The 110836-nt window shown below is 74.5% G+C and carries 113 protein-coding genes and 1 pseudogene (1 of these 114 cut by a window edge); 50 read left to right on the forward strand and 64 right to left on the reverse strand.

The window, feature by feature from the left end; all coding sequences use genetic code 11:
* Nucleotides 1-521 precede the first annotated feature (521 nt).
* The gene (locus ACIRS1_RS19355) at nt 522-1187 is read right to left on the reverse strand and encodes a hypothetical protein (protein ID WP_402841224.1); all 666 of its coding nucleotides are present in this window, start codon (nt 1185-1187) and stop codon (nt 522-524) included.
* Between the two features lie 292 nt (nt 1188-1479).
* On the opposite strand from ACIRS1_RS19355, the gene ACIRS1_RS19360 reads away from it, so the two are divergent.
* Entirely contained in the window at nt 1480-1635 is a 156-nt protein-coding gene (locus ACIRS1_RS19360; protein ID WP_402841227.1) for a hypothetical protein, read from the forward strand.
* A 24-nt stretch (nt 1636-1659) separates the two neighbouring features.
* Here the strand turns inward: ACIRS1_RS19360 and ACIRS1_RS19365 are convergent, their stop codons facing one another.
* Complete coding sequence (locus ACIRS1_RS19365; RefSeq protein WP_402841230.1) at nt 1660-3567, reverse strand: DNA/RNA helicase domain-containing protein; 1908 nt, start codon at nt 3565-3567, stop codon at nt 1660-1662.
* An 89-nt stretch (nt 3568-3656) separates the two neighbouring features.
* Nucleotides 3657-4685, reverse strand: a complete 1029-nt coding sequence (locus ACIRS1_RS19370) for a hypothetical protein (RefSeq protein WP_402841233.1) — start codon at nt 4683-4685, stop codon at nt 3657-3659.
* 302 nt (nt 4686-4987) lie between these two features.
* On the opposite strand from ACIRS1_RS19370, the gene ACIRS1_RS19375 reads away from it, so the two are divergent.
* From ACIRS1_RS19375 to ACIRS1_RS19390, 4 genes are all read left to right on the forward strand, one after another.
* Complete coding sequence (locus tag ACIRS1_RS19375; protein ID WP_402841236.1) at nt 4988-5467, forward strand: hypothetical protein; 480 nt, start codon at nt 4988-4990, stop codon at nt 5465-5467.
* Between the two features lie 339 nt (nt 5468-5806).
* The gene (locus ACIRS1_RS19380) at nt 5807-6649 is read left to right on the forward strand and encodes an ABC transporter ATP-binding protein (protein ID WP_402841239.1); all 843 of its coding nucleotides are present in this window, start codon (nt 5807-5809) and stop codon (nt 6647-6649) included.
* Entirely contained in the window at nt 6643-9219 is a 2577-nt protein-coding gene (locus ACIRS1_RS19385; RefSeq protein ID WP_402841242.1) for an FtsX-like permease family protein, read from the forward strand. The genes ACIRS1_RS19380 and ACIRS1_RS19385 overlap by 7 nt, the downstream gene beginning before the upstream one ends.
* A gap of 203 nt (nt 9220-9422) precedes the next feature.
* A complete protein-coding gene (locus ACIRS1_RS19390) occupies nt 9423-10154 on the forward strand; it encodes a hypothetical protein (protein WP_402841244.1) in 732 nt (243 codons plus the stop codon).
* A 556-nt stretch (nt 10155-10710) separates the two neighbouring features.
* On the opposite strand, the gene ACIRS1_RS19395 is transcribed toward ACIRS1_RS19390, so the two are convergent.
* Nucleotides 10711-11421: a CHAP domain-containing protein gene (locus ACIRS1_RS19395; protein ID WP_402841247.1), complete on the reverse strand. Its 711-nt coding sequence runs from the start codon at nt 11419-11421 to the stop codon at nt 10711-10713.
* 251 nt (nt 11422-11672) lie between these two features.
* Here ACIRS1_RS19395 and ACIRS1_RS19400 point away from each other — a divergent pair, with 251 nt between their 5' ends.
* Both ACIRS1_RS19400 and ACIRS1_RS19405 read left to right on the forward strand, forming a co-directional pair.
* Entirely contained in the window at nt 11673-12893 is a 1221-nt protein-coding gene (locus ACIRS1_RS19400; RefSeq protein WP_402841250.1) for a hypothetical protein, read from the forward strand.
* 275 nt (nt 12894-13168) lie between these two features.
* The gene (locus tag ACIRS1_RS19405) at nt 13169-13573 is read left to right on the forward strand and encodes a hypothetical protein (protein ID WP_402841253.1); all 405 of its coding nucleotides are present in this window, start codon (nt 13169-13171) and stop codon (nt 13571-13573) included.
* 43 nt (nt 13574-13616) lie between these two features.
* Here ACIRS1_RS19405 and ACIRS1_RS19410 read toward each other — a convergent pair whose 3' ends face one another.
* Both ACIRS1_RS19410 and ACIRS1_RS19415 read right to left on the reverse strand, forming a co-directional pair.
* The gene (locus ACIRS1_RS19410) at nt 13617-13973 is read right to left on the reverse strand and encodes a hypothetical protein (protein ID WP_387900254.1); all 357 of its coding nucleotides are present in this window, start codon (nt 13971-13973) and stop codon (nt 13617-13619) included.
* 63 nt (nt 13974-14036) lie between these two features.
* Nucleotides 14037-14762 (reverse strand): TetR/AcrR family transcriptional regulator, encoded by a 726-nt coding sequence (locus tag ACIRS1_RS19415; RefSeq protein WP_402841257.1) that lies wholly within the window; start codon nt 14760-14762, stop codon nt 14037-14039.
* Between the two features lie 193 nt (nt 14763-14955).
* Between ACIRS1_RS19415 and ACIRS1_RS19420 the strand changes: the two genes are divergently transcribed.
* Nucleotides 14956-16560, forward strand: a complete 1605-nt coding sequence (locus ACIRS1_RS19420) for an FAD-dependent oxidoreductase (RefSeq protein ID WP_402841260.1) — start codon at nt 14956-14958, stop codon at nt 16558-16560.
* Nucleotides 16561-16778: 218 nt separating this feature from the next.
* Here ACIRS1_RS19420 and ACIRS1_RS19425 read toward each other — a convergent pair whose 3' ends face one another.
* Both ACIRS1_RS19425 and ACIRS1_RS19430 read right to left on the reverse strand, forming a co-directional pair.
* Complete coding sequence (locus ACIRS1_RS19425) at nt 16779-17600, reverse strand: alpha/beta fold hydrolase (RefSeq protein ID WP_402841262.1); 822 nt, start codon at nt 17598-17600, stop codon at nt 16779-16781.
* 68 nt (nt 17601-17668) lie between these two features.
* Nucleotides 17669-18595, reverse strand: a complete 927-nt coding sequence (locus ACIRS1_RS19430) for a glyoxalase (protein WP_402841265.1) — start codon at nt 18593-18595, stop codon at nt 17669-17671.
* A gap of 431 nt (nt 18596-19026) precedes the next feature.
* On the opposite strand from ACIRS1_RS19430, the gene ACIRS1_RS19435 reads away from it, so the two are divergent.
* A complete protein-coding gene (locus ACIRS1_RS19435; RefSeq protein WP_402841268.1) occupies nt 19027-19908 on the forward strand; it encodes a DUF1906 domain-containing protein in 882 nt (293 codons plus the stop codon).
* A gap of 182 nt (nt 19909-20090) precedes the next feature.
* Here the strand turns inward: ACIRS1_RS19435 and ACIRS1_RS19440 are convergent, their stop codons facing one another.
* Nucleotides 20091-20762 carry a DUF4097 family beta strand repeat-containing protein gene (locus ACIRS1_RS19440; RefSeq protein WP_402841270.1) on the reverse strand — a complete coding sequence of 224 codons (672 nt, stop codon included), beginning with the start codon at nt 20760-20762 and terminating at the stop codon, nt 20091-20093.
* A gap of 348 nt (nt 20763-21110) precedes the next feature.
* On the opposite strand from ACIRS1_RS19440, the gene ACIRS1_RS19445 reads away from it, so the two are divergent.
* The 3 genes from ACIRS1_RS19445 to ACIRS1_RS19455 all read left to right on the forward strand — a co-directional run bounded on the left by ACIRS1_RS19445 (nt 21111) and on the right by ACIRS1_RS19455 (nt 23273).
* The gene (locus ACIRS1_RS19445) at nt 21111-21668 is read left to right on the forward strand and encodes a GNAT family N-acetyltransferase (RefSeq protein ID WP_402841272.1); all 558 of its coding nucleotides are present in this window, start codon (nt 21111-21113) and stop codon (nt 21666-21668) included.
* Between the two features lie 287 nt (nt 21669-21955).
* Nucleotides 21956-22561 carry a hypothetical protein gene (locus ACIRS1_RS19450; RefSeq protein WP_402841274.1) on the forward strand — a complete coding sequence of 202 codons (606 nt, stop codon included), beginning with the start codon at nt 21956-21958 and terminating at the stop codon, nt 22559-22561.
* A gap of 139 nt (nt 22562-22700) precedes the next feature.
* Nucleotides 22701-23273 carry an SMI1/KNR4 family protein gene (locus tag ACIRS1_RS19455; RefSeq protein ID WP_402841277.1) on the forward strand — a complete coding sequence of 191 codons (573 nt, stop codon included), beginning with the start codon at nt 22701-22703 and terminating at the stop codon, nt 23271-23273.
* 98 nt (nt 23274-23371) lie between these two features.
* On the opposite strand, the gene ACIRS1_RS19460 is transcribed toward ACIRS1_RS19455, so the two are convergent.
* The 3 genes from ACIRS1_RS19460 to ACIRS1_RS19470 all read right to left on the reverse strand — a co-directional run bounded on the left by ACIRS1_RS19460 (nt 23372) and on the right by ACIRS1_RS19470 (nt 24926).
* Nucleotides 23372-23686: a hypothetical protein gene (locus ACIRS1_RS19460; protein WP_402841280.1), complete on the reverse strand. Its 315-nt coding sequence runs from the start codon at nt 23684-23686 to the stop codon at nt 23372-23374.
* A 125-nt stretch (nt 23687-23811) separates the two neighbouring features.
* Nucleotides 23812-24063 (reverse strand): UBP-type zinc finger domain-containing protein, encoded by a 252-nt coding sequence (locus ACIRS1_RS19465; protein ID WP_387900474.1) that lies wholly within the window; start codon nt 24061-24063, stop codon nt 23812-23814.
* A gap of 197 nt (nt 24064-24260) precedes the next feature.
* Nucleotides 24261-24926 carry a hypothetical protein gene (locus tag ACIRS1_RS19470; RefSeq protein ID WP_402841283.1) on the reverse strand — a complete coding sequence of 222 codons (666 nt, stop codon included), beginning with the start codon at nt 24924-24926 and terminating at the stop codon, nt 24261-24263.
* A gap of 197 nt (nt 24927-25123) precedes the next feature.
* Here ACIRS1_RS19470 and ACIRS1_RS19475 point away from each other — a divergent pair, with 197 nt between their 5' ends.
* Complete coding sequence (locus tag ACIRS1_RS19475) at nt 25124-25261, forward strand: hypothetical protein (RefSeq protein ID WP_402841286.1); 138 nt, start codon at nt 25124-25126, stop codon at nt 25259-25261.
* A gap of 133 nt (nt 25262-25394) precedes the next feature.
* Here the strand turns inward: ACIRS1_RS19475 and ACIRS1_RS19480 are convergent, their stop codons facing one another.
* Both ACIRS1_RS19480 and ACIRS1_RS19485 read right to left on the reverse strand, forming a co-directional pair.
* The gene (locus ACIRS1_RS19480; protein WP_402841289.1) at nt 25395-25769 is read right to left on the reverse strand and encodes a hypothetical protein; all 375 of its coding nucleotides are present in this window, start codon (nt 25767-25769) and stop codon (nt 25395-25397) included.
* A gap of 469 nt (nt 25770-26238) precedes the next feature.
* On the reverse strand, nt 26239-26631 hold the full coding sequence (locus ACIRS1_RS19485) for a hypothetical protein (protein WP_402841622.1): 393 nt from the start codon (nt 26629-26631) through the stop codon (nt 26239-26241).
* 313 nt (nt 26632-26944) lie between these two features.
* On the opposite strand from ACIRS1_RS19485, the gene ACIRS1_RS19490 reads away from it, so the two are divergent.
* Nucleotides 26945-28483 carry a PTS transporter subunit EIIC gene (locus tag ACIRS1_RS19490; RefSeq protein ID WP_402841292.1) on the forward strand — a complete coding sequence of 513 codons (1539 nt, stop codon included), beginning with the start codon at nt 26945-26947 and terminating at the stop codon, nt 28481-28483.
* A gap of 457 nt (nt 28484-28940) precedes the next feature.
* On the opposite strand, the gene ACIRS1_RS19495 is transcribed toward ACIRS1_RS19490, so the two are convergent.
* Complete coding sequence (locus tag ACIRS1_RS19495; protein ID WP_402841295.1) at nt 28941-29288, reverse strand: hypothetical protein; 348 nt, start codon at nt 29286-29288, stop codon at nt 28941-28943.
* 26 nt (nt 29289-29314) lie between these two features.
* The gene (locus ACIRS1_RS19500; protein WP_402841298.1) at nt 29315-31042 is read right to left on the reverse strand and encodes a high frequency lysogenization protein HflD; all 1728 of its coding nucleotides are present in this window, start codon (nt 31040-31042) and stop codon (nt 29315-29317) included.
* 551 nt (nt 31043-31593) lie between these two features.
* Here ACIRS1_RS19500 and ACIRS1_RS19505 point away from each other — a divergent pair.
* Together ACIRS1_RS19505 and ACIRS1_RS19510 are read left to right on the forward strand one after the other, a co-directional pair.
* On the forward strand, nt 31594-33042 hold the full coding sequence (locus ACIRS1_RS19505) for a DUF4331 domain-containing protein (protein WP_402841301.1): 1449 nt from the start codon (nt 31594-31596) through the stop codon (nt 33040-33042).
* 85 nt (nt 33043-33127) lie between these two features.
* Entirely contained in the window at nt 33128-34444 is a 1317-nt protein-coding gene (locus tag ACIRS1_RS19510) for a tetratricopeptide repeat protein (protein ID WP_402841304.1), read from the forward strand.
* Between the two features lie 308 nt (nt 34445-34752).
* Here the strand turns inward: ACIRS1_RS19510 and ACIRS1_RS19515 are convergent, their stop codons facing one another.
* Complete coding sequence (locus tag ACIRS1_RS19515; protein ID WP_402841308.1) at nt 34753-36486, reverse strand: hypothetical protein; 1734 nt, start codon at nt 36484-36486, stop codon at nt 34753-34755.
* Nucleotides 36487-36749: 263 nt separating this feature from the next.
* On the opposite strand from ACIRS1_RS19515, the gene ACIRS1_RS19520 reads away from it, so the two are divergent.
* Together ACIRS1_RS19520 and ACIRS1_RS19525 are read left to right on the forward strand one after the other, a co-directional pair.
* The gene (locus ACIRS1_RS19520) at nt 36750-36962 is read left to right on the forward strand and encodes a hypothetical protein (protein WP_402841310.1); all 213 of its coding nucleotides are present in this window, start codon (nt 36750-36752) and stop codon (nt 36960-36962) included.
* A gap of 70 nt (nt 36963-37032) precedes the next feature.
* A complete protein-coding gene (locus ACIRS1_RS19525) occupies nt 37033-37878 on the forward strand; it encodes a hypothetical protein (protein ID WP_402841313.1) in 846 nt (281 codons plus the stop codon).
* Between the two features lie 92 nt (nt 37879-37970).
* Here the strand turns inward: ACIRS1_RS19525 and ACIRS1_RS19530 are convergent, their stop codons facing one another.
* The 6 genes from ACIRS1_RS19530 to ACIRS1_RS19555 all read right to left on the reverse strand — a co-directional run bounded on the left by ACIRS1_RS19530 (nt 37971) and on the right by ACIRS1_RS19555 (nt 43414).
* The gene (locus ACIRS1_RS19530; RefSeq protein ID WP_402841316.1) at nt 37971-38546 is read right to left on the reverse strand and encodes a hypothetical protein; all 576 of its coding nucleotides are present in this window, start codon (nt 38544-38546) and stop codon (nt 37971-37973) included.
* Nucleotides 38543-39934: a hypothetical protein gene (locus tag ACIRS1_RS19535; RefSeq protein ID WP_402841319.1), complete on the reverse strand. Its 1392-nt coding sequence runs from the start codon at nt 39932-39934 to the stop codon at nt 38543-38545. Before ACIRS1_RS19535 ends, ACIRS1_RS19530 begins: the two co-directional genes overlap by 4 nt.
* A complete protein-coding gene (locus tag ACIRS1_RS19540) occupies nt 39931-40740 on the reverse strand; it encodes an ABC transporter ATP-binding protein (protein ID WP_402841321.1) in 810 nt (269 codons plus the stop codon). The genes ACIRS1_RS19535 and ACIRS1_RS19540 overlap by 4 nt, the downstream gene beginning before the upstream one ends.
* Nucleotides 40741-40772: 32 nt before the next feature.
* Complete coding sequence (locus tag ACIRS1_RS19545) at nt 40773-41567, reverse strand: zf-HC2 domain-containing protein (protein WP_402841323.1); 795 nt, start codon at nt 41565-41567, stop codon at nt 40773-40775.
* Between the two features lie 80 nt (nt 41568-41647).
* A complete protein-coding gene (locus tag ACIRS1_RS19550) occupies nt 41648-42208 on the reverse strand; it encodes an RNA polymerase sigma factor (RefSeq protein ID WP_360206308.1) in 561 nt (186 codons plus the stop codon).
* Between the two features lie 138 nt (nt 42209-42346).
* Entirely contained in the window at nt 42347-43414 is a 1068-nt protein-coding gene (locus tag ACIRS1_RS19555) for a helix-turn-helix transcriptional regulator (RefSeq protein ID WP_402841326.1), read from the reverse strand.
* A gap of 93 nt (nt 43415-43507) precedes the next feature.
* Between ACIRS1_RS19555 and ACIRS1_RS19560 the strand changes: the two genes are divergently transcribed.
* A complete protein-coding gene (locus ACIRS1_RS19560) occupies nt 43508-43906 on the forward strand; it encodes a VOC family protein (RefSeq protein WP_402841328.1) in 399 nt (132 codons plus the stop codon).
* 90 nt (nt 43907-43996) lie between these two features.
* Here the strand turns inward: ACIRS1_RS19560 and ACIRS1_RS19565 are convergent, their stop codons facing one another.
* Nucleotides 43997-45130 (reverse strand): protein kinase, encoded by a 1134-nt coding sequence (locus tag ACIRS1_RS19565; protein WP_402841330.1) that lies wholly within the window; start codon nt 45128-45130, stop codon nt 43997-43999.
* Nucleotides 45131-45626: 496 nt separating this feature from the next.
* Here ACIRS1_RS19565 and ACIRS1_RS19570 point away from each other — a divergent pair, with 496 nt between their 5' ends.
* Entirely contained in the window at nt 45627-46349 is a 723-nt protein-coding gene (locus tag ACIRS1_RS19570) for an SDR family oxidoreductase (protein ID WP_402841332.1), read from the forward strand.
* An 83-nt stretch (nt 46350-46432) separates the two neighbouring features.
* Here ACIRS1_RS19570 and thpR read toward each other — a convergent pair whose 3' ends face one another.
* Nucleotides 46433-47050, reverse strand: a complete 618-nt coding sequence (thpR, locus tag ACIRS1_RS19575; RefSeq protein WP_402841333.1) for an RNA 2',3'-cyclic phosphodiesterase — start codon at nt 47048-47050, stop codon at nt 46433-46435.
* Between the two features lie 547 nt (nt 47051-47597).
* Between thpR and ACIRS1_RS19580 the strand changes: the two genes are divergently transcribed.
* The gene (locus ACIRS1_RS19580; RefSeq protein WP_402841335.1) at nt 47598-48971 is read left to right on the forward strand and encodes a chloride channel protein; all 1374 of its coding nucleotides are present in this window, start codon (nt 47598-47600) and stop codon (nt 48969-48971) included.
* Nucleotides 48972-49066: 95 nt separating this feature from the next.
* On the opposite strand, the gene ACIRS1_RS19585 is transcribed toward ACIRS1_RS19580, so the two are convergent.
* From ACIRS1_RS19585 to ACIRS1_RS19595, 3 genes are all read right to left on the reverse strand, one after another.
* Nucleotides 49067-49717 (reverse strand): maleylpyruvate isomerase family mycothiol-dependent enzyme, encoded by a 651-nt coding sequence (locus ACIRS1_RS19585; protein ID WP_402841337.1) that lies wholly within the window; start codon nt 49715-49717, stop codon nt 49067-49069.
* Between the two features lie 99 nt (nt 49718-49816).
* Complete coding sequence (locus ACIRS1_RS19590; protein ID WP_402841340.1) at nt 49817-50554, reverse strand: class I SAM-dependent methyltransferase; 738 nt, start codon at nt 50552-50554, stop codon at nt 49817-49819.
* A 552-nt stretch (nt 50555-51106) separates the two neighbouring features.
* A complete protein-coding gene (locus ACIRS1_RS19595) occupies nt 51107-52006 on the reverse strand; it encodes an NAD-dependent epimerase/dehydratase family protein (RefSeq protein WP_402841342.1) in 900 nt (299 codons plus the stop codon).
* Between the two features lie 94 nt (nt 52007-52100).
* Between ACIRS1_RS19595 and ACIRS1_RS19600 the strand changes: the two genes are divergently transcribed.
* Both ACIRS1_RS19600 and ACIRS1_RS19605 read left to right on the forward strand, forming a co-directional pair.
* Nucleotides 52101-52631, forward strand: a complete 531-nt coding sequence (locus tag ACIRS1_RS19600; protein ID WP_402841345.1) for a MarR family winged helix-turn-helix transcriptional regulator — start codon at nt 52101-52103, stop codon at nt 52629-52631.
* Nucleotides 52632-52864: 233 nt separating this feature from the next.
* Nucleotides 52865-53014 carry a hypothetical protein gene (locus ACIRS1_RS19605; protein WP_360206340.1) on the forward strand — a complete coding sequence of 50 codons (150 nt, stop codon included), beginning with the start codon at nt 52865-52867 and terminating at the stop codon, nt 53012-53014.
* Between the two features lie 174 nt (nt 53015-53188).
* Here the strand turns inward: ACIRS1_RS19605 and ACIRS1_RS19610 are convergent, their stop codons facing one another.
* The gene (locus tag ACIRS1_RS19610) at nt 53189-53833 is read right to left on the reverse strand and encodes a methyltransferase family protein (RefSeq protein WP_402841348.1); all 645 of its coding nucleotides are present in this window, start codon (nt 53831-53833) and stop codon (nt 53189-53191) included.
* A gap of 264 nt (nt 53834-54097) precedes the next feature.
* Nucleotides 54098-54562 carry a MarR family winged helix-turn-helix transcriptional regulator gene (locus tag ACIRS1_RS19615; RefSeq protein WP_402841351.1) on the reverse strand — a complete coding sequence of 155 codons (465 nt, stop codon included), beginning with the start codon at nt 54560-54562 and terminating at the stop codon, nt 54098-54100.
* Nucleotides 54563-54625: 63 nt separating this feature from the next.
* Between ACIRS1_RS19615 and ACIRS1_RS19620 the strand changes: the two genes are divergently transcribed.
* On the forward strand, nt 54626-54997 hold the full coding sequence (locus ACIRS1_RS19620) for a hypothetical protein (RefSeq protein ID WP_402841354.1): 372 nt from the start codon (nt 54626-54628) through the stop codon (nt 54995-54997).
* Nucleotides 54998-55217: 220 nt separating this feature from the next.
* On the opposite strand, the gene ACIRS1_RS19625 is transcribed toward ACIRS1_RS19620, so the two are convergent.
* The 4 genes from ACIRS1_RS19625 to ACIRS1_RS19640 form a co-directional block, all read right to left on the reverse strand.
* Complete coding sequence (locus tag ACIRS1_RS19625; protein ID WP_360206348.1) at nt 55218-55517, reverse strand: DUF4193 domain-containing protein; 300 nt, start codon at nt 55515-55517, stop codon at nt 55218-55220.
* A 196-nt stretch (nt 55518-55713) separates the two neighbouring features.
* Complete coding sequence (locus tag ACIRS1_RS19630) at nt 55714-55944, reverse strand: hypothetical protein (RefSeq protein ID WP_402841356.1); 231 nt, start codon at nt 55942-55944, stop codon at nt 55714-55716.
* Between the two features lie 81 nt (nt 55945-56025).
* A complete protein-coding gene (locus ACIRS1_RS19635) occupies nt 56026-56718 on the reverse strand; it encodes a DUF4232 domain-containing protein (protein WP_402841359.1) in 693 nt (230 codons plus the stop codon).
* A 279-nt stretch (nt 56719-56997) separates the two neighbouring features.
* Complete coding sequence (locus tag ACIRS1_RS19640; RefSeq protein ID WP_402841362.1) at nt 56998-58089, reverse strand: VWA domain-containing protein; 1092 nt, start codon at nt 58087-58089, stop codon at nt 56998-57000.
* A gap of 335 nt (nt 58090-58424) precedes the next feature.
* Between ACIRS1_RS19640 and ACIRS1_RS19645 the strand changes: the two genes are divergently transcribed.
* A complete protein-coding gene (locus ACIRS1_RS19645; RefSeq protein ID WP_360206362.1) occupies nt 58425-58670 on the forward strand; it encodes an amphi-Trp domain-containing protein in 246 nt (81 codons plus the stop codon).
* Nucleotides 58671-58717: 47 nt separating this feature from the next.
* Here the strand turns inward: ACIRS1_RS19645 and ACIRS1_RS19650 are convergent, their stop codons facing one another.
* The 3 genes from ACIRS1_RS19650 to ACIRS1_RS19660 form a co-directional block, all read right to left on the reverse strand.
* Nucleotides 58718-59566 (reverse strand): hypothetical protein, encoded by an 849-nt coding sequence (locus ACIRS1_RS19650; RefSeq protein ID WP_402841365.1) that lies wholly within the window; start codon nt 59564-59566, stop codon nt 58718-58720.
* A gap of 383 nt (nt 59567-59949) precedes the next feature.
* Entirely contained in the window at nt 59950-60906 is a 957-nt protein-coding gene (locus tag ACIRS1_RS19655; protein ID WP_402841367.1) for a hypothetical protein, read from the reverse strand.
* A 175-nt stretch (nt 60907-61081) separates the two neighbouring features.
* Nucleotides 61082-61609 carry a YrhB domain-containing protein gene (locus tag ACIRS1_RS19660; RefSeq protein WP_402841369.1) on the reverse strand — a complete coding sequence of 176 codons (528 nt, stop codon included), beginning with the start codon at nt 61607-61609 and terminating at the stop codon, nt 61082-61084.
* A gap of 214 nt (nt 61610-61823) precedes the next feature.
* On the opposite strand from ACIRS1_RS19660, the gene ACIRS1_RS19665 reads away from it, so the two are divergent.
* The 3 genes from ACIRS1_RS19665 (at nt 61824) to ACIRS1_RS19675 (ending at nt 64180) form a co-directional block, all read left to right on the forward strand.
* Nucleotides 61824-62480 (forward strand): GPP34 family phosphoprotein, encoded by a 657-nt coding sequence (locus ACIRS1_RS19665; protein ID WP_402841372.1) that lies wholly within the window; start codon nt 61824-61826, stop codon nt 62478-62480.
* Between the two features lie 155 nt (nt 62481-62635).
* Nucleotides 62636-63421 carry a DUF4239 domain-containing protein gene (locus tag ACIRS1_RS19670; protein ID WP_402841374.1) on the forward strand — a complete coding sequence of 262 codons (786 nt, stop codon included), beginning with the start codon at nt 62636-62638 and terminating at the stop codon, nt 63419-63421.
* Nucleotides 63422-63673: 252 nt separating this feature from the next.
* Entirely contained in the window at nt 63674-64180 is a 507-nt protein-coding gene (locus ACIRS1_RS19675; protein ID WP_402841377.1) for a GNAT family N-acetyltransferase, read from the forward strand.
* A gap of 103 nt (nt 64181-64283) precedes the next feature.
* Here ACIRS1_RS19675 and ACIRS1_RS19680 read toward each other — a convergent pair whose 3' ends face one another.
* Both ACIRS1_RS19680 and ACIRS1_RS19685 read right to left on the reverse strand, forming a co-directional pair.
* Nucleotides 64284-64880 carry a DUF4291 domain-containing protein gene (locus tag ACIRS1_RS19680; protein WP_402841380.1) on the reverse strand — a complete coding sequence of 199 codons (597 nt, stop codon included), beginning with the start codon at nt 64878-64880 and terminating at the stop codon, nt 64284-64286.
* A 97-nt stretch (nt 64881-64977) separates the two neighbouring features.
* Nucleotides 64978-65679: an ArsR/SmtB family transcription factor gene (locus ACIRS1_RS19685; protein ID WP_402841384.1), complete on the reverse strand. Its 702-nt coding sequence runs from the start codon at nt 65677-65679 to the stop codon at nt 64978-64980.
* 65 nt (nt 65680-65744) lie between these two features.
* Here ACIRS1_RS19685 and ACIRS1_RS19690 point away from each other — a divergent pair, with 65 nt between their 5' ends.
* A complete protein-coding gene (locus ACIRS1_RS19690) occupies nt 65745-66605 on the forward strand; it encodes a hypothetical protein (RefSeq protein WP_402841387.1) in 861 nt (286 codons plus the stop codon).
* Complete coding sequence (locus ACIRS1_RS19695; protein WP_402841389.1) at nt 66602-67375, forward strand: isocitrate lyase/phosphoenolpyruvate mutase family protein; 774 nt, start codon at nt 66602-66604, stop codon at nt 67373-67375. Before ACIRS1_RS19690 ends, ACIRS1_RS19695 begins: the two co-directional genes overlap by 4 nt.
* Before the next feature lie 24 nt (nt 67376-67399).
* Here the strand turns inward: ACIRS1_RS19695 and ACIRS1_RS19700 are convergent, their stop codons facing one another.
* Complete coding sequence (locus ACIRS1_RS19700) at nt 67400-67819, reverse strand: MarR family winged helix-turn-helix transcriptional regulator (protein ID WP_402841392.1); 420 nt, start codon at nt 67817-67819, stop codon at nt 67400-67402.
* 61 nt (nt 67820-67880) lie between these two features.
* Here ACIRS1_RS19700 and ACIRS1_RS19705 point away from each other — a divergent pair, with 61 nt between their 5' ends.
* A complete protein-coding gene (locus tag ACIRS1_RS19705) occupies nt 67881-68684 on the forward strand; it encodes an alpha/beta fold hydrolase (protein ID WP_402841394.1) in 804 nt (267 codons plus the stop codon).
* Between the two features lie 140 nt (nt 68685-68824).
* On the opposite strand, the gene ACIRS1_RS19710 is transcribed toward ACIRS1_RS19705, so the two are convergent.
* Nucleotides 68825-69868, reverse strand: a complete 1044-nt coding sequence (locus ACIRS1_RS19710) for an RNA-binding protein (RefSeq protein WP_402841396.1) — start codon at nt 69866-69868, stop codon at nt 68825-68827.
* 269 nt (nt 69869-70137) lie between these two features.
* Here ACIRS1_RS19710 and ACIRS1_RS19715 point away from each other — a divergent pair, with 269 nt between their 5' ends.
* The 3 genes from ACIRS1_RS19715 to ACIRS1_RS19725 all read left to right on the forward strand — a co-directional run bounded on the left by ACIRS1_RS19715 (nt 70138) and on the right by ACIRS1_RS19725 (nt 72263).
* Nucleotides 70138-70479: a hypothetical protein gene (locus ACIRS1_RS19715; protein ID WP_402841398.1), complete on the forward strand. Its 342-nt coding sequence runs from the start codon at nt 70138-70140 to the stop codon at nt 70477-70479.
* A gap of 533 nt (nt 70480-71012) precedes the next feature.
* Nucleotides 71013-71669, forward strand: a complete 657-nt coding sequence (locus ACIRS1_RS19720) for a hypothetical protein (protein WP_402841400.1) — start codon at nt 71013-71015, stop codon at nt 71667-71669.
* 135 nt (nt 71670-71804) lie between these two features.
* Nucleotides 71805-72263: a hypothetical protein gene (locus ACIRS1_RS19725; protein WP_402841625.1), complete on the forward strand. Its 459-nt coding sequence runs from the start codon at nt 71805-71807 to the stop codon at nt 72261-72263.
* 495 nt (nt 72264-72758) lie between these two features.
* Here ACIRS1_RS19725 and ACIRS1_RS19730 read toward each other — a convergent pair whose 3' ends face one another.
* The 3 genes from ACIRS1_RS19730 to ACIRS1_RS19740 all read right to left on the reverse strand — a co-directional run bounded on the left by ACIRS1_RS19730 (nt 72759) and on the right by ACIRS1_RS19740 (nt 76097).
* Nucleotides 72759-73748, reverse strand: a complete 990-nt coding sequence (locus ACIRS1_RS19730) for a phospholipase (RefSeq protein ID WP_360206421.1) — start codon at nt 73746-73748, stop codon at nt 72759-72761.
* Nucleotides 73749-74406: 658 nt separating this feature from the next.
* On the reverse strand, nt 74407-75114 hold the full coding sequence (locus ACIRS1_RS19735) for a B3/4 domain-containing protein (RefSeq protein ID WP_402841403.1): 708 nt from the start codon (nt 75112-75114) through the stop codon (nt 74407-74409).
* Nucleotides 75115-75260: 146 nt separating this feature from the next.
* Nucleotides 75261-76097, reverse strand: a complete 837-nt coding sequence (locus tag ACIRS1_RS19740; RefSeq protein ID WP_402841406.1) for an EamA family transporter — start codon at nt 76095-76097, stop codon at nt 75261-75263.
* 125 nt (nt 76098-76222) lie between these two features.
* Between ACIRS1_RS19740 and ACIRS1_RS19745 the strand changes: the two genes are divergently transcribed.
* The gene (locus ACIRS1_RS19745; RefSeq protein ID WP_402841408.1) at nt 76223-76807 is read left to right on the forward strand and encodes a helix-turn-helix domain-containing protein; all 585 of its coding nucleotides are present in this window, start codon (nt 76223-76225) and stop codon (nt 76805-76807) included.
* Between the two features lie 80 nt (nt 76808-76887).
* Here the strand turns inward: ACIRS1_RS19745 and ACIRS1_RS19750 are convergent, their stop codons facing one another.
* The gene (locus ACIRS1_RS19750; protein WP_360206578.1) at nt 76888-77211 is read right to left on the reverse strand and encodes a GNAT family N-acetyltransferase; all 324 of its coding nucleotides are present in this window, start codon (nt 77209-77211) and stop codon (nt 76888-76890) included.
* 774 nt (nt 77212-77985) lie between these two features.
* Nucleotides 77986-78828 (reverse strand): NAD(P)-binding domain-containing protein, encoded by an 843-nt coding sequence (locus tag ACIRS1_RS19755; RefSeq protein ID WP_402841411.1) that lies wholly within the window; start codon nt 78826-78828, stop codon nt 77986-77988.
* 204 nt (nt 78829-79032) lie between these two features.
* Here ACIRS1_RS19755 and ACIRS1_RS19760 point away from each other — a divergent pair, with 204 nt between their 5' ends.
* Nucleotides 79033-79434: a MerR family transcriptional regulator gene (locus ACIRS1_RS19760; RefSeq protein WP_402841414.1), complete on the forward strand. Its 402-nt coding sequence runs from the start codon at nt 79033-79035 to the stop codon at nt 79432-79434.
* A 263-nt stretch (nt 79435-79697) separates the two neighbouring features.
* Here the strand turns inward: ACIRS1_RS19760 and ACIRS1_RS19765 are convergent, their stop codons facing one another.
* A complete protein-coding gene (locus ACIRS1_RS19765) occupies nt 79698-80510 on the reverse strand; it encodes a helix-turn-helix domain-containing protein (protein WP_402841416.1) in 813 nt (270 codons plus the stop codon).
* A 363-nt stretch (nt 80511-80873) separates the two neighbouring features.
* Here ACIRS1_RS19765 and ACIRS1_RS19770 point away from each other — a divergent pair, with 363 nt between their 5' ends.
* Nucleotides 80874-81539 (forward strand): DUF4097 family beta strand repeat-containing protein, encoded by a 666-nt coding sequence (locus ACIRS1_RS19770; protein ID WP_387900150.1) that lies wholly within the window; start codon nt 80874-80876, stop codon nt 81537-81539.
* Nucleotides 81540-81681: 142 nt separating this feature from the next.
* Nucleotides 81682-82500 carry an alpha/beta fold hydrolase gene (locus ACIRS1_RS19775; protein WP_402841421.1) on the forward strand — a complete coding sequence of 273 codons (819 nt, stop codon included), beginning with the start codon at nt 81682-81684 and terminating at the stop codon, nt 82498-82500.
* A gap of 105 nt (nt 82501-82605) precedes the next feature.
* Here the strand turns inward: ACIRS1_RS19775 and ACIRS1_RS19780 are convergent, their stop codons facing one another.
* Nucleotides 82606-83409 carry an alpha/beta fold hydrolase gene (locus ACIRS1_RS19780; RefSeq protein ID WP_402841424.1) on the reverse strand — a complete coding sequence of 268 codons (804 nt, stop codon included), beginning with the start codon at nt 83407-83409 and terminating at the stop codon, nt 82606-82608.
* 490 nt (nt 83410-83899) lie between these two features.
* On the opposite strand from ACIRS1_RS19780, the gene ACIRS1_RS19785 reads away from it, so the two are divergent.
* On the forward strand, nt 83900-84472 hold the full coding sequence (locus ACIRS1_RS19785) for an RICIN domain-containing protein (RefSeq protein WP_402841426.1): 573 nt from the start codon (nt 83900-83902) through the stop codon (nt 84470-84472).
* Between the two features lie 129 nt (nt 84473-84601).
* Here the strand turns inward: ACIRS1_RS19785 and ACIRS1_RS19790 are convergent, their stop codons facing one another.
* Nucleotides 84602-85141: a hypothetical protein gene (locus ACIRS1_RS19790; RefSeq protein WP_402841428.1), complete on the reverse strand. Its 540-nt coding sequence runs from the start codon at nt 85139-85141 to the stop codon at nt 84602-84604.
* Between the two features lie 244 nt (nt 85142-85385).
* Nucleotides 85386-85756, reverse strand: a pseudogene (locus ACIRS1_RS19795) (alpha/beta fold hydrolase); the annotation flags it as partial.
* On the opposite strand from ACIRS1_RS19795, the gene ACIRS1_RS19800 reads away from it, so the two are divergent.
* Both ACIRS1_RS19800 and ACIRS1_RS19805 read left to right on the forward strand, forming a co-directional pair.
* Nucleotides 85721-85879: a hypothetical protein gene (locus ACIRS1_RS19800; RefSeq protein ID WP_402841630.1), complete on the forward strand. Its 159-nt coding sequence runs from the start codon at nt 85721-85723 to the stop codon at nt 85877-85879. The pseudogene ACIRS1_RS19795 and the gene ACIRS1_RS19800 sit on opposite strands and share 36 nt — an antisense overlap.
* Nucleotides 85880-86146: 267 nt before the next feature.
* Nucleotides 86147-86890, forward strand: a complete 744-nt coding sequence (locus tag ACIRS1_RS19805) for a DUF4097 family beta strand repeat-containing protein (RefSeq protein ID WP_360206506.1) — start codon at nt 86147-86149, stop codon at nt 86888-86890.
* A gap of 368 nt (nt 86891-87258) precedes the next feature.
* Here ACIRS1_RS19805 and ACIRS1_RS19810 read toward each other — a convergent pair whose 3' ends face one another.
* From ACIRS1_RS19810 to ACIRS1_RS19825, 4 genes are all read right to left on the reverse strand, one after another.
* The gene (locus ACIRS1_RS19810; RefSeq protein WP_360206508.1) at nt 87259-87909 is read right to left on the reverse strand and encodes a hypothetical protein; all 651 of its coding nucleotides are present in this window, start codon (nt 87907-87909) and stop codon (nt 87259-87261) included.
* A gap of 224 nt (nt 87910-88133) precedes the next feature.
* Complete coding sequence (locus ACIRS1_RS19815) at nt 88134-88808, reverse strand: response regulator (RefSeq protein WP_387900146.1); 675 nt, start codon at nt 88806-88808, stop codon at nt 88134-88136.
* Nucleotides 88805-90187, reverse strand: a complete 1383-nt coding sequence (locus ACIRS1_RS19820) for a sensor histidine kinase (RefSeq protein WP_402841433.1) — start codon at nt 90185-90187, stop codon at nt 88805-88807. The genes ACIRS1_RS19815 and ACIRS1_RS19820 overlap by 4 nt, the downstream gene beginning before the upstream one ends.
* 335 nt (nt 90188-90522) lie before the next feature.
* Nucleotides 90523-92718: an MMPL family transporter gene (locus ACIRS1_RS19825; RefSeq protein ID WP_402841436.1), complete on the reverse strand. Its 2196-nt coding sequence runs from the start codon at nt 92716-92718 to the stop codon at nt 90523-90525.
* Between the two features lie 413 nt (nt 92719-93131).
* On the opposite strand from ACIRS1_RS19825, the gene ACIRS1_RS19830 reads away from it, so the two are divergent.
* From ACIRS1_RS19830 to ACIRS1_RS19840, 3 genes are all read left to right on the forward strand, one after another.
* Nucleotides 93132-94256, forward strand: a complete 1125-nt coding sequence (locus ACIRS1_RS19830; protein WP_402841439.1) for a DegT/DnrJ/EryC1/StrS family aminotransferase — start codon at nt 93132-93134, stop codon at nt 94254-94256.
* 175 nt (nt 94257-94431) lie between these two features.
* Nucleotides 94432-95376 carry an NAD-dependent epimerase/dehydratase family protein gene (locus tag ACIRS1_RS19835; RefSeq protein ID WP_360206523.1) on the forward strand — a complete coding sequence of 315 codons (945 nt, stop codon included), beginning with the start codon at nt 94432-94434 and terminating at the stop codon, nt 95374-95376.
* Nucleotides 95377-95388: 12 nt separating this feature from the next.
* On the forward strand, nt 95389-96468 hold the full coding sequence (locus ACIRS1_RS19840) for a hypothetical protein (protein ID WP_402841442.1): 1080 nt from the start codon (nt 95389-95391) through the stop codon (nt 96466-96468).
* A gap of 76 nt (nt 96469-96544) precedes the next feature.
* On the opposite strand, the gene ACIRS1_RS19845 is transcribed toward ACIRS1_RS19840, so the two are convergent.
* The 4 genes from ACIRS1_RS19845 to ACIRS1_RS19860 form a co-directional block, all read right to left on the reverse strand.
* Nucleotides 96545-97282, reverse strand: coding sequence for a polysaccharide deacetylase family protein (locus ACIRS1_RS19845; protein ID WP_402841445.1), 738 nt, complete (start codon nt 97280-97282; stop codon nt 96545-96547).
* 7 nt (nt 97283-97289) lie between these two features.
* Nucleotides 97290-98090, reverse strand: a complete 801-nt coding sequence (locus ACIRS1_RS19850) for an SDR family NAD(P)-dependent oxidoreductase (RefSeq protein WP_402841448.1) — start codon at nt 98088-98090, stop codon at nt 97290-97292.
* A gap of 78 nt (nt 98091-98168) precedes the next feature.
* Nucleotides 98169-99227, reverse strand: a complete 1059-nt coding sequence (locus tag ACIRS1_RS19855; protein ID WP_402841451.1) for a hypothetical protein — start codon at nt 99225-99227, stop codon at nt 98169-98171.
* 149 nt (nt 99228-99376) lie between these two features.
* Nucleotides 99377-100180 (reverse strand): SAM-dependent methyltransferase, encoded by an 804-nt coding sequence (locus ACIRS1_RS19860; protein WP_402841454.1) that lies wholly within the window; start codon nt 100178-100180, stop codon nt 99377-99379.
* A gap of 226 nt (nt 100181-100406) precedes the next feature.
* Here ACIRS1_RS19860 and ACIRS1_RS19865 point away from each other — a divergent pair, with 226 nt between their 5' ends.
* Together ACIRS1_RS19865 and ACIRS1_RS19870 are read left to right on the forward strand one after the other, a co-directional pair.
* Nucleotides 100407-101039 (forward strand): sigma-70 family RNA polymerase sigma factor, encoded by a 633-nt coding sequence (locus ACIRS1_RS19865; protein WP_360206538.1) that lies wholly within the window; start codon nt 100407-100409, stop codon nt 101037-101039.
* Nucleotides 101040-101287: 248 nt separating this feature from the next.
* Nucleotides 101288-101938, forward strand: coding sequence for a hypothetical protein (locus ACIRS1_RS19870; protein ID WP_360206540.1), 651 nt, complete (start codon nt 101288-101290; stop codon nt 101936-101938).
* A 29-nt stretch (nt 101939-101967) separates the two neighbouring features.
* Here ACIRS1_RS19870 and ACIRS1_RS19875 read toward each other — a convergent pair whose 3' ends face one another.
* From ACIRS1_RS19875 to ACIRS1_RS19895, 5 genes are all read right to left on the reverse strand, one after another.
* Nucleotides 101968-103764, reverse strand: a complete 1797-nt coding sequence (locus ACIRS1_RS19875) for a condensation domain-containing protein (RefSeq protein WP_402841457.1) — start codon at nt 103762-103764, stop codon at nt 101968-101970.
* Nucleotides 103765-103941: 177 nt separating this feature from the next.
* Nucleotides 103942-104571 (reverse strand): 4'-phosphopantetheinyl transferase family protein, encoded by a 630-nt coding sequence (locus ACIRS1_RS19880; protein ID WP_402841459.1) that lies wholly within the window; start codon nt 104569-104571, stop codon nt 103942-103944.
* Nucleotides 104572-104702: 131 nt separating this feature from the next.
* Nucleotides 104703-105482, reverse strand: coding sequence for a hypothetical protein (locus ACIRS1_RS19885; RefSeq protein ID WP_402841461.1), 780 nt, complete (start codon nt 105480-105482; stop codon nt 104703-104705).
* A 4-nt stretch (nt 105483-105486) separates the two neighbouring features.
* Nucleotides 105487-105777, reverse strand: coding sequence for a phosphopantetheine-binding protein (locus tag ACIRS1_RS19890; protein ID WP_360206549.1), 291 nt, complete (start codon nt 105775-105777; stop codon nt 105487-105489).
* Nucleotides 105778-105862: 85 nt separating this feature from the next.
* Nucleotides 105863-106795, reverse strand: a complete 933-nt coding sequence (locus ACIRS1_RS19895; protein ID WP_402841464.1) for a 3-oxoacyl-[acyl-carrier-protein] synthase III C-terminal domain-containing protein — start codon at nt 106793-106795, stop codon at nt 105863-105865.
* 321 nt (nt 106796-107116) lie between these two features.
* On the opposite strand from ACIRS1_RS19895, the gene ACIRS1_RS19900 reads away from it, so the two are divergent.
* The 4 genes from ACIRS1_RS19900 to ACIRS1_RS19915 all read left to right on the forward strand — a co-directional run bounded on the left by ACIRS1_RS19900 (nt 107117) and on the right by ACIRS1_RS19915 (nt 110515).
* Nucleotides 107117-107371, forward strand: coding sequence for a hypothetical protein (locus tag ACIRS1_RS19900; RefSeq protein WP_360206554.1), 255 nt, complete (start codon nt 107117-107119; stop codon nt 107369-107371).
* On the forward strand, nt 107368-108528 hold the full coding sequence (locus ACIRS1_RS19905; protein WP_402841466.1) for a glycosyltransferase: 1161 nt from the start codon (nt 107368-107370) through the stop codon (nt 108526-108528). Before ACIRS1_RS19900 ends, ACIRS1_RS19905 begins: the two co-directional genes overlap by 4 nt.
* Before the next feature lie 192 nt (nt 108529-108720).
* Nucleotides 108721-109728: an ATP-binding cassette domain-containing protein gene (locus ACIRS1_RS19910; protein WP_402841469.1), complete on the forward strand. Its 1008-nt coding sequence runs from the start codon at nt 108721-108723 to the stop codon at nt 109726-109728.
* Between the two features lie 22 nt (nt 109729-109750).
* Nucleotides 109751-110515 (forward strand): ABC transporter permease, encoded by a 765-nt coding sequence (locus ACIRS1_RS19915; RefSeq protein ID WP_360206562.1) that lies wholly within the window; start codon nt 109751-109753, stop codon nt 110513-110515.
* A 131-nt stretch (nt 110516-110646) separates the two neighbouring features.
* On the opposite strand, the gene ACIRS1_RS19920 is transcribed toward ACIRS1_RS19915, so the two are convergent.
* Nucleotides 110647-110836, reverse strand: partial view of a PLP-dependent aminotransferase family protein gene (locus ACIRS1_RS19920; protein WP_402841471.1) — the 3' portion only. It continues 1127 nt past the right edge of the window; only the last 190 of its 1317 coding nucleotides appear in the window; its start codon lies off the right edge, out of view; its stop codon occupies nt 110647-110649.

A 110836-nucleotide genomic window follows, 5' to 3' on the forward strand; every position in this document is an offset into this window, starting at 1 on the left:
ATGGCCACCCGACTGACCGCCAGCCCGGACAGAATCGGGCAATACCTCCGCCCGAAACTCCTCGCGGCAGCCTAAATCGGTATCGAACACCCTCTAAGCCGGCTTGTAGGACCGTCCCGACCTCTGCGCGCAGCAGTTCGACCTGATGGGCGGTGCCCCTCGCCATATCCCCTCCCGATCCCGCGCTCCCGTCGAGCCCGCGGCGGGTCCAGCGCGGCGGCAAGGGCCAGCGCGTGATGAGGAGATGAGTGGGACTGTCGAGATCGCGCCGGTTACTGTCCGAGATCAGATCATCACGCTGGAGCGATGGTTCGTCAGTTCGATCTACGCCTTCGCCGGAGTGACGTGCTGCATCCCTGTTCGACTCACCGTTACGACTGGACCAGGCGGGCGCCGCGCCGCCGATGGCCCCGTGCAGACCCGAGGCGTACACCTGGAGGTTCTTCCGCGGACCGGGGTGGTTAGTCCTCCCGGACCGCCTCCGTCAGCAGGTCCGTGGAGACGACGGTGCCGGGTGGCCTTCAGCTGGATTTCACGGGGTACCCCAGAGCGCGGGCTCTGAGGGCGATGGTGGCGAAGTCCGCGTGCGACGAGAGGGCAGTGAGCGTGCGGTCGTCCAGCGGGGCGCCCTCGAGGACGGCCGCCACGGCCTCCTTGTCGACGGTGTGCTCGTGGTGGTCCTCGGCGTAGGCGGTGAAGGCCCCGGCGCCGTCGGTCGCGGTGAGGAGGTCGAACAGCCAGTCGGCACCGTCCGTGTCGCCGTCGGCGAACTCGACCGGCCCGCACCGCCAGGTGGTGGATCCGGTCTCGTACCAGGCGCACACGGTCGCGTCGAAGAACCCGTCGAACAGGAATTCCTCCGCCTGTGCGTAGGGCGCGAGTGAAGCGGGCAGGCCGTCGAGCAGGCCGGGCCAGTGGGCACGGTCCTCCGCGCGCCACGGGGTGGCGTCGCTCTCGTGGTCGAAGCCGTAGAGGAACACGCCGGCAGGGTCGAAGACGACGGCGTACTGGTCACCGGAGCCGTTGTCCATGAAGGCCAGATCGACGCCCGGGCGCCAGTCGACGGTGAAGGTGTGGCCGGGGGCGTACGGCACGGAGACGATCGCGTCGAGCAGTGCCACCGCGCGGCAGCGGGCGCGCAGTTCGTGCGGTCGGGGCAGGGTGGCGACGAGGTCGTGGACAGTCATGGCGCCCACCCGACACGACGCCACCGACAAACCGCCCTCGGGGGGTCTCCGGGACCTGCGCCGTGGGACAGGTGCCGGGGTCGGCTGGGTCGGGTCGGGACGGCATCCGCCGCGGGTGGTGGTAGCCGCTCCGAGCAACGGGTCGGGCACGTGTGTCCTGGCCCGTTCGTCATCACGCCCTGCTGGCCGACTGCACGTGCTCGCACTCGCCGGAGCCGTTCGCCGGCCAGGCGGCGAAGGCCTTCTCCGCCCGCTTCCGGCGCACCCGCCACGCGTCCTGTCGCTCACCGACGTGCTGGAACTGGACCACGGTCCCCTACGGGTGCGGCTCGACGACGTGGCGCGGACGGTCCGTCTCGGGACCGATCCGAACGACCTGCTGACCGCGCTCGGCGCCGGCCGGCTGCCCGTCGACCCGGGCCGGGGCCGGGGCCGGCTCTCGGCCTGAGGGGCCGTCCCGGTGCTTGCCGCGTCAGGTGCCGGGCAGGAGGGAGGCGAGGTAGGCCTGGGTTTCGGGGTCCGTGGAGTAGAGGCGGGTGCCGCGGGTGGCCCGGGTGGCGAGGACGCGGTAGGTGTTGCGGGCGTAGAACTGGTAGCGCTCGGGTGGGAGGGAGCGGAGCTGGCGGGCGTCGTGGCTGGCTTCGGGGTGGGCCTGCCAGCGGTCGCGGCGGCGGACGAGGTCGGGGCCCAGGATGACGGCGCCGAAGGCGTATTCGAGGCCCTGGGCGGTGTAGATGCAGCCGACCTGGTCGTGACCGCCGCGGTCGGTCGCCCAGTAGGGGCGGGCCGGGACGTCGGGGAAGCCGGGGACGGGCTGTTCGGCACGCAGGTTCCAGGGGCGGGCCCAGGAGCGCTCGTCGTGGTCCGGGCCGTGCCAGTGGATGGCGACTTCCGGCTCGAGTGGGGGGACGTCGGTGGCGTTCCAGGGCCAGCAGAAGCCCGCGGTGATCCGGGCGCTGTGGCCGTGAGCGGTGTGGCCGTCGACCCAGGAGGCGAGCGCGTCGGGGTCGGCGGCCAGGGCGAGGTCGTAGCCGCCGCCGCTCCACGGGGGTGGTGTGCCGGTTTCGGAGAACAGGGTGTCGACCCAGTGGTGGTAGGCCTGGGAGCCGTTGCAGCGGAACTGGGTGTCGAGGTCGATGCGCCGGAAGAGCGCCCCGGCGGCGTGCGCGTGGTGTTCCAGTTCGTCGGCCTTGAGGCCTTCGGTGGGACGCACGATCTGGCGCTCGTCGAGGAACAGGACCAGGACGGCGACCTGTTCGAGGAGCTTGCGCAGGACGATGGGGAAACCGGGGCCGCGCTGGTCCGGGTAGGTGGCGGCCCGGTGGGCCTCGTCGAGGAGGACGACGCTGCTCTTGTCCAGGCCGCCGGGGTTCTTGTTCTTGAACGTGGCGACGAGGCCGCGGGCGTCCTCGCTGAGCAGCCGTTGGAGCTGGCGGGTGAGGGTTCCGGACGGCGTGAGCAGGCGGGGGTTGCTGCCGGGCATGTGGCACAGGTCGCCCATGACCCGGGCGGCGATGGCCGTCTTGCCGGTGCCGGGTCCTCCGATGACGAGGACCATGGCACCCGGCCGCGGTTGCCCGTGGGCGGAGGTCCGCTGGGCGGCCGCCTGTTCGACGGCCTCGAGGATCGCCAGGCGGGCTCGGTCCTGTTCGCCGATGAGGAAGAACTGGCGGCGGTTCTCTATGGTGGCGGCCAGCCGCTCCAGGACGCGCTCGGAGGGCCGGTGGCGGCCTTCGAGGAAGCGGTCGACGGCGTCCTGAGGGGCGGGACCGAGGCCGGCGCAGCCGAGGCGCCGCGCGAGTTCCTCGGCAGGCACACTGCTCGCGAGGTCGTCGCGGCCGAGGAGAGGGAACTCGGCACTCGGTCCACCGGCGGAGGCCATCCCCCGCAGGAGGTCGATCAGGCCGGCGGGGGCGTTGTGCAGGACCACCGTGCCCCTGGCCCGTACGCCGCTGCCGCCGTGGGCCCAGTCCCGCAGGTAGTGGACGTAGCCGCCGACCTGGCGGGCGGGGTGCGGCACGGTCCGCCCTCCGACCTCGAGCGAGGCGGGAGGGCCCGGTGACGGCCGGGCCCGCGTCCACTGCTTCAGCTCCACCACCACGACGGTCAGGGCGCCGTCAGCGTCCCGGCCGACGACCGCGGCGTCGACGCGTTCGCCCGTTCCCGGGAGGGAGAGCTCCAGCAGGACGTCGAGGTCCCCGAGCCCGGCGCGCACCAGCGCGTCGAGGAGGACCGGCCAGCTGCCCTGCCAGCTGCCGGCCTCCTCCGGCCTCGGGTCCGCGCCGTGCAGGGCCTTGAACCGCTCTGTGCACTCGTCGATGAACTCCGGCTGCGCGGCCCGCCGCGCGACCCCGCCGATGACCCCCCGGTGTACGTACATGACCGATGCATATCACCGATGTCTGACAGAGCGTCATAGGAGGGTGCCGACAGAGGGGAAGGCCCCAGGGCGGCGCCCTCCCGTGGTGTTCAGAGCACGAGTGCGGCGCGTCCGGTCAGGGCAGGCGCGGCGGCCGGCGGCGCGGCGGAGTTGCTCCGGTGCCAGTCGAAGTACTCCGCGCTCTCCGGTGTGTGGGCGGTACAGCGCCGGCCTTCGAGGGTCTTGGCGACGGTGAGGAGGTCGGCCGAGGCGGCGCCCTTGTACGAGACCTCCACGATGCCCTCAGGGGACACCCGGATGAAGCCGTCCTCGAACAGGGCGTCGCAGCCGAGCAGGCAGGCGGCCATCAGGTTCGCGAGGTGGGAGCGCTGTTCGAGGTTGCACCGGGACCTCTTGCGCACGTGGGCCGCGCGGACGAGTCCGGAGGGCAGCGTCCGCCCGCAGAGGTCGCAGCGGATGGAACTCGCCCCGTTGAACTTCTCGCGGCGGAGCCGGGCCTGCTCGCGGCGGGCGAAGGTGACCACGGCCCGGTCCAGGTTGTCGCCCAGGTCGAGGTAGCGGTCCCGGCTCGGGACGGGGGTCGGGCCGTGCCAGGGGATGGGGAGCGTCGGCTGCTCGGTGGCCGCTTCCTCCGGGGACTGCGGCTGGTGCTCGATGGAGTCGATTAGCCTGGTCATGACCTCGGGGTCGGTCACGGGGACCGGGGCGCCCTGCTTGTTGGCGGAGAGGCGAAAGGCTTCCATGGCGGCGGCGCCGAGCTGTGCTCCGGCGACGGTGGACTCGAGATCCAGGACGTCGAGGGGGATCCGGACGGGGTAGGTGTCGTCGGGCCAGATCTCGCTCTGGTCGGGGTACACGGTCCCGGTGACCTGGGCGACGGCCAGTTCGCGCAGGACCGCTCCGGCCCAGTCGCCGGCGGGGACACGGGCGTTCGGTCCCCGGTGGCCGAACAGGACGTAGTCGCCGGGCCTCAGCGCGGCCAGGACTCGGGGGGTGTCGGCCTTCTCGGCGGTGTCGCGCTTCCAGCCCCATATGGACTCGCGCAGGCCGATCTGGAAATTCCGCTTCGACGGAGCGGGAACGTACACGGCGACGACGGACACGTCGTGGTCCTCCACGGCTCGACTCTCCGCCAGAGGGGAGAGTTCGGTGGTTGCGGTCTGACGGCGGCGCGGGTCCCGCCGAGCGGGAGATGGCGCCACGTCGGTCAGATCTACCAGACGGGGCTGACGGTACGGAAGCGTTTTCCCTGACGATTGGACACCGGACCAGTATTTCTGACCGTCAACGCCGAGCAGAGTGGACGGGCGCCGCCCACGCTGTTGGTGAACTCCTGCTGCTCTTCCGTGGTCGGGAACCTACGACAGGAGCCACGGCTGCCGGCCGGCTGGGGACGCGCGGCGGCGGCGACACTTGCCTCATGGGGTGGTATGGGCAGGCGCAAACGGCGGAGCAGCGCGGGGACCACGACACGGCCATCGCCCCGGTGAGCGCCCAGGCCGTGTGCTTCTCGCCGGATCCGCACGAACACAACTGCCACCTGTGGCATCTGGTGTTGCTCGGCGACGCCGGGAGGTTCGGCGAGCTCGCCGAGCTCGCCGTCACGGACGTCCACGCGCGGCGTCAGCTCAACAGGACGTTGCAGGAGCGGGGTATGAGTGGGGCGCTGCTCGCCCGTGCCGAGGACGGTGACCGTGGCGCACTGTACGGCCTGGTCCGGTTGTCGGGCGGGAGCGGCCGGGCCCGGGCCGCGAGCGCGCGGTTCGCGACCTCGCCCCCGGACGACGAGTACGCGCGGCGGCGGCTGTCCGAGTGCCCCGCACCTGCCGAGCCTGGCCGGCGCGTCGGGCCGAAGCCGGGAAGCCCGGCGTGGCCGCAGGAGGGAGCGGGCCTGCGCTGACGTGCAGTTGGGATTCGTCCGGCCCTTCCGACCGGGGCGACGGCGCCAACACCCCTACAGGAATTCACAGTTGCGGCACGGGCGGGAGAGCCCAGGTTCGGGGCGCACCCTTCTGCCCGTCAGCGTACGGGTCAGGGGTTCCTCAGGGTCGAGATCAGGGGCAGTCCGGAGGTGCGGGCGCCGTCGGCGGGCCTAGCGTCGGGTGCGGCGGGTGATCGTTGCCGCCCGGCCGGTCCAACCGGCCGTCGGATCAAGGGAGATGGCGAGCGAGTGTTCCGGAACAGGGCTCTACCGACGCGGGCTGCGCGTCCCGCACCCGACACCGCGGCGGACGCGGGCGTGGCCGACACCGTCCGCCTGATCGGTGTGCACAAGGCGTACCGGCGCGGCGACAGCTCGGTGCGGGCGCTCGACGGGGTGGACGTCGCCTTCGCGGCGGGCACCTTCACCGCCATCATGGGCCCGTCGGGATCCGGCAAGTCGACGCTGCTGCAGTGCGCGGCGGGTCTCGACCGGGTCGACGCGGGCCGGGTCCTGCTGGACGGCGCGCCGTTGCACATGCTCTCCGAGCGCGCCCTCACCGAGCTGCGTCGCGCGCACATGGGCTTCGTGTTCCAGTCCTTCAACCTCGTACCCGCTTTGACGGCTCGCCAGAACGTCGAGCTTCCCCTGCGACTGGCGGGCCGAGCAATAGATCCGGCGGCGATCGAGCGGGGCCTGGCCGAGGTCGGTCTCGCCGAGCGCGGCGAGCACCGGCCCGCCGAGCTGTCGGGTGGCCAGCAGCAGCGGGTAGCCATCGCGCGTGCGCTGGCCGCCAGGCCCAAGGTGATCTTCGCGGACGAGCCCACCGGCGCCCTGGACTCGCGCACCGCGCGCGAGGTCCTGGCCCTGCTGCGCGGGGTCGTCGAACAGCACGGCCAGACGGTGATCATGGTGACGCACGACCCGGTGGCCGCCTCGTACTCGCAGCGGGTGGTGCTGCTCGCCGACGGCCGGGTGGCCGGCGAGCTGTTCGAGCCGACGGCCGAGGGCGTGGCGCTGCGCATGGCGGCCCTGGAGCCGGGCGGCGGGCCGGGATCGGAGGCCCGGGACGGAATGGACGGGCCGTCGGAAAGCGAACGGCGAAACAGCGAACGGCGAAACGAGGCAGGCCTCGGTGGGAATCGGGCGAAGCCGTGCTGAGCCTCGCCCTGGCCACGCTGCGCCACCGCCTCACGGGCTTCCTCGGCGCCTTCGTCGCCCTCGCGCTCGGCACCACGATGATCGGCATGATGGCGCTGACCCTGGCCGCCACCTTCGGCACGCCGCACCCGGGACCGCAGCGGTTCAGGGCGGCCGCGGCGGTGGTCGCCCCGCTGGGCTTCGAGGGGCAGCCGATGAAGGCCCCGGCGGTGCTGTCGGCCGAGGTCGTCGCACAGGTGACCACGGCGGGGACGGCGACCGCCGACCGTAGCTTCCCGGTACGGCTGGACGCGGGCTCCTCGGGAGCGACCAGCCAGGTGGGCCGGACCGGCCACCCCTGGTCCTCGGCCGCCTTCGCGGGCTACCGCCTGGTCGCCGGGCGTGCCCCGCAGGCGGCGGGCGAGATCGCCGTCACCGGTGGCGCGGAGTCGCTGGTCGGCCGGACGGTGGAGGTGGGCACTGCGGCCACCGGCACCGGGACAACGTCGCACGGCGTAGCCTCCGACGGCGCCGCCGCCTCCCTCGGCGAAGTCTCCGGCGTTACAGCCTCCGGCGCCCCCGCGCCCGACGGGCCACGCCTCTACACGGTGGTCGGCGTCACCGACGCGCTCTGGTTCGAGAGCGCGGTCTTCTTCGGCGACACCGAGGCGCAGCGCCTCTCCCCCGGCGTCAACGCGCTGGTCACCGACCAGCCCCCGGGGCGGCTCGCGGCCGCCGTCGCCGGACGGGCCGCGGTCCTCGGGGGCGCGGACCTGACCCGGCTCGACCCCGACTCCACCGGCGGCGCGCAGGCGCTGGCCGACGCCCAGGCGATGGCCGGCAGTACGACCGGACTCGCGGTGTGCGTCGCGGTGTTCGTGGTCACCGCGACCTTCGCGTTCGCCGCCGAGCAGCGCCGCCGTGAGCTGGCGCTGCTGCGGCTGGTGGGTGCCTCGCCCCGGCAGGTGCGGCGCATGGTGCTCGGCGAGGCGCTGCTGATCGGGGTGGCGGCCGCGGCCGTCGGCTGCGTGCTGGCCCCGCTGGGGACCGTGCCGCTGCGGTCGTGGATGCTCGGCCACGGCGTGGCCCCGGACTGGTTCACGATCCCGATCGGCCTGCCGGCCCTGCTGGTCGCCTTCGTCCTCGGCGTGGCCGCGGCGCTGGCCGGCTCGGCCTCGACCCTGGTCCGGGTCTCGCTGGTCCGGCCGGTGGAGGTGCTGCGCGAGAGCGTGGTGGAGCGGCGTGCGATGACGCCGGTCCGCTGGCTGCTGGGGGCCGGGATGCTGGTCGGCGCGGTCGCCGCGGGGGTCGTCATCGCGCGCACCGAGCCGTACCTCGCGGCGAGCGCGCGCAAGTACGAGGCCGTCCCGGTGCTCTACGTCGGGGCGTTCACCCTGCTGGCTCCGGTCCTGGTGCGTCCGGTCACCCGCCTGCTGGTCGGCCCGTTGCGCGGCTCCGCCAAGGCCGGCCCGCTGCTGGTGCGCGAGAACGTCCTCACCGCCCGGCGGCGGACGGCGGCCACGGTGGCGCCCATCGTGGTGGCCGTCGGGCTGGTCGGCACGCTGCTGACGATGCAGCGGTCCGGTGACGCGGCGGTGCTCGCCCGCCAGCAGCAGGAGGTCCACGCGGCGGGCGTGGTCGTGCCGGGCGGTTCCGGGATCGACGCCGGGACGCTGGAACGGCTGGCGGCGGTCCCGGGGGTCCGGGTCACCCCGGTGACCTCGATGAACGTCCGGATCGGCACCGCCGCCGGCGACCAGATCGACTCGCTGAGCACCCTCGCGGTTCCCGCCGCGGCGCTGGGCACCACCATCACCCCGCCCGTGCGCTCCGGTTCACTCGCCTCACCGCCGGCGAACTTCCTGGTCATCGACGAGCACGCGGCCGAGTCGGACGGCCTCGCGGTCGGCGACCAGGTGGTGGCCCTGCTGCCGACCGGCGCGCGGGTGCCGACCGTCATCGCGGCGGTCGTGGCGCGCGGCCTGCACGGCGACGACACCTACCTGTCCGCCGCCGTGACCGGCGCGCCGGCGCCGACCCAGGTCTACCTCGACTCCGAGACGGGCCGGGGGCGTCCGCTCGACGAGGGGCAGACCGCCGCGGTTCGCCGGGCGCTGACCGGCTCCGGGGCGCACCTCACGACCTACGACGCCTACCTGGAGGCGCGCCGCACGCAGGCCGCCGAGCAGACCGACACCGCGGCGGTGGTCATCCTGGGGATCGCGCTGGCCTACGCGCTGATCGCGGTCGCCAACACGCTGGTCATGGCGGTGGCCGGTCGGCGGCGGGAGTTCGCGCTGCTCGGCCTGGCCGGCGCGGTGCGCGTGCAGATCGTCAGGGTGGTCGCGGCCGAGTCCGCCGTCGCCGTCCTCGTCGGCACCGCCCTCGCGGCGGCGGCGACCGTCGCCGCGGCCGCGACCCAGCACGCCTCGCTGAGCCGACTCGTGCCCGACGCACCGACCGTCGTCCCGTGGTGGCAGATCGGCGCGACCGTCGCGCTCTGCGCCGTGGTCACCGTGGCCGCCGCCTCGTCGGCGACCGTCCGCGCGGCCCGCGGGCGCGCGGCCGAGGCGGCGGGCGGGCGCGGATAGCGAAGCGGAGCGCCGATCTGACGGGCCCGTCGGACGAGCCGGCCGGACGGGACCGATCGGTTCCGCAGGTCGGTTCCGCAGGTCGGTTCGGCTGACCCGGTCGGGCGACTGAGGAGGGGCGATCGGTAGGGAACACGTGGTGAATCAGTAGGGATCAGAAATCGGGTATCGCCGATCAGTTCGATACTGATAGCTTCCTCGACGTGGCAAAGCTGAACCAGATCATCGCCGTCGAAAAAGGCGTCAAGTCGAAGTCCTTCCAGGAGCTGACGCAGGCCCATCAGGATCTGCAGAAGCCCGCTCTGCTGGCCGGGATCTCCCGTGCGTACCAGCCCAAGGACGAGGAGGGCGAGCAGCTGCCTCCCGAGTCGACCCGGGTGCAGCTGAAGGCCGAGGACGTCCTGCGCTCCACCGCGGTGACCCTCACCCGGCTGTTCGACGTGACGGCCACCAAGGACTGGGCCAACGTCGGCGCGAGTGCGGACGTGGTCGTGGACGGCCAGGTGCTGCTCGCCTGCGTCCCGGTGCCGTACCTACTCTTCCTCGAGAAGCAGCTCACCGACCTCTTCACCTTCGTGAAGAAGCTCCCAGTGCTGGACGCCTCCGAGTCGTGGAACCTGGACGCGTCCACCGACTCCTGGAAGACCGAGCCGGTGCGCACCATCCGGACCAAGAAGGTCCCGCGCAACCACGTCAAGGCCGAGGCGACCGACAAGCACCCGGCCCAGGTCGAGGTGTACTACGAGGACATCGCCGTCGGCTACTGGACCACCGTCAAGTTCTCCGGCGCGCTGCCGGCCCGTCGGGTGAACGAGCTCGCGGAGCGGGTGGAGAAGCTCCAGCAGGCCGTCAAGTTCGCCCGCGAGGAGGCCAACGCGGTGGAGGTCACCGACCAGCGGGTGGGTGACGCCGTCTTCGGCTACCTGTTCAGGTAGCCCCATGATCGCCCGCCCGGGGAGCCGGGCGGGTGCGCCGAGCACGTCACCTCGCCCGCCGAGCCGGGCGGGTGCGTTGCACGGCGCGCAAAGCTGACACTGATGTTGAAGCTGACCAAGGGGTCACAGTGGAGGTTCGAATCCTCCCCCCGGCACCACGGGCCGGGGTAGCCCAAGCCAGGCAGAGGCAGGCCCCCTCAAACTCAGATTCTCGCTCCAGTCTCAGCATTCGCCGCCGAACGCCGGATCGACCGGGTGCGGACGAATATCGACGAATGCAGGTTCAAGTCCTGTCTGTGCCGCTCCGTGGCACGGTAGTTCAAAGGTAGAACGCGTCGGTTTCAATCTGATCCGCGACCCTTAAACGTGCCGGTGTGCGCAATTGGGCGGCAAAAAGGGGCCCGGGAGCTGGCTACGCTCCCGGGTCCTCTCGCGTTTCGTGCGGCCGTCGGGCGGCGCCTGCCGTCAGGCCCGACGAGCTGCCGTCAGGCGTTGCGCACCGTCAGGCCCTACGTGCTGCCGTCAGGCGTTGCGTACCGTCAGGCGCCTCGTGCCGTCATGCGCCGGGCGGGGTGACGTAGCCGGTAACGGGCAGGCCCTTCGCGCCGCCGGTCGCGTGCTCGGGGTCGAGGTGGCTGCGCAGCGTGACCTTGTCGCCGTAGTTGCCGTCGACGGTGTCGATCGTCCCGTCGCCGTGCACCGCAACCACGACGGCGACGTGACCGCCGGTTTCCCGCGGGGCAGGCTTGCCGTACACCACCAGGTCGCCGGGCTCGGGCCGGGCCGCGCCGCGGTCGCGCCACAGGTGGTGCTTCTGGCCCCAGGCGCCGACTCCACGACCGGTCAGGTCGGTCGGGACCTCCTTGACCCCGGCCTTGCGCCAGGTCCACTCGGCGAAGGCCGCGCACCAGGAGGTCCTGCAGGTGTGGCTCCCGCCCGGGAAGTACTTGTCGCACTCCGCGCTGCCCTCCCGCACCCCGACCTCGCCCCGGGCGACGGAGACGATCCGGTCGCGGAGCGCGGAGCCCACCCGCGTGGCGGGGGCACTGGTGACGGCACTCGCGTCCGTGCCGCCGCCGGTGGCCGCGGCGTCCGCCGCGCCGGCACCCACGCCGAGGACCCCGCTGACGACCAGCGCGGCGACGAGCGTGCCGACGACGCGCCCCGTCCGGGCGAGGGGCACCGCGTGGGGCAGAGCACGGGACGAGGCGCGGTCCGTGCCGCGCTCCGTGGTGCGGTCCGTGGCGCGGCGGTGGTCCTGGTTCACGGGGATCACTCCTTCGGGTTCACTCCCCGCCCGGGCACGGCGAAGGAAGTCCCGGGCCGGGACGGGGATTTGGGAGGCGTCGGCGAGCGCCGACGGCAATCACCATGCCACCGGGCGGGGCGCCGTCGGTAGCCTGGGCCGGTCCCAGATGTCCCAGAGCCCGCCCGCCCGTCCCACAGGGCTGTGACCTGCACCGACGTGGCGGACTTGGGACGGCGGCGGGTCGCCGGGAAGGCGCGAGGAGGAGGCAGATGAGCGGCAGTCGGCCCACCCGGGGGCGTGCGATCCCCGTTCCGCACCCGCCGGACGTCCAGGAGTGGACCGACCTGATCGCCACGCTGACGGCTCAGCTGGACCTGCAGGGGCGGTCGCTGGAGAACCGGTCCACCAAGGCCGGCCGCCCGGTGGGCAAGAGCACCTGGCACCGCGTCCTGACCGGCCACACCCTGCCCTCGGCTCAGGTGCTCGACGTGATGCTCGGCAGCGGCCGGTTCACCGCCGCGCAGCGCCGCTCGCTGCGCACCGCCTGGGAGAAGGCCGTCGACTGCCTCGACCGGACCGACAGCACCCGCCGCGCCGCCTCACCGCCCGGACCGGTCGAACCGGTTCGACCGGTTGAACCGCCCGAACCTGCCGAGCCACCCGCCGCCCCGCCCACCGAAGCCGCCCCGGCCACCGATTCACTGCCCACCACAGCCCGCCGCCCCCACCGCCAGGCCCGCGCCCGCCGGACCGCAGGCCGACTCACCGGCGCACTCACCGCCGCGGCCGCCTGCGCCCTGTTCGGCCTCCTCTGCCTCCTCGGCCTCCACCTCCTCGGCGGCTCCGCCCCCACGCCCGTCGAGGACTCCGCCGACGCCGTCGCCCCCACATCCCCCGCGTCTCCCACATCCCCCGCGTCCCCGACGACGACCTCGGTTCCCCTGACACCCCCGGTGCCCCAGGCACCCCCCGCCACCCGCCCCGCCCCGGCCGGACGAGCCGCCCCGAGCACCCCCGCCACCGAACGGCCGCCCCTCGTCCAACCCGCGCCGGCCACCGAGCGCCCCGGCGTCGAGAAGGGCACGCTGGGCGAGGACAGCCGCTGCAGCCGCCCCTTCCAGGGCCCCGACGTCGTCACCTGGCGGGTCTGCGTCCTGGTGGAGGCCGACCGGGTCTCCTTCGCCCTCAAGGTGACGAACCGGGCCAGCGCCCCCACCCGGGCCAAGGTCCACCTAGAGTTCGCCCGCGCCGGGACCATCCACCCCTGCCCGGGCGCCGCCACCGCCCACGTCATCGACCTCGACGCCGGCACCACCGTCCTCACCCCGCCCGCCGACTGCACCTCCGAACGCCAGCCCACCGCCCTCTCCTACCAAGCCCTCGGCCGGGTCGTCGCCGCCGACGCCACCGACGCCGCCTACAACGTCTCCCCCACGGCCAGCGTCTACCCCACCAGCCCCACCATCTGGCGCCCCGACCTCCTCGACTAGCGCACGGTCAAGGGGTGTCGGCCCGTCTCGCGAGGGCGTGCCCGGAGCATTCGCTGACGGGGCCCGGCCCGCCGGGCGGCGGCACCACCGCGGCATCCGCGCCGAGGCCCTGCTGATCAGCGTGCCGTCGGTGCAGCGATGAGGGCAGGCCCGGCGCGAACGCGGGGAGGCCGTCACAGCGTCAGGTTCCGTTCGGTTCGGTCCCGCGGATCGTCGGCCTCTGACGGACTTCACCTCAGTGGCCCGAGGGGTTCCAGCGTGAGAGCCTCACGCTCATGGCCACTGAAACCGAGGTAGGCGAGCTGTTGCACCGACGTGGCTGGCGGACGGCGTTCACGGTCGCTGACAGGGTGAACGCGTGGGCCGCCCTGGTGAGTGCCGTCGAGCGCGGCTACGACGACGACATCTACGAGTACACCAACGACCTCTATTGCCGGAACTGGCTCCACGAGGCATGGCTCCTGCTGGACGACCATGTCGTCCAGCTCTGGACTCCTCGGATCAGAGCCCTGGACGGGCGGTACCGGGCCGCGACCGTCGATGACGACGGCCAGGCGCTCGAGCAGTTCCACCGACTGCCCGGCCCCGACCTGTGGTGGTGGCGACGGCACCCCCGCGCCCTCACCGGGGACCTCGGGCGATCACTTCGCTCGGCCGGAGCCGTCGACGGCGTCCCGTGACCGGCACGGCCCTCCGGCACCTCCGGCGACGGCCTGCCGCCGGTCAGGGGCGGGGGCGTGCTGCTTCCAGGGCGTCGGCCCGGGCCTGGAGGTCTGCCGCGATGGCGTCCCAGTCCGGGCCGTGCAGGTAGAGGCTGTGGGCCGCCTCGCGCAGCAGCTCCGGGTCGTCGGGGCGCTGGAGGAGGAGCAGGCGGTAGGCGAGGTTCCGGACCCAGACCGGCAGCTCGCCGTCGACGATGTGCGGGCAGAGCTCGCGGAGCATGGCGAGGACGGAGTCCGCGTCGGCGAAGGTCAGCCGCTCGACGAAGAGGAACTCCTCGTGGTTGCCGGCACACTCGGGCGCGGGGCGGTACTCGTCGCCGAAGACGCACCGGGCGTGTTCCGTCAGGGTGGTGTGCATGCCTCGGAGCGTACGGCGCCGTGACCGACCGGGCGGAACCATCGGATCCGACGGACGGAACGTTCAGCGCGGCGCGAGGCCGTTGATCATCAGGGTGAGGGTGAAGTCGAACCGGTCGTGGCCCTCTCCGGCGGTGAGTTCGGCGGCGTGGCGGGTGGTGTGGGGGAAGGTCGCGGCGGGCAGGGCGGCGAAGCGGCGGAGCAGTTCGTCGCGGTCGAGGACCCAGGCGTCGTCCTCGTGTGCCGCGCGCTGGCGGACGATCGACAGTTCGAGGCAGTACGCGGCCACGTAGAGCAGGAGGGCGTCGACGGCCCAGGCGGCGGCCTGCGGGGCGATTCCCCCGGCGAGCAGGATGCCCAGCAGGCCTTCGTTGACGCGGATGGTCTCGAGGTCGGTGGGCGCCATGGCGAGGGCGGCCCGGGAGATCCCCGGGTACTTCAGGTACTGGTCGCGGATGCGGGTGCAGACGTCGCGGATCTGTTCCTGCCAGGCCGCGGGGTCGGGCCGGGGCAGGTCGAGCTCGGCGCAGAGCCGTCCGATGAGCAGGTCGTCGAGGTCGGCCTTGTTGACCACGTGGGCGTAGAGCGAGGCGGGCCCGGTGTCGAGTGCGCCGGCCAGTCGGCGCATGGTCAGCGCCTCGTAGCCCTCCGTGGCGATGACGCCGAGCGCGGTGTCGATGACCTGCTCGACGGTGATCGGGGCGGTGCGGCGCCGCCGCCTGGTGTCAGCGGGTTCGGCCTCGGGGTTGGGCGGCTGCTGTCGCGCCGCGCGTCGCTCTCTCGGGTTCACCCGACCATCATAGCTTGACACGAACGCTGTTCGTTAATAGAACGGTGTTCGTACCGAGAGACAGGAGCACGCCGTGAATCCGACCAACGGCATCCATCCGAACCAGGACCAGGACCCGAAGCAGGACCCGAAGCACGATGCGAGCCCGGAGCCCGGCCCGGATCGGGACACTGCTCGGACTACTCCGCAGCGCATGGGCCCAGATGGCGCCGAGACCGTGGACGTGACCGTCGTCGGCGCCGGGCCGGTGGGCCTCGTCCTCGCCGCCGAACTGGCGCTCGCGGGGGCCGCCGTGCAGGTGCTCGAGCGGCGGACCGAGCCGGACGAGTCGATGAAGGCCGGTGGGATCAACATCCCGACGGCCGAGGCGCTCGACCGCCGCGGCCTGCTGCCCGCCGCCGAACAGGTGCAGCGGGAGCTGCTCGCGCGGATGGGGCCGCCCACCCGCCCCACCGACGCTCGGCAACGGCCCGCCGACGGTCGGCACCAGCCGGCTGCCGAACGGAAGGCGGGCGAGACGCGGTTCACCGGGCACTTCGCAGGCATGGTCCTCGACCCCGACCTCGTGGACTGGTCCGACCCCGACCTCGCCGACCACACCGCCGCCGCGGGCGCCCGCCTGGTGCCGCAGCGCGAACTCGAGGCGCTGCTGGCCGACCACCTCGCGCGGCTCGGCGTCCCGGTGCGACGCGGAGTCGAGGTCACCGCGTTCGAGGACACCGGCGACGGCGTCCTCGTCGACACCGACGTCGGCCCCCTGCGCACCGGCTGGCTGGTCGGATGCGACGGCGGGCGCAGCACCGTACGCCGTCTTGCGGGCATCGGCTTCCCCGGCACCGACCCCGAACTCACCGGCCACCTGGCCGTCGTCGACATCGCCGACCCGGAGAAGCTCGCGGACGGCTGGGCGTGGTCCGCCCAGGGCGCGTACCGCTACGGGCCCCAGCCCGGACGGGTCGTCACCGTGGAGTTCGACGGCGCCCACCACGACCGCACCGCCCCCGTCACCCTCGACGACGTCCAGGCCAGCCTCCGCCGGGTCTCGGGCACCGACGTCACACTCACCGCACTGCGCGGAGCCGCCACCCGCTGGACCGACAACGCCCGCCAGGCCGCCTCCTACCGGTCGGGCCGGGTACTCCTCGCCGGCGACGCCGCGCACGTGCACTCGCCGTTCGGCGGCCAGGGGCTCAACCTCGGGGTCGGCGACGCCATGAACCTCGGCTGGAAGCTCGCCGCAGTGGCCACCGGACGGGCCCCCGAGGACCTCCTCGACACCTACGACGCCGAACGACGGCCCCTCGGCGCCTGGGTACTCGACTGGACCCGCGCCCAGATCGGCGTGCTGCGCGGCGACGCCAAGTCCGCGGCACTCCGCGAGGTCGTGGCCGACCTCCTCGGCACCCCGTCCGGCGCCACCCACGCGGTCAAGAAGATCTCCGGGGTCACCCAGCACATCGACCTGCCCGGCGACCACCCGCTGATCGGACGGTACGCCCCCGACCTCCGGCTGAACGACGGCACCCGCCTCGCCGACCACGGCCACACCGGCGGATTCCTGCTGCTCGATCGCACTCCGGACGGCACCTTCGCCCGCCACGCCGCCCCCTGGGCCGGACGCGTGCGCCGCGTGGCGGACGACGGCCCGGCGACGCCGGCGGGCGTGCTGGTACGCCCGGACGGCGTCGTCGCCTGGGCCTGCGACACGGCCGACCCCGACACCGTCACCCAGCTCGACGCCGCCCTCCACCGATGGGCCGGCGCGCCGCACGGGGTCACGTACGAGCCGGCGCGGTGACCGATCGGACTGTCGACCCCCGGCGACGGGAATCGACGGCGCGCCGCACGGGCGCCGGACGCGGCCGCCCAGGTGGTGCGGTTCTCGGCACGACGGCCGCGACGCCGGGGGCTGACGGCACCACACCGCCCTTGGACCGGACCACCCGCGGTCGACGTGGGCCGTGGGAGCGGGCCGTGGGAGCGGGCCGGGCCCGCGGGCCCGGCCACGTGGTCGGCTCAGCTGCTGATGAACTCGACGAGGTCGTGGGTGAACGCGGTCTCGAAGGCGCCCACCAGGCCGTGGGGGGCACCGGGGTAGACCTTCAGAGTGCCTCGGGCCAGCAGCTCGACGCTCTTCTCGGCGGAGGCGGCGATCGGGACGATCTGGTCGTCGTCACCGTGGGCGACCAGGACGGGGATGTCGATCTGCTTCAGGTCGTCGGTGAAGTCGGTCTCCGAAAAGGCCTCGATGCAGTCGAGTGCACCTTTGAGCCCGGCCTGCATGCCCTGGAGCCAGAACTCCCGGCGCTTGCCATCGGACACGGCCGCGGCGGGGCGGTTGAAGCCGTAGAAGGCCTCGCTCAGATCGTGGAAGAACTGGGACCGGTCAGCGGCGACGCCTGCACGGATGCCGTCGAACGCCTCGATCGGGGTGCCTTCCGGGTTGTCCTCGGTCTTGAGCATGAGGGGCGGGACGGCACCGAGCAGGACGGCCTTGCGCACGCGGGAGCTGCCGTGGCGGCCCAGGTAGCGGGCGACCTCGCCGCCACCCGTGGAATGGCCGACCAGGACGACGTCGGTGAGGTCGAGCCGGGCGAGGAGCTCCGCGAGGTCGTCGGCGTACTGGTCCATGTGGTTGCCGTCCCAGGTCTGGGTGGACCGGCCGTGGCCGCGCCGGTCGTGCGCGATGGCGCGGAAGCCGGCCGAGGCGACGGCGACGGCCTGGTTCTCCCAGGCGTCGGCGTTCAGCGGCCAGCCGTGGGAGAAGACCACCGGACGGCCGGTGCCCCAGTCCTTGTAGTACATCTGCGAGCCGTCGGACAGGGTGATGTGGGGCATGAGCGTACCTCTCGATGACTGGTGGTGCGGGGATGACTGGTGGCGCGGGAGGGAACGGACGCTGCGGGTCAGCGGTGCGTCCGGGTGTCGTGGATCTCCGCGAGGTATCCGCCCGGGAACTGCACCAGGGCGCTGTCACGGTCGGCCGTGGCGGTCGGTCCCCACCGGACCTGCGCCCCCGCGGCGGTGGCTCGGGCGAGCGTCGCGGCCAGGTCGTCCACCTGGTAGCCGGTCAGCTCACGGCCGAACGGGCTGGGCAGGTGGCCGTCGGTGGCCTGGACGACGGTGTTGCCGAAGGGGCTGGTGATCCTGACCCGGCGGTAGGTGGTGCCGGGCATGCCCAGCTCGCTGCCGGGCGCGCGGTCGTCGTCGGAGACCACCGTGCCGCCGGTGAAGCGCAGGTAGCTGTGCAGGAACGCGGTGACGGCTCCGGTCGGGACGTAGAGGCGGTTCTCCGGAACGCTGGCCAGCGGCGGGTAGGAGGGCGGGGTGGTGTGCCAGTACAGCTGTGCGTCGATGCCACCGGGGAAGCGGACGATCGCGTCGCGCCCGATCGGATCCGCGAAGGGCTCGACGACCACGTCCGCACCGGCGGCACGGGCCCGGCGTACTCCCTGGTCCAGGTTCTGGACCAGCCAGCCGGTGCGTTCGGTGCCGAAGCCGTAGGGCACCGGCGTGCGGTAGTCGAAGACCGAGAGCATTCCGACCGGCGAGTGGACGAGTTCGGAGACCGTCAGGCTGGCGGTGGGGGTCACGGTGACCAGTGCGGGCTCGGTGTGTGTTCCGCCGAACGTCGCCTCCCAGCTGCTGACGAAAGCCTCGACGGTGCCCGGCTCGAGGTAGACGTGGGTGCTGTCGTACTGCGCGCCCACGGCGATCGTCGAGGCGGCCGCCGGAGCGGGGGGTGCGGCCAGGCCCGCCGACGCCGTGCCGAGCAGGAGCAGCGCGGCGGCGACGACGGCCGACCGCGTCCGCGCGAATGGTTTCGGGCGCACGGGGATCCCTCCCTGGGGGCTGTGGGCCGGGCGGAGGAAGTCCGCCCTCCATGTCGCGATGAAACGTATCCGCTTGGCAGAAAGCCGAGTTGACCCTCCGCGCAAAGGCATGTCCTCACAGCGAGCGGCTTCCCGGGCGCGGAATCGTCGAACGCACCGCCCGTGTGGTCAGCGGTGCCGGAGTCCGCGGCGACCTGGCCGCCTCCCGCACCCACCTCCGCCGCCCGCTCGTGGCGGGGCATGCGATGGCGACCGGCCGGACACCGAGGCAACGGTTCCACCGTCGTCGACCGCCGTCAGTGGTCAACCGGGAGACGCCACTGGGGACCGGCCGGTGCCCGCGCCCGGCGTGTGGTGATTCCGGGTGAGCGGGACGCGGCGCGTCGGCACGTTGGCGGGGCGGGCCCGCGGTCGGCGGCTAGGACGGAGGAATGCGACTTCCCTCACCGACCGCGCTCCTGGCGCTTCCGCTCGTCCTGCTCACCGGCGCCGTCCACGGTGCCGCGCCCGTCTCGGCGGCGGCGCCCCCGACCGCCCGCCACGCGCCCTTCGCCGCGCCCGTCGCCGCGCCGCCTCCCGTGGCCGCGGAACCGCTGCCGGAGTACCGGTTCACCGGCGCGGGCTTCGACGCCTGCTCGGCCCCGTCCGCGGCGGCGATGTCCGCCTGGCGCACCGCCTCGCCGTACGGTGCGGTGAACATCTACAGCAGCGGCAGTCAACGCCACTGTGAGCAGAAGCAGTTGACGCCGCAGTGGGTCGCCACCGTCCGGGCGATGGGGTGGAAGCTGGTGCCCACGCACGTAGGGCTCCAGGCGCCCTGCGCCGAGCGGGACGACAAACCGCTGCGGATCGACCCGGACCGGGCCGAGGAGCAGGGCGGCGAGGAGGCGGGCGAGGCGGCGGCGGCGCTGCAGGCGCTGGGCCTGGGGCCGGGCAGCCCGGTGTACCTCGACATGGAGGCCTATCCGACGGGCGACGCGGTGTGCAGCCGGGCGGTGGTCGACTTCACCGTCGGCTGGACCGAGGCCCTGCACGCGGCCGGGTACCGCTCCGGCTTCTACTCCAGCGTGAACTCCGGCATCGCGGACGTCGTCGCGGCCGCCCGGGACGGACGTGCGCCGATGCCCGACGCGATCTGGTACGCCCGCTGGGACGGCCGCCCCACGACCACCGGGCAGGCCGGGCTGCCCGACGAGCTGTGGACCCACCACCGCATCCACCAGTACCGGGGCGGCGCCGACGAGACGTACGGCGGCGTGACCCTCAACGTCGACCGCGACGTGCTGGACGGGCTGGTGGCCGGCGGCAGCTGAGCCGTACCGGGCGGGGGCGGGACCGGCCGCCCGCGAGCGCCCCCACCCGGTGGCCGCGGTGGCCACTGCCGGACCATGATCCGCCCCCTTCGTCGGTGGGTCACGGCGTGGCATGCGCGCCCCTCGGCCGGTGGGGCCGAGGGGTTGCGCGTCGGCGTGGGTCGTCGGAAGCTCCGCCCCGCTCAGAGGCTGCGGGCGGTGACGTTGCCGTAGGTGGTGGTCGCGATGATCGTCAGACGGGCGGCGGCTCCGTCGGTGTTGTGCAGCGCGTTGTGGATGCGGCCGTAGGAGGTGCCGGCGTCCAGGGTGGCGGACACGCCGCGCGCGGCGCCGACCGAGATGTCGCCGTGCTCGGTGTGCAGCGAGACGGCGCCGCCGGCGGCCTCGGTGACGGTGAGGTCGCCCTTCTGGGTGCCGAGTCGGGCGGGCCCGCCCAGGCGGCCGAGGTGGATGTCGCCGGACTGGAGGGTGAGGCGGGCGCTCGCGGTCTCGTCGAGGTCGACCGTGGCCTGTGCGCCCTCGAAGACGACGTCGCCGAGGCGTCCGGTGCCGCGCAGCTCGGCGAGGGCGGCCTTCGCCTCGATGCGGGAGCCGGCCGGCAGCTGGACGCTCACCTCGACCTGTCCGCCGTCGCCGAGGATCCGGTTCTGCGCCGGCGCGGCCTCGATGCGCAGGACTCCGTCGGCGTAGGCGATCCGGATCCGCTCGGCCGCCTTCACGTCGCGGTTCTTCGAGGCGTCCGCCGGCCGGACCTCGACCACGGTGTCGCTGCGGTCGGCAGCGGTGAGCCGGATGTGTCCCGCCGGGATGTCCAGGACGGCGGTGACGGGGGCCGGGGTGTCGAACTTCTGCATGATGTCTCTCCTGTGCTTGCGCTCGTCGTTTCTGACGATGGAAAAGCTACGTTGCTTTCCACATTCAGGCAACGCTCTCGTTGCGACCGATCAGCATTTGCGCAGGTTAAAGCGCTTAAATCGTTGCAACACTCCTGGACCTAACGCAATGACAGACCGCTGCCCGTTGCAGTCGACTGGCGATGAACGCTACGGGGTGACGGCTGTGGCACGCGGGTGGCGGCCCTCCCCGAGCGCAGGCAACCGACCCTCGCCGGAACGCGTCTCGATCTGCGGCGGCGTCAGAGGCCTTTGCGCGTCGCCGCCGTGCGGGCCGCACCGTGCGGCCGCGAGGATCAGGAGCCCTTCATGCCGGACCAGGACGACGTGACCGCCTCCGCCTGGCCGCCCGCCCCGATCAGGACCGAACGGCTCGTGCTCCGCGGGTCCGAGGCCCGGGACCGCGCCGCCTTCATCGAGCTGTTCGCCTCGCCGGAGGTGGGCACCCACGTCGGTGGCGCCCGGCCGCGGGACGAGCTCGAGCGCGCGATGCCCCGGGTGCCCGGGCGGCGCTTCGGCTTCTTCGCGGTCGAGCTCGGCGGCGCGATGATCGGCATGATCACGCTCGACCCGCGCGACCCGGGGCGTCCGGGTCACGTCCGGCCGGAGGGCGGGGAGACCGAGCTCGGCTACATGTTCCTGCCGCAGACCTGGGGGTACGGGTACGCCTCCGAGGCGTGCACGGCGGCGCTCGACTGGTTCACCGGCGTGTTTCCGCGCGAGCCGGTGGTGCTCTGCACCCGGACCGCCAACGGCGCCTCGATGCGCGTCGCGGCGAAGCTGGGGTTCACCGAGGTGGCGCGGTTCGAGGAGTACGGCGCCGGGCAGTGGTTCGGCGTGCGGTCCCCGGTCACGCCGTCGACATGACCTCACGCACACGAGGACACGGACCTCTCCCCGGGCGGAGCGACCCGGCCGCCGCCCCGGCTGCCGAAGCGGCAGCGACCGGATGGCCCGGTCCGGTCCGCCATGACTGACGCGCCGTGGGCCGCCGCGCGACGCGCACCTCGCCGCCAGACGCGCACCTCGCAGTCAAATGACTGATGTGCGCCCGATGCGGTTCGGCGAGAGTCGGGGTCGCCGGGTGTTCCCCGGCGGCGGGCACGGGGGCGCGCCCGCGCGTTCGTCGACGTACGAGATCGAGGAGTACCAGGATGGCAACCAGTCAGCGGCCGGTCGGGACGTGGAGGACGGCCGTGGTCGCCGGGGCCGCGGCCCTCGCCGTCACCGGAGGCATCGCCGCGCCGGCTGGCGCGGCGCCCGCCACGAGCTCGGCGGCGGACCGCGTGGGCATCGCGAACGAGGTCCGGTTCGGCGACGTGCAGCTGGGCGAGCCGGCGCACCCCCGGGACCACCCGGGCGGGCGCCCGCTGATCAAGCACTACTGGGTCGCCAAGCTCGGGTACGCCGCCGTGTCCGCCCTGAACCAGCGGACCAACTTCGGCTGGCAGCGCAACTACAAGGACTGGACGGTCGCCATCGTCGGCAACGACATCCAGGGCAAGCGGGTCACCGTCTACACCAAGATCACCAACCTCTACTACGGCGAGGGCGGCGTCATCGGCGCCCAGACGGCACCGACGCAGCAGGTGCTGATCGCCCAGAACACCATCAAGGCCCAGAGCGTCGACGTCGTCACCGAGATCGTCAACGTCCACGTCATCAGCCCCAAGTGGGAGGACGTCTTCAGCGCCGACTGCCGCGCCCAGGAGGACCTCCGCAACGCGGTGAAGGCGCAGCTCGCCTGCACGATGGGCTGAGTCGCAACCGAACTGCCGGGGGGCGTGGCTCCACAGCGGGGCCACGCCACCCGGGCCGACGCGGGAGGAAGCGGCTGCCCGGTCCGTCGTCAGTGGCGGGTGCTACGTTCCGTCCGTCGTGACGACGGAGGGATTCCCGATGCAGGAGATCTGGGCGCGGATCGAGGCCGTGCTCGGGCGGATCGCCCCGGAGGTGCTGGCCGCGATGCCGCCCGGTGCCACCGAGGAGGAGATCACGGCCGTGGAGGCCGTGATCGGGGTGGAGCTCCCGGAGGACGTCAGGGAGTCCTACCGCTGCCACGACGGCCTGCCGGGGGTCCTGATCGGCTGGCACGACGCGCTCCACTCGCTCGCCGCGATGGCGGACGACTGGCGTGAGCGGGTCGTCGACGCCGGGGACCGGCCGTGGGACGAGCGGGAGGAGGACGGCGTGATCCGCCGCGACGTCGCCTGGTCCGCCGGGTGGATCCCCGTCATCGGGATCGGCAACGGTGACGTGATCTGCATCGACCTGGATCCGCCCACGCCGGAGCGTCGCGGTCAGATCATCGACCGGTCGCACGAGGGTTGGCGGGCCCGCTACGAGAGCGCCGGCCTGCGGGAGTTCCTGGAGCGCTTCGCCGCGGACCTGGAGGCCGACCGCTACCGGGTCGACGGAACGGGCGGCGCACGGGGCGGCGGTGGCCTGCCACTGGTGATGCTCAAGGACTGAGGACGGTCCGGCGGCCGGGGGTGGTCGGGGTTGGCCTCACGCCCTCCGACTGCGCGGGATCGGGGCGGTGGCGACCGGGCCTCGGCTCCCGGGGCGGGTCAGGGGAGGCGCAGGTTCTGGTAGGAGCAGGGTCCGCTGGTGCCGCTGCCGGTGACCGTCCAGCCGCCGGGCACGGCGTAGCCGTAGACCCGGCCGCCGGGCATCGCGCACGCCACGTCGGCGGTGGCCGTCGCACTGTGGGGCGCGCCCTGGAGGGAGACGACCTGGGAGGTCTGGGCGTCGCCGGACACCGCCACCAGCACCCAGCCGGCCGGGACCGCGGTGTTCGCCAGGACCGCCACCCTGGCCGGGTACGGTGCGCCGCCGGGGTACTCGACGGTCTTCTGGCCGGTCGACTGGCTCTGCCCGATCACCGCCCAGCCCGCCGGGACGGGGTCGTACAGGCCGATCCGGGTTGCTCGAACACTCCACTGACCCGCCGCCCCCGCCGGATGTGACAGCCCGGCCGAAGAATCCTCCGCCGACGTCCCGGGGCCGGTCAGGCGGGGCGCAGGAAGAGCTCGTCGGTGTAGCACCAGGCCCAGTCCTCGCCCGGTTGGAGCGAGCGGGCGATGTGGTGGCCGTGGTGGGCCCGGGCGTGGTGGTAGGCGTGCTGCCCGGGCGAGCTGTCGCAGCAGCCGACGTGCCCGCAGCTCAGGCAGGCCCGCAGGTGGACCCAGGCGGTGCCGGCCCGCAGGCAGTCCTCGCAGCCGGCGGTCGTGTGCGCGGGGACCTCCCGGAGCCCGTCCAGATGCCCGCAGGTCGGCTGGACGACGAGGCCCGGGTCCACCGCTACACGCCACTCATGCCGGTCGTTCACGGCAGACACCTTACGGGCCGGCCGCGCGCGGCACGGCGACGGCAGGGCCGGTACGCCGACAGACGTCCCCGGCCCGGAGCGTCGGCGGGCCGTTCGACCCGGTGACGCCGGCAGGCCGCCCGGCCCGGTCACGGCCCGTCGTCTCGCCGTCCGGTGTCGTCCCGCAGCGCGGCGTCAATGGTCCTCAGGGCCCTTCTCAGCAGTTCCTGGTTGCTGCCGACCGCGTCCGCGAAGTCCGGTACGAGGTTCTCGCGTCGCAGCTCGCGCGCGTCCACCCACCAGTAGAGGTCCGCCTGCGCCGGGGCCAGCGCGAGGGTCGCACGGGCTCGCAGCCGCGCCGCGACCCGGACGACGGGGTCCGGCTCCTCGGGAACGGCCTGGTCGCGGGCGGCATCGTCGCGGGCGGCCCGATCGGACGGCGCCTCGTCCCGGCGGTGCGCTGCCATGTGCGCCACCCGGCAGAGGTTGTCGATCACCGTGGACGCCTGGTGGACCTGTTCCGGAGTCACCCCGTGCACCCGGCCGGCGAGGTAGTAGCCCAGGGCGTTGGTGAAGTCCCAGGCGGGGAGGCGGTCGCTCGAGAAGGCGTTGTACACGGTGGTCCGTGACGGCACGTACGTCTCGCGGTCCGGGTCCGGGCGCTTCCTCGGGTCGTCGATCTTCCCCAGGCCCACCCTGATCGAGGTCAGCGACGGGTAGCGGGCGTAGAAGTGGAGCTGGTGGAGGGCCTCGTTGAGCGTCCTGTGCGGGCCTGGCGGCAGGTCGGGCTGCCTCAGGTGTCCGGGTTGACCCACTTCGCCGGTCTCCTCTCGGGCCCGATGCGCCGTTCAACGGTGTCCAACGCCGTTCACCCGCGTTCGACGCCGGCCCATCCTAGGGCGGTTCGGTCGCGCCCGGAAGCGTTCGGCCGACCGCTTCCAGCCCGCGCTGGCCGGCTTTCCGCGAGGACAGAATTCGTTTCGTCCATCCCCGGAGGAAAGGAACCGAATCGATGACCAGGACGAATCGAAGCTCCACCCGAAACCTCCTGCGCGCCGCGCTGTTCAACGTGGTCCGCGGTCTCGCCTACGGGGCCGGGACCATGCTCGCGGGCGCCGTCCTGTGGCTGATCAGGTACTGCTTCTCGTAGCGGGGACGGGGCGGGGCCGGCCCACCGGGGTCGGGCAGGGGGCCCGCAGGCTCCGCCGGGGCCCCGCACCGGACCGGCCGTCAGATCGGGTGCGGTGCGGTGCAGTGCGGTGCGGGAACCCCGGTGGCAGCGGTCACTTGAGCATGATGCTGGCCCCGAAGATGTTGCCGACCTCGGCGCACTCCTTGACGTCGTCGCGGCTGAAGTACGGCGTGCTGGCCGTGCCGCTCAGGCCCTTCGCGGTCGCCGTGCAGTACCAGTTGCGCGGGCCGTTGTAGGCCACGTGGTAGACCGAGCTCTTGCCGGCCGCGATGTTGCCCGAGCACTGCGTGGCGACGTCGGTGTGGACGCAGACGTTGGCGATGGTCGCCGAGAAGTTGCTGAGGCGGAACGCGGCGAGCGGCGCCGCGTGGCTCGCCGGTGCGACCACGAACATGCCCGCGCTGGTGGCCGCCGCCATCCCGACGACTGCCGCAAGTCGGGTGGTCCGCTTGATGATCCGAGGCACCTTACCTCCAAGTTGACGTGTCTCCCCGTGCCGGGTGGACGGGTTCCTCCGCGCGGCCGTTACAGCCCCGCGGTCTGTCCGGCACCTGACAACGAGTTCCGGTGACGTGCGCCACTCCCGGTGTTCGCAAGGGGTGCCGCACATCGGCATCGCAGGCGCTGACCTGCTCTGATTGCGTCTACGGCTGCGACGTCGGCATCGGTTCACACGGTGCAGCGCGGGTGCTGCGGTGCCGCAGGTCGGCGAATGCCGCGGTGCACAGCCGGAAGACCCGGACGGCCCACTTCCGGAGCGCCCTGGACGTCCTTCCCCGGTACGGCGCCCGGCCACTTCGACGTGCCCCTCCGGCCCTGGCCCCGGCTGCAGGACGCGGACCGGACAGCGGCATCGCGCACGGGCAGCCCGCCACGGTCCGGGACGACGGCGGGCTGCCGGGTCGCCCGCCGTGACGGCGGGCCCGGGCCGTGGGTCAGCGCACGGTGACGGTGAAGACGGGCGAGGCGACGCTCCCGCTGACGATGCGCAGCTCGTTCTGGCCCTTGATGCCGAGCTTGACGCCGAGGGAGTAGGAGCCGTTGTGGGCGGTGTGCACGGAGGCGGGCAGGGTGACCCACGCGCCGTGCTGCTTCTGCTGCAGGGTCACGGTGCTGCCGGCCGTGAGGCCGGTGGTGGTGCCGGTGACGCGGAACAGCTGCCAGGCCTGGACGGTAGTGACCGACGGCTTGGCGCTGATGGTGGCGGCGGCGGGCGTGGCGGCGGGGGCGGTCGGGGCGGCCGCCATGGCGGTGCCCGCCGTTCCGACGAGCAGCGCGCCGAGGGTGGCGACGGCGGCCAGGCGCATGGAGTTCCGCTGGGAGACGATCACGGGTGCACCCCTTTCAGGGGAGGTGGTCGTTCGACCCGATGGCACGGTCGGTGCGGTTCGGGTGCTGTCTGTTCGGAGGACGGCTCACCCGGCGCCACCGGTTGTGCGCGGAACGTCACTGTCATGTAACAGTCGAACGATCTTCCGTCGTTGACGAACCGTCGTCGACGCACCGTCAGGGCGCCGTCATCGAACCGAGGTTCGTCGTCGACGTCGGAGGCCTTCCCGGGGACGCGCCGCCCGCCGCGGCGTAACGCGCCCGTCCCCCGGGAAGCGTTCCGACACACCCCTGCGATGCAAGGCCAGGACCATGTCTGACGACAAGAACCACGTCACCGCCGCCGCGGTACTCCCTCTCGTCGGAGGCGCGGACAACGTCACCTCCATCGCCCACTGCATGACCCGGCTGCGGCTCGGTCTGCGCGACCGGTCCCTCGTCGACCGCACGGCCCTGCAGGCCGTGCCGGCGGTGCTGGGCGTGGTCGAGGACGACACCTACCAGATCGTGCTCGGCCCCGGGGCGGTCGCCCGGATCACCCAGGCCTTCGAGCGACTCGTCGCCGAGCAGCGCAGCGCCACCCCGGCAGGCGCCGCCACGACCGACACGACCGCTATGACCGCCGCCACGACCGCCGAGGAGCTGGCCGCGCAGGGCGCGGCACTGCGGGCGGCACGGAAGCGGAAGAACGCCACCCCGGTGAAGCTGCTGCTGCGCCGGATCGCCGACATCTTCGTCCCCCTGATCCCGGCCCTGATCGGGGCGGGCATCATCGCCGGCGTCAACGGACTGCTGGTCAACCTGGGCTGGCTGCCCGGGATCAGCCCGGCGCTGACGGCGATCGCCTCCGGCTTCATGTCGCTGATCGCGGTCTTCGTCGGTTACAACACCGCCAAGGAGTTCGGCGGCACGCCGGTCCTCGGCGGTGCGGCCGCCGCCGTGATCGTCTACGCGGGCGTCGCCCACGTCTCCGTCCTCGGCCAGACGCTCTCCCCCGGACAGGGAGGGGTGCTGGGCGCCCTGGCGGCCGCCGCCCTCGCCGTCCGGGTCGAGAAGCAGTGCCGCCGGTTCGTACCCGAGTCCCTGGACGTCCTGCTCACACCGGCCCTGACGCTGCTGGTCACCGGCCTGGTCACGCTGTTCGGGCTGATGTTCGTGGCCGGCGAGGTCTCCACCGCCATCGGCACCGGCGCGACCTGGCTGCTGGCCCACGGCGGCGCCTTCGCCGGGCTGCTCCTGGGCGGGCTGTTCCTGCCGCTGGTCATGCTGGGGCTGCACCAGGCACTGATCCCGATCCACACCACGCTGATCGAGCAGCAGGGCTACACCGTGCTGCTGCCCATCCTGGCCATGGCCGGGGCCGGCCAGGTCGGCTGCGCGATCGCGGTCCTCCTCCGGCTCAGGAGGAACTCCTCGATCCGCGCCACCATCAGGTCCGCGCTGCCCGCCGGACTCCTGGGCGTCGGCGAACCGCTGATCTACGGCGTCTCGCTGCCACTGGGACGCCCGTTCGTGACCGCCTGCGTCGGCGGCGCCGCCGGCGGCTCGTTCGTCGGCTTCTTCAACATGCTCGGCGCCACGGTCGGCGCCACCGCGATCGGCCCCTCCGGCTGGGCCCTGTTCCCCCTGCTCAAGGGCAACGAGAACCCGGGCACCACCGTCCTGATCTACGCGGGCGGCCTGGCGGTCGGCTACGCCGCGGGCTTCCTGGCCACGTACTTCTTCGGCTTCACCCGGGAGATGCTCACCGGGCTCGACACCGACCCGGCAACACCCCCCACCGCCACGGCCACCGCCACCGCCCCGGCCGAGCCCGCCCCCACTCCCGCGACCGCCCCGCCGACGGGCTGACCGACGGTCTCGAACTCCAGGGCCTCGACCGGGACGCCGTCCTGTGGCACCCGGGGCCCCGGCCCTCCTGCGCGGGAGCGGCGCGGGAGGGCCGGGGCCGAAACGACGGCGCGGGTGCGGCGCGAACCCGTGCGGGCGGGACGGCTGCCCGGGGCCGGCCGGCGCGTCGACCAGGCGGGGGCGGGTCTCCGGGGCACGGTGGGGTGGCGCCCGTCAGTCCAGGTCGGCGTCGCCCGGGAGCGACAGCGGATCCTCGGTGGTCGATCCGCGCGTCGGCCTCGGCGGCTTGGGAGGCTTCGGCGGCTTCGAGGGCACCGGGGCCGAGGTGGGCGTCGGCTTCGGGGGCTTCCCCGTTGAAACCGGGGCCGGTGGCCTGCTCCTCCTGGTCGTCCCCTGCCCGATGCCCCTCACGACGTTCGCGACGCCGCCTCGCCGAGTCCGGTGACGGCACCTGCGGCTACGGCCGGGGCTGCGGTACGTGGACCGGGTCACCGCCGAGCGCGGTGTACAGCTCGGTCCAGCGGCGGTCGGTGTCCGTCGGCGGCTTGCCGTCGCAGAAGGCCTTCGTCCCGTTGGCCGTGTAGAAGCGCATCATCTCCAGGACCGCCCGCGGATCGGACGCCTGGCCGCCGGTGTACCGGGTGCCCGGCGTCCGGCTCTGGTGCTGGACGCAGGTAGGGGACGGTGTGCCGGGCTGGGCGTCGAAGCTCCCGTCGGGTTCGCTCCCGCAGCCCGTGAGGAGCGGGGCCGCGGCGAGGGCGAGGCAGACCAGGAGGGACGATCGGCGTACCGGACGTGCTGTCATGGGGGCGCTCTCCGGGGGAATGCGGTTCACAGGGTGGCGGGCAGGCTGCGCAGGACCAGTCCCAGCCCCACGGCCAGGACGAGCAGCGCCGTCAGCAGGGCGCTGTACGGGGCGATGCGCCGCAGCCGGCCGACGACGGGGCCGTCGGCCGCGACGGTCAGGCGGTCGCCGAGGCGGACCAGGAGCAGGCCGACGGCGGTCAGGGTGGCGGCCATGCCGAGGCCGTAGGCGACCACGAGGGCCGCGCCGAAGAGTGTGCGGCCGAGGGCGACGGCGCCCAGCAGGACCACCAGGGCGGACGGGCTGGGGACGAGGCCGCCGGCGATGCCGAGGCCGATCAGGCTGCGGCGGCCGGGCGCGGTGTGGTCGTGGTGGTGGTGATGGTGGCCGGGTCCGAACAGGCCGTGCCCATGACCGTGCGAGCGGCCGGACTTGTGGTGCATGTGATCGTGCGTGTGATCGTGCCCGTGCCCGTGCCCGTGGTCGTGCCCGTGCCCGTGGTCGTGCCCGTGGTCGTGCCCGTGCCCGTGCCCGTGGTCGTGCCCGTGCCCGTGGTCGCTGTGCACGTGCTGGTGCTGGGCCACGGGGTGCGGGTGCGGGTGCGAATGCGGGTGCTGGTGGTCGTGGTGGCCGGTGGCTGCCGCCGAGGCGTGCGCCAGTTCCCTGGCCGGTTCGCCGTCGGTGCCCGCCGTGGGTCGCGGGACGTGTCCGTGGGGTCGGAGGTCGTGGCGCCGGAGGGCGTCGCGCAGCAGGCCGGCGCCGACGGCGGCGACCAGGGCACCGCTGACGACGCCCAGCCAGCCGAGCACCGCGTCGCCGGCCAGTGAGGAGAACACGGTCAGGCCCAGGCCGATGACCAGGACGCCGGCGGTGTGGGTCACCGTGACGGTGGCTCCGACGGTGACCGCGTCGCGGATGCTGCCGCGGCGGCCCGCGAGGTAGGCCGCCATCACGGTCTTGCCGTGGCCGGGCAGCAGCGCGTGCCCGGCACCCAGCACGACCGAGAGCAGGACGGCGAGCAGGCCGAGCGGGACGGTGAGCCGCCGGGCGGCGCCGAGTTCGGCGAGGCGGGCGTCCAGTCCGGCGAGCCAGGCCGTGGGCCCGGAGCGGTCGGCCCTGGCGTCCGTTCCCGGTGCCGCGCCCGCGCCGTCGCCGGGCTGCGCGCGGAACTGCGCGTGGGTGGCGCCACTGGGGCTGTCGAGGAGGTCGCGGGGGTAGTCGCGCAGTTCTGCGGAGACCGACCGGGCCGGGACGTCGGAGTGGTCGAGGGTGGTGCCGTCGCCGCGGGCGGTGATCTCGTTCCACCCGACCCGGCCGGGGTCGATGCCGCTGGCGACGGTGAGGGTGGTGCCGGCGGCGGGAACGTGCAGCCCGGTTCGCAGGACGCATTCGAGGCGGCTGGTGCGCAGTCCGGCCGCGCCGTCCTCGTAGCGGAACTGCGCCGATTCGGTGCTCCAGGGCAGGGGCGCGGCGGGCGCCCGGTCGGTCGTCACCCGGAGGCGCTGCGCGGTCTGCGCGCACTGTTCCCGGGCCCAGGCGGCGCGTTCGGCCTCGTCGACGGTGCCGTCACCGTCGCGGTCCAGCTTCGGCTGCTCCTGGAGGGTGGGGATCTCTGCGGCGTCGGTGACGGCGAGGACCTCGAGGGCGTCCGGGTGGACGGTGAAGCCGTAGTAATGGTTCAGGGAGAAGTTCCCCAGGGGATGGGCGCCGGCGAGGGGTGCGGCGAGACCGAGCAGGAGCAGGGCGCCTGCCACCGCCGTGCCTGTCCGGACGAGGGATCGTGGGACCGCCACGCTGGGCCTCCGGGGACGGGGCCGCCGCCACGGCGGCGACGCCCGGACCGGCGGAAGTGGGATGCGGGCCGGTCGGCCCGACGCACACCATCCGGTTCCGGGGGCGACTCCGGATTGGCACCACTCCGTCACGGTCGACGGCACCACCCGGCTGGGGCAACACCTTCGGACGTCCGTTCCCGCCCCCCGAACACCTGACGGATGATCGACCGCGCGGACCGGCAAGCACCGGCGACCTCTCCGAGAGCCCCGGCGCCTCGACCGGTGACCGGCCCCCAGTTGCAGTACTACTGCAACTGCGAAGGTATTGCGCCCGGTTGTGCCGCGACCGGCCGGGTGACATCGCTGGTCCGTGCGGGTGAGACGACCAGGCCGCACGCGCCCCGCTCGCGAAGGGGTGACGGGATCCGGTCCACAGTGCCCCATGCGGCCCCTCCGGCCGATCCCCCGCTCCGGCCCGACCCGGGCCCGGTGCGGTCGACGCCCGTCATGGAAGCGAGCACAGCACCTACATGAACGTCACCCGCCGCCCTGCCCGCAGAAGGTCCACCGCCCGCGCCGCGGCGCTCCTCACCACCATGAGCCTGGCGCTGGCCAGCAGCGCGCTGCTCGGCTCCGGGGCGGGCGTCAGCTCCGCCTCCAGCCACCGCGAGGCCCCGCTGATCGCCGCCGACCCCCAGGTCGACAACACCGACGTCTACGCCTTCACCAGCCCCGACAACCAGGACACCGTCACCCTGGTCGCCAACTGGCTCCCGTTCCAGGAACCCAACGGCGGCCCCAACTTCTACCCCTGGGCCGACGGCGCGCACTACGACATCAACATCGACTCCCAGGGCACCGGCAGGCCCGACGTCACCTACCGCTGGACCTTCCACACCGAGGACCAGCGCGGCACCAACACCTTCCTCTACAACAACGGCGTCGTGAACAACCTCACCGACCCCACCCTGCTGTTCCGCCAGTACTACACGCTCCAGGAGCTGCGCCCGGGCTGCGAGCCGGTCACCCTGGTCGAGCACGGCACGGCCGCGCCGTCCGACACCGGCCGCGCGTCGATGCCCGACTACGGCCGGCTGCGCAACCAGGCCACCGTCCAACTCCCGGGCGGCGGACAGACCGTGGCGACCCAGGCCGCCGACCCGTTCTTCCTCGACCTGCGGGTCTTCGACCTGCTCTACGGCGGCAACCTATCCGAGGTCGGCCAGAACACCCTCGCCGGGTACAACGTCAACTCCCTCTCCATCCAGGTGCCCAAGAGCCGCCTCGCGTACAAGGGCGACCCGACCCGCAACCCCGTCATCGGGGTCTGGTCCAGCACCGAGAAGCAGACCCTCAAGCTCAGCCCCGGCAAGGCCGAGCCGGCCGGCAAGTTCGTCCAGGTCTCGCGCCTGGGCAACCCGCTGGTGAACGAGGTCGTCCTGCCCGCCGGACTGAAGGACGCCTTCAACTCCCTTCCGCCGTCAGAGGACCACAACCAGCCCGCCGTGGTCGCCAAGGTCCTCAACCCTGAGGTGCCGCAGCTGATCCAGTCGATCTACGGCCTCCCGGCACCGGCCACCCCGCGCACCGACCTCCAGGAGATCTTCCTCACCGGCATCGCCAAGGCCACCGGCGGCCCCTTCCAGGTCGACCTGAACTCGCAGCTGATGAACCAGGACGTCAACCCGAAGAAGTTCGTCCCCGCCGAGGAACTCCGCCTCAACATGTCCACCCCGGTCACCGCGCACCCGGACCGCCTGGGAGTGCTGAACGGGGACTTCCAGGGCTTCCCCAACGGCCGCCGCCTGACCGACGACGTCGTCGACATCGCCCTGCAGGTGATGGAGGGCGCCACCCCGGGCCACCTGATCGGCGCCCTCGCCGCCGGCGACAAGGTCAACACCGCCGACAAGCCGTTCGGCCCCGCGTTCCCCTACGTCGCGCTGCCCTACGACAAGGCCGTCAACCAGCCCAACTGACCCTTCCCGCCCTGTGGGTGGCCCGCGCACTGCCGCCGGCCACCCGCACGGCCCCCCTTCCCCCAGCACACCACCGAGGACACCCATGCGCCGCCTGCCGCTGCTGCTCACCACCATCGCGCTGTGCGGCGGCCTGGCCGCGTTCGGGGCGCTGGACCGCGGCCACGCCGGCGACGCCCGGCCCTCGCCCGGGGCCGGACGCCGGCCGGGCAGCGCGCCGGTTGCCGGCGGTTCGCTGGCCGGGGCGATCGCCGCGGACCAGCAGCGGCTGCGGCAGCTGCCCGGCGACGCGGCCGGCTGGGCCCGGCTAGGCGCCGAGTACGTCGAACAGGCCCGACTGACCGCGGACCCCTCGTACTACCCCAAGGCCGACGAGGCGCTGCAGCGCTCGCTCACGCTGTCCCCCGACGGAAACGCCGACGCCCTCACCGGACTCGGCGCCCTCGCCAACGCCCGTCATCTGTTCGGCCGGGCACGCGACTTCGCCGACCGGGCCATCGCCGCCTCGCCCGCGCACTGGCCCGCCTACGCCGTCCTCGCCGACGCCCGCACCCAGCTCGGCGACGACGCCGGCGCCACCGAGGCCGTCCAGCAACTCCTCGACCGCCGACCCGGCACCGCCTCCCTCACCCGCGCCGCGTACGACCTCGAACAGCACGGCCGCGGCGACGACGCCCGTGCCGCCCTCCGACAGGCCCTCGGCGGCGCCTACGACCCCGCCGACAAGGCCTACTGCCAGTACCAGCTCGCCGAACTCGACCGGAACTCCGGCCACTTCGCCGAGGCCCTCACGGGCTACCAGCAGGCCCTGGGCACCGACCCCGCCCACACCCCCGCCCTCGCCGGCCGGGCCCGCGCCGAAGCCGCCCTCGGCCGCACCGACGACGCCGTCCGCGACTACACCACCGCCATCGCCGCCGTCCCCCTCCCCCAGTACCTGCTCGAACTCGGCGAACTCCACGAGTCCCTCGGCCACGACGACCGGGCCCGGGAGCAGTACCGGCTGCTCACCGCCGAGCAGCGACTCGCCGCCGCCAACGGCGTCGTCGACGACCTCACGCTCGGCCAGTTCCAGGCCGACCACGGAGACCCCGCCGAGGCCGTCCGCCTGCTGCGCGCCGAATGGGAGCGCCGGCACAGCGTCCTCGTCGCCGACGCGCTGGCCTGGGCCCTGCACCGCACCGGCGCGGACACCGAGGCGATCGGCCTCGCCGAGCAGGCGGCCGCCCACGGCTGGGACGACAACGCCCTGTTCCTCTACCACCGCGGCGAGATCGAACGCGCCCTCGGCCGCACCGGTGAGGCCCGCACCCACCTGGCGAAGGCGCTCGCCACCGACCCCTCGTTCAACCCCCTGCAGGCACCGGCGGCCCGCGCGGCCCTCACCACCGTCGGCGGCTGAAGCCCGCCCTCGGGGCAGCGGCGGGAGCGACGGCCGAAGCGGCGCCGGTCGTCGCGGCGGCGCACGCGGTCGCGCCGGCGGCGGGAACGAACGGGTGGGGCCTGCGAGCGGGCGGGCCGGCCAGGGCCGGTCGGCGGATCGGGGGGCGGTCGGCTCCCAGCGCCCGGCGGGCGGCGGCGGTGAGGGCGGCGAGGGGGTCCGGGGCGGCGAGGGCGGTGCGCAGGCGATCACGTGGTCGGGGCGGACCAGCAGCGCGCCGTCGTGGAGGCCGGTGCCGCAGCGGAGCGGACCCGGCCCCCGGACACGCCCTAAGGGCCCATGGAGGGGCGGTAGGGGGGCTCGTCGTCCGGCGGGTCGCCGGCCGTCCGGCTGCTCGCCCGCCGGTGGACCGCCGATCGGGCGGCGACGACCTCGGCGTGCTGGCGGAGTCCGGCTGCGGCGAGGTCCTGGGCGAAGGCGATCAGCAGGTCTGCCGCGGCGGCCGCGGCGCCGGCGCCCTCGTGCAGGGCCACCGCCCGGTCGACGGCTTCCGCGGCCTCCTCCCAGCGCCCTTCGGCCGCCAGGCCCCGGCTGAGCTCGGCGAACACCACGGCGCCCCCTGCCCAGTCTCCGGCGGCCTGGCGACGCGTCACGGCCTCTTCGACGGAGTCGGCGAACACCATCGTGCTCCCCTGCCAGTCCCCGATGCGGCGCTGACGGTCCGAGGCCTGGTCCGCGGAGCCGCCGAGCCCGCCGGCCCGCCGCACCGGCTCAGCCGTCCGGTACCCCTGGTGGAGCGCGAGCCGCGCCGCGGTCTGCCGGACGGCAGCGGCGCGTTCCGCCTCCTGGCGCTCCTTGCGCCGCGATCTCCGCGTTGCAGGCCCCGCCTGCTCCGACGGCCCCGGCTGCCCCTGCTGTGGCCGAGGGGTGGCGGGCGTCCGGGCCTTGTCGCCGACCATGACGCGGTCGAGCCACCCCCGGAAGGCGCCGCTGCCGCCTGCTGCGTTCCGGCCTTCCGACGTGCCGTCGGCAGTCCCCGGCCCTCCCGTGCCGACGGCACCGGACGCGGCACCGCGCGCGGCGGCGGGTTCCGGGTCCTGCCCGGCGCCCCGGGGCGGGGACGCCTCGGTGCCGCCCCCGCCCTGGGCCCGGATGCGTGCGAGCTCGGCCGCGCTGCGCCGCGCCCGCTTTTCGGCGGCGGTCCGGTCCTGTCGTGCCCGGTCGAGGGCCCGTCGGAGCTCGTCGGCGTCGGCCTGGCGGCGGGCGTCCTCCTGACGGCGTGCGTCGGCCCCGGCCTCCGCCTCGTCCAAGCGTCGTTCGGCGTCCGTCTGGCGGAGTTCGGCCTCGGCGGCCCTGGTCCGGGCCGCGGCCAGGGCGTGCTCGAGCTGGTCGACGTAGCCGCGCAGCCGGTCGTGCTCGGCCCTCAGGTGCTCGTTGTCCTTGCGGGCCAGGTCGAGTTCGACGCTGTGACGGGCCGTCCGGGCGTTCAGGTCCGCGATGGCGCGGCGGGTCTCCAGGGACCAGCGTCGGGCCTGCTCGTGGGCCTCCTCGAGTGCGGCCTCCAGCATGCGGACGGTGCGCCCCGCCGCCTCCGCCCTCTGGTGGGCCGTGGTGACCTCGTCCCGGAGCCCCTGCAGTTCGGCGGTCCTGGGTGCCAGGTGGCGCTGCGCCGCACGGTGGGAAGCGCGGACGGCCTCCCGACCGCCCCGGGCCATCGGCGTGCCCGACTGCCGTTCCGCGTCGTCCATCAGACGCTCGACGAAGTCCGCGCCCGGTAGTTCGATCCCGCTGAAGTAGCGCGAGAGCGTCGAGGTGCTGCGGTTCAGGCTCGCCGCGTAGGCGGTCATCGACGTCTCCAGCTGCCCCGCGAGCAGCCGCAGGGCGACGGCCAGTTCCCGTACGGCCGGTGCGAGGTCGTCGGAGAGTTCGCTGGTGAAGACGATCCGCCGGCGCCGACGCCGCTCCGGAGGGCCGGCCTGCGGGGCGCGCGGTCGGCCCTCCGCACCGGGCAGGCTCCGCCCGGCCGACTCGTCCGTCCCCCGGTCCTGTTGCTCGTCGCTCATTGCGCTTTCCCTCCCGTGCTCATTGTTGCGCCTTCCTCGCAACGTGTTCGCGCGTACCGCAACGCGTTCGCCCTTACCGCAGCGGCTCGGGCGCGGCCACAGTGAGCGGCGCAGCAGCAAGCGGTACACGGAGTCACGGTCAGCGGGAAGGGTCGACGATGCGCCGACGGTCGGCAGGTACGGGTTTCAGCGATCGGGCAGGAGGAGCCGTCTCCGCGGCCCGCCTGTTCGCCGGGGTGGGCGTGACCGGGGGCGGCTCGGCCGTGGCCGCGTTGAGCGGCGCCCCGTGGTGGGCGGTGACACTCGGGGTGATCGCCTCGTCCGGCCAGGTCCTCGCCGCCGTCGCGCTGGGGATCGTACAGAGCATCGCCCCGCAGGACTCGGGTGACCGGCGCCGGGTGTGGGAACTGCTCCTCGGGGACCGGCGGCCCCGGGGCTCGTCCGACGATCCGTCACCGCAGGCGCCCGGGACGTAGCCCGGCGCCGCGTCCCGGCGGGCGGCGTTGCGCCCGCCGGACGGACCGGCGGGCGGTCTAGGCTCGGCCCGTGGGACAGCCCGACCAGCGCGCCGAGGGCGCGGGACCGTTCACCACCCGGCTCACCTGGTACCCGCCCGGCGGCGGCACCGCCGTCTGGGAATCACGGCTCGCCCGGCGCCGGGGGCTCATCGCCGTGCACCCCGCCGGGGCGGCCACCGCCCGGCACGCCAGGGCCGACGGCACCTCCGTCGCGCGCCTGCGCCGGCTCAACGCGATCGCCGCCACCGCCTTCGTCATCGGCGGGGCGCTGTTCGCGGCCGGCGCCGCCGTCGCCCAGTTCGGCTCCGGCGACGCCACCACCTGCGCCTGGATCTACTTCGTCGGCGGGCTGTTCTTCAACACCGGCGGCTACGTGTCGCTGCTCCAGGTCGTCAACGCCCCGCGCCACGTGCCCGGGGGCGCGGGCGCCCTGGTGACCCGGCGCTGGCGGTGGTGGAGCTACGAGCCGATGCGGGTGGACTGGCTGAGCGCCTTCGTGCTGTTCGCCGGCACCCTGGTGTTCGCCGTCAACCTGCTCGACTCCTTCCTGCAGGGGCTGAGCGTCCAGCAGGTCAACCGGCTGATCTGGACCCCGGACGTCATCGGCTGCGTGCTCTTCCTCGTCTCCGGCCACCTCGCCTTCGTCGAGATCTGCCACGTGCACCGGCCGTGCCTCCGACGGCGCGACCTGGGCTGGTGGATCGTCGCCGTCAACCAGCTCGGCTCCGTCCTGTTCATGGTGTCGGCGCTCGCCGCCTTCACCCGCCCGGCCACCGACGCCCTGATCAGCGCCGACGTCGCCAACTGGGGCACCCTCACCGGCGCGCTCTGCTTCTCGATCGGCGGCGTCCTCCAGCACCTCGAACGCCCCTGAACCGACCCCCGGCCGACCCCGGACCCGAATCCCGACCGGCGCCGGACCACAGCCGTCGCCTGACCCGTGGCCTTCCGGTCGGCCCCGGACCGTTAGCGGCGCGGGCCCGCCACCGCGTACAGCACCGTACCGACCCCCAGCAGGAGCCACGGCGTCCCGGTGGACAGCGCCGTTTCGGGCTGCAGGACCATCCAGGCGGCCACCTCCCCCACGGTGCCGCCCGGCGGGGGGACGAGGAGGGCGAACGTGAGCCAGCCGGTCGGCGGGATCCATGCGAACGGGGCCCCGCAGAGCACCGCCCCGAGCGCGGCCAGGCCGGCCAGGCCCGCGCCGTCCCGGACGACGAGCGCGGTCGGGACGGTCCCGTGCCCCGCCGCCTGAACCGCCGCCAGCGCCGCCGCCCCGGCGACCGCACCGATCAGCAGCACGTGCACCAAACGGCGGGGCAGCCACCGGATCGCGGCCGTCCGGTCGAGCGTGGTGTCCTGCCCGCCGAGCCCGGCGGAAGCGGCCGCCACGCTCGCGGTCAGCAGCATGACCGCGATGGCCGGCTCCCCGCCCTTCACACCGCCCTGTTCCAAGGCCCACACCGCCAGCGCGGCGAGCACGACCGCAGCGGCCGAGACGGGCATCCGTCGGGAACGCGCGTACAGCACCAGCCACCTCATCGGGTCGCCTCCCCCGTCAGCGCCGCGAGCCCGTCCTCGCAGGAGAGCGCGGCAGCGTGCGCCCGGGCGATCCGGGCGCGCTGCTCGGCCGGCGGCAGGGCCGACACCTTCGCCCAGGCAGCCTCGGCCTTCTCCCAGGTGGCCTGCGCGTAGCCGTCGGGGTCAGGCAGCCGCAGCGGTTCGAGCCGGCGGTCACCGAGGACCAGGCTCGTGGCGATGCTCTGCGTGGGCAGGTCGATCAGCCCGCCGCCCTCCCGGGTGGTGCGCGGACGGCAGTTCGGTGCCAGGCCCTGGCCGACCAGGAGGCGGGTCAGGTCGATCCGCGCCGAGGGGGCGAGCAGCGGGTCGTCGAAGTCGATCAGCACCGTGTCTCCGGAGAGCGTGCGGTCGTCGCCGACCGCGCGCAGCCCGGTCTCCTCGCGCACCGCGGTCGGTGCCTGGTCCCCCAGGGCGTCGTGCAGCACGCGCAAGGCCTCCTTGCCGTGCCGCGCGACATCGGGCAGCTGTGCGCCGTGCGCCCGCGTCACGCACACCGGCCCGTCGCAGACCAGGGCGGCGGCCGCCCGGTCGACGACGTACGAGTCGCGCTCGGAGGCCGGGAGGACCAGCAGGGCCAGCGCCGCACCGACCAGCACGGGGGCCAGCGCGATCAGCCGGGCCCGGCGGGTCGCGGCGCACAGCAGGGCGAAGCCGGTGCCGAGCAGTCCGAGCAGCCAGAGAGTCTGGCCGAGGTGGACAGCACCGGACAGGGTCAGCAGCACCTCCCGCGGCATGTCGGTCGCGGGGGACAGCAGGGCGAACCGGTTCGGCACCGTGCCCGAGGGCAGTTCGCCGTCCGTGAACTGCCGCAACAGGACGTTCGCCATGAGGAAGACCAGCACCAGGAACGGCGGGGTGAGCACGGAGGGCAGCGCCCGGGCGACGCCCATGCCGAACACGGCTCCGGCGACCAGGGCCAGCACCGCCACCAGGGAGATCGGCAGCCAGCCGAGGGTCTGGTAGGCGGTGCCGCCGCGCGCCACCTGGACCGCGCCCCAGAGCACGAGCAGGCCGAAGGCCGCCGCCAGCGAGATCGCCGTCACGCCGGCCGGCACCGCCGCCCGCCGCCAGGCCGGCCGTGGTGTGGTCGCCAGCAGTTCGGTCATCCGCGAGCGGGAGTCGCGCAGCCCGTGCAGCGCCCCGAGGCCCACCGCGATCGGCCACCCGAAGGCCAGCATGACCCGGGTGGTCAGCGCCATCGTCGTCCACTGGGCCGTCCACGCCGCGGCGCCGTACCACCAGAGGCCGTTGATCAGGTGGATGAACGCCAGGCTGCCGCCCAGGATCAGGAGGCCGGCCCACGGGGCGGCGGAGCGCTTCAGTTCGATCCCCAGCACACGCCCGCTCACCAGGCACCCACCCGCGCCTCGGAGGTGTGCAGCAGCGCCGAGTAGCCGCGCTCCAGGGGGCTGTCGCCCGGGTACTCGTCGCCGCCCGCCGCGGCGAGGTCCGCCGGCGTGCCCTGGAAGACGAGGCGGCCGTCGGCGAAGAGCACCACGTCGGAGCAGGCGGCCGCGACGTCCTCGACCAGGTGGGTGGAGACGACGACGCAGGTGTCCCGGCCGAGTTCCTGCAGCAGCTCGCGGAAGCGCAGCCGCTGCGCCGGGTCCAGGCCCGCGGTCGGCTCGTCCAGCAGCAGCACCGCGGGGTCGTTGACGATGGCCTGGGCGATGCCGGCGCGCCGCACCATGCCCCCGGACAGGGTCTTCATCCGGTGGTCGGCGCGGTCCGCCAGGCCCACCCGTTCGACGGCCCGCTGGACGGCCCCGGGGACGTCCGCCTTGGGCACCTCCTTCAGCCAGGCCATGTACTCGACGAACTCCCGGACGGTGAAGCGCTTGTAGTAGCCGAACTCCTGCGGCAGGTAGCCGATGCGGCGGCGCAGCGCCCGGTGGTCGCCCCTCCCGTTCACGGATTCGCCGAGCAGCTCCAGCTCGCCCTCGGCGGGGCGCAGCACGGTGGCCAGGGCCCGGATCAAGGTGGTCTTTCCCGCGCCGTTGGGCCCCAGCAGGCCGTGGGCGCCGGTGCCGAGGGCGAGGTCGAGACCGTCGACGGCCATCTTCCGGCGTCCGGCCCGGACTTTCAGGCCGGTGGCCCGGATCTCCCAGGCGTAGGTCTTCGGCGCGGTGTCGGCCGCGCTCGGTACGGGTGTCATGCGGTGGTCCCTTTCGCGGGTCGAGCGTGGAGTCACAGCGCTGAGTAGGCGTGTCTGCGGGCGATCACGGTGCCGGTGCCGAGGACGAGGAGCGTCCCCCACAGGGGCAGTCGGTCCGGTGCCAGGACGACGGGGATCTCGTCGGTGCCCCAGGCGGGTGCCGCGACGACGACGGCCCAGGCGGCCACCAGCCCGGTGGCGGCGCGGGTCACGCCGATCACGCTGCCCAGCGCCAGGGCCGTGGAGGTGAAGGCGAGCGAGGGCAGCAGCCACTGGGCGGCCGTCGTGGTTCCGGTCAGCCGGCCCTCCACCAGGAGCGCGGGCAGGACCACGGCGAGCACCGCGATGGTGCGTCGGAGCATCAGGGGCAGGCCGGCGCGGGGGGTGGAGGCGGTCAGTTCGTGCGCCGGGTCCAGGGTGCGCGACCAGGCGGCGGCGACGGCGCACAGCGGCAGCACGGGCGCGAGGAGCAGCGCGGGCGAGGCGGTCCCCAGGACCGCCGGCGCCCCGACCGCGGCCAGCAGCAGCGCCAGCAGGGTCACGGTGACGGTCATGGCCAGCCACGGCGCGACGACCGGGGTCGTCCAGGCGGGCAGCCACCTCGGGCGGTACCGCCGGGAGGGCGCCCGGACGGCCGCGTCCAGGTGCGGTTGCAGTCCGGCGCGGACGGTGTCGACGAGCGCGGCGACGGCGGGTGCCTCGGTGGTGACGGAGGCCGCCAGACGGGCGCGGCACGGGGCGCACGTCTCCAGGTGGGATTCCAGCGCCCACAGCGTGTCCGCGGGGATGCCGGTGTCACCGCGGGCGTAGTCGTCGATCAGCCGCATCGACGCGTGTGACGAGCGTGTCGGGTACGACGGGTGTGTCGGGTGTGTCGGGTACGACGGGTGTGACGGGTGTTCGGCGGTCATGCCAGTGCCTCCCGCATCGCGATCCGGGCCCGCCGGGCGCGGGTCTTGACGGTTCCTTCGGGCAGTCGCAGCAGGACGGCGGTCTCCCGCACGGACAGGCCGTCGAGCACCATCGCCTGCAGGACCTGGCGCAGTTCCGGTGCCAGCCGCAGCAGGGCGTCGCCCACGTCGCCGCCGACGGTCGCGGCCAGCGCCTCCTCCTCCGCCGCGGGCACCACCACCCGCTCGGCGGCGGCGAGCGGCGGCTCGGCGTGGTGGGCCCGTCTGCGGAACGCGTCGACCAGGCGGCGCGCCGCGATGGTCCACAGCCATCCGACGGCGGTGCCGCCGACGGCGCTCCCGGCGAACGCCCCGGCCGCGCGCCACACCGCCAGGAAGGTCTCCTGCATGACCTCGGCGACGATCTGCTCGTCCGCGCAGCGGCGGCGCAGCCGCACCGCCAGCCACGGCGACGTGCGCCGGTACAACTCCTCGAACGCCCCGCGGTCACCCCGGGCGACCAGCCGGAGGAGGCGTTCCTCGTCCAGCTCGTCCAGTGCTCTCCTGCGTGATCTCACACCAGCCAGACGCGGGCCGCGGGGCTCAGGTTCTGCGTCGGCCGTGACCTGCGTCACGGTCCCGGGTGCGGGATCGGTGGTCCCCCGACACCCGGCGTCCCGGCATTCGGCCTCCTGGTGTCCCGAGGTGCCGGCCCGTCACCCGTGGTCGCGGCGCCGCCCCGGCGCGTCCGGGTGCTCCTCGTCGGCCGTGACGCGGGCGGAGGAGGCCAGGCGGTCGGCGAGGGCGGTGACGAGGGTGCGCAGTTCGTCGGGGCGTTCGATGACGAACGGACGGTCGAGTGCGGCGAGCAGCGGCGGCAGCCAGTCGAGGCGCTCCGCCCGCAACTCGACGCGCAGCCAGCGTTCGGCCGCCCGGCCCTCCTCCGTCACCGGTGCGCACTCCTCCAGGCGGGCGATGCCCGCGGGGAGGTGCGCGCGGAGGTGGTCGGCCGTCGCGTGGATCCGCAGGGTGACCTCGTGCCGGTAGGCGGCCGTGGCGAATCCCGTCAGCAGGCGCTCCGCCGGGTCGGCGTCCTCGGGTGCTTCGAACGTGCCGGGCAGGGTCCGCGCATCGGCGATGCGGTCGAGGCGGAAGGTCCGGTCCTCGCCGAGGCCGGCGTCCTGGCCGGTGACGTACCAGTGGCCGCCGTGGGCGACGAGGCCGGTGGCGTGCAGGGTGCGTTCGCCGGTCCTCCCGTCGCGGGCGGTGTAGCGGATGGAGACCGGCCGGCGGTGGCGCACCGCGTCGGCGACGGTGAGCAGGACCCCGGTGTCCGGGGCGTCGGCATCGGGGGCCCCGGGACCCGGGGCGTCCCGGTCAGCGGGCCGGTCCGTGAAGGCGAGGGCCTCCAGGAGGGTGTCGAGGCGGTGGGCGAGGTGCCCGGGCAGGACGCGCCGGATCTTCGCCGACGCCGTCTCGCTCGCGGTGCGCTGCGCCGGCGTCAGCCCCGCCCGCCGTCCGGCGACCAGGCCGAGCAGGACGGCGAGCGCCTCGTCGTCGCCGAGCATGAGCGGGGGCAGGCGGTACCCGGGGGCGAGCCGGTACCCGCCGTAGCGGCCGCGCACCGATTCCACGGGCACGTCCAGGTCGATCAGCTGATCGACGTACCGCCGCACGGTGCGCCCGTCGACGCCGAGCCGGTCGGCGAGTTCGGCCACCGTCCGGGTGCCGCCCGACTGCAGCAGTTCCAGGAGCGTCAGGACGCGGACGGTCGGTCGGGGCATGTTCGCAGACTAGTACGAATACCGGACCGGTTCTGTCCGGTATTCCTCCTAGCCTGCGACGTGAACGCCTTCCGCACGACCAAGGAGATTCCCGTGGAGTTCGTCTCGATCCGCATCATCACCGGCGACGTGGCGCGCCTCGTCGCGTTCTACGAGCGGGCCACGGGGGCCCCGGCGACGTGGGCCACCGAGGACTTCGCCGAGCTCAGCACCGCGGGCGCCACCCTCGCGATCGCCGGTACCCGCACCGTCCCGCTGTTCGCGCCGGGTTCCGCCCGCCCGGCGGACAACCACAGCGTGATCACCGAGTTCCTCGTCGACGACGTGGACCGCGTCCACCGGGACCTGACCGGTGTCGTCACCGACTTCGTCGCCGGGCCCACCACGATGCCCTGGGGCAACCGGTCCCTGCTGCTGCGCGACCCCGACGGCAACCTCGTCAACTTCTTCACGCCCGTCACCCCTGCGGCCATCGCGAAGTTCGCCCGCTGACGACGCGCACGGCCGACCGGCGGACGACGCACGTCACCGGCCGCCCACTCCGCGGGACCGCGGGACCGCGGGGTGGGCGTCGGGCGCGGGTCAGAAGTCGAGGTACTGCTCGAGCCGGACGGGCTCCCGGCAGCCTGCCGCGAAGACGTCGGCCGTGACGGTGAACCGGCCCCAGGCCGACAGCTCCAGGGCGAAGCCCGTCGACCGGTCGGTGCTCACGCGGTCCGGTTCGGGGAACGTCGGATGGAGGTGGTAGACCACCCTGACGACCCGGTCGAGGGCCTCGGCCGCCCCGTCGAGGAAGACCCGGACCCGGTGGAACGGGCCGTCGCCGCCCGTCGGCACCCGGTCGGGCCGGGCGGTGTGGGCCAACCGGACCCCGGCCACGGGACCGGCCCCGGCCGGCGGTTGCCGGAGCCGCTCGCACACCTCCTGCGCGGAGGCGGGGCGCCGCGCGGGGTCGCGGGCCAGCAGTCGCGCGACCAGCGCGGCCAGGTCCGCGGGAGCGTCCGGCCGTAGGGTCGCCAGTCCGGGGGCGTCCTCGTCCTGTTTGCGCGCCATGACGGCCCAGGCGTTGGGCCCGGTGAAGGGGGGCCGCCCGGTGAGCATCGCGAACAGGACGCCGCCGAGCCCGTACAGGTCGGACCGCTCGTCGCCCCGCTCGGTGCGGAACTGCTCCGGGGCGCCGTACGCCACAGTCCCCGCCGGAGCCAGCAGCGAGGAGCGGACCAGGGAGAGGGTCGTCCGGAGGAACCCCGCGATCCCGAAGTCGAGGACCTTCACCCGCCCGTCCGTGGTGATCATGACGTTGCGCGGCGTGATGTCGTAGTGGATGACGCCCGCCCGGTGGGCGGCGGCCAGCGCCGCGGCGATCTCACCGGCGACCGACAGCGCCCGGGGGAACGGCAGCGGGCCCTCCCGGTCGATGACCTCGGCCAAGGTGACGCCCTCGACCTTCTCCATGACGAGGAAGAGCAGGTCCTCGTGCACACCGCGCTCGTGGAGCGTGATGACGTTCGGGTGGTTGATCCGGGCCGAGGCCACCGCTTCCCGCGCGAAGCGGGCCGGCAGCTCGCCCGCCCCCTCCTCCCCGGTGTGGAGCAGCTTGAGGGCCACCGCGCGGCGGAGGTCCCGGTCGTGGGCGGCCCACACCTCCCCCATGCCTCCCCGCCCGAGCCGGCTGACCAGCTCGTAGCGGCCCGCGATCACGTCACCAGGTCGCATCGCCCACCCCGTCGTCCGACGTCCCCGTGCCGGAACACCCTACGGGCGAAGGCGGACTGACGGCCCCGGCCCGGCGGGATCGCGGTCAGCCCCGCCGGCCCGCCACGGCCCACCACGCCGCCGCCGTGGAGGGCTCCGGCGCGGCCCCGACCGCGCAATGTCCGCGAACGCGGACGAGGTCCGGCACCCTGGTGGGTGCCGGACCTCGTCCGACCGTGGAGCGCCAGGCCCGGGTTGCACGGACTCTCCCTACTGAAAGTAGGACGTGCTCTGGTAGCACCGCTGACGCCTGACGAGGAATCATCTCCCTCGCGACGAGAAGAAGACTAGCAGGTCAGCGGCCCGGCACCGAAACCGGACGGACGATCCCGCCGTACGGCCCGGCCCCGCCGCCGGTGCGCGGGGCCCCGTCCGTGGTGGTCTTCTGGGTGCGACGCGTCGTCCGCGTCCGATCCGAACCCGATCCGGTCCAGCCCGCTCCCTGGAGGAATCCGCCGTGTCCAAGCCCCTGATCGTCATCACCGGTGCCAGCTCGGGCATCGGCGCGGCTACCGCCCGGCTGCTGTCCGCACAGGGCCACCCGTTGTTGCTGCTCGCGCGCCGACTGGACCGGCTCGAGGAGCTCGCCCTGCCCGAGACCCTGTGCCGCAAGGTCGACGTCACCGACCGCGAGGCGCTCCGGGAGGCGGTGCGCGAGGCCGAGGAGCGGTTCGGGCCGGCGGACGCCATCGTCAACAACGCCGGGGCGATGCTCCTGGGCCGGATCGCGGACCAGGACGCCGAGGAGTGGGACCGGATGATCGACCTGAACGTCAAGGGGGTGCTGTACGGGGTGCGCGCCGTCCTGCCCGGCATGCTGGCCCGTGGCGCCGGCACCATCATCAACGTCAGTTCCGTCGCCGGCCGCAAGACCTTCCCGAACCACACCGCGTACGTGGGGACGAAGTTCGCCGTCCACGCGATGTCGGAGAACCTGCGCGAGGAGGTCGCCTCCTCGGGAGTCCGCGTGATCACCATCGCCCCGGGGGCCGTGGAGACGGAACTGCTCTCCCACACCACCGACGAGCGGATCAAGGAGGACTACCAGGCGTGGAAGGAGGCGGCCGGCGGCGCCCTGGACCCGCAGGTCGTGGCCGAGGCCGTCGTCTACGCGTACCGCCAGCCGCCGGAGGTCACCATCCGCGAGATCGTCCTCGCGGCCACCGGCCAGCAGGGCTGAACGGGCCGGACCGCCGGCCGGCAGGGCTGAACGGGCGGGCTCGCCGGCCGGCAGGGCTGAGCGGGCCGGCTCGCCGGCTACGGCTACGGCTCGGCGGGGGCGCTGTCGCTCCCGGTCCGGACCGCGGCGCCGAACCGCCACGCCTCGATGTCGCGGTAGCGGATCGGCCCGGGGCCGCGGCCGAAGTTGCTGCCGACCAGGTGGAGTCGCTCGGCCGGCCACGGCCTGCCCACGAACCCGGCGAGCCCGGCCGCGGCCTCCGGCACGCTGGTGGGATCGTCGCGACGGGAGCGCGCCAGGGTCAGGTGGGGGCGCAGCGGGCGGTCGGCGAACTCGATCCCGCAGGACCTCACCAGCTCCCGGACGTCGGCGGCGAGCAGGTGAAGTCCCTCCAGGTCCCCGTCGATCCCGCTCCACAGCAGTCGCTCGTCGAAGTGGCCGCCGCCGCGCAGGCCCAGCTGCAGGGCGGGGTGCGAGGCCGCCCGGCCGGCCAGCACCGCCCGCAGCGACGGCACTGCCGTGGACGGCAGTTCACCGAGGAAGGCGAGGGTGATGTGCCAGTCCTCGATCCGGTTCCAGCGCAGCTGCGGGTACCTGGCGTAGGCGGGCTGCAGCGCACGGGCCAGCTCGTCCTTGGCCTCGTCGGGCGGGGCCAGCGCCACGAAGACGCGCAGGGTCGAGGGCTCGGGGGAAACGTCCACGAGGGGGGAGGGTAGCCGAGGGCGGGTCGTCCGCGCCGCCGGTGCCCGCCCGGTCCGCCGCGCCGGAGGCGTCCCGACCGCCCGCCCTCGGGTCTTCGGCACCGAGGGGCACGCAGCCCGCCGCACAGGCCGGACACGCCCTACGGCCCGGTTCACGGCCGCCGTCCGCCGGGCCCGCGATGATCGGGGGACGGACCCGCACCGCCCGGCGGTCGCGGCGCGCAGCCACACAGGAGGGACGGCCGATGGCCGACGACCAGGACACGGGCATGCCTGCGTCCCCCGCCCCGCCGGGGCGGACCGCGGCCGGCGGAGGCCGGGAGCCGGGGCACCCCCCGGGCGGGGGCCGGGAGCCGGGGCACCTCGCCCGAGCGGACGACCGGAGCCGCTGGGCGTCGGCCGGTGCCGACGGCGCGGGCCGGCCCTTCGGTCGGGCCCCCGTCGTCACCGAGCGCTGAACCGACCGACCCGCTGTCCGCGCCCCCACCAGATCCAGGCCCGTGCGACCGGTGTTCCCGGCGGGCCAGCCGTCGAGGAGACGATGCACATGCCGGCCCGACCCACCCCCACCGGTCCGACCGGGCCCGCCGCGGCGTCACAGGACCCGTTGGCGATGGTCCGCTCCCCCGGCTACCTGGTGGTGCTGGCGCTCTCGGCCCTGCTCGGCGTCCCGATCTCGGCCGGCGCGTTCGGGTTCCTCGCCCTGGTCTCCGAGCTGCAGTCGCTCGTCTTCGACGACCTGCCGAAGGGCCTCGGCTTCCACGGCACCCCCGACTGGTGGCCGATCCCGCTGCTCGCGGTGGCGGGCATCCTGGTCGCCCTGACGATCCGGTACCTGCCGGGTGGCGGGGGCCACCGGCCCGCGGAGGGGCTCAAGACGGGGGGCACGCCCTCGTTCACGTCGGTGCCTGGCGTGGCGGTCGCGGCGATCGTCTCGCTCAGCCTGGGGGTGGTCCTCGGTCCGGAGGCCCCGCTGATCGCCCTCGGCGGCGGGCTCGCGGTCGGCGCGGTCCGGCTGCTGAAGCGGGACGCCCCGCCGAGCGCCGTCTCCGTGATCGGCGCGGCCGGCAGCTTCGCGGCCATCAGCGAGCTGCTGGGCTCGCCGCTGGTCGGCGCCTTCCTGCTGATGGAGGCGTCCGGCCTGGGCGGGCCGGTGATGGGCGTGGTGCTGGTGCCCGGTCTGCTCGCCGCGGGCATCGGGTCGCTGATCTTCACCGGTCTCGGCACCTGGACCGGCCTCGGCACCTACTCCCTCACGTTGAACCAGGTGCCGGCCGCCGGCCGGCCGACCCTGGGCGAGTTCGGTTGGGCGATCCTCGCGGGCGTGGTCGCCGCGCTGCTCGGGGAGGCGATCCGCCGCTCCTCGCTCGCCCTGCAGGGCGTGGTGGACCGCCACCGCCTGCCGCTCACCGTCCTGATGGGCGTCGCCGTCGGTGTGATCGCGCTGGTGTACGCGGTGATCACCGACCGGCCGGCCACCGGGGTGCTGTTCTCCGGGCAGGACGCCCTGGGGCCACTGCTGGACCAGAGCGCCGGCTACACGGCCGCCACCCTCCTCGTCCTGCTGGTGTGCAAGTCGCTGGCCTACTGCGCCTCGCTGTGCGCCTTCCGCGGCGGCCCGGTCTTCCCCGCCGTGTTCGTCGGCGCGACCGGCGGCCTCGCCCTGTCCCACCTGCCCGGTCTGGGCACCACCGCCGGATTCGCCATCGGGATGGGCGCGATGACGGTGGCGATGCTGAAGCTGCCGATGACCGCCACGATGCTGGCCACCCTGCTGCTGGGCGAGGCCGGTCTGACCGTCGTCCCGCTGGTGATCGTCGCCGTGGTGGTGGCGTACGTCGGCACGCTCCGGCTCGCCCGGGTGCCCGGCGGGCCCGCACCGGAGGCGTCATCGCCGCCCGCTCCCGCACCCGCGGCCTGACGCCGGGGCCGGCCGGGGACCGGGACCCGAGGACCCGCGGACCCGAGGCCTGAGGACGTGCGGCGTGGGCCCTTCGTCCTGCGGGGTGCCGACGGTCAGGCCGCGGTGAAGCGGCTGCTCGCCTCGCCCCGGAGCCGGCCGGCCGGAAGCCTGCGGCCGAAGGCGAGCAGGAGGAGGTCCTGGGCGGTGCCGTACACCGGGACGCCCGAACCGTACGACCAGTCCAGGTCCTCGGCGCACAGCCGCACCCCGTCGACGTCCGCGCCGAAGAACCTGAGGCCGGCGGGGCGGATCCCGTCCAGCAGGACCCGCAGCCGCTCCTCGGGCACGGGCCGGTCCAGGCCGAGGGGGACCGTGACGTCCAGGCCGTGCACCACGTCGTGGCCGAGCGCGGCCCGGATCCCGCCGACCGGCGGCGTCCAGGGGTGGTGGGCGCCCTCCCGCAGGAACGCGGCGAGTTCGGTCGCGGAGCAGGCGGCGGCCTCCCTGCGCGCGACGCGGTCGGTCATCCGGTGCAGGCTTCCCCGGGCCCTGACCAGTTCCCGGATCGTCGCGGGCAGGGAGAGCCGGAACCCCGTCGACAGGTGCGCCGCGGCCTCCCTGACCCGCCACCCCGCGCAGAGGCTGGGCTCCTCCCACTGGTCGGGCCGCAGGCCGTCGAACAGATCGGCCAGTTCCCGGCGTTCCGCCGCGATCATGGCCCGGATCCCGGCCTTCCCGTAGGTGTGAGTCGTCGCGTTCCCCATGGGAGCAACCCTGCGGAAGGCCTGACCATCCGTCCAATAGACGGACATGATGCGGTCCAGCACCAGCAGTGATGGATCCCGCCGGTCGGGCCCCGGCGGTCAGGCCGGCTCGGCCCCGTTCGCGGCCACGACCAGCCACTGGGCGGGCAGGTCGATCCGCCGGCCGTCGGGGGTGAACTCGGTGGTGGTCAGCGGCAGGTCACCGGTGGCGAGGACGGTGAGACGGGCGGTGCGGAAGAGCTCGGCGAAGGCCGCGTCGGCGACCTCCGCGGGAGCCAGGCCGTGGGCGAAGACCGGGCGCAGCTTGGGAGGCGGCCCGGCGGGGCCCCGGGCGAGGTCGGCCAGGACGGCCTTGGCCGACTCGCGGAGTTCGACGACGAAGGCCCGGCCGCGCTCGCCGATCAGGGTGGCGATGGCCCGGGCCACGGGGAGACGGTCGGCCGGTTCGCTCTGGTGGATGACGCCGCGCACGTACACGTTGGCGTCGCCGAGGCGGTCGTGGAGCGCCTGGACGGCCCGGGTGTCGGTGGCGTCGAGGGGCGCGAACTCGGCCCGCCCGGGCGGGTTGCGGCGCCGGGCGAGGTCGAGGGCGGCGGTGGAGAGGTCGACCCCGACGGCTCGGGCGAACCGGTCGGCGAGGAAGTGGGTCTGGGTGCCGTTGCCGCAGCCCAGGTCGACGACGGGCAGACCGGGGTCGGCGAGGTGGCGGTCGAACAGTTCGAGGTGGCGGGCCGCGGTGAGGCCCGGTTCGGCGTCCCAGATCACCGCCCCCGGATCCTCGGGGGCGTCCCGCCAGAAGCCCTCCCAGTTGTCCCGGTACCGATTCGTCACGCTCATGGGTAGACCTCCCGGTTTCACGCACGGTGTCGGGATGGTGTGTAGCGGGCCGGGGCCCGGGAGGCAAACGGGGTTCGGGAGGCGCACGAGGGCGGGGTGGCGCCCCGGTGGGCCGTTCCACGCCGAACCGGATCACTCGAAGTGAGGACGGCCGTTCCCGCCGCACGAAGGGTGACGAAGGCCGCGCGGGAGGGCTCGCACGCGTCGACCGGACCGCCGGAGCCGTCGGCCTCACCCCCGGACGGGCCGGATGCGAACGGGAACGCGGACGAGGTCCGGCACCCTGGTGGGGTGCCGGACCTCGTCCGACCGTTGAGCGCCAGGCCCGGGTTGCACGGACTCTCCCTACTGAAAGTAGGACGTGCTCTGGTAGCACCGCTGACGCCTGACGAGGAATCATCTCCCTCGCGACGAGAAGAAGACTAGCAGGTCAGCGGCCCTCCGCCGAACCGGGTGGACGGACCGCCCGGCCGCGTGACCGAGGCCGGTGGGCGGCACCGGCGCACCGGATGCCGCCCACGGACGTCGTCGACCGCAACGGCCGGCGGACGGTCAGCCCTGCGGCACCGGACCGTACGAGCCCGACTCGACCTCGGCGACCGCGCCCGGACGGTCCGGCCGCCACCCGAGGACCGTGCGGGCGGCGGCGCCGCTGACGCTCTGGTCGAGGGCGAGCGCGTCCGCGAAGAGCGGGCCGAAGACCTCGGCGGCCTTCTCCACCGGCACCGCGTGCGGGGCGGCGGCCACCCCGGCGGCGCGACCGGCGGCCCGGGCGAGGTCCCGGACCGGGACGGCAGACTCACCGACGCCGTGCCAGACGGTGCCGGCCGCGGCGCGCTCGACGGCCGCCACGAACAGCTCGGCCAGGTCGTCGACGTGGACGGCCGGCCAGCGCACGCCCTCCTCGCCGTAGTACTCGGGCGCCCCCTGCGTCCGGGCCCGGTCCACCAGGATGGCGGGGATGCCGCCGCCTCGGCCGTACACGATGCCGGGGCGGACGACGACCGCGCGCACGCCCTCGGCGGCCTCGGCCAGCACCCGCCGCTCGATCCGCGGGCGGTAGCCGACGATGTCGATCGGGTCGGTCGGGGCCTCCTCGCCGACCTCCTGGGCCTCGCCGGTGGCACCGAGCACCCAGACGCCGCTGGTGTAGACGAAGGGCCGGCCGGTGCCCCGCAGCGGGGTGGCGAGCGCCTCGATGACGGCGGTGTCGACCTCGGCGTCGCCGCTCGGGGGCGCGAGGTGGATCACCGCCTCGATCTCCGGGGTGACCGCGCCGGCCAGCGAGGCCGGGTCGGCGGTGTCGCCGACCACCTGGGCCTGCCAGGGCCGGTCGGGCTGCGGCTCGGCGCTGCGGGTGAGCGCGACGACCTGGTGGCCGGCGGCGGCGAGGTGCTCGGAGACGGCGGTGCCGATGTAGCCGGTGGCGCCGGTGAGCAGGACCTTCATCATGTTCCCCCTATGTCGAACATTTCGATGTCGAAACTATAGTCGGGCTCGATCCGCGATGTCAAACACTTCCACGTCGAAATGTTAGACTCGAAACATGACCGACCAGCAGCCGCAGCACGACGGCGTCGACCGCATCACCGCCCAGTGGCGCACGGTCCGCCCCGACCTGGACACCTCCCCCATGGCCGTGATCGGCCGGCTCTCCCGGGCCTCGCGCCTGCTGGAGCGCGGGATCAAGGAGAACCTGGCCGCCCACGGCGTCGAGCCCTGGGAGTTCGACGTCCTGGCCACCCTGTTGCGTTCCGGCGCCCCGCACGTCCTCACCGCCGGCGAGCTCAGCGCCGCCGTGATGGTCAGCTCCGCGGCGCTCACCAACCGCATCGACCACCTCGTGGCGAAGGGCCTCGTCGAACGGGCCGTCGACCCCGCCCACCGGCGCCGGGTGCTGATCTCCCTCACCGACACCGGCCGGGAGCTCACCGACCGGCTCGTCGAACACCACCTCGCCGGCGAGGAACGCCAGCTCGCCGGGCTCAGCGGCACCGAACGCGACCAGCTGGCCGGCCTGCTGCGCCGCGTCCTGCTCACCCTCGGCGACCACGACGAGGACCCCGCCGCGCGGTGACCGGTCGGCGCTGACCGTCGGGGCCGACCGCCCGGCGGTTCGCGGCCTTCGGGTCACGGCCGGCGGTTCGCGGCCTTCGGTTCGTGACCGGCGGTTCGCGGCCGGCGGTTCGCGGCCGCAGGATCCGGTCGGCGAGCGGGTGATTCCGTCACCGGGGCGGGTGAAGCCGGACATGACCGCGGCCGGGGCGGGCAGGCGGACACCATCTGTCCAGCCCTGCTCCGGAGGTGCGCATGTCCGCCGCCATGGTGCTGATGGTCGTCCCGCTCGTCGTCGCCGCCGCCGTGACCGCGGCGTCCCCGCGCGCCGGGGAGCGCCGCGCCGCCCGTTCCCGGAGGGTCCGGCGGGCCGGGGGCCACCGGCCCCGGCACGCCCGGCCCTGAACACCGGCCCCTGAACACCGGGCCCCGCGGACCGCCGTCCGCGGGGCCCGGCGGCTCCCGTCGACACCCGGCTGCCGGCAGCAGGTGGGAGGCTGTTCCGGGGCGACGGCCCGCTCCGGGCGGATACCTGCTCCCGGTGGATATGCGCTCCCGGCGGGGTGAGCCACCGCCCCGTCAGCGCCGTCGAGGCCCGGCCGGGCTCGAGGCCGCCTGCGGGCCCAGCGGAACCAGCGGAACCAGCGCCGGGACGCGAGCGCGGTAGGTCTCGTAGGCCGCGCCGAACCGCCCGGCCATCATGGCGTCCTCGGCCCGGACCCGCAGCAGCAACCAGGGCACGGCGACGAGGAGGTAGGCGATCCACACGCCGAACCCGCAGGCCGCCATCCCCCCGGCGATCAGGCCCAGCAGGCCGGTGTAGATGGGGTGGCGGACCAGTCGGTAGGGGCCGTCGGTGCGCAGCTCGTGCCGCTCCTGGACGGTCGGCACGCTGGCCCACATCGCCCCCAGGACCCAACGGGCCCACAGGAGGAGCGCGGTGGACGCCACCGCCAGCAGCGCGCCCGCGACGGCGAGCACCGGCTGCCAGTAGCGCAGGTGTTGCCAGAAGTCCCGGGTCCGGTCGAGCAGGGCGAACAGCGCGTAGCCGCCGCCGACCAGCAGGACCCGACGGAACATCGAACGGCGCAGCCCGCGCAGCCATCCGCGGAGGCCGGAACGAGCCGCGACCGCGAAGTAGCGGACGCCGGCCGTCCAGGCCGCGCAGAAGATCGCGACGCACGTGTAGGTGAGCGCGGCGGTTGCCGAATGCAGCGAGCCCATGGCCCAAGGCTCCTCCGCCACCGGAGGGCTCCACCACCACCCGCGGGTGGACCGCAGGGCCCTTCTTCCACCCGGAGGTGGAGCCACCCCGGAACGGCCACGGGAACGGCCACGGGAACGCCTCGGCGCGCCGCAGACCGCATCCGGGCCGCGCGCACGCCCGATCGACCGGGCACGCACGGACATCTGACGGCCCGTCACCGACGGTTGCGCCGGACCGCCCCGGCCGGGGCCCCCGGTGAGCGGCGACCCTCCCCCGGTCGGCTACGGCAGCCCGGCGCGGTGGGCCAGTACGCGCAGCGCCTCGGCGAGGGCCGTGCGCTGGTCCTGCGTCAGGCCGGCCGTGAACTCCTCGTCGAGGGTGCGCGCCAGGCCGGTGCAGCGTTCGAGCAGCTCCCGCCCCTGCGGGGTGAGGGTGAGCACCTGGCGGCGGCGGTCCTGCGGGTCCCGGATCCGCTGGAGCGCGCCGAGGCCCTCCAGGGTGTCGGCGAGGGAGACCACCAGGCTCGGCGCCACGCCCATCCGTGCGGCCAGTTCCTGCTGGGAGGCGGCGGCGGCGAGATCGAGCGCGGCCAGCAGGCCGACGTGCTTGGGCTTGAGGCCGAGCCCCTCGACCTCCCGGCCGAACCGGTCGCCGGCCAGCGTGCCCAGGACACCGAGCCGGAACACCGTGGTCGAGGTCAGGCCGCCGGGGGATTCGCCCGCCGCTGCCCCGTTGACATCACTCATGCCGCGAATGATAGCTTCCCCATAATCGTTCACAGCTCGAATGATTCACATGGAGACGCGATTGTGAACCCGTCCACCACCCAGACCCTCCTCGTCGCCGCCAACGGCCTCGGTACCCTCGTCTCGGCCGGCTCCTGCATCGCCGGCATGGTCAGGCCCGGCCTGATCCTGCCGAGGGGCACGGCCGTCAACGGCGGCACGCGTCTGTACGCCCATGCCTACGGGGCCAGGGCGATCCCGCTCGCCGCCGTCACGCTCGCCCTCCTCGCGACCGGCGACCGCTCCGCCGCCGCCCCGGTCCTCGCGATCGCCGGCCTGGCCCAGATCGGCGATTCCGCGATCGGCGTGCGGCAGCGCAACCCGGGGATGGCCGTGTGTGCCGGCCTGCTGGCCGTCCTCCACCTCGCCTCGGCGTGGTGGTTCCATGCACGCTGACCGCAGCCGCGCGCGGGAAGTCGGCGGATCCGACTTCCCGCGCACGGAGGGCCGCGATCACCCGTGGCGGCGGGTGCTTCCGACGCCCGCGGCCGGGGCGCCCCGAACGGACGAAGGGACTCCCCCCGCCCCGCGACGGGCCCGGCTCACCGGCGCCCGCGGCCCGCTGCCGTCGACGGGTCGCGGGCGGGCCGGCCCGGGGCGCGGACTCCCCGGGCGGTCAGGACGCGCAGTCGCGACAGATGGGCTGACCGTTGCGGTCCTCGCCCGCGAGCTGGGCACGGTGGTGGACCAGGAAACAGGTCATGCAGGTGAACTCGTCCTCCTGCATGGGCACGACCCGCACGGTGAGCTCCTCACCGGACAGGTCGGCGCCCGGGAGCTCGAGCCCTTCGACGGCCTCGGGCTCCACGTCGACGGCGGAGCTCTGCTTGTCGTCGCGCTGGCTCTTCAGCGCCTCGATGCTGTCGTCGCTGCTCTCGTCGCCGGTGTCACGCGGAGCGTCGTAGTCGGTTGCCAAGGTGGTGCCTTCTCCTCAGGGATTGCTTCCGGCGGGCGAGCCGTGCCGCCCGCCGGCCGACGGAGTGCCGGCCGGGCAGGTTCTCATGGCCGATCCGCCCCGTGGCGCACCACCATCCCACCTCGCCGACCGTACGGCGCGCGAAGGCCGACACGCGGCCCCGTCGAGGTGCCGTCGCCCACCCCGGTCCACGGCGTCACGATCCGCCGGGCAGCGCCCCGTCGGCCGCGGCGAAGGTGAGCCCTCCGGAGCCGAGCGGCGTGCGCCCACCGGCAGCGCCCTGCCGCGGGACACCGGGCTCCGGGGCCGACGGTTCCCGGAACGGCAGGCGCTCCACCGGGAGGAGCCGCTCGCGCTCCTCGACCGCGGGCTGGTCGACGAGGGGCTCGGAGAAGGGCTGCCACAACGGGCGCCGGTCGGCATTCATGATCACCAGTCTGCCAGTCCGCCCGCCCGACCACCCCCGATTTCCCCACGGCCCCGCCGGGAGGGTGGTGTCGGGGCGGGGTCACTTGCCGGCGGCGGCCAGGGAGGTGACGGCTTCGGGCACGGTGGGGCGGTAGAGGCCCATCGTGGGGTTGAGGACCCGGGTGCCGCTGTCGAGCGGGAAGTTGCGGGTGTTGGCGAGGGGCATGTTGGTGCCGTCCTGGTCGACCAGCACGTTGAATTCGTTGATGTCGGGGGCGGTGCCGGTGGTGGCGCCGCCGGGGTTGAGGTCGATGACGGCGTAGGCGTTCTGGCCGGCGGGGACGGGGAAGCGCGCGGTGCCGCTGGCGAGCACCGGCCGGAGGTTCTTGCTCTGGTCGCGCGCGGTGGAGTTGCCGAGGTCGACCCCCGGGGAGGAGCTCAGGGTGCAGGCGTTCGCGCCCGTGTTGTGCACCTCGATCACCCGCTGGGTCGGCGCCCCCTGGCGTGCGGTCACGCGGATCGTGAGGTTCTGGATGTCGCACGGGTGGGCGGCGGCGGGGGCGGCGCCCGTGGCGGGCGGGGTGTGGGTGGCGGGGCGCGAGGCCGTTGCCGGTGCACCCGTCGCCGGGGGCGCGGCGGGCGCCGACGGAGCGGTGGTGGCCGCCGCGGTCTTCGTGGGGGCCGTCGGACCGGCGGCCTGGTCGGCGTTGTCCGGCCCGCAGGCGGTCAGCACGAGTCCGGCCCCTGCGACGAGGACGGCGGTGGCGAGCAGCGGACGGCGGCGGACGGACATGGGGACTCCCCGGTGGCGGTGTGTGCTGACTGCTTCGGACACACGAGATGACGGCAAATCAGGGGAGTTCGGTGGCACCGGTGGCGTCACAGTCGTCAGGACATGACAGGGACGGGAGCGTGACATTCCGCCAGTCGTGGGGGTGGTGGGGCCGGCGGGGCGATTGGCGTGGCGGGCGAGGCCACGGTCACCGCCATCACCACCGCCATCGCCGCCCCGGCGACCGGCCGTGCCGCCGGCCCCGGAGAACCGGGCCGGCGGCACGGGCGGTCGTCGCGGCTACAGCACGACGAGCAGCTTGGTGTCCGGGACCAGCTTCCGGTTGACGGAGGTCGACTGGACGAAGACGGTGTACGCCGGGTTCTCGCCCGGCTTCACGGTGACCTCCGAGGCCGGCAGCCCGAGGAGCCGGCGGGCGGCCGGGCCGGAGAACACCCGGCCGGTCATCTGCCCGGTGGCCGGGTCCTTCTCCGCCACGGCGAGCTGCTTGCTGCCCTGGATCTTCTCCCGCTTGGACAGCTCGTAGTAGGCGCAGCCCGTCTTGTACGCGTGCCCGGAGCGGGTGACGAAGTCGCGGATCGGGCTCGGCTGGTCGACCGGGACGAGGATGTAGCTGCCGGTGGCCAGGGCGTCGAGGTTGGCCGCGACGTCGGCGGTGTTGAGGTCGTGGCCCATGGTGAAGAGGTTCCTGGTGCCGCGCACGCCCTGCTCGCGGCCGCGTAGGAAGCTCGTGGCGGCGGTCTTGACGGTGCCGATGGCCTCCTCGACGCCCTTGCCCGAGTCGGCGTCCCAGATCGCGATGTTGCCCGCGGGGAAGCCGTACTCCTGGGCGGTGCGCTTGGCCAGGGAGTTCGGCACCAGGATCGCCGACGTCCAGTGCTCGGGCAGGTCGTCCAGGGCGCCCTTGATGCGGTCCTTCCACGCGCGCAGGACGGCGGCGCCCTGGCCGGCCTTCATGCGGGTGTGCATCTGGCCGCTCTCCGAGCAGCCGGAGGCGTTCTCCTCTCCGTCGGTGACGACGACCTGGAGGAAGGAGTGCTCCCCGTAGCCCTCCCAGATGTTCTTCAGGTCGTCGACGGACTTCACGGCCGCCTCGATGAGCGCCGTCGCGCCGTTGTCGACCCGGTAGAGGCCCTTCAGGGAGGGCAGGTGCTTGACGTCCATGTCCCAGACGAGGTTCTGCACCTCGTGGTCGAAGGCGTAGAGGCTGATGCGGGTCTCGTGGCCGAGCCGGTCGGACTCTTCCTGAAGGCCCTTCACGAACTCGTCCACCACACGGACCAGCTGCGCCTCGTGCTGGCGCATCGAGCCGGACTTGTCGACCACCAGCGAAACGTGGTTGACCTTGTGCTTGATCCTGTTCGCGGACATGGTTCTACCCCTTTCCCAACGCCTTTTCGACGCCTTTCCGGCGCCCCCTCCGACGTTGCTCCAACACTATGGGGAGGCACTGACAGTGCCTCCTGACCTGGGGTTTCACGGGGCCGGAATTCACCGGAGGGGAAGGTTCCGCCCCTTGGCGGACCACACGGCCGGAATTGCGCCGGGCGAACGTCGGATCCGCCCGGCGAGGACGAAAGGAGCAATTCTTCGGACGCACTCGCGGGCCGGTTCCCGGGCGCCCGGCGGGCTCCGCCGGGCCGCCGGCGGGGTGCGGCGTGAGAATGGGGAGGCACCTGTTGTTCCACCGTCCCGGGAGGCGTCCCGTGAAGGACCTCGAGTTCGAACAGAAGCGCACGCTGTCGCGTGCCGAGGCCGCCGATCAGCTGGAGGCGTTGGCGGCCGCGCTCAGACGCGGCGGCCAGGCCGAGCTGGAGCTCGGGCCCGGGAAGCTGACGCTGCGGATCCCCGACGAGCTGCGCACCGAGATCGAGGTCGAGCTGGAGGACGGCGAGATCGAGCTGGAGATCGAGTTCTCCTGGCGGACCGGGCAGGCGGACGGCGGTGACTGACGGCGGCGGCTGACGGAAGCCGCCGAGGGGCCCGGCGCGGCCCGCTGCTACTGCGGGTTGCCGTTGGCCGCGAGGCGGGAGCTCATCTCCGCGTGGGCGCGCCCGGAGTGGGCGTTGGCCGGGTCGTGGACGAGCCGCAGGTAGTCGTAGAGCACCTGCACGCACTTGTCCCGGGTCGGGTAGGAGGCGTCGGAGGTCAGCCCGAGGTCGTTGGTGACCTCCATCAGCCGGCCGTCGGCATCGGAGTACACCGGGTGCCAGATCAGTCTGACCGCCGGGTTCAGCGCCATGACCACGCGCAGTTGCGGGACCTCCTGCGCGATGAGGACGCTCTCGGGGTCGTACGCCCGCAGGAAGATGTGGACGGGGCCGCGGGCGCGGCTGACGAAGGCCTTGGACAGGACGTTCCACATGGGCGTCTTGAGCAGCCAGTCCGGGGTCAGGGACAGCTTGTCGACCACGCCGCCGAAGGGCGTGGACTCCAGCGGGGTGTGGCCCTTGGCGCGGGCGTAGTCGCTGACCTCCCGGCCGCCCGACCACAGGGCCAGCGTCGGCGTGTCGATCTCCAGGTAGTCGCCGACGACCCTCACCAGCTCCTGGTACCAGGAGTTCGACGCGCGGTAGTCGCGCTGCTCCTGACGTTCGGTGAACTTCGCCATCGCCTCGTCGTTGAGCTGCCCCTGTTCGGCGATGCCGCCGAGGACGAGCTGCCAGGCCGTCTCGGTGACGTCCGCGGGGAAACCCGCCTGGGCCATCATGGCCCGGAACGTGCCCCACTCACCGTGCGCGGTGGGGTCGGCGGCGTTGCGCCGCGCCTCCTCCCGGACCGCCCCCGGGTCCTGCTGCCGCTGGATCCGGCGCGTCACCGCGGCGTTGCCCACCGTCCGCTGGAGCACGCCGAGTCCGTCGGGCTGCGGCGCCCTGCCGGGGGCGTGCTCCGGGGCCGCCGTTCCCCGGGCGCGGCGTCTCGGGGCCGCCTCGGGTGTCGGCGCGACCGCGGGTGTCTCCGTCTTCCGCACGCTCCCCAGCCCTCCACGCCTCCCGCCGGGCGCTTGCCGCCCTGGACGTTCACCGCCCTGGACGTCGACGTCTACCGCCCTGGACGTTTCGAACCCGGCACGCTTCCCGCCCGGCCCCGGAGCGGCCGAGACTAGGGCCCGGCGGTGGTGCCCACGAGGGCCGGAAGGGCAGATCGCGGGCACCTCTCGGGGGCGGAACGGGCGCCGGCCGGGCAACGGTACGGCGACGGGGCGGCGGCACCGCCCCGTCGCCGGGGCGGTCAGCTCCGGGCGTCCTTGTCGTATGCGACGATCCCGGCCAACGCCAGCCACTGGCGGCACTGCGGGCAGGGCATCCGGACCTCCCAGGTCCCGGGGTTGTTCGCGCTGCGGTCGTAGAGGCACACCGTCCCGATCAGTGCACCCCGCAACGCGCCCCGGTCGATCGCGGTCTTGGCGGCCGCGACGGTCGTGTGGCCGGCCGCGACCAGGAAGCGGTCGAGCGCCGACACCTCCGCGCAGCCGGTCTCGGTCCACTTCTCCTGCCGGTCGACCAGCTGCGGCACCAGCGCGAGGGTGACCGCCGACAGCTTCTCGCTGCGGCCGTTGGAGCCGTGGTACTCGGCGCCGTTCACCACCAGCACCGACTTCACGTCGCCGGGCAGCCGCCGCGCGGCCGGGTCGTAGCCGGGCCCGGCCTCGCCGCGCTTGCGGCGGATCGCGTCCTGCAGGATCTCCTCGTCGGTGCGCACCCGCGGCTGGCGGGCCGCCGCCTGGCGGGCGGCCAGTGCCTGGGCGGCGGCGGCCGCGGCGGCGGTGCGGTCCCGCTCACGCCCCACCAGGCTCTCCACCAGCGCGGCCACCAGGGTGCTGCACTCCAGGCCCGCCGCGTTGGACCACTGCTGGAGCCTGGTCCTCAGTTGGGCGACGGGGGCACCGGTGGTCTCGGTCTCGGTGATCCGGGCGTGCAGCTCGGCGACGTAGTCGGCCAGCGCGGTGAGGTGCAGATCGGGGTTGCCGTCGGAGATCAGGCCGCCCTGGCGGACCTCGTTGTGGGCGTAGCGCGCGATCTCCAGCCGGGATCTGAGGATGTCCAGCGCCTGCGCGTCGGTCGGGGCGGGGGCCGGTGCCCCGAGCGGCAGGCGCGCCCGGTCCTCGATCATCGTCCGGGCCCGGGTGGTCAGTCGCGCCTCGATCCGGCGCAGCGTGCCGTCGATCCCGTCGGTCGTGTCGGCCACGGCCGTCTCCCCCCTGTTCGGCCGGGTCGGGGGCCTGCCCCGCCCCGGTGCGGTCGTCCTCCGGCCGCACCCTAGGCGAGGCGGGACTGCACCGGCAAGGGCGTAGACCGCTGCGAAGAAGGCGTTTTGACGGTACATCAGATCGCGGCGGGCGCCGCCGAGCGCGTCCGGTCGCTCAGGTGACGGGGCCGGTCAGGGTCTCGATGTCCGGCTCCTCCGCCCAGGTGAGGCGCACCAGTTCCGGGGCGGGGCGCTTCCCGCGAGCGACGGCCGCGGTGAAGTCCTTGGCCTCCCGAAGTCCGAGGGCGGGCGCCTGCCTGCGCAGGTACTGCATCGCGGCGGCCGTGCCGCCGGTGCGCAGGACCTCGCGCAGCGCGATCACCAGCGGGTCGCGCCCGGTGCCACCCTTGGTGTGGCGCAGGTAGCGCTCCTGCCAGTCGTCCGTGTACGCGAGCGGGGACAGCCAGTGGACGCCGCCGTCGAAGCGGTCCACCAGGTACGTGCCGCACCAGCCGGTGGTGCGGAGGCTGAGGTCGCCGGTGCGCACGTACGCCGCGGAGTCCACGGCCAGCAGCCAGCCGGCCTCGTGCTCCTGCACACCGGCCACGGCGAGCTCGGGGAAGGACCATGCGGCCGGCACCTCCTCCCGCTGGCGGGTCAGCACGGCTTCGACGAGCGCGACCGCGCGGTCTCTGGTGATCACCCCCTCATGCTCCACGGCGCGTCAACCGGGTTTCCCTGACCGCCGGGGCCGGCGGGACGACAGGCGCGCGGGACGACAGGCGCGCGGGACGACAGGCGCGCGGGACGTACCGACCGGAGGAGGACGGCGGCCGGACGGGTGGTCCTGCGGGTGGAGGGGCAGTCCGTCCTGCGGGCTGACGGCGGGCGGTCGGGCGCGCCGTATCGTCGGTGCCATGAGCCGAGCACTGCATCTGGCCACCTACCTGCTGGCCTTCGACACCGAGGCCCGGACCCTGCAGGACCGCGCCCGCGCCGGCTTCCTGGTGCGCGCCGCGGCCCTGGCCGAGCTCGCCCGCCGGGGCGCCGCCGCCGAGGACGACGGGGGCCGGGTCCGGGTCGTCCGCGCCGACCCCACGGGGGACGGCGTGCTCGACGCGCTGCTCGCCGACCTGGGCGGCGAGCAGCGCACCTGGAAGTCGTGGATCAAGCGCGGACGCGAGGACACCCTGGAGGCCGTCGAGGAACGGCTCGCGGTGCTCGGCGTCATGACCGTGACGGACCGCGACCCCTACGGCCCGGTCGCGCCGCGGCGCGCCGTGGCGATGGTGGACCCGCGCGAGGCCCTGGACCTCCAGGTGCGGGTGGCCGGGCTCGTGCGCGGCACCGCCCCCGTCGCCGGAGTGCCGTACGAGGAGGCGGCGCTCGCGGCCCTGGCCGCCCACGGGCACCTGCGGCTGGTGCTCTCCCGCCACGACCGCAGGGAGCACGCCGACCGGATCGCCGCGTTCACCGACCGGGTCGCCGTCGAGGCCGCCCCGGGGCTGGCCCGGGCGGTGTCCGGGCTGAACCTGACCATGGTCGCCGCCCAGGGCGGGATGGGCGGCGGCTGACGGACGCCCCGGGGTTTCTCCGGCGCCGCGCGCCCGGGTGCGGGTTAGCCTCGGCCGTGGGCCCGGCAGCCCGCCCCGGGCCGCGGGCCTGGCCTGACCAGCACGGCAAGCCACCCTGACCACCGCATCCGGCCGACCGGCCGTCGAGGAGCACCGTGGAGCTCTGGCTGTTGAACCACACCCCGGCCGCGCCCCTGGCGGTGCTGGTGGTCGGGGGCTTCGTGCTACTGGCCCTGGCCGGCAGCGTCCTGGCCGCGCGCCGGTTCCCGGCGCTCGCGGACGGCGAGCACAACGAGATGGTCGGCGTGGTGCTGGGGATGTTCGGCGCGATCTACGGCATCATCCTGGCGTTCGTCATCGTCAACCTGTGGACCGAGCTGCAGGACACGGGCAGGGTCGTGTCCACCGAGGCGACCGCGGTGTCCCAGATCGCCCGCGACGCCCGGGCCTTCCCGCCCGCGACCCGGGAGGCGCTGTACGCGGCCGTCCACGGCTACGTCCACGCCGTCGTCGAGGACCAGTGGCCCCTGATGCGGGCCGGGAAGGGCGACTCCGCGGTGACCACCCGGGCGCTCGACGGGATGTACGGGGCCCTCGCGGACTACCAGCCCGAAACCCCCTCCGAACAGGCCTTCTACGCCAAGGCCCTGGACAGCCTGAACGACGTCGCCGCCCAGCGGCGGGCCCGGATCGCCGTGAGCCACGGCCAGCTGCCGACCCTGCTGCAGGTGCTGATCTTCGGCGGTGCCGTGGTGATCACGCTGACCACCTTCCTGTACGGCATCCGGAGCCAGCGGATGCGGCTGCTGTTCGTCGGTTCGGTGGCCGCGCTCGTCGGCTTCAGCCTGCTCCTGGTCATCGTCCTCGACCGGCCGTTCTCCGGGTACATGAGCGTCTCCCCGCAGCCGTTCAAGGACAGTGCGCTCGCCCGGTTCTGGTGACCTGGCCTTCGGGACCGGCGTGGACATCCCCGATTGACAGATCGTCATATTGCCTTCACGGCAAAGTGATTGCGGACATCCCTCGCCGGAGCCTTCCCTCCGGGACGGGCTGCGTCCACCGGGTGAGGCGGACGCCACCGCGGACGGCGGCCCGGCGTCCGGCGCAGTGTCCAGCCCCGCATCCGGCCCGGCGTCCGGCGCCGGGCCGGAAATCCGGTGGTTCACCGAAGCCCCGAGGTACAGACTGGCCGGATGCCCACGCTGGAACTCCTGCGTCCCGACCACGCCGAGGCCCTGCTGGCGTTCGAGCGCGCCAACCGCGCGCACTTCGCCCGCAGCGTCCCCGACCGCGGCGACGCCTACTTCGCCGAGTTCCCGGCCCGCCACGCCGCCCTGCTCGCCGAACAGACCCGGGGCACCTGCAGGTTCCACGTGGTGCGCGACGCCGACGGGGAACTCCTCGGCCGCGTCAACCTGGTCGACCTCGCCGAGGGCGGCGCCGAACTCGGCTACCGCATCGCCGAATCCGCCACCGGTCGCGGCATCGCCTCCGCCGCCGTCGCCGAGGTCTGCCGGCTCGCCGCCACCGTCTACGGCCTCGACTTCCTCACCGCCGCCACCACCCTCGACAACCCCGCCTCGCAGGCGGTCCTCGCCCGCAACGACTTCCAGCTCCGGCACGAGTTCCGCCTCGACGACCGGGCCGCCCTCGCCTACCGACGCGACCTGGCCGACCTCCGCCCGACGCTCCTGGCTTGACGTCCGACCAGTCGTGTTCGACCACCTGCTGCGCGTGAAGCGCCATCCCGAGGCCCGGGGCGAGCTGACGAGGGGTCTACAGTCCCCGGTCGTGGGTGGCGGCTCAGCCTCGCAGATGGGCCAGCAGTCCGTCGCCCGCCGGGTAAGGGCTCTCTGCGGGGAGGAGTCGGCGGGCGGCGTCGAGGGCTCCGTCCCTGACGTGGGCACGGATCGTGTGGGCGAGCGTGGTGACGTCACTGATCGAGACGATCCACTCGTCCGCGTAGCGCTCGGCGGCCTCACCGGCGAGGCCGAGCTGCAGGGAGCGGTGAGCGAGCGGCTGGAGGTGCAGGTCGCGTTCGGGGTCCCACTGCACGCGCGCCGGGGCACGCTTGAGCCGGCGCTTCCAGCTGGCGCGGTCGGGATGCAGCCCGTGCTCGTAGTGCGACAGGCAGGCATTCTCCAAGGCCCATTCGAAGCCCTCGCGGGTGATCTCGACCGCGAGGACGATCTCCTGGCCTTCCTTGGCGGCCCATCCGCAGCGGTACATCATCCAGAGGAACGACGGCTTGATCCACGTCATCCGGTCCCGCCGCCAGGCCGCGGGGAAGCCGCGGCCGTCGAGTGCGGCGGGCAGGCCGATCTCCGGCGCGTACGCCTGGTAGACCGTCACGGTGGTGGCCGTATGGAGGGCGCGGATCTGGTGCTTGGGCACTGACACGGTGACCAGGGTCGATGGTGGGTGCGCTTCGCGCCATCGAATTACCAGGGGATGGGACTGGCGAGCACCCGGTGAAGTGCGTCCGAGGGCCGGGGCGTCAGCGGGTGGCCGTCTCCTCCGGTCGGACGCCGAGGAGGTCGTGCAGCGCCCGGGTGCCGGACGGGGTGACCCGCAGGGCTCGGCCGGAGCCGATCCGTTCCACCCAGGCCCGGTCCAGCGCCGTGCGGCACAGCGCCGCGCCCAGGGCCCCGCCGACGTGGGTGCGGCGCTCCGTCCAGTCCAGGCAGCTGCGCACCACCGGGCGGGCGCCCCGGCGGCCCGCACGGGGCGGGAGCTCGATGGCCTGCTCGGCCAGCCAGGCGCGGCCGTGCTCGGTGACGGTGAGGCCGGCGTCGTCGGCGAGCAGCCCGCGGTCGAGGAGGGCGTCCGCGACGGCCACGCCGAGCCGGCCGGCCAGGTGGTCGTAGCAGGTCCGGGCACGGGCCTCGGCGCTCAGCCGGGTGGCCTCGCGCAGGGTGCGCGGTGCGGGTGCGCCGCGTTCCGCGAAGGCGGTGAGGTCCTCGATCAGGGTGGCGACGGTCTGGTCGGCCAGCCGGACGTAGCGGTGCCGGCCCTGGCGTTCCTCGGCCAGCAGGCCGCCCTCGATCAGCCGGGACAGGTGCTCGCTGGCCGTGGACGGCGCGACGCCGGCGTGCCGGGCCAGTTCGCCCGCCGTCCAGGCGCGTCCGTCGAGCAGCGCGGTGCAGAAGGCGGCGCGGGTGGGGTCGGCGAGCAGGGCGGCGAAGCGGGCGAGCGACATGCCCCCATGGTCGCGCGGGAACGGTTCGACCGGGGCCGAAACGACGTGCTCCTAGCGTGGCGGGCATGACGGAACCCATCGTGTTCGACCGCTACGACGACGTGATCGCGGCCCTGGCGGACGCATCCCTGGTGCCGCCTCCGGCCGCGGACGGGCCGGCGGGTGGGGTGGCCTGGTTGCGGGCGCGGGTGGCCCGCTTCGGCTCGGGCGAAGTCCACGCCCGGCGCCGGGCCTTGGTCGAGGCCGACCTCGCCTCGCTGGACCCCGGTGCACTGCGTCGGGCCGCGGCGACCGAGTGTGCGTCCGACGTGCGGCTGCGGGTCGTGCGGGCGCTCGCCGCGCAGCTCGGGCTGGCCGAGCCGGAGGCGGTAGCGCGGGACGTGGTACTGGTGGCGCGGGCGTACTTCGCGGACGCGCCGGACGATCCGGAGGCGGACGCGGCGGTGGCGAGGCTGCTGCCCGCGATGGGGTGCGGGGAGGAGGGGGCCGAGCAGGAGGACCCGGGGCAGGAAGGCGCAGGACGGGAGGACACGGGCCAGGAAAGGGCCGGACGGGAAAGCGCCGGACGGGAAGGGGCCGGGCAGGAGCGGGCCGCGAACCGGATCGGTCTGCTCGTCCAGGCCTGCGAGGCCACGGCCGCTCTGGTCGAGCACGCCCGCCGGGGGACGGGCCTGGAGGCTGCCCTGCGGGATGATCCGCCGGTGCGGATGATGCGGCGGGTCGCCGCCCGGGACACCGCCGTGGCCGGGGTCGCGCTGCCCGCCGGGACGCCGGTGCTGCTCGACCTCGTCGCCGCCCAGGAGCCGGACCGCGAACCGCTCACCTTCGGGGCGTCGCCCCGCATCTGCCCGGGCCGAGCGCACGCCCTGGCCATCGCCGGCGGCATCCTGCACGGTGCCTCCGCTCTCGGAGAGGAATCACGATGACCCCGTTCGCCGCCCTGCACCACCGGCCTGGCCGACCGCTGCTGCTCCCGAACGCCTGGGACCACGCCTCAGCGGCGGCCCTGGCCGCCGAGGGGTTCACCGCGATCGGCACCACCAGCCTCGGGGTGGCGGCCGCGGCCGGCCTGCCCGACGGCGCGGCCGCCACCCGTGAGGAGACGCTGCGGCTGGCCCGCGGGCTCGGGCGCGGGGGCTTCCTGCTCAGTGTCGACGTGGAGTCCGGCTTCAGCGACGACCCGGAGGAAGTCGCCGCACTGGCCGTGGAGTTGGCCCGGGCCGGGGTGGTGGGGATCAACCTGGAGGACGGCCGGGCGGACGGCACGCTCGGTCCCGTCACCGTCCACGCGGCGAAGGTCGCGGCGGTGAAGGCGGCCGTGCCGGAGCTGTTCGTGAACGCGCGTACGGACACCTACTGGACCGGGCAGGCCGACCCCGGCCCGGAGACCGCCCGGCGCCTCGACGCCTACCAACACGCGGGTGCCGACGGCGTGTTCGTGCCCGGGCTGGCCACACCCGGCGCCATCGCGGAGCTGGCGGGCCGGCTGACCGCCCCGCTCAACGTCCTCTGGTCGCCCGAGGGTCCGGGTCTCGCCGAGCTCGCCGACCTCGGCGTGGCCCGGGTCAGCCTCGGCTCGCTGCTCTACCGCGCCGCACTGGGTGCGGCCGTCGACGCGGCGAGGGCGGTGCGGACGGGCGCGCCGGTCGGCCCGGTGCCGGGGTACGCACAGGTGCAGGCGCTGGGCGAACGCTGAGGGGCCGGGGCCGGGGCCCTCGGGTCACGCGCCCTGTTCCTCCGTGAGGCGCCGGAGCAGGGTGAGCAGGGTCGTGCGCTCCGCATCGGGCAGGGGCGCGAAGCACGCGGCGAGCACCTCGTCGGCGACCTGGTGACCGGCCGCCAGGACCTGCTCACCCGCAGGGGTGAGGTGGTGCTCCAGGCGCCGACCGTGCCCCGGCCTGCGGTCGACGAGGCCCTGGGCCGTGAGGCGGCCGACGAGCGCCCCGAAGGCCTGCTCGGTCTGGAAGGTCGCTGTGGCGAGCTCGCGCCCCGAGGCGCCGGGCGATCGGCTGATCGCCCGCAGGGCGTCCCACTGGGCGAGGGTCGTGCCGGTGGCCGAGAGCGCACTGTCGAGCGCCCGGTGCTGCCGGTACTGGGCCTGCTTGACCGCCCTGCCGAGTTCTTGCAGCTCATCATGCATGGGGGGAGTCTACCGAACGACCAAGCTAGCTTATATAAAGATATTTAGTTACAGTGGAGGCATGCCCACAGACACCCCGCACGCACCCGCCGACCCGCCCTCGGACCTCCCCCTCCGGCTCGACGAGTCCGGGACCGGCAGGCCCGTCCTCGTCCTCCACGGGGGCGGGGGCCCCGCCACCGTCGCCGGCCTCGCCCGACACCTCTCCCGCACCACCCGCACCATCACGCCCGTGCACCCCGGATGGGACGGATCCCCCCGCCCCGCATGGCTCACCGGCATCGACGACCTGGCCCGCGCCTACCTGCGGCTCCTGCACGACCGAGCGCTGCGCGACGTCCTCGTCGTCGGCTCCTCGCTCGGCGGCTGGACGGCCGCGGAGATGGCCGTGCGCGACACCGCCGGAATCATCACCGGCCTCGTCCTGATCGACGCGGTCGGCGTGCACGTCGAGACGGAACCCATTGCGGACGTCTCCGCCCTCGACGCCCGCGGCCTCGCCGAGCTCTCCTGGCACGACCCGGACCGCTACCACGTCGCCGACCTCCCGGCCGAGGAACTCGCCCGCAGGCAGGCCAACGCCGCGACCATGCGCCTGCTCGCCGGCGACCCCTACATGCACGACCCCGAGCTGCTGCAGCGGCTCGGCGGCGTCCAGGTGCCCACCCTCCTGCTCTGGGGCGCCAGCGATCGCGTCGTCACGCCCGCCTACGGCGCGGCCTATGCCGGCGCGTTCGGCAACGGCCGACTCGAGGTCGTCCAGGAGGCCGGCCACCTGCCGCACGTCGAACAGCCGGAGGCCACCTTCGCCCTGATCGACGCCCACCTGCAGCGGACGGGCACCCGCACCGTCACCACCGGGTAGCCGGCACCCACGGCGGCCCGGGGCGGGCCGGTCGCGCCACCACCGGATCGGTCGGGGCGAGGCGGGGGCGGTCGGGGGAGGTCCGGGCGCCGCCCGGGGCGGCGCCCGGGGCGCCAGGGGTGTCTCGGGCCGACGCCCCACTACGGGCACGCACCCACGGCTCCGCCCCCGCCCCGGCCCCCGTCGCCGCCCCCGTCCCGGTCCCCGCCGCCCGGGATCGGTACGGTGCTCCAGCGGGCCCGCACCACGCCGTCGGGGTCCGGCAGGACTGCGGTGAGCAGCGGCGCACGCTCGTCGACGTACACCGACAGGACGGCGGCGGCCCGTGCGTCGGCGATCCGGGCGGCGACGGCCGCGAACTCGTCCTCGTCGACGACCACCCCGGTGATGCGGCCGTCCCGGTCCTCCCAGACGACCTCGACCAGGGAGTCCTCGCCGGTGAGGGCGGCGGCCAGCACGCCGGCGACGTCCGGGGACAGGTCCGGCCAGACGGCCAGTCGTGCCCGCGGGGCCAGTCCGGCCCTCACCGCGGCGACGGAGCCCTCCGTCAGCCGGTGCCAGCGCGAGGCGTTGTCGACGTGCACCTCCTCCAGCAGCGCCGCCCGGCCCGCCGCCATGCTGCGCCGCACCCGGGCCCAGAAGGCATCGTCGGCCGGGTGCCGCTCGCCCCGGCCGTCCGGTTCGACGTCGTACGGGGACGCGTCCTCCGGCTCCGGGAAGAGCCCCAGCGCGCGGGTGCGGGCCACCGCCGCCGGGCAGGGCCGGGCGCTGCCCACGTACACGTACTGGTCCCAGCCGACGTGGACGGCGAAGGCGCCCTCGGCCTCCAGGCGGCACCAGGCGCCGCTGTCCCGCAGCATGGCCCGCACCAGCTCCAGGGCCACCGGCAGCGGCACCCGGGCCCCGTCGTGGTAGCCGGTGAGGTCGGGCGGGAAGAGGCCGGCCAGGCCGTGGCCCTCGACCGGGGGCTCCAGGCCGAAGTGCGTGAAGCCGGGCGCGACCTGCGGCTCACGGACCTCCAGGTGCCGCACCCCGCTCTCCTCGGCGAAGGCGGCGATCGCCGCGAGGTAGGCGGCCTCGACGGGGCCGTGGTCACTGACCGGGTCGAGCGTCCCGGCGTAGGCGCCGCGATCGTCCCGGTCGGCGGGGTCGTACTTGGTGATCCGGTGGACGTGGGGCAGCACGTCACCACCCCCCGGCGGCGGGGAGGGACGTCGCCGCGCGGGGCGCGAGGGGCTGCTGACGAGCACGGGGAGAATTCACCGGGCCATCGTGCCGGAAACGACCGCAGCACGTCCCGACATATACCCATCGCGAATTGTTCGGGCAGCCCTAACTCGCCAAAACAACAAGGCCGTTCGCGTTTTTACAAGTCAGCCGATCCGCCGGTGGGCGAGGCTTGCACCGAAAGCCTGAACCGTCCCCGACTCGCCTTCGGAGAAACGGATCCCTCATGCGTCTCAGGAAAATCGCGGCCGTCGGCCTGCTCGCCCTCACCGCCACGGTCGCCAGCGTCGGCACGGCCAGCGCCGAGAACGACTGGGTCTACGGCGCCTACGGCTACCACGACCCCAACCGGCACATGTTCGGCATCGGCGACACCGAGGCCGACGGCCAGTACCCCTACGTGCAGTGGAAGGTCAACGGCGTCTCGCAGGACCCCATCCCCAACTACAACGGCAAGGGGAGCTGGCGCGACGAGCCCAACCCCAGCTACATGTGGGGGCAGAGCCTGGCCTGGCGCATCTGCCGCTCGAACGGCGCCTGCTCGCGCTGGCACTACGAGACCGTCTGACGGCCGGCGCCCGCACCGTGCCCGCACCGCCGCTCCCCACCCGGGGCGGCGGGGCGGGCGCTTCGCCGTACGGCGGACTTTCCGCATCCGCATTCGAGGGTCCGTCGGCTTTCGCGTTCGGCGGCTGAATCGACGACGCCGCAGGAATTCCCCCCACGGGACGGGAAGGGGGCGTTTCGATTCCGGATCCGACTGCCGGCCGGATTCGGTCGGGGTGAGAGTCCCGCCCGGCCCCGCCCGGCCCCGCCCGGTCCAAACAGGGCCGGTCCGAACAGGGCCGGTCCGAACAGGGCCGGTCCGAACAGGGCCGGTCCGAGCAGCCGAGGATTCCGGCTGCTCGACGGATTCTGCAGTGGCGCGGGCGACGTGACACGACCGGGCCCGGGGCGCGAGCCGCCCACCGTCGCCGCACCGACCCCGCGCACCGGCTCCCACCACCCCGCACCGCCCGTGGGAGCATTCCTGATCAACGGCAGGCCCGCCCGGACGAGGTGCGGTGACCGCCGACGACACGGCAAGGGGTTGGCAGCACCATGGGGGACATCCCGGCCGAGCAGCGGCGCATCCTGCAGTCACCTCCGCCCGAACTCGTCGCGGCGGCCGCGGCGAACCCCGGCGGGTCGATCGCGGCGATCGACTACGCCTACATCGGCGATCCCGACGGCTACGTTCCGGCCGAGGCCGTCCGGGGCGTCTGGCGGGTCGGTCCGGACGGGAGGCTGACCGGCGAGTTCGAGGAGAACCCGGGCTACGGCCCGCCCAAGGACGACTTCTCCAGGCTCACCGACTCCGACCACTGGCTCGAGTGGCTCGGCGACCCCGCCGCCGCGGTGCGCGGCTCCATCGTGGACTGCCTGACCAGCCAGGCGCCGGGAGCGGTGGTGGAGTGGGTCAAGATCATCGACGATCCGCGCTACCTCACCGGCGGGCCGCGCAGCCCCGAACGCGACGACCTGATGATCGTCCGGCGGGCCGGGCTGGCCGTCTCCTTCGCCCTGGCCGTCACCGCCCCCGGACGCGAGCGGGACGTCCTCACCGGCGTCTTCAGCTGGGTCGCGGTCCGGCTCGACCGGCCCGGGGAGCGGAAGGACCGGGTCTGGCTGGACCTCTGGGCCGACCTGGACCGGGCGGCGGCCGAACTCGGCAAGCGGATATACCTCGTCGACGAGCAGGCCGACGGCGGGCAGTAGGGGGCGAGCCCGGTCACGGCGGTCTCCCTTGAGGCGGTGGGGTGTTGACGTGCCCTACGCTTCCGGGAGCGGTGTTCGCCGTGGTGCGCACGGACGAGGACGAACACCGTCGAGCACACCGTCCTGGGGGTGGAGATGCCGTACGAGGAGGACACCGGGCGGGCGGGCGACGGCCCGCTCGCCGAACTGCGCAGGCACCTGGCCGACGGCCGGGCCCTGGCCGGGCTGGACGTGACCGAGCTGGCCGCCCGGGCTCGGCTGGGCCGCACCACCGTGCACGAGGCGCTGCGGGTCGGCGGGCCCGTTCCGACGGCCGACACCGTCGCGGCGCTGGCGCGCGCCCTTCGTCTGCCGACCCGGGAGCTGCTGGACCTCCGACGCGCCGCGCTGCGGGAGGCGGATCCCGGGGCAAGCACTGCGGCCGGCGCGGGCACCGGCACGGGCATCGGGACGCCCGGTGCCGGGCGGCAGGGCACCGGCGGGGTGTGGGTCCGCAACGAGCTGAGCGGCACCGTCCACGGAATGGTGATCCAGGCCGGGACGGTGCACGTCCACCCCGGCACCGGCGGAACGACGGACCGGGACGGGGACTGACGTGGCGGACACGGCCGACGCGGCCCACGCCGCCGGCGCCGCCGGTGTGACCGGCCTGGGCGATGCGGCCGACCTGGACGTCGAGCGGGCGCGGGTGCTCGCGGAGGCCTTCCTCCGGGCGAGGGTGGCGCGCTGGGAGGAGCTCGGCTGCGAGGTCTTCCCCGCACCGGGGCTCGCCCTGGACGGCTCCCACCTGTTCGCGTTCCGGGCCGCGCCCCACCCCGTCGCGGGGCGGGTGCGGGGGTTCGGCGGGGCCTTCCCGGTGGTCGTCGACCGGGCGAGCGGGGCCTGCCGGTTCGTCACGGGCCCCGAGGAGTACGAGCGCCTGCGGCGCAGGAGGGGCCGACGCGCCCGGGGCGGGGTCCGCTCGCCGGGCCCGACCGCTGGCCCTGAACGGCCCCCGGCCAGTCCCCGACCGCGGGCGCCCGGCCGGCCCCTGCGCGGGGATCTCCGGGAGGAGACCTCCACGAAGGGGCCGGCGGCCTGGGCCGACCGCTACCTGAAGAGACGGTCGCCGCTGGTGGCCATGCGGTGGGTGGAGCTGTGGCGGTTCACCCAGTCGCGCACGAGGTTGACGGCGTTGGCACACTGCCAGCCGTTGTCGTACTCGCGGACTCCGGTGAAGGCGCCGTACCCGGCGATGATGCCGTCCACGCGGGCGTCACCCAGCAGCTTGTCGACGTACCACGGGTCGTTGTAGGTGGTCGTCCAGGACAGCGTGGCCGCGAGCCGCCCCGCCGAGCGGTCGGCGGCGCCCTTCTTCAGCTCCGCACAGGTGTTGTAGGTGGCCTCGGTGCAGTTGCCGAAGCCCTTGGTGATGTCGCTGTCGCCGTAGTCCATCGCCCGGTGGCCGGTCGGGAAGCCCGAGCCGGACCGGTCGAAGGCGCCCTGGGCCTGGTCACGGGTGCCGGTGGTGGTGATGCCCTCCAGCGGGCCGAGCCGGCCCTCCAGACTCTTCCAGCCCCGTCCGCCGACGTCCGGGGTGTTGCCGCCGTGGTACTCGAAGAAGCCGTAGAGCACCTGGATGCCGGCGGCCGTCAGCCGCTGCGCCTTGTCGCGCAGACCGGCGACGCTGCACGTGCGGTTCGGCTGCTCCCCGCAGTAGTTGGGGTCCTTGATGTCCAGCCAGACCAGGCTCAGCCGGCGGCCCGCGTTGGCGTTGGAGAGGATGCGGTCGATCATGCTGTCGAAGCTGGGGCCGTACCGGTTGTCGCCCGCGGAGGAGCAGTCGTGGTACGCCCGCCATTCGTTCGGGTTCCACCAGGCGCAGACGTCGATCTCGATGCCGTTGGCGCCGTGGCCGAGGGCGGCGTCCACGCCGTCCAGGGTGTCGACCCGGTGGGCGATGGCGTAGATCGCGTGGCGCTGGTCGGCCGCCGCCGCGGGGGTCGCCGCGACGGTGGTGGCGCCGAGGATCCCGCAGAGCGCCGCGATCAGGGCCAGTAAGGTCCGCGGGCCTGCCCCGTACCTGGGGTGAGTGGTCAAGGAGGTGCTCCTTCGCGCGTCGGGGGTCCCGGTCGCCGCCGGTGCGGCGGTCGGGCGACGGGAGGCGGCCGGGCGGGGCCCGTCCGGCGGCGGTCCGGCGTGCGGATTCCCGGCCCCGGCGGGGCTGACCATCCGCAGGCAGACCTTCCGTGGACCGACCGTCGGTCCGGGCGTGCCGGCCCTCCCGGTGACGACACCCCGGCTCGGGCTTCGTCATGGACACCTCAGTGTGCCACCGGCGCGAGCGGTGCACGGGGAAACGGCACGAATCAGCCTAGTTCGACCACCGTCGAAAGTCGGTGACGGAGGCTCGGCAGTGCGGTGGCGGCCCCGGTCCCGGGCGCCGGCCCGGGGCCCGGCCGGACCGCGACCGCGCCCGCGACCGACCGGACTGGACCGCAACCAGGACCGCGACCGAACCCCGGGCCTACTCGGGCCAGGCGGAGCCCCGGATGACCTCGACGAAAGGACGTCGGCCTTGACGTTGCCGAAGGTGGCGGCAGGGCGGTCGGCGATGCCGCCGGCGAAGGCGGCGAGGATGCGGTTCTTGAAGTCGGGGCGGGGCCCGGGGTGCGGCACGGGCCGCGGGGGTGCGGGCGGGCGAGGAGCCCGGGCCGGCGTCCGCCGCTCCGGACGGCCGGGGCCGGGGCGCTCCGGTTCAGGCCGACGCCTGCGGGCGGGCCGGGTCGAGGTGGTGCACGGCCGTGTGGTCGGCGTGCGGGGCGAGCAGGCCCCGCAGTCGACCGACCGCGGCCTCGAGGAGGCGGCCGTCACGGGAGGCGTGGAGGGTCTCGAGGAGGAAGACGACGCGGCTGGAGTCCTCGGTGACGCGGGTGCGGTGGGCGTCCCGGTGGTTCCAGTGGCGGGTCAGCACGCCGACGGCGTCCGCGTACACGACCTCGCCGGGCGCGGGGTGTTCGACGGTGCCGGGTTCGCCGAGCGGGGTGAAGGCCTCGGTGCCGTCCGCGCGGCGGATGACGACGTCACCGGTGACCCGGTCCAGGTCGAAGGCGCCCGCGGGCAGGCCGTGCCGGACGGAGACGGCGTTGTAGGAGTCCACGGCCGGGTTGATCCGCGGCAGGGCGCCCCGCTTGGCGAGGCGGCGGCCGAGGGCGTCGACGCTGGGGCGGACCCGGCGGGGGTTGGTGCCGAAGGAACGGTAGGCGAGGTGCCAGGCCCCGATGCGCGGGTCGCTCTCGTCGGCGGGCTGCCAGGTGCCGTCGGCGACCTGCCGCTCCAGGTCCGCCAGGGCGGCTTCGGTGTCGGGCCAGGGGTCGCGGCCGCGCAGGCCGGTGGCGGTGACCAGGGCGACGCGGGCGTCGGGGAAGGCGTCGGCGACGGCGGGGTCGAGGCGGAAGTCGGGCACGGGGGGTCCGTTTCGTGGAGGCTCGCGGGGCGGCGGGGCGGCGGGGCTCGGTTCAGGGCGCGGTTCGGGGCGCGGCGGCCAGGAGTCGGGAGCCAGGACTCGGGAGCCGGGGTCAGGAGTCGGGAGCCAGGACTCGGGAGCCGGGGTCAGGCCAGGGCGAGGAGGCTGACGGCGAGGGCCGCGACGCCCAGGCCGAGGAGCTGGCCGCGGTGGATCCGCTCGCCGAGGACGGCGCGGGCGAGCAGGACGGTGGCGGCCGGGTAGAGGGCGGTGACCACGGCGACGACGGTGAGGTCGCCACTGCGGACGGCGAGCAGGAAGAGCAGGTTCGCCACGGAGTCCAGGACGCCGGCCGCGGCCGACAGCGCGTACGCGGGCCGTTCGGTGCCCAGCCTGCGGCGCAGCAGGGCGGCCGCGGCCAGGGTGACCGCGGAGGAGACGGCCCGGCCGACGATCAGCGGGCCGACGCCGCTGCCCGAGGGAGCCTGGTGCAGACAGACCAGCTGGAGGGCGATGGCGGCGCCCGCCCCGAAGGCCAGCAGCAGCGCGGTGCGGGAGGGGCGCGCCGCGCCGGCGCCGTGTCCGGCGCTGACCAGCACGACGGCCAGCAGCGCGAGCGGCAGGCCGACCAGCCCGGCGGCGCCGAGGTGCTCGCCCTGCAGCAGCCCGACCGCGACGGGCAGGGCGGCGGACACCAGCGCGGTCACCGGGGACAGCACGTTCATCGGCCCGATCGCCAGCGTCCGGTAGAGCAGGGCGAACGCAGCGGCCGAGGCGACGCCCGAGGCCGCGCCCCAGCCGACGGCTCCGGCGTCGAAGGAGGCGCCGAGGACGGGCCAGAGCAGCAGCTCGACCGCGAGGCTGGCCGGGGCGGCGATCAGCACGGTCCGCAGTACGTGGGCCTTGCGGGCGCCGAGGCCGCCGAAGAAATCGGCACACCCGTAGGCGAGGGAACTGCCCAGGGCCAGCAGCAGAGCGATCACGGTGCATCCCCTACGATGTCAGTGGAACGACCACAACGTACAACAGATCGACCGCACGGCACCAACGGAGTGACCGCACGGTGCAGCGGAATGGTCTACGCGAGGAACGTGAGGAAGGTGGCCAGGTGACCGAGACAGCGGCGGCCCTGCGGACGGTCGCGCACAACGTCCGGGCGGCCCGCACCCGGGCCGGCCTGTCCCTGGAGGAGCTCAGCCGGCGCGCCCAGGTCAGCAAGGGTGCCCTGGTCGGGCTGGAGAAGGCCCAGGGCAACCCCAACCTGGCCACCCTCGTCCGCCTCGCCGACACCCTCGGCATCTCCGTGTCCGCCCTGATGCAGGGCCGGGCCGAGGGCCGGGTGCGCGTGGTGGCCGCCGAGGACGTGGCGCCGCTGTGGACCGGCGAGCGGGGCGGCGAGGCCCGGCTCATGCTCACGACCTCCGGGCCGGCCCCCGTCGAGGTCTGGCGCTGGCGCCTGGAACCGGGCGAGGAGTACCCCAGCCACCCCCACCAGGCCGGGGTCGTGGAGACCGTCAACGTCACCGCGGGCCGGTTGACCCTGGTCGTCGACGGCACCGAGTACACCGTCGAGGCCGGCCAGACCGCCACCTTCGACGGCGACGCCGCCCACACCTACCGCGGTGCGGGCACCGGCCCCTGCCACCTGGTGATGACCGTGCACCTCCCGCCCGGCCCCGCCACCATGGGCTGACCCGGGGGTCGGGCACGGGGCGGGGTCGGGCACGGGGCGGGGCCGGGCACGGGGCGGGCCCGGGCGCGGGCACCGGCCGGTCACAGCTGCAGGAGTCCGGCGGTGGTCGGCCGGAACCCGCACCGGGCGTAGAACGACTCCAGGTGCGGCTCGTAGTCGACGTGCAGCCACTGGGCGCCGCGGGCCCTCGCCTCGTCGGCGGCCGCCCGCACCAGCCGCACGCCGAGCCCCCGTCGGCGTTCGTCCGGATGCACCGTCGTGTCCAGGACGAAGGCGTGCAGGCCGCCGTCGCCGGCCACGTTGACGAAGCCGACCAGCCGGCCGCCCCGCCGTGCCGCGACCCACGCCAGACTGCGCGACAGCACCGGCGCGAACGGGACCGGCCGGTGCCCGGGCCACGACATCCCGAACAGCTCGTTCAGCTCGGCGTCCGTCAGCTCCGGACACACCGTCAACACCGCACCCCGCGTCTCACAGCCTGACTCACCCGACGCCTCACGGCCTGACTCATCCCGCGTTTCACCCCGGGCCCCGCCCGACACCTCGTCCACCACCCCGTCGCCGTCCAGCGGCGCATCACCGATCACCATGCGCAGCAGCCTGTCACGCACTCCCGGGCCCCGATGATCACCCCTCCCCCGTTCCCGCCCCGCGTCCGGGGAAGGAGGGACGAGGTGGCGCAGGACGAGGTCGCCGGGCACGACCGGCCGGGCGGTGCCGGCGAGGTGGTCGTCGAGCGGGCCGTGCACGATGCGGTGGTCGACGATCAGGGCGCGTCGTGGTCGAGGTCACCGGGGACGACGAGACCGCCGTCGCGGACGTCCGGGCCTGGCCGGGAGTCCCGATGGCGGTCGTCGGGCCCGCAGCGATCGCGGCGAGCACGGCCGCCGGGAGCCCGGGGTTCTGCAGCGTGGGCCGCGGGGCAATCCCTCGGGGGCCCAGGCGGCAGGAAACACCGCGAGCCCCTGCCGACCGGCACCCTGACCGCCATGGCGGCAGGCCGAGTGTCTGGGTCCGGTTCAACACGTCAGGAACCCCCCGCCGATGGTCCCGCCGGAGTCTCGTCCCGCAGCCCGAGCGGCTTGACGAACCGTAGGAGCTTCGACCCCGCCCACGGGGCCCTCCCCCGTTGCGTTGCCGTCGGGGGATCGGTCACCGGGACCGGCGCCGAGGCGGGCTCAGCCGGCGAGCAGTTCGACCAGGGACGACACCCCCTCCGGGCCGTGGCCGGCCGTGACCGCCCGCCGGGTGAGGGCGAGGGCGGCGTCGAGGACGGAGGTGTCGAGGCCGCGGGACCGGGCGGTGTGGGCGACGTGGGCCAGCCCGGCCTCGGCGGAGGCCACGCTGCTGCGGTCGCCCGGGTGGTGGCGGTCGTCCGCGCGGCGGGCGAAGTCCTCGATCAGGGGAGGCAGCAGGAGCGGCAGCCCCTGGGCGTACGGGGCGAGTTCGGCGCCGCGGATGCCCTCGGCACGGGCCAGGGCCAGGGCGTGGACGTAGCCGTGCACGGTGGTCCAGAACAGGTCGAGCAGGGCCGCGTCGAAGGCCGCCGCCCGTCCGGGGTCGGAGCCCACGTGGTGGACGGTGCCCAGGGCCCGGAGCGTGGCGCCGTGCGCGGCGTGGGCCTCCGGGTCGCCACTGACCAGGATCGTGGCCCCGGGGGTGCCGATGGTCGCGGTCGGGGTGAGGATCGCGGCGTCCAGGAGGCGCAGCCCCCGGGCCTCGGCGTCGGCGGCGTTGGCCCGGGCGTCGTCCGGGGCGAGGGAGGTGGCGTTGACGACGGTCCGGCCGCGCAGCACCTGACCGGCGGCGTCCAGGACGCTGCGGGCGGCCGTCTGGTCGCGGACGCAGAGCAGGACGAGCGGGGCGTCCGCCACCGCGGCCGCTGGGCTCACGGCGGATCGGGCGCCGTGTGCGAGCAGGTCGGCGTCCCGACCCGGCGTGCGGTTCCACACGGTGACCGGATGGTCCGCGGCCAGCAGGGCCCCGGCCAGCGCCCGCCCCATCGGGCCCAGGCCCAGCACGGCAACGTCGGTACGGAAAGGGGTGGTTGAGGAAGATCGTCGGTTCGGCATGGCGGTTACGCTAGACCTTCACGCCGGCGGCAGGGTCAAGTCGGACGTCCGGGTCCGGCGGCCCGGACCCACCGAACCGACGGCCCCGGCAGGCCCGGTGGACCGACAGACCGATGGACCGACAGACCGTCGCCCGACCACGGAGGTGCCACGATGCAGATCGGAGAGCTCGCCCGGCGTACCGGGGCCACCCCGCGCGCCCTGCGCTACTACGAGGAGCAGGGCCTGCTCCGCCCCGAGCGCCGGCCCAGCGGCTACCGCGAGTACGACGAACGGGACGTGGACGCCGTGCACGCCATCCGCACCCTGTTCGCGGCAGGACTCAACAGCGCCACGATCGCCGAGGTCCTCCCGGGCCTGCCGTCCCCGGGGCACCGCCGCCCCGGCCCGACCTGCCCGGAGCTGCTCGCGGGCCTAGCCCGGGAGCGCACCCGGATCACCCGGCAGATGGACGAACTCGCCTCCGCCCAGGACCTGTTGGACACCATCATGGGTGCACAGGCGCCGAGCGAGGTGATCCGCGCCCGACCGCAGGCACCGACCGCGCCGCGCTGACCGACCCCTTCGGGGGGCGCGGGCGGGGCGGCGGGCGACGCGGCGTCGGCGCTGGCCTGCGCCGAGAAGGCCACCGACCTCCTGCGCCCCGTGGAGGAACTCGGAACGGGCAGCTGGTCGGAGACCCTGAAAGCCGCCGCCCTGCTCGGAACCGAGGCACGGCACCGGGCCGCCTCGGACGGCCAGGTCCGGGCCCACGGAGCACCGGTCGACGACACACCGGATCTGACGATCCGATGATGCGATGCTCCGAACGAGATCGCCTAGCCGCGGACCGGGCCGGGCCCGGCGGTGGCGGGTGAGTCGGCCGCCGTGCCGGAGGTGGCGGCGGCCGGGGTGCCGGCGTCGGCGGCGGCCTGGGGAGTTTCGGGCCTGGTGTAGAGCACGTCACGGGCCTGTTCCGCGGCGCGGACGATGCCCTCGGAGACGAAGTCGAGGAAGCGGGCGACGTTCTCCAGCCGGGTGGCAGCCGGGGTGCCGGGACCGAGGACGCCGACGCCCTGTCGGGCGGCCTCGCTGAACGTGGCATTGTCCCGGGCGCTGCGGATCATCGACTGGTACCAGAGGTCGTCGTCGACGATGTAGCGCTCGCGGCGCCGTTCGTCGCGCTGCCGGCGGATGAGCTCCAGGCCCTCCAGGAGCGTGACCGCCTTGGAGACGGACGCCGGGCTGACCTGCAGGCGCCGGGCGAGGTCGGCGGCGGTGAGGCTGCCCGCGTCGGTGGTGTAGAGGCAGGCCAGCACCCGGGCCGTCATCTTGGGCAGGCCCGAGTGCATGAGGATGGTGGTGAGCGACTCCTCGTACTCGCGCACGGCCTCGGGGTCGCGCCCGTCCGGCTGGGGGCCGGACTCCGGACCCCGGGGGGCCACGGGCCGGCGCCGGTGCGCGCGGTGCTCGGTGGCGCGGTGGGCCAGGTCGGCGCGGTAGGAGGTCGGGCCGCCGTTGCGCATCACCTCACGGGTGACCGTCGAGGTCGGGCGGTCCAGGCGCCGGGCGATCTCGGCGTAGGGGAGGCTGTCGGCCAGCCCCAGCGCGATCTGCTGGCGTTCCTGCTGGGTGAGCCTGCCTCCCGGCATCGCGGTCTCCTCGGTGTTCCTCGACGGTCTTCGACCGTGTTCGACGGTTCGTGGCGGCCGTTGGCGGACGGCGCACTTCACGACCCCTGGCGTTGTTCCTCGTGGCCCTCGGCATCCCTCGGCGCCCCCCGGTTCCCCTTCGCCGGGGCCCTGCGCCCTCACCATAGCGTTCACCTCCAACCCATTGCAATGCCGCGAGTCACTGGCGTTGCGTTAGGCGAGAGACCATTGCAATGAAAACTGTCACTTGACCTGCAGAGTAAGAGTTTTTGCGCAACGAGCGTGTTGCCGAGATATGGAAAGCAACGTAGCGTTTCTCTTGTCAGAAAACGGCACGCAGGCAACCGAGCACAGGAGCGCACGATGCAGAAGTTCGACACCCCCGCCCCGATCGCCGCCGTCCTGGACATCCCGGCCGGGCGCGTCCAGTTCATCGCCGCCGACCGCGGCGACACCACCGTCGAGGTCCGGCCCGCCAACCCCGCCAAGGGCCGCGACGTCCAGACCGCCGAGCAGACCACCGTCACCCACGCCGACGGCGTCCTCCGGATCAGCACCCCCGAACCGGCGAACCGGCTCTTCGGCCCCTCGGGAGCCCTGGAGGTCACCGTCAAACTGCCCGTCGGCTCCCGCGTCGAGGCCAGGACCGCCAGCTGCGAGCTGCGCGGCGTCGGCCGCCTCGGCGACGTCCACTTCGACGGCGCGTACCGGCAGATCAAGATCGACGAGGCGGCGAGCGTGCGCCTGACCGCGGTCGACGGCGACGTCGAGATCGGCCGCCTCACCGGCCCCGCCCGGATCAGCACCGCACGCGGCGACATCCGGATCACCGAGGCGGTGCGCGGAGCGGTCGTGCTCGGCACCCAGTCCGGCGACATCACCGTCGGTGCCGCCGCCGGCGTCTCGGCCACCCTCGACGCCGGCACCGGCCACGGCCGCATCAGCAACGCCCTGCGCAACGACGGCACCCCCGGACTCGACATCCGCGCCACCACATCCCAGGGCGACATCACCGCGCGCAGCCTCTGACGGAACACCACCGGGGCGCCCCGGCACACCGGCACGACCCTGCACGACCCGACCCGGCCCGGCGCAACACGGTGCAACGGCAACCCGGCGCGGCCCGACGCAACGCAGCACGACTCATCACGACACGACCAGGGGGAACACCATGGCGAAGAACAGCAGCACCTCGACCGCCCGGCAGTGGACCGGCATGGTCCCGGTCGACGACACGGCCCTGGCCGTCACCGACAGCGGCGGCCCCGGCATTCCCGTGCTCTACCTCAACGGCCAGTTCGCCACCCAGGGGTACTGGCGGCACGTCATCACCGACCTGGGGACGGACTGGCGGCACATCACCTACGACGAGCGGGCCCGCGGCCGGAAGTCCGGGCGCTCGGCCGACTACTCCTTCGAGGCCGCCGTCCGCGACGTCGACGCCGTCCTCGCGGCCCGCGGCGTGGACCGGGCGCTGGTGGTGGGCTGGTCCTACGGGGCGTTCGTGGCGGCGCACTGGGCCGCCAGGAACCCGCAGCGCGCCCTGGGCGCGGTCCTGGTCGACGGCGCCTTCCCGTACGACTGGCTGGACGAGGCCATGGAACAGCGGATCCGCAAGCAGTTCCGGCAGTGGAGCTGGTTCCTCCCGCTGGCGCGCCCGACCGGCCTGACCCCGCGGATGACGGCCGACGAGATGTCGGACTGCAACATCGAGCTCGGGCGGATCTCCCGCGAGAGCGCTCTGGGCCCCGTGCTGGACGGCATCACCGTCCCGGTGCGGTACGTGGTCGCGTCGGGGTCCTCCCTCGGGAGCCGCGGCGACGAGCAGGAGCGGATCCGCACCAGCCTCGACGGCGTGACCACCCGCAACCCGAACATCGAGGTCAGCGCGAAGGTCGCGAGCAACCACGGGGCGATCCTGAAGAAGGACCACCGCGCCGTCGCCGACGCGGTGAGCGAGGTCGCGGCCGCCGACCGTGGCGGGCGCTGACGGTCGGCCCCGCGTCCGACCGCGGGGCCGACCGCGGGGCCGGAGACGGCCGGCCGGTCAGACGGCCGGCCGGCCGGGTGGGTGGGGCGCCGGGGATGCCGGGGATCAGGTGGCGGCGGCCGCGGCCTCCCGGGCCTGGCACTTGTCCACGTACTCGGTGACGGCCGAGAAGAAGCGGTCCGGGTCCTCGAACGGCAGGCCGTGCCCGCCCGGGACCTCCAGGTACTCGGCGCGGGCGATGGCGGCGGCGAGTTCGCGCTGGTGGTGCGGCGGGATGACCCGGTCGTCCGCGCTGGCCAGCACGAGGGTGGGCGCGCTGATGCGGCCCATCGCGTCGCGCAGGTCGACCCGGGCGTCCAGCTCGATCTGGCCGAGGATGCGGTCGTCGAGCATGGCGGTGAAGCTCGCGGCCATCTCGGCGAACTGGGCGTCGTCGAGGGCGGCGAGGAGGTCGGGGCCCATCGCGGTGAGGACCAGTTCGCGGGCCAGTAGGTCCCGGTCGGTGCGCAGCAGGCGTGCCCACAGGTCGAACATGAAGGCCTCGCGCGGGGTCGTCCTGACCCATCCGGCGTGCAGGACGAGCGAGGCGACGGCGCCGGGGTGGCGGGCCGCGACGGCAGTGGCGACGGCGGCGCCCACCGAGTGGCCGACCAGGTGGAAGCGGTGGAGCCCGGCGGCGCGGACGGTGGCGACGACCCGGTCGGCGAGGTGGTCGAGGTCGAGGGGGTCCGGTTCGGGGGCGGTGCCGCCCGCGCCGGGCAGGTTCGGGGCGACGACGGTGTAGCGGTCGCGCACCGCGTCGATGAGGGGGCCCCAGTTGGAGGCGGCCTCGGCGCCGGTGCCGTGAATGAGGACGAGACCCGGTCCGGTGCCGGCGACGATGCGGTCGAGCGGGGCGTGGCTGGTCACGATCGTTCCTCCGGGCGGGGTGGCGCAGCATCAGGTTAAACAGAGACCTTACATGTATCAGGGCCCTGATATGCAATGGGGTGCGACGACGACACCCGGGGGTGGGGGGCGGTACGCCGCCGGGGATGGGTCCGCGACGACGCCCCGGACGGGGGCGGTACGGCGCCCGGCTGACGGGCGGTCATCCGGCGGACGGCCCGGCCACGGTCGGCCCCCGCGTCGAGGCAGGCTCCTCGGCCCATGACCCGCGAGAGGACGACCGTACCGAATCTTGATCATCACCTGGCCCGGGGTTTACCCGTGCCTGCGTAGAGTTCTCGCGCGTCGGCGGTCCGGGCACGTGTCCGGGCTGTGGGGGACGGGCCCTGCGGCACTGTGCCGGGGCCCGGTCCGACGCGGATCCGGGTACCGGGCGTCCGCCGTGCCCCGCCCTCTCCCCTCTCCCCCACGAGCTCCGCCCGCGAGCACTTCCCCAAGGGACCGGTCCGCCTTGACCCTCCGCACCACCTCCCCCCGCGTCCGACCGGCCGCGGCCGCGGTCGCCGCCGGCGCCGCCCTGGCCCTGGCCGCCGCCCTGCCGGCCGCCCCCGCCTCCGCCGCCGGCGGCAGCTTCGGCAACCCGACCTCCAGCACGCTGGTCAACGCCAACTCCGGCAAGTGCCTGGAGATCGCCGACTGGCGCACCGACGACGGCGCCCCCGCCCGCCAGTGGGCCTGCACCGGCGGCGCCAATCAGATGTGGGACTACGTGCCCGACAACGGCGGCTTCGAGCTGGTGAACCGCAACTCCGGCAAGTGCCTGGAGATCGCCGACTGGCGCACCGACCCCGGAGCCCCCGCCCGCCAGTGGGCCTGCACCTGGGGCGGCAACCAGCACTGGAACTACGCCGGCACCCTCGGCGACCGCGGCGAACTCGCCCTCGCCAACTTCAACTCGGCGCTGATGCTGGAGATCGCCGACTGGCGCACCGACGACGGCGCCCCCGCCCGCCAGTGGCCCGGCGCGTACGACGGCGTCGCCCAGGCGAACAAGGCGTGGATCACCGCGATCAAGCGCTACTGAGACGCGGAACCGCGCGACGCGCAGGCCCTGCCGGGACGGCGGATCCGGCAGGGCCTTCGGCGCGCCGGCCCCGCCCGGGCCGGAGCCGGCCAGGACCGGCCAGGACCGCCCGTGCCGGGCCCGGGCGGGTCAGTCCTCGTCGAGACCGGACAGGGCGTCGGTGATCAGCCGGGTGGCGAAGTCCTGGTCGCCGCCGGACATCCGGTTGATGCGCTCCGCGAGCAGGGCGGCCGTGGCCTCCAGCGGATTCATCTCGGCATCGGTCCAGGGCCCGTACTGCGCGCGCCACAGGTTGGGGCTCAGACCACTGCCCGCGGCGACCAGCAGGCCCGCCATGGTGGGGACCACCTCGGGACGGAAGGTCAGGGGCATCATCCGCATCGTGGCCACCATGCCGGGCACCACGTACTCGATGACGTCCTCGTCGTGGTTCTCGCAGACCGTCCGCAGCCAGTTCATGTACATGAAGATGAGCGTGCAGGCGCCGTCCAACAACGCGTCGAACCCATCGGGGCCCAGAGAATCGGCGAACTGGGCGACCAGCCGCTGCTGTTCGGGGTCGGGATCGGTCCTTCCCCCGTACACGGCCCTGAGCCGCGAGTCGATCACCATGAGCGCCGCCCCCACATCACCGACGGGGGCGTCCTGGGGGTCGCAGGACGATGACACGGGCTCCTCCTCGAATCCCTCGGACGGCCTCGGCCGGCACCCGGCCCGCCCGTTCGCAGCGTAGGCCGCCCGGCCTCCGCAGTCCGCCGAATCCCCCTCACACCCCCTGTTCGGGTGACGATCGGCGTGCGGCGGACGAGCAGGGCACCGGGAGCAGAACGCCCTCTGCGGTCCTGCCCGGTGCTACCGGCGTCGCGTCACCGTCATCGCCGCCTTCTCCTTCGGCTCCGCTCCGGTCACTCCGCAGATCGGCGGAGAGGAAGGGGGCGAGGAGCGCGAACAAGGCGTCCGGGCGGTCGAGGGGGATGATGTGGCCGCAATCCTGGAGCTGGTGTCCGACCAGGTCGTCGGCGACGGGACGGAGTTGGCGTTCGAGCCCGGTGCCGACGGGGTGCGAACCGACGGCCATGGTGGGCATGGTCAGCCGGGCCGTCGCCACGGCGTCCTGGATCTGCTGCGCGCTGGTGGGCAGGGCCCGGTAGTGGCACCGAAGCCTCGCAGGTCCGGGGCGATGACCCGGTACCGCCCGGCCAGCCGGCCCATGATGCCGCCCCAGAGCCGCCAGGTGTGCGGGAAGCCGTGCAGCAGGAGGACCGCCGGTCCGTCCCCGGCGATCGCGACGTTGAGCCGGACGCCGTTCGTCCCGCGCTCGCGGGGCTGCGGACCCGGGCGGAGGAGCACATGGCCGAGATCGACCGCGCCAACGAAGCCGTCGGCCAGGAGACCGATGAGGGATAGGCGGGCCGGCACCTCGCGGTGGCCCGTGGGCTCCGGAACGGGCGGGGAGGGGCCGCGGGTCGGGGCGGATCCGTCGGCGCGGCTGCCGGTGGGTGACGGGGTGGTGACGGCCGGGCGCGGGGCCCGCGGGTACGGGCTGCCTCCGGGTGCATTGGGGGGTTAATACCACCGACCCGGGCCACCACGCGCGGTTACTGTCGTCGGGACGGCTCCGGACAGGAGCGGTCATACGGGGTTTTCACGGGACGAACACGCACGATGTGCACGATGTGGGGGGAACTGATCATGGGTCACTACCAGCGTTACGCAGGGGCGCTCGCGGTCGGCGGGCTGGCGGTCGGGGTACTCAGCGCCTGCAACCCGGTCGGGACGAGGTTCGACGACGACGCGACCGTCTCGGACCGGATCACCGCCGTGCGGCTGGACACCTCCGCCGGGGACGTGACCGTCCGCGGCAAGGCCGGCGCCACCCAGGCCGCGGTGCACCGCGCGATCACCTACCGGAGCGACAAGCCCGGCGCGACCACCCGGGTGGAGGGCGGCGTGCTGGTGCTGGGCGGCTGCGGACGCAACTGCTCGGTGGACTACACCGTCGAGCTGCCGCCGGGGCTGCCGATCAGCGGCGGGACGTCCTCGGGCGGGGTCAAGCTCTCGCAGGTCGGAGAGGTCACGGTGCACACCAGTTCGGGCGACATCGCGCTCGACGACGTGGCCGGGGCGGTCGACGTGCGCACCGACAACGGCGACATCAAGGGGACCACGCTCAAGGGCGACAAGGTCCACGCCAAGACCGACAACGGCGGGATCACGCTCACCCCCGGCAAGGCCCAGGACATCACGGCGAGGACCTCCAACGGCGAGATCAAGGTGACGGTGCCGACCGCCGCCTACCACGTCAGTGCCTCGACCGACCTGGGCGAGAAGCACATCGGCGTCCAGAACGACCCGAACGGCAAGTACCGCCTGGACCTCGGCACCGACATCGGCGAGATCACCGTCAAGACGGGCTGATCGGACGGCCGGTGGAGCGGTCCGCCGCCACCGCGGACCGCTCCACCCCGCCCGCGCCACCCGCACGCCGGGGGACCGGTCCGGACGTCCGGACCGCCCCGGGTTCGGCCCGACCGCACGGCATGCGTCGCCGGCGCGCGCAGGATCGCACACGAACAGGAACCTCGTCGTGGTGGCACCCTGAATTCACGCTCCGGGCACGAACCTGCCGGGCACGAACCCGACCTACACCAACTCGACTTACACCAACTCGACTTACACGAACCCGACCGGCACGAACCCGACCGGCACGCACCCGACCGGCACGCACCCGACCGGCACGCACCCGACCGGTGCGAACCTGCCGGGCGCGAACCCAGGGGAACCGGTCAGAGGGCGACCTGGACCTCGGCGCGGTGGCGGATGTACTCGTCGGGGTGCGAACGCGCGATGGCCACCGCGGTCTCCACCAGGGCGTGCAGCTGCGCCGGGTAGGCGCGCGGCACGAGGGGCAGCCCGGGGAGGATGGAGCGCCGGACGTCGAGGTCCTCGTTGGCCACGAACTCCCGCAGCGCGGCCTGGTACCAGGCGTCCCGGACGGTCGACCCCTCGTCCTCGGCGGCCCGGTTGCGGGCGTCCCCGACGGACAGGGACGTCCAGTACCAGGCCCGGGCGGCGCCGGCCCGCTCGGCGTTGGTGCCGGTGTGCAGGTAGCCGAGCAGGGTCAGCCGGACCCTGCGCTGGCCGAAGGCGAGCAGCGCCGGCTCGACGAAGCGCCGGTTGAAGCTCGGGTTGGGGTCGTGGACCGCGGCCTCCAGCAGCGCCTGGAAGTACTCCTCGGGCAGGTCCGACCGGCCCGCGAGCGCCTTGTGGACCTCCCACCGCGCCGCGCTCGGGAAGTCGGGCCCGTAGGCGGCGTCGACCCCGAGCAGGCCCAGCAGCCGGGTCAGCCGCAGGTCGAAGTCCTGCGCGGCGTCCGCCGGACGCCCGGGCAACGGCTGGAAAGTCCGCACCTCGCCTGCCGTGTCCTTCGTTTCCACGACCATCCTCCTCATCCTGAGTCACCGGCAGACTACTCGCGGATACACCAGTTCGGAGGACGTTTTCGGGCAGGCTGAAGGCCGAATCATTAACATTCGGCCAGACTTTGACGATTTCTCAGATCAGGATTCGACCGTGTCGCGGCGGGTTATGTCACGGCGGTGGTGCCGCCACGGAAGCGGTGGTGCCGCGCCGGTGGTGCCACGGCGACGGCCGGCGCCGGTCAGCTCGGCCGGCCGGGCGGAACCAGACCGGACTGGTAGGCGATGGCCACGAGTTGGGCGCGGTCCCGGGCGTCGAGCTTGGCCATCGCACGGTGGACGTGGGTCCGCACGGTGAACGGGCTGACGAACATCCGCTCGGCGATCTCCTCGTTGGTGAGTCCGGTGGCGGCCATCGCCATGACCTCGCGCTCGCGGGCGGTCAGCACGGCCAGCCGCTCGGAGGCGCCGCCGGCCGCCGGATCAGGCTGGGCGAGGAGCTGGTCGATCACGGCGCGGGTGGCGGCCGGGGAGAGGAGGGCGTCCCCGGCGGCGACGGTGCGGACGGCGGCGAGCAGCTCGGCCGGGTCCGCCCCCTTGCCCAGGAAGCCGCCGGCGCCCGCGCGCAGCGCCTGCGCCACGTACTCGTCGATCTCGAAGGTGGTGAGGATGAGCACCCGGGTGCCGCTCAACTCCTCGTCCGAGCAGATGGCTGCGGTCGCACCGAGGCCGTCGGAGCCCGGCATCCGGATGTCCATCAGGACGACGTCGGGGCGGGTGGCACGGGCGAGCTCGACGGCCTGGTGGCCGTCGGCGGCCTCCCCCACCACCTCCATGTCCTCCTCGGCGTCGATCAGGACCCGGAAGGCACCGCGCAGCAGTGCCTGGTCGTCGGCGAGCAGTACCCGGATGGTCATGCGTGGCCCCTGTCGTCTGGAACGGAACGGACGGGTCGAACGGCTCGGACGGACCGGGCGGCTCGAACGGACCGGGCGTCCTGGTCCTCGCCCCCGCCGGCGCACCGCGCGACGCCGTCCCGCAGCGGGCCCCGCCGAACGGCGTCACCGCCGACGCCGCCCTCCCGGGCCGGGCCGTCGTCGCGGGCACCGGTGCGCAGCGGGAGTTCGGCGGTGACCAGGAATCCGCCGTCGGCGCACCGGTCCGCGGTGAGGCGGCCGCCGACAGCGGCGGCCCGCTCGCGCATGCCGATCAGGCCGAAGCCGCTCTCCCCCGGGGCCGCGTGCGGCGGCAGGGTGGGCCGGGTGTGCCCGTCGGCCGGCGGGCGCCCGTTGGCCACGGTGACGGCGACCCGGCTGCCGCGGTACGCCAGGGTGAGCTCGGCGCCGGCGCCCCGGGCGTGCCTGGCCACGTTGGTCAGCGCCTCCTGGACGATCCGGTAGGCGGTGAGGTCGACGCCGGGCGACAGCGCCCGGGCCTCGCCCTCGACGGTGAGCCGGACCGGCAGGCCGGTGCGTTCGAAGGCGCCGATCAGCTCCGGCAGCCGGTCCAGGCCGGGGGCGGGTTCGAGCGGGGCCCGCTCCTCGGCGCGGCGCAGCAGGCCGACGGTGGCGCGCAGCTCCTGGAGTGCGGAGCCGGTGGCGTCGGTGATGTGGCTGAGCACCTCGCGGGCCTGGGTGGGGTGGCTGTCCATGAGGTAGACGGCGATGCCGGCCTGGGCGTTGGCGAGGGCGATGTGGTGGGCGACGACGTCGTGCAGGTCGCGGGCGATCCGGATCCGCTCGTCGGCGACCCGGCGGCGGGCCTCCTCCTCGCGGGTGCGCTCGGCGCGTTCGGCGCGCTCCTCGATGGCGGCGAGGTGGGCGCGGCGGTTGCGGATGGAGTCGCCGAGGGCGCCGGGGAGCAGGGCCCAGGCGAGGACACCGAGCCGCTCGCCGATCGGGCCGACGCCGTCGGCCAGCACGGACAGGCCGGTGAGCAGCGCGGCGGTGGCGATGGAGGCGCGCAGCGCGGTGGCGCGGTCGGTGCGGACCGCGAGGAAGTAGAGGGCGACGAGCAGGGGGGTGGCGAGTCCGGAGGTGAGCCGGGGGCTGGTGAGGGTGAGCGCCATCGTGCAGAGCAGGGTGACGGCGACCACCGCGCGCGGGTGGCGGCGGTGGGCGAACACCGTGACGGCGGAGAGCAGCGCGATGATGCTGGTGAGCGGTCGGAAGCCGGTGTAGTGGCCGGTCTGGTCGACGGTGGCGCCGACGCCGGTCATCAGGATCAGCGTGGCGCCGCCGGCGACGTCGAACAGCCGGGGGTGGTCGCGGCGCAGCCGCTGCCAGGTGTCGCTCATCGTGGTGCTCTCCGGGTCGGGGGTGCCCTGGCGGCACCCTCGCCGGGGTCTGCCAGGTCGTGCCGGGCCGCGCCCGGGTGGGCGGGGCGGGCCGGGTCGAGGGGGGCTGCCGCGGTGGCGCCCCGACAGCAACGGTAACGGTACGGGCTCGAACCGGTGTCCGGGCCGGGGCCCGCCCCCGTGAGGAGGGGGCGGGCCCCGACGGAGGGACCGGAGGGACCAGAGGGACCGGAGGGACCAGAGGGAAGGGTCAGCGGGCCGGACGGGCCCGCGGATCAGAACGGACCGCCGGGTCGGGCAGGGCGGGACGGGCCCGCCCCACCCGGAGTGCGGCGCTACACGCCGACGGACTCCCGGACCGGGGTCGGCTCCGGGGCCGCCGTCTGCAGCTTGCTGCCCTCGACGTCGACGTCCGGTATCAGCCGGTCCAGCCAGCGCGGCAGCCACCAGGCGTGGCGGCCGAGCAGGGCCAGGACCGCGGGCACGATCGTCATCCGGACCACGAAGGCGTCGAAGGCGACGGCCGCGGCCAGACCCAGGCCCATCATCTTGATCATCGGCTCGCTCATCCCGATGAACCCCGCGAAGACGGCGATCATGATGAAGGCGGCGGCGGTGACCACCCGGGCGTTGTGGCGGAAGCCGGTGACGATGGCCTCGGCGGGCCGCTCGCCGTGGACGAAGCCCTCGCGGATCCGGGTGACCAGGAACACCTCGTAGTCCATGGCGAGGCCGAAGACCACGCCGATCATGAAGATCGGCATCATGCTCATCACCGGCCCGGTCTGCTCGACGCCGATGAGGTCGGCCAGCCACCCCCACTGGAAGACCGCGACGACCGCGCCGAGCGCGGCGGCCACCGAGAGCAGGAACCCGAGCGCCGCCTTCAGCGGGACGAGGACGGAGCGGAAGACCACCAGCAGCAGGATGACGGCGAGGCCGACGACCACCGCGAGGTAGGGCACGAGCGCGTCGGTGAGCTTCTGCGAGACGTCGATGTTCATCGCCGTCGTGCCGCTGACCAGGACCGTCGCGCCGGTGGCCGACCTGAGGCCGTCGGCGTGGCCGCGGATGGCATGGACCAGGTCCTTCGTCCGGGCCTCGCTGGGACCGGTGGCGGGGACCGCGTTCAGCAGGGCGGTGTCGCCCGCCTTGTTGAACATCGGCGGGGCGACCGAGACCACGCCGGGCAGCGCGGCGACCGTCTTGGCGACCTCGCCCGCAGCGGCCTTCGGGTCGGCGGTGCCCTTGGCGTCGACCAGGACCGTCAGCGGCCCGTTGAAGCCGGGGCCGAAGCCCTCGGAGAGCAGGTCGTAGGCACGGCGCTGGGTGGTGGAGACGGGCTTGGACTCGTCCCCCGGGAGGCCGAGCCGCAGGTCGAGCGCGGGGGCGGCGAGCACGCCGAGGCCGATCACGCCGCCGAGCAGCACGGCGAGCGGGCGGCGCAGCACGAACCGCGCCCACCGGGAGCCGCCGTTCTCGCGCTTCGGCTCGACCGCGCCCCGGGCCGTGCGGACCTTGCGGGGCAGCACCCGGCGGCCGATGAAGCCGAGCAGCGCGGGGACCAGGGTGAGCGCGACCAGCACGGCGACGACCACGGTGCCGGCGGCCGCCATGCCCATCTTGGCGAGGATCGGGATGCCCACGACCGAGAGCCCGGCGAGGGCGATGACCACGGTGAGACCGGCGAACACCACCGCGGACCCGGCGGTGCCGACGGCCCGGCCGGCGGCCTCCTGCGGGGTGCGCCCCTCGGCGAGCTCGGCCCGGTAGCGCGAGACGATGAACACCGCGTAGTCGATGCCGACCGCGAGGCCGAGCATCATCGCGAGCGTGCCGGTGGTCGAGGAGAGACCGAGCATGCTGCCGAACGCGGTGATCAGGGCCATGCCCAGGCCGACGCCGACCACCGCGGTGAGCAGCGGCAGCCCGGCGGCGACCAGCGAACCGAAGGTGATCACCAGGACCACCGCGGACAGCGCCATGCCGATCGCCTCGCTGCTGCCGCCCGCCTCGGGCTTGGCCGTCAGCGCGTTGCCGCCGACCTCGACCTTCAGCCCGGCGTCCCGCCCGTGCTGGGCGGCCTGCTGCAGGGCGTCGGTGGCGCCCGTGGACAGCGTGCCCGCCTTCACCGAGTAGCTCACCGTCGCGTAGGCGGTGGTGCCGTCCTTGGAGACGGCACCGGCCTTGAACGGGCTGACCGTGCCGGTGACCTCCGGGGCGTGGGCGAGCTCGGCGACCGTCCGCTCCACCGCCTGCTGGTTGGACTCGGCGGTGATCTTCTGCCCGGACGGCGCGACGAAGACCAGCCGGGCCGAGGCGCCGTCGGCGTGCCCGCCGGGGAAGCGCTCGTTCATCAGGTCGAAGGCCTGCTGCGCCTCCGTGCCGGGCATCGCGAAGCCGTCGTCGGGCGCGGCGGGCGCCTTGGCCGCCAGGACTCCGCAGACCGCCAGCACGGCGACCCAGAGCAGGGACACCAGCCGGCGCCGGACGAAGGCCCATCGGCCCAGGCGGTACAGGAACGTGGCCACGGAGAGTGGACTCCTTCGGGATGTCGGGCACAGTGCGCGCCGCGGCCGGGTCGACGCCTCACGGCGCGGTCCGCCCGCAGCATGACCAATCCTTGATCGCCGGCCCCTCCTCCGTCGTCGTCCCTGCGCAGGCCGTTTGCGTACTGCGGACGCAGTACACCCCTCCCCCGTACGGCGGAGCGCACAGCCTGCGGCGGAAGCAGTCGTACCTACTCCCGGAGATGTCTCCGGCGGCCCCGCGGGGCCCCGGCGGGCGGGCCGCCGCGGCCCCGGCGTCACCCGTGCGGGCGGCGACGACGGGCCGCGGGCAGCCCGGCGAAGTAGCGTGATGTGCCTGGCCCGGACCGATCTGCCCCGGTCCGGAGCGACCCGTCCCGATCGGTGCTGACCCCAGCCCGCCGCCGGAGGTGCCCATGGGCGTTCCAGCCGCCCGCATCGTGTTCGACGAGAGCGACCGCGCGGCCGTCGCGGACGCGGTGACGGAGATGCTCGCCACCGGCGCCCTCACCCTCGGCCCGTGGACCGAACGCTTCGAACAGGCCTTCGCCGCCGAGCACGGCGCCTCCCACGCCGTCGCGGTGAGCAGCGGCACCGCCGCGCTGGAGGTGATCCTGCGCAGCGTCGACGTGCGGGGCCGCGACGTCGTCGTCCCCGCCGTCACCTTCTACGCGACGGCCGGCGCCGTGCTGCACGCGGGCGGGCGCCCGGTGATCGCCGACGTCGACCCGGCCACGCTCGCCCTGTCCCCCGCGACGCTGTCCGCGGCGCTCACCCCGGACACCGCCGCCGTCGTGCTGGTGCACATCGGCGGGCTGGTCACCCCGGAGGTCGGCGCGCTGCGCGCGCTCTGCGACCGGCACGGGATCCCGCTGGTGGAGGACGCCGCGCACGCGCACGGCAGCAGCCACGACGGGCGCGCCGCCGGGACCTTCGGCCTGGCCGGGGCCTTCTCCTTCTACCCGACCAAGGTCACCACCAGCGGCGAGGGCGGGATGGTCCTCACCGAGTCGCCGGAGCTGCGCGACGAGGCCCGCACCTACCGTGACCAGGGCAAGGGCTCCTTCACCACGAACCACCACGTACGGCTCGGCTACTCCTGGCGGATGAGCGAGCTGCACGCCGCCGTCGGCGCCGTCCACCTGCGCCGGCTCAAGGAGTTCATCGAGACCCGCCGGGCCGTCGCCCGCCGTTACGACGAGGCGCTGGCCGGGCTGGACGGCCTGGAGCCGGTGCTCGAACCGCCCGGCTCCCGCGGCAACTACTACAAGTACGTGGCGCTGCTGCCCGCCGGGGTGGACCGCGCGGCCTTCAAGCGGGCGGTCGCCGAGGAGTACGGGGTGCGGCTGTCCGGCGAGGTGTACGACCTGCCGCTGCACCTGCAGCCCGTGCTCGCCCCCTACCGGCGCGAGGCGCTGCCCGTCGCCGAGGACGTCTGCGCGCGGCAGGTGTGCCTGCCGGTGCACTCCGACATGACCGGGGACGAGACCGAGCAGGTCATCGAGGCCGTCTCGGCGGTCCACCGGCGGCTCGCCGGGTGACCGGACCGCCCGCGGCCCGACCGCCCGGGACCGAAGGGACCGCCGGGACCGCCCGGGCCGCCCGGCTCGCCGGACAGGCCCACCGGACGGGACCGCCCGGACCTCCGACCGGGCCGACCACGCTTCGACCACGCAGAGACCACGTACCGACAAGGGCTCGACAAGGAGAGAGATCGTGCGCATAGCCGTCACCGGGGGATGCGGATTCATCGGCTCACACGTCGTGGACCACCTGATCGCGGCCGGCCACGAGGTCCTCGCGGTCGACACCACCGACAAGTACCTCAACCCCGACGCCGAACACGCCAGGATCGACGTCCTCGACCTCCCGGCCCTCACCGCCGCCCTGGCCGGCAGCGAAGTGGTCTACCACCTCGCCGCGATGGCCGACGTGGAACAGGTCTCCGCCGACCCGGTGCGCGCCGTGCGCACCAACATCGACGGCACCGAGACCGTCCTGGAGGCCGCCCGGCGCAGCGGGCTCAGCCGCACCGTCCTGGCGAGCACCGTGTGGGTCTACGGCGCCGCCCTCACCGACGAGCAACTCGACGGCGGGGAACAGGAGCTGGACGAGCACGTGCCGATCGAGCTGGAGCACAGCGGGCACCTCTACGTGGCCACCAAGCTCGCCGCCGAGATGCTCGTGCACAGCTACCGCGAGCTCTACGGACAGCACTTCACCATCCTGCGCTACGGCATCCCGTACGGGCCCCGGATGCGCGACGAGCTGGTCGTCGCCCGGTTCGTCCAGGCGGCGCTGACCGGACGGCCTATCACCATCGCCGGGGACGGCCGGCAGAGCCGCAACTTCGTCTACGTCGAGGACCTGGCCGACGCCCACGTCCGGGCGCTCTCGCTCGCCGCCGAGGACCAGACCTTCGCCCTGGAGGGCTCGACGGCCGTCTCGGTGCGCGACATCGCCGACACCGTCGACGAGCTGCTCGGGCCCGTCAGCATCGAGCACATCGACGGCCGCAAGGCCGACTACGCCGGGCGGCGGATCTCCTCCGCCCAGGCCAAGCGGCTGCTCGGCTGGTCCCCGCGGACCAACTTCGCCGAGGGCGTGCGGCGGTACGCGGACTGGTACCGGGCCACCGCCGCCACCCCCACCGCCTCCTGACCGGAGCCGTCCGTGCCGCACGCGCTGCTGGTCTCCGGCTCCCTCGGCCAGGGCCACGACGTGATGGCCCAGGCCTGCGCCGACACCCTGCAGGCCCGGGGCTGGACCACCTGCACCGTGGACGCGATGGCCCTGCTCGGCCAGCGCTCGGGTGCCGCCGGGGAGGCCGTGTTCCGGCGGCTGCTCGATCTCCCCGGCGTGTACGACGCCTTTCACTTCTCGGCGCTGCGCCCGGGCGCCCGGATCGCGCTGCTCGCCGACGCCGCCGCCCGCGCCCGGCTGGTCCCGGCCCTGCGGGAGCTGGTCGCGGCGCAGCGGCCGCAGCTGGTGGTGTCCGTCTTCGCCACCGCCACCTCGGCCGTCAACCGGCTGCCGGAGCGCGGCTTCCGGCACTTCGTGTTCTGCACCGACGTGACGCCGCACCGGCTCTGGGTGCAGGAGGGCACCGACCTCTTCCTGGTCACCTCGGAGGTCGCCGCCTGCGCCGTCCGCCGCTACCGGCCGGACGCCGACGTCTCCGTTCTGCCCGCGCCGCTGCGGGAGCCGTTCTACCGGCCGCCCGCACGTGCCGCGGCCCGCGCCGAACTGGGCGTCCCGGCGAACGGGCCGTGCGTGCTGCTGATGTCAGGCTCCTGGGGCCTCGGGCCGCTCGCCCGCACCGCCGCCTCGCTCGCCGCGGCCGGCCCGCACGTGCTCGCCGTCGCCGGCCGCAACCGGGAACTGGAGGACCGGCTGCGGGCGGCCGCCCGCCGGGAGCCGCGGCTGCGCCCCTTCGGGTACACCGACCGGATCCCGGCCCTGATGGCCGCCGCCGACCTCGTCGTCACCAGCTCCGGCGACACCTGCAGCGAGGCCCGCGCGCTCGGCCGGCGGCTGCTGCTGCTCGACGTCGTCCAGGGGCACGGGCGGGACAACCTGCAGCACGAGCTGGAGCTCGGGCACGCCGACGTCGCCACCGCCCGGCCCGCCGACGTGGTCCGCAACGCGCTCGCCGCCCTCGACCGCCCGGAGCCGGCCCCCTCCCCCGGAGCCAGCCCGGACGGCTGGAACCGGGGCTTCGCGGCCGCGCTCGAACGAGTCGGGCTCGACTGAGGGGAGCGTCGGTACGCCGTCGGGTCACGCGAGTCGACGGCACCGGCTCCGGACCGGGTGAACCGGACCCGGCCGTTCAGGGCAGCGGGATGCCGTGGTCGCGCAGCGGACCGAGGGTGAGCCCGTGCTCGCGACAGTGGGCCGCGATCAGCGGGAGCGCGTCGAGCGTGGCGCGCCAGGAACCCGGGGCGGAGGTGCAGTCGGAGTCGTGCAGGAGGAGGGTGGCGCCGGCGGTGAGGCCGGGGCGGGCGGTCTCGAGGACGGTGCGCCCGGTGGCCTCCGCCGTCCAGTCCCGGCCCCACACCGTCCAGAGCACACTGCGCAGGCCCAGGCGGCGGGCGGCCAGCGCGGGCCCGGCGGTCAGCACCCCGTACGGCGGGCGGTACCAGAGCGGGCGGGCCCCGCACAGGTCGGTCACCGCCGCCCCGGCTCGGCGCAGTTCGCGAAGGTCACGGGCCGGGGCCGGGTACCACTGGGAGCGGTGGAACCAGCCGTGCACGGCCACCTCGTGACCGCGCGCCACCAGCTCCGCGCCGAGGGCGGGGGCGCGTTCCAGCATCGAGCCGAGCAGGAAGAAGGTGGCCCGCACCCGGCCGGGCCCGGCCAGGGCGTCCAGCGCGTCCAGGACGTAGGGAGTGCTGCGCGGGTCCGGGCCGTCGTCGAAGGTCAGTGCGACGTGCCCCGGGGCGGTGCCGTGGCCGGCGGTGCGGCGGGCCAGCGTGCGGCGCAGCACCGGCAGGCGGACCGCGGCCGGGGCCAGGTGCAGGAACTCGGCCGCCGCGGCGGCGCCGAGCACCCTGGTCGCCGTGCTCACCCGGAGCTCACCCGAAGCGGGAGGCCATGCGCCGGAACACGCCCGGCGCCACGCCGTGGATCCGGGCCGGGAACCCGAGCCAGTGCGGCACGTACAGGCGGTCGCGCTCGGTGGTGATGGTCGCGACGACGGTGGCCGCGACCCGCTCCGCCGGGACGGGCCGCGGGCGCTCCCGCTGGTACGGCGTGCCGCGCCGGTCGAAGAACGGCGTGTCCACCGCTCCTGGCAGCACCAGCCGCACCCCGACGCCGGTGCCGCGCAGCTCGTACCAGAGGCTCTCCGCGAACATCGCCAGCCCGCCCTTGGTCGCCGCGTAGCCCGACTCGTCGCGCACGCCCACCTGGCCGGCGATCGAGCCGAGCAGCACGATCCGGCCGTGGCGGCGCTCCAGCATGCCCGGCAGGAGGAGGCGGACCAGCCGCAGCGGAGCGGCGAGGTTGACCTCGATCATCCGGTCCAGGGTGTCCGACGGGGTGTCGGCGAAGGCGCCGCGCCACCCGAGGCCGGCGCTGGCCACCAACGCGTCCACCCGCCCGGTCTCGGCGACGGCGGCCTCGGCGAGGCGGGCGGGGCCGTCCGGCTTGCTGAGGTCCTCGGGCAGGGCGACGCCGCCGGTGCGGGCGGCGAGCTCCTCGAGGCGGGTGCGGTCGGTGCCGGAGAGCAGGGTGTGCCAGCCGGCGTCGGCCAGCCGGACGGCGGTGGCCCGGCCGATGCCGGAGGACGCCCCGGTGACGAGGGCGACGGGGCGCTCGGCGGGCCCGGAGCTCCGGGGGCCGGGTCGGAGGTCGTCCCGGTCTTCGTCCGCCATCGCGCACCTGCCGATCCGTGGGCGTCTCGCCGTCCGATTTGTCCGGCAAGTCACCTTCGCACGGCGGCGCCGTCCGGGCTACCGGGGCGGAACGGCCCGCCTTGCCCGCCGGCCCCCGTCCGGCCGCGGACCGCCGTCGTCGTCCGCGTCCCCGTCCGGCTCCGGACCGCCGGCCGCCTCCGGATCGCCGGCCGCCTCCGGGCCTCCGTCCGCACCCGTCCCCTTGCCCGTGCCTGCGCCCGCACCCGTCCCCGTGCCGGCATCCGTGCGACCACCGGCGTCACGGGCCGCGCCGGCGAACGCCTCGGCCGACTCGCCCTCCAGCTCGCCGAAGCGGGACAGCAGGAAGGTGCCGCCGACGGCCACCGCGAAGCCCGTCAGCGCGCACCACTCGAATCCGGGGCGCGCCGCGTCCCCCAGCGCCGCCACGCCGACCAGCGCGGGCCCGAAGGTCTCGGCGACCGTGCCCGCGGCGGTCGCGGCCGTCACCGTGCCGCGCTGCAGCGCGAGCGCGTACGCGAGGTAGCCGCCGAGGCCGCCCACGGCCAGCGCGTACGCCGCCGGATCGGTGAGCACCCCGACCGCACCGGAGGTGTCCAGCACCCGCACGGCCAGGCTCGTCACCCCGAAGCCCACCCCGGCCAGCAGCCCGAGACCAGCCGCGGCCGCGTTGCCCTCCCGGCGCACCAGCACGAGGGTGAGCAGGACCATCACGGCGGTCGTCGCGAGCAGCGCCCAGTGGAACGCAGCCGGGGCGTACTCCCGCCCCTCCCGACCGGAGCCGAGCGCGAGCAGGCTCAGACCGACGACCACGCCGAGGATCCCGGCCGCGTCGCCCCGGCGCAGCCGGGCGCCCAGCAGCCAGACGGCGGCGAGCGCCGTCACCGCCAGGCTGGCGTTGGTGACGGCCTGCACCAGGAAGAGCGGCAGGCTGCGCAGCGCCACGATGCTCAGCAGGAAGCCCACGATGTCCAGCACCGTCCCCACCAGGAACTGCCAGGACCGCACCAGCGCGGCCAGCAGCCCGGCCCGCACCCGGTCCGCCCGCGGCGCGGAGCGCGCCCCGCGGGCCTGGAACACGGCCCCGAGGCCGAAGCAGACGGTCGCGACCAGCGCGGTCGTGAGTCCGAGCAGCATGCCTCTCCCAGCCTCGCCGGCGGCATCGGTCCACCACCAGTCTGGGCCCGCGGGGGCACCGCCGCACGGGCCCGCCCGGCGGGCCGCGGGGCGGCGCGCGCAACCGGCCGCGGGGCGGGGGGCGGGTCGGCCGCGGGGAGGCGCCGGAGTCAGGGCCGGAGGGCCACCGCGGCGTAGGCGCAGGCCTCGGCGGCGCTGACGGGCGGGTCGGCGGGGGTGGGCCGCCAGTGCGGGGTGGGGACGGCGCCGGGGGCGATCAGGGTCCAGCCGTCGAAGAACCGGGTGAACTCGGGCAGGGTGCGGGCCTGGGCCGCGGTGCCGGCGGACTCGTAGATGCGCACCAGCCGGCCGATCTCGTCCGGGGCGAACTCGGGGGTGACGTGGGTCATCACCAGGGCGCTGCCGGGGGCGAGCGCCGACTTGAGGTGCTCGACGATGCCGTAGGCGCCGCGCGCGTCGGGGACGAAGTGCAGGAGGGCGTTGAGGGAGAGCGCGACCGGACGGTCGAGGTCGATGGTGTCGCGCACGCCGGGCGAGGCGAGCACGTCGGCCGGGTCGGTGACGTCGGCCTCGACGTAGGCGGTGCGCCCCTCGGGGGTGCCGGTGAGCAGCGCCTGGGCGTGCGAGAGCACGATCGGGTCGTTGTCGGCGTAGACGACGCGGGCGCGCGGCTGGACGCGCTGGGCGACCTCGTGGAGGTTGGGCGAGGTGGGGATGCCGGTGCCGATGTCGAGGAACTGGTCGATGCCGGCCTGGGCGAGGACGCGGGTGGAGCGGTGGACGAAGGCCCGGTTGGCGCGGGCGGCGGCGCGCAGCCAGGGCGCGACGGCGAGGGCGTGGCCGGCGGCCTCGCGGTCGGCGGCGAAGTTGGTGAAGCCGCCGAGGTAGTAGTCGTACATCCGGGCCGAGTGCGGCACGTTCAGTCGCAGGTCGACTCCGTCGTAGAGGCTCATCGCGTTCCCCCCTTGGGCCGGTGCGGGCACCTGACGATTGCTGCCCACCGTATCGAAGGGCCAATCCCGCGCCACGCTGCTCAACTGGTCACCAGATACCACGAGATGACAATCTGTATTCGGATTGCAGCCTGGAGTGACAGGCCTGGTGGAATGAGGATGGGCACGGACAGCCCGACCCTCGAGTGGCCCGGCGGGCAGCCGTCGGCCACGGAAAGCAGGCTCGATGACGATCGACAGGGGTGCGCCCGTGCGCGGGTACCGGGGAGCCGCCACGGTGGAGCGCACCGGCACGGCCGGGCCGGACCGGGGGGCCGGCACCGACCTCGGCCAGCGCTTCGACCTCACCTACGCGGCGTTCTGCGAGACGCACGAACCCGCCTGGCACGCCCTCGCGTTGACCCGGATAGGCAGCCGGACCGACGCCGAACTGCTGGTCGACGCCGTCAAGGCGGACCTGGCCCGCTGCTGGCCGCAGGTCCTGCGCTTCGAGGAGCCGGCCGCGTACGCCTGGCGGCTGGCCAACCGGCACGTGGCGGACTGGGTGGCCGCCGAGGAGCCGGTGGCGGTCGAGGCGGTCACCTTCGCGGCGGTGATCGGCGCGTTCAAGCAGGTCGCGAACGGACTGCTGCACAGCGAGGCGGACGAGGTGCGGCTGTACGCGGCGATCCTCGAACTGCCCGACCGCCAGCGGGACGTGGTCATCCTGCGCTACCTGCTCGGCTTGCACGTCAAGGTGATCGCCGCGTACCTGGGACGGCCGGTGGCGACGGTGCACTCGAACCTGCGGCACGCCCGCGAGCGGCTCGCCCGGCGGCTCGGGGTGGGCGAACTCCCGGACCACGCGGGGGACCTGTGACCCGCCGCCCGACCACCGGCCGGCCCGACGGGAGGCTCGGCGACGACCCGGCGGAACCGGCCTACCCGACGGAACCGGCCGACGGGACGGTACCGGCCCACCCGGCGACGCCGGCTGACGGGACGGAACCGTCCGACGGGATCGAACCGGCCGACGGGGCGCAGGCAGCGGACGGGCCCCGTCCCGCCGACCGCGTGTGCACCGGGGACGGGGCGTGCCCCAACGCCGGGGGGCGCACCCCGCTCCACGTGCCCCGGCCCGAGCGGGCCCACGCCGAGCGGATCGCCGCGGTGCGTCAGGCCCGGCTCACCGCCGCGCCCGCACACCTGCCCTCGGAGCACGAGCAGGCCGCCTTCGAACTGGGTCTGGTGGTGGCCCTGGTGCTGGGTGCGCCGGACGCCTCCCGGGGGCTCGACCTGCTCGTCAACGCACGGCGGATCCAGCCCGAGGGGGCGGAGGTGTTCGCCGCGCTGCTCTACGCCACCGGCCGCGAGGAGGGCGCGGAGTTCTGGTGGCGCTTCGCTGCCGGATCCGGCAGCGGGACGGCGGCGTACTGCCTGCACCTGCACCACCTGATGCTCGGCGAGACCGACGACGCGGACTACTGGCGGGCCTGGTCCGACCAGCTCGCGCGCACCGAACGCCCCCCCGGGCCTGGCGCGTTGCGGATGAGCCGACCGCTGCTGCCGGACGACGTCCGGCGCGACATCCTCTCCCGGGTGCACCGCGGCCTGGCACCGCAGCTGCCACCGCGGTTGGTCGCGGTGATCGACCGGCTGCCGGTGCGGGGCGACCCGGACGAGGAGGAGGTGCCGAGTCCGTGGGGGCTCACCTCCGGCGCCACGTCCGCGTGTTCGTGGCAGCTGGGGTGGGAGGGCGTCGACGACCCGTTGGAGTGAGCGGCCGACGCCCGCCCCCGCTCCCCCGTTCAGGTGAGCGCGGCCACCCTGGCGATGACCTCCGGGTCGCGGCCGTCGCCGGCGACGACGCCCTCCGACCCCCGGACGACGTAGCGGTGCGGCGCCACCGCGGTGTCCCGGCCGGGCAGGGCCGCGACCACCGCGCGGTGCACCTCGGCGGGCTCGACGGACGCGCCCGAGAACGTCAGCGTGGCGACCAACTCGCCACTCTCGACGTCCACTTCCACGGACGCCCGGGAGCCGATGGCCTCCTCCAGCAGGCCCCGGACAGCACTGAGGTCGACCCATGCGCCGTCGACCGGCCGCCACCCTTCGCCCCGCTCGGGCGTCGGGACCTCCGCGAGGCCCGGCAGCGCGTGCAGCGGCACCGGCCCGTCGGCCGCGGCCGCGAGGACGGCGAGCAGCGCCTGCGCGAAGCGGTCGGTCTCGTCGGCGTCGAGCACCTGCGGACAGGCGATCAGGGCGAAGTCGAGGCTGCCGCTGATCCGCAGGATGGTGAACATCAGCCGGACCCCGAGGGGCGGCGCGGGCAGCCGGGTCAACTCCGGGTCGACGGCCGGGACGGGCTGGATGTCGGCGACGGCGGTGGGGATGGTCAGACTGAGGTCGTTCACCACGACCTGCCGGGGGAAGCGGACCCCGCGCACGTGGGCGGCGTCCTCGACCAACTGCCACACCTGCTCGGCGTCCAGGGTGCTGTGCCAGTAGCCGTTGAAGGAGGCGGACTTGGCGCGGCCGATCAGCTCGTCGAAGTCGGCCGCACCGGTGTCCAGCCGGATTAGCGCGTCCTGCGCGAGGGTGCCGACGTGGTCGACCAGCGCCGCGCGCTGGCGGTTCGCGGACAGCGCGGCGATCGACAGGTCCGCGCGGCCGGCACGGCGGGCGACCAGGGCGGCGAAGGCCGCGAACAGCACGACGGACGGGCTCGCGCCGGTGCGCCGACAGACCGCGGCGAGGTCCGCGGCGGCGCCGCGGGAGCGGACCAGGACGGCCCCCAGGTCGTGCGGCGGGCCGGCGATCCGCGCGTCGGCGAACACCGCCTGCGGGCCGGTGGTCAGGATCCTGGCCCAGTGCCGCAGGGCGGTGGCCGACCGCCGGCGGCCCTGGGGGCTGCGCTCGGCCTCGGCGATCCGCAGCGGCGTGGGGGCGGTGACCGGCGGGAGGTCCTTGCCCGCGGCGAGCGCCACCCAGTCCTGGATCAGCAGCGCGATGGCGGCGCCGTCGGCACCGGCGTGGCAGACCACCGCGACCAGCCTCAGCAGCCGCTCACCGTCGGCGAGCAAGGTGCAGCGCAGCCGCGGCGCGGACGCCAGGTCCACCGCGACGGCGACATCCGTCCGACCGAACTCGGCCGCGAGCATGTCCAGTTCGGCGTCACTGCGATCACCCGTCTCGACCACGGTGACGCTGAACCGGCCCTCCGGGTGGACCACCTGCTGCTGCGGGTAGCCGTCCGGCCCCGGCCCGGCCGGGAAGGAGGTCCGCAGGGACTCGTGCCGCTCGACGAGCCTGCGCAGGGCGGCCAGCCCGGCGGACACCGTGGTGCCGTCCGGAACCGGCCAGGCCGACTCCTTGTTGATCTGCTCGGGGGCCTCGCGCCGGATGCACCGGATCATGTTGTCCTGACCGAGCGTGAGCGGCCCGGAGCCGCCGCCCGGGGCCGCGTACCGGACCTCGACGCTCCTGCTGCTCGGGGTCGCGTCGGTCGGGGTCGCGCCGGTAGGCGCCGCGCCGGTAAGCGTCACACCGTTCGGGGTCACCTCGTTCGGGGTCGCGCACTTCGGGGTCGGGTCGTTCGGGTTCACGTCGCACGCGCCTTTCGGCTCGCCGGGGGAAGGGCCGGGAGAAGGCTGAGGGGGGAGCCCGGAGAGGGAGCCGGGAAGCTGGTGGAGCCGGGTGGACTCGGGAGAGGGTGTTCCCGGGACGCTACCAGCGGTCCGACGCATTGGTCCAGACCAAGCGTGTTGCGATGCGCTGAAACGTCAACTCGCCGTCCACGCGCGCACGTTGACATGAACAGGAGCATCGCCGCGGACCGCCAGCGCAGCCCGGAACGGCCCCGGAACCGGCACGTCCAGGAGCCGGAGCGGCCCCCGGCCGAGCGGGCGCGGCTCCGCCAGCACCAGCGGGGACGGGCCCGCCACCGGCAGCCCGAAGGACTGGACCAGCCGCCCGCCGTACGCCTTGACGCACGCCTCCCGGCGGCACCACAGCGCCGTGCAGCGCGCCGCCCGCCCGGCCGCCGTGGGCGCGGCGGCGACGTAGCGGGCCTCCGCCCCGGGGAAGAGACGCGCGGCGATCAGCCCGGCCGCCCGATCGCCGAGCAGCCCCTCGACGTCGACCCCGAGCTGCCGCCCCTCGGCCACCGCCAGCACCGCGAGCGGCCCCGAAGCCGACCAGCTCACCCGCAACCGGCCGGCGTCCGACGGCTCCGGCTTGCCGTTCCGCCCCCGCCGCCAGACCACGTCCGCCGCCGGACGGCCGAGCCGTGCGCCGACCAGCTGCCGGACGGCGCCGCGCACCACCGTGAAGCGCCGCCGCAGCAGCTCGTCCGCCCCCGCCGCCCGGGCCCGCTCGTCCTCGTCGAGGAGTCGCCACAGCCCGGACACCACCTCCGGAGGCTGGTCGGCCCCGACGGTCCAGAGGTCGACCAGCGTCGCGAAGGGACCGGCCCCGGACGGACGGGTCCGGGGCGAGCCGCCCCGCGCGGATCCGGCCCCGGGAGGGCCGGCCGGAAGGGCGGTCACGGCATGGTCAGGGTGCTCAGCACGCCGAGCCTGCGCTCCAGGCCCGCCACCAGGACCGGTCGCCGCCGCTCCCGCCAGGCGGGCAGCTGCTCGGCGAGTTCGGCCCAGACCCCGGTGAAGGGCTGGGCCGCCGGCCCCTCGGCGCCGTCCAGCCCGGGGCCGAGCACCAGCGCCGCGTCGGGCCCCAGCTCCGCCGCCCGTGCCCGGACCGTCCGAGAGGGCGATTCGGCGCCGGGCAGCTGATCGACCGTCATCCCCGGCCGGTCGGTCTCCTCGCAGACCAGCACGACGGCGGAGTGCCGCTGCGGCAGTACCACCGGCCCGGCCGGCCGGTAGTGCAGGGCCGTCTGCTCGGCGAGCACCACGACCGCCCGCCGGCAGGACCCGGTGCGGTGGTGGTCGGCGGCCAGCCGCAGCGCGGTGAAGGCCGCGGCGGCGCCCTGGTCGCAGACCGCGTAGGCGAGCGGCGTCCCGGGGCAGGACCGGCTGAGCGCCAGCGAGGACGGCGCGCCGGGGCGGACGTCCGGGGTGTCGAAGGCCAGTATCAACAGGTCGACGGGCTCGTCCGGGGCGAGCACCTCACGCAGCAGGCCGTCGGCCAGCTCCTCGAAGGAGTGGCCGACGCCCTCGCGCAGCAGGTCCTCGCGCAGCGGCAGCCCGTACGGGCGGACCAGGTCGGAGACGAAGACCCGCAGGTCCGGGTCGAGCGAGCGCTCCGAACGGCCGTCGAAGCGCCGTGCGAGCGCCCGGGTGATCCGCAGGCCGTGGCCGGCCACCTGGTCAGTCCTCGGGGATGACGTGTCCGGCGACGTAGTCGGCCAGGCTGGTGACCGAGCGCAGGTCGCCCTCGGTGATCTGCTCGACGTCCACCTGGATGTCGAGGGACTCCTCGAGCTCCAGGATGAGTTCGATGGTGCCCGCGGAGGTGAGGCCGAGGTCGTCGAAGAGACAGGCGTTCTCCGGGATCTCCGGCAGCTCGCGCTTGAGCACGCGGGGCAGCAGCTCGCCGATGCCGTGGCGGATCCGCTCGCGCAGCTCGGGGTCAGTGGTCTGGACCACAGGTTCTGACATGGGTGTCCCGTCCCGTCGTACGTGGGAGTGCGGTGTGGCAGTGGAAGGGGGACCGGCGGAACGCCGGTCGCAGGGTGACGGCTGGTCAGTACTGGACGACCATCGCGGAGAAGGTCGCGCCGACACCGGCGGCGGCGATCAGGTAGTGGTCGCCGCGGCGGAGCAGCCCCCGCGTGGTCGCGGTGTGAAGATTGATGAGGCTGTCTGCAGCGAAACTGTGCCCGACCGACAGCACGTTGTCCAGCACCACCTTGTCGAGCGGATAGCCGATCCGACGCGCGATCATCCGCCAGGAGGCCTGGTTGACGTTGTGCGGAAGCACCGCGGCCAGGTCGGACAGGTCCAGACCGGCCTCGGCGAGGGCCGCCTCGATCGCCTCCACCATCACGTTCGGGTACTCGCGCTGGTAACGGGCGAGCAGGTCCGGGTCGTCGGCCAACCGGCCGTCGAACTCCGGCCGCTGGCGCACCACGAAGGAGCGCACCCGGTGGCTCCCGCCCGTGGCGCTCACCAGGCAGGCGGCCGCGCCCTCGGCGAAGATGCCCGTCTCGGGCACCACCTGGGCGTCCTTGGTGAAGGTCTTCTCACCGGCCAGGACGAGCGCCAGCGCCTCCGGGTCGGGGTCGCCGGCCAGCAGCCGGCCGGCCAGGTCGATGGCCAGCAGGCCCACCGCACAGGCGTGGTGGGTCACGGTGAAGGCGTTCGCGTGGGCCAGGCCGCGCCCGGCCAACAGGTCGTGCAGGGGGTTGAGCGGGTAGGGCACCGCCACCGGCATGCTGCGGGCGTGGATCACGAAGCGGACGTGCCGCTCGCGTCCACGCAGCTCCGGCAGGTCGTCCAGGGCGGCTTCGAGCAGGTCGGGCAGCGTCCCGGCCGGGTCCAGACGCAGCTGGTCCAGGCCGTGGAAGCGGCGGAAGAGACGAAGTTGACGTGGGGTCAGGCCGATCCGCTCACCAACCGCCTCGATGGGCACGGCGTGCGGGGGGAGGTGAACGGCCACTGCCTCCAGTGCTGTCACGCGGGCTAGTATTCCGACGCCCGCCGGGTCGCACAAGTGATCTCGGGCCATTCCCCGTCGCGTTCGCCCCCGGGGCCGTCGCCGCAGGCCGACGCCCTCGCCCCGGCGCCGTCGCGCCTCACCCCCGTGCCGTCGAGCAGGTGGGAGCCACCCATGCCGGACCGTGAACCGCCCTACCCCGTCGAACCGTTGACCCCCGGAACGCCGCAGCCCGCCGCGGGCCCGGGCCCCGCAGCGCCGGACCCCGCAGGCCAGGACCCCGCCCCGAACGCCGCAGGCCCAGCCCTTGCAGCACCACCGGACGCCGGCAGGCCGCACCCCGTGCTGGTCGCGCTGCTCGTCGAGGCGGCCGGCGCGCCGCCCGGCTGGGCCGAGCGGCTGACCCCGCACGCCCGGCTGGACGGCGACCTGCTGCTCGACGAGTGCGAACTCGCCGCGCTCGCCGCCGCGCTGCGCGACCGTTTCGGGCCGGCCGCCGACCTGGCCGGGCTGCGGGCTCGCCTCGACCTGCCCGGGCTGGAGGCCCTGACCGTCGCCGACCTGCAGGAACTGCTCCCCGAGGAGGGCCCCCGATGACCCGTTTCCTGCTGGTGATGCCCCCGCTCACCGGGCACGTCAACCCGGCGGCCGGCATCGCCGCCGAGCTGACCGCCCGCGGCCACCAGGTCGCCTGGACGGGCACCGAGTCCGTGCTGCGGCCGCTGCTGGGCCCCGACGCCGTGGTGCTCGGCACCGGAACGCGGGCCTTCCGGGCGCAGGGCGGCCACGGGCTGGCCGCGCTGCGCTCGCTCTGGGAGGGCTTCATCGTCCCGTACGCGCGGTTCACCGCGAAGCCGCTGGACAGCGTGGTGCGGGAGTTCCGGCCGGACGTGCTGCTGGTCGACCAGCACACCCCGGCGGGCGCCCTGGTCGCCCACCGGCACGGCCTGCCGTGGGCGAGCTTCGCCCCGGGCGCGATGGAACTGGGCCGTCCGTACCGGGCGTTGCCGCAGGTGGAGGCATGGATGACGGGGTTGCTGCGCGGACTGTGGGAGCGCGCCCGGCTGCCCGCGGAGGAGTACCTGGACCCGCGCTTCTCCCCCGCCCTGGTGCTGGCGACCACGGGCCCCGCGCTCACCGGCGACCCGGCCCCGCCACCGGAGCACGCCCTGGTCGGGCCGGTGTTGCCGGCACGCCCGGCCGACCCGGACTTCCCGTGGGGGCGGCTGCTGCCGGGCCGGCGGCGGGTGCTGGTCACCATGGGCACGCTGGCGGGCGAGCTGGGCGCGGACTTCCACGCCCGGGCTGCGCGGGCGCTGGCGCTGTGCGGGCCGGACGTCCAGCCGGTGATCGCGGCTCCGCGCGCCCTGCTGCCCTCGTTGCCCGAGCTGCCCGCCGGGGCGGTCCTGGTGGACCGGGCGCCGGTGCTGGAGCTCATGGGCCGCGGAGAGCTGGACGCCGTGCTCTGCCACGGCGGGATGAACACCGTGGGCGAGGCCCTGGCGCACGGCCTGCCGCTGGTCACCGCGCCGATCCGGCACGACCAGCCCTTCGTCGCGGCGCAGGTGGTGGCGGCCGGGGCCGGACTGCGGCTGCCCTTCGCCCGGGTCGGGCCGGAGCGGCTGGCCCTGGCCCTGCGGGAGGCGCTGGACGCCCCCGGCCTGCGCGAGAACGCCGGACGGGTCGGCCGGGCCCTGCTGGCCGGGGGCGGTGCGGTGGCGGCGGCGGACCGGCTGGAGGCGCTGGCGCCCTGAGGCGTCCCGGCGCCACGCGCCGCCCCGTTCCAGGGCTTGAGCCCGCGTCAGGTGGGCACGGACCGGGGCGCCCTAGCAGACCGGGTGATCACACGTCCATTGGTCTAGGCCATTGTTTCCGGGCCGGGGTTCACCCTAGGGTGGCGCGCAGCACCGCCATCGCAGGTGCCGAGCACCGCCTTCCCAGGTGCCGTGGCAGAGCCCATCCCCGCACGGGAGTTCCGGTTGATCGAGACCACGGGACTGCGCAAGTCCTACCGCAAGAAGACCTCCCGCAAGAGCGCGGAGGACCCCACCGTCGACGCCGTCCGCGGCATCGACCTGTCCGTCGCCGCAGGCGAGATCTACGGCTTCCTCGGGCCCAACGGCGCCGGGAAGACCACCACCCTGCGCATGCTGGCCACCCTGATCCGCCCCGACGGCGGCCGGGCCACCATCGCCGGGGCGGACCTGTTCACCGACCCGGCCGGTGTCCGCCGCCGGATCGGCTACGTCGCCCAGGGCGGCGGCACCACCGACGGCGTCAGCGCGCGCGAGGAACTCGTGCTCCAGTCCCGGATGTACGGCGCCCCCAAGGCGCGGGCCGTCCGGGCCGCCGAGGACGCGCTCAAGGCCTTCGACCTGGGCGAGTTCGGCGACCGGCCGTGCGCCACCTACTCCGGCGGCCAGCGCCGGCGGGTGGACATCGCGCTCGGCGTCATCCACGAGCCGCGGGTGCTGTTCCTGGACGAGCCCACCGTCGGGCTCGACCCGGCCAGCCGGGCGTACGTCTGGGAGGAGATCCGCCGGCTGCGCACCGAGGGCATGACGGTCGTGGTCACCACCCACTACCTCGACGAGGCCGACGCGCTCTGCGACCGGGTGGCGATCGTCGACCACGGCCGGGTGGTCGCCGAGGGCACGCCCGAGGCGCTCAAGCGCGAGATCTCCGGCGACGTCGTGCTGGTCGGGCTGGAGCCCGCCGAAGGCGCCGCCGAACGGGCCGCCCGGGTGCTGCGCCCGCAGCCCTACCTGCACCGTCTGGAGGTCGAGGGCGAGGACGGACTGCGGCTCTACCTGGACGACGGCGCCGCGGCCATCCCGCAGCTGCTGCGCGCCCTGGACGGGGCCGGTGTGACGCCCGGCACCGTGCAGCTCCAGCGGCCCAGCCTGGACGACGTGTTCCTGGCCCGCACCGGCCGATCGCTCCAGCAGTCCTGACCCGCCCACCCCTGGGGAGACCATGAAGCTCGCCCGCGACACCTGGCTGGTCTTCCAGCGCCAACTGCTGCTGATGATCCGCACCCCGGTCTGGATCGCCGTCGGCATCATCCAGCCCGTGTTCTACCTGCTGCTGTTCGCCCCGCTGTTGAAGAAGGTGCTCGCCCCGGACGGCGCGAGCAGCTATGCCGACGCCTACCAGGTCTACGTGCCGGGCCTGTTGGCGGTGCTCTGCATCTTCGGCGGGCTGTTCACCGGCTTCAGCCTGCTCGGCGAGCTGAAGGCCGGCATCATCGAACGGTCCAGGGTGACCCCGGTGAGCCGGCTCGCGCTGCTGCTCGGCCGGGCGATGCGGGAGATGGTGGCGCTGCTGGTGCAGGCCGTCCTGATCACCCTGATCGCGCTGCCGTTCGGGCTCCGGGTCAGCCCGCTGAACCTGTTGCTCGCCTATCTGCTGCTCGGGCTGCTGGCGCTGATGACCTCGGCGATCTCCTACGGGATCGCGCTGATGGTGCCGACGGACGCCGCGATGGCGCCGGTGGTGAACACCATCGCGCAGCCGATCGCGCTGCTGTCGGGGGTGCTGCTGCCGCTCACCCTGGCGCCGGAGTGGCTGCAGCAGACGGCCAGGTGGAACCCCTTCTACTGGGCGGTGGAGGGCATGCGCGCACTGTTCTCCGGGCACGTCGGGGACAGTTCGGTCTGGCAGGGCCTGCTGGTCGTCGCGGTGATGACCGTGCTGTCGGTGTACTGGTCGGCCCGGCTGTTCTCGACCCGGGTGCGCTGAGCGCCCGGCACGACGCGGAACCCCGGCACGACGGGGGGAAGCCCCGGCACGACGGGGAAGAGGGGTGAATGGGGAGGGGCCCGGCTCTCGAGCCGGGCCCCTCCCCGTTCCACCTTCGGCCCGTACGGTCCTCAGCCGGTGGCGGACCCGATGAACGCGGCCAGCTTGGCCACGCCGTCGATGATCTGCGCCTGCGTCAGCGAGCTGATCGACAGCCGCAGCCGCCGCTCCCCGCCCCCCGCCGGGTAGAACGGCGCCATCGGCGTCCAGAGCACCCCGTACGCGCGGGCGCAGTGCTCCATCGCCGTGTCGTCGGCGGTG

The sequence above is a fragment of the Kitasatospora sp. NPDC101176 genome (genome assembly GCF_044768035.1).
Classification (GTDB): Bacteria; Actinomycetota; Actinomycetes; order Streptomycetales; family Streptomycetaceae; genus Kitasatospora.

Excerpts from the sequence above, each read along its gene's own strand:
- ACIRS1_RS19355 (WP_402841224.1), bottom strand. The coding sequence starts at position 1,187 with ATGACTGTCCACGACCTCGTCGCCACCCTGCCCCGACCGCACGAACTG.
- ACIRS1_RS19365 (WP_402841230.1), bottom strand. The coding sequence starts at position 3,567 with ATGTACGTACACCGGGGGGTCATCGGCGGGGTCGCGCGGCGGGCCGCG.
- ACIRS1_RS19375 (WP_402841236.1), top strand. The coding sequence starts at position 4,988 with ATGGGGTGGTATGGGCAGGCGCAAACGGCGGAGCAGCGCGGGGACCAC.
- ACIRS1_RS19400 (WP_402841250.1), top strand. The coding sequence starts at position 11,673 with ATGAGCGGCAGTCGGCCCACCCGGGGGCGTGCGATCCCCGTTCCGCAC.
- ACIRS1_RS19405 (WP_402841253.1), top strand. The coding sequence starts at position 13,169 with ATGGCCACTGAAACCGAGGTAGGCGAGCTGTTGCACCGACGTGGCTGG.
- ACIRS1_RS19410 (WP_387900254.1), bottom strand. The coding sequence starts at position 13,973 with ATGCACACCACCCTGACGGAACACGCCCGGTGCGTCTTCGGCGACGAG.
- ACIRS1_RS19420 (WP_402841260.1), top strand. The coding sequence starts at position 14,956 with ATGGGCCCAGATGGCGCCGAGACCGTGGACGTGACCGTCGTCGGCGCC.
- ACIRS1_RS19425 (WP_402841262.1), bottom strand. The coding sequence starts at position 17,600 with ATGCCCCACATCACCCTGTCCGACGGCTCGCAGATGTACTACAAGGAC.
- ACIRS1_RS19435 (WP_402841268.1), top strand. The coding sequence starts at position 19,027 with ATGCGACTTCCCTCACCGACCGCGCTCCTGGCGCTTCCGCTCGTCCTG.
- ACIRS1_RS19440 (WP_402841270.1), bottom strand. The coding sequence starts at position 20,762 with ATGCAGAAGTTCGACACCCCGGCCCCCGTCACCGCCGTCCTGGACATC.
- ACIRS1_RS19445 (WP_402841272.1), top strand. The coding sequence starts at position 21,111 with ATGCCGGACCAGGACGACGTGACCGCCTCCGCCTGGCCGCCCGCCCCG.
- ACIRS1_RS19450 (WP_402841274.1), top strand. The coding sequence starts at position 21,956 with ATGGCAACCAGTCAGCGGCCGGTCGGGACGTGGAGGACGGCCGTGGTC.
- ACIRS1_RS19455 (WP_402841277.1), top strand. The coding sequence starts at position 22,701 with ATGCAGGAGATCTGGGCGCGGATCGAGGCCGTGCTCGGGCGGATCGCC.
- ACIRS1_RS19475 (WP_402841286.1), top strand. The coding sequence starts at position 25,124 with ATGACCAGGACGAATCGAAGCTCCACCCGAAACCTCCTGCGCGCCGCG.
- ACIRS1_RS19490 (WP_402841292.1), top strand. The coding sequence starts at position 26,945 with ATGTCTGACGACAAGAACCACGTCACCGCCGCCGCGGTACTCCCTCTC.
- ACIRS1_RS19495 (WP_402841295.1), bottom strand. The coding sequence starts at position 29,288 with ATGACAGCACGTCCGGTACGCCGATCGTCCCTCCTGGTCTGCCTCGCC.
- ACIRS1_RS19505 (WP_402841301.1), top strand. The coding sequence starts at position 31,594 with ATGAACGTCACCCGCCGCCCTGCCCGCAGAAGGTCCACCGCCCGCGCC.
- ACIRS1_RS19510 (WP_402841304.1), top strand. The coding sequence starts at position 33,128 with ATGCGCCGCCTGCCGCTGCTGCTCACCACCATCGCGCTGTGCGGCGGC.
- ACIRS1_RS19515 (WP_402841308.1), bottom strand. The coding sequence starts at position 36,486 with ATGAGCGACGAGCAACAGGACCGGGGGACGGACGAGTCGGCCGGGCGG.
- ACIRS1_RS19530 (WP_402841316.1), bottom strand. The coding sequence starts at position 38,546 with ATGAGGTGGCTGGTGCTGTACGCGCGTTCCCGACGGATGCCCGTCTCG.
- ACIRS1_RS19540 (WP_402841321.1), bottom strand. The coding sequence starts at position 40,740 with ATGACACCCGTACCGAGCGCGGCCGACACCGCGCCGAAGACCTACGCC.
- ACIRS1_RS19545 (WP_402841323.1), bottom strand. The coding sequence starts at position 41,567 with ATGCGGCTGATCGACGACTACGCCCGCGGTGACACCGGCATCCCCGCG.
- ACIRS1_RS19555 (WP_402841326.1), bottom strand. The coding sequence starts at position 43,414 with ATGCCCCGACCGACCGTCCGCGTCCTGACGCTCCTGGAACTGCTGCAG.
- ACIRS1_RS19565 (WP_402841330.1), bottom strand. The coding sequence starts at position 45,130 with ATGCGACCTGGTGACGTGATCGCGGGCCGCTACGAGCTGGTCAGCCGG.
- ACIRS1_RS19580 (WP_402841335.1), top strand. The coding sequence starts at position 47,598 with ATGCCGGCCCGACCCACCCCCACCGGTCCGACCGGGCCCGCCGCGGCG.
- ACIRS1_RS19585 (WP_402841337.1), bottom strand. The coding sequence starts at position 49,717 with ATGGGGAACGCGACGACTCACACCTACGGGAAGGCCGGGATCCGGGCC.
- ACIRS1_RS19590 (WP_402841340.1), bottom strand. The coding sequence starts at position 50,554 with ATGAGCGTGACGAATCGGTACCGGGACAACTGGGAGGGCTTCTGGCGG.
- ACIRS1_RS19595 (WP_402841342.1), bottom strand. The coding sequence starts at position 52,006 with ATGATGAAGGTCCTGCTCACCGGCGCCACCGGCTACATCGGCACCGCC.
- ACIRS1_RS19600 (WP_402841345.1), top strand. The coding sequence starts at position 52,101 with ATGACCGACCAGCAGCCGCAGCACGACGGCGTCGACCGCATCACCGCC.
- ACIRS1_RS19605 (WP_360206340.1), top strand. The coding sequence starts at position 52,865 with ATGTCCGCCGCCATGGTGCTGATGGTCGTCCCGCTCGTCGTCGCCGCC.
- ACIRS1_RS19610 (WP_402841348.1), bottom strand. The coding sequence starts at position 53,833 with ATGGGCTCGCTGCATTCGGCAACCGCCGCGCTCACCTACACGTGCGTC.
- ACIRS1_RS19615 (WP_402841351.1), bottom strand. The coding sequence starts at position 54,562 with ATGAGTGATGTCAACGGGGCAGCGGCGGGCGAATCCCCCGGCGGCCTG.
- ACIRS1_RS19630 (WP_402841356.1), bottom strand. The coding sequence starts at position 55,944 with ATGAATGCCGACCGGCGCCCGTTGTGGCAGCCCTTCTCCGAGCCCCTC.
- ACIRS1_RS19635 (WP_402841359.1), bottom strand. The coding sequence starts at position 56,718 with ATGTCCGTCCGCCGCCGTCCGCTGCTCGCCACCGCCGTCCTCGTCGCA.
- ACIRS1_RS19640 (WP_402841362.1), bottom strand. The coding sequence starts at position 58,089 with ATGTCCGCGAACAGGATCAAGCACAAGGTCAACCACGTTTCGCTGGTG.
- ACIRS1_RS19665 (WP_402841372.1), top strand. The coding sequence starts at position 61,824 with ATGAGCCGAGCACTGCATCTGGCCACCTACCTGCTGGCCTTCGACACC.
- ACIRS1_RS19675 (WP_402841377.1), top strand. The coding sequence starts at position 63,674 with ATGCCCACGCTGGAACTCCTGCGTCCCGACCACGCCGAGGCCCTGCTG.
- ACIRS1_RS19685 (WP_402841384.1), bottom strand. The coding sequence starts at position 65,679 with ATGTCGCTCGCCCGCTTCGCCGCCCTGCTCGCCGACCCCACCCGCGCC.
- ACIRS1_RS19690 (WP_402841387.1), top strand. The coding sequence starts at position 65,745 with ATGACGGAACCCATCGTGTTCGACCGCTACGACGACGTGATCGCGGCC.
- ACIRS1_RS19695 (WP_402841389.1), top strand. The coding sequence starts at position 66,602 with ATGACCCCGTTCGCCGCCCTGCACCACCGGCCTGGCCGACCGCTGCTG.
- ACIRS1_RS19700 (WP_402841392.1), bottom strand. The coding sequence starts at position 67,819 with ATGCATGATGAGCTGCAAGAACTCGGCAGGGCGGTCAAGCAGGCCCAG.
- ACIRS1_RS19705 (WP_402841394.1), top strand. The coding sequence starts at position 67,881 with ATGCCCACAGACACCCCGCACGCACCCGCCGACCCGCCCTCGGACCTC.
- ACIRS1_RS19715 (WP_402841398.1), top strand. The coding sequence starts at position 70,138 with ATGCGTCTCAGGAAAATCGCGGCCGTCGGCCTGCTCGCCCTCACCGCC.
- ACIRS1_RS19720 (WP_402841400.1), top strand. The coding sequence starts at position 71,013 with ATGGGGGACATCCCGGCCGAGCAGCGGCGCATCCTGCAGTCACCTCCG.
- ACIRS1_RS19725 (WP_402841625.1), top strand. The coding sequence starts at position 71,805 with ATGCCGTACGAGGAGGACACCGGGCGGGCGGGCGACGGCCCGCTCGCC.
- ACIRS1_RS19750 (WP_360206578.1), bottom strand. The coding sequence starts at position 77,211 with ATGTCGTGGCCCGGGCACCGGCCGGTCCCGTTCGCGCCGGTGCTGTCG.
- ACIRS1_RS19760 (WP_402841414.1), top strand. The coding sequence starts at position 79,033 with ATGCAGATCGGAGAGCTCGCCCGGCGTACCGGGGCCACCCCGCGCGCC.
- ACIRS1_RS19765 (WP_402841416.1), bottom strand. The coding sequence starts at position 80,510 with ATGCCGGGAGGCAGGCTCACCCAGCAGGAACGCCAGCAGATCGCGCTG.
- ACIRS1_RS19770 (WP_387900150.1), top strand. The coding sequence starts at position 80,874 with ATGCAGAAGTTCGACACCCCCGCCCCGATCGCCGCCGTCCTGGACATC.
- ACIRS1_RS19775 (WP_402841421.1), top strand. The coding sequence starts at position 81,682 with ATGGCGAAGAACAGCAGCACCTCGACCGCCCGGCAGTGGACCGGCATG.
- ACIRS1_RS19805 (WP_360206506.1), top strand. The coding sequence starts at position 86,147 with ATGTGGGGGGAACTGATCATGGGTCACTACCAGCGTTACGCAGGGGCG.
- ACIRS1_RS19815 (WP_387900146.1), bottom strand. The coding sequence starts at position 88,808 with ATGACCATCCGGGTACTGCTCGCCGACGACCAGGCACTGCTGCGCGGT.
- ACIRS1_RS19820 (WP_402841433.1), bottom strand. The coding sequence starts at position 90,187 with ATGAGCGACACCTGGCAGCGGCTGCGCCGCGACCACCCCCGGCTGTTC.
- ACIRS1_RS19830 (WP_402841439.1), top strand. The coding sequence starts at position 93,132 with ATGGGCGTTCCAGCCGCCCGCATCGTGTTCGACGAGAGCGACCGCGCG.
- ACIRS1_RS19850 (WP_402841448.1), bottom strand. The coding sequence starts at position 98,090 with ATGGCGGACGAAGACCGGGACGACCTCCGACCCGGCCCCCGGAGCTCC.
- ACIRS1_RS19855 (WP_402841451.1), bottom strand. The coding sequence starts at position 99,227 with ATGCTGCTCGGACTCACGACCGCGCTGGTCGCGACCGTCTGCTTCGGC.
- ACIRS1_RS19860 (WP_402841454.1), bottom strand. The coding sequence starts at position 100,180 with ATGAGCCTCTACGACGGAGTCGACCTGCGACTGAACGTGCCGCACTCG.
- ACIRS1_RS19865 (WP_360206538.1), top strand. The coding sequence starts at position 100,407 with ATGACGATCGACAGGGGTGCGCCCGTGCGCGGGTACCGGGGAGCCGCC.
- ACIRS1_RS19890 (WP_360206549.1), bottom strand. The coding sequence starts at position 105,777 with ATGTCAGAACCTGTGGTCCAGACCACTGACCCCGAGCTGCGCGAGCGG.
- ACIRS1_RS19905 (WP_402841466.1), top strand. The coding sequence starts at position 107,368 with ATGACCCGTTTCCTGCTGGTGATGCCCCCGCTCACCGGGCACGTCAAC.
- ACIRS1_RS19915 (WP_360206562.1), top strand. The coding sequence starts at position 109,751 with ATGAAGCTCGCCCGCGACACCTGGCTGGTCTTCCAGCGCCAACTGCTG.